Here is a 115,343-nt window from a genome sequence, read left to right as displayed (position 1 = left end):
AGTAACAAAATGATGGAAATGACAGCTAAAAGCCGGGATCTTACACATAGGGTATTCCTCCAACAAATAGATTTAACGAAAGATAATTTTGATATGCCCATAGGTACTTTGGCAATAATCAACTTTATGAAAGCAAAACCCGGGCAGTCTGGAGCCTATGAAAATATGGAATCTGAAGTTTTTAAACCATATCATCAAAGTGATGTAGATTCTGGTGGCCGTGCAAGTTGGGGATTATTGCGGAATATGCTGGGTTATGCAACAGAGGCTTATGCAAGCCATATTACGGTAGATATGTTTACGGGTTATGATCAATTTTTTAATGGAGGTAACAATGGACCTGCAACCGAAGCACAACAAAAAGCATATCAGGAAATGAATGCACTACGAGACCTTAAGTCCGTGGCGATGGCTACTTTAGTTAGAAAAGTTCGTTGAATTTTTAGGTTAGCTTAATTATTATTTGAATTAAATCCTCCCAAATTCCCGGGAGGATTTTTTTGTAACTAGCTCCAGGTATTTCTCAGAAAGCGAATGAAATTTGCATGCATAATATTTTCAATATCTTCATTGTTATAACCTCTTTTATGAAGCAAATCCGGAAGTTTTTGTAAATCGGCAATAGTATCTATATCAGCCGGACTTTGCTCTTTGCCAAATCCGCCATCGAGATCGGTTCCTATTCCAACATGTAAAGTGTTCCCTGCAAGTTGACAAATATGGTCTATATGATCAACCATTATTTCTAAGGTTACCCCCATGGCTTCAGGGGTCGATTTACCACGTACCCAGTTTGGAACCATCATCCAGGCATCCAGGGCAATACCAATAACTGCATCCCTTTTTATAAGTTCGATGATTTGTTCGTCTGAAAATTGCCTGTTATGGTTTACCAGGGCCCTGCAGTTGTTATGGCTTGCCCAAAGTGGCCCCTGGTAGGCCTTCATGGTTTCCCAAAAACTTTCATCGCATAAATGCGTGGTGTCCAAAATAATATTTAATCGCGCTATCTCTTTTAAAAGTTCTTTTCCTTTATAACCGATTCCTCCAATGGAATTTGTGCCATGAGCATAGGTTCCGGGCCCATAATGTGCAGGACCAATAGCTCGAAGGCCCTGGTCATGACTTTTTTCGAGCTGATCAATAGTGACTATGGAGTCTGCTCCTTCCAGACTTAAAATATATCCGATAGGTTTTTTGTTTTTAGTCGAAGAATTCCAGAAATCCAGATGCCTGTTCAATTCCTCTTTGTTCGTGATCTGGGTCATTTCTCCAATTGCCTCCATAGCTCTGTACCAGGCAAGTTGACCCTGAGTTTGTGCCCAGGCCTGGTGAGGGGAATTCCATCCGGGAAGTTGACTATCTCTTTTTACAAAACGTGCAATCTGAGTGGCCATACAAATGCCTATATTGCCCTTTCTCATTTCGTCAAAAGAAACCGTATTTTTACCCCTATCCGGTTTGTCTGTCATCCCTTCCTCCTTCGCCCGGATGTCTTTAACGGCCCAGCTAAGGTCACGGTTCCATTCCATTGCGTTCATTGCTAAATCAAGATGTGCGTCAAAAATAAACATAGGTGCTTTTTAAATTTGCATTTGATGATCTCTTGCGGCAATTTTCCACGCCCCTGTGATTTGACCATCATCAACAGTCAGAACTTTGGAATATTTAGCCACAGTGGGGCAAATATGCATAGGAATGGCATAAAAAATATCGCCAATTTTCAAGGTTTCACTTTTTGGATAATGCAGCACTAAATGCTCTTCGCTTTGCCCGGTTTGTTCTGCATCTTCCAGTCCAAAGATTTTTACCCTTGGAAAATCCATCTCAGGGGCTATGGCTTTATGCCCCAGATCTAAACAGATGACCCCTTCTTTCGGTTTGCTGATAATTCTGGTAAGTAACACGGCTGCCGGCAAAAATGGCATATCCTTAAAAGAAGATCCATATCGCTCATCCCAAAGTAAAGTAGTACCGGGACTGGTTTCCACATCATTTCTTGCCGCATGAATTGGGAAAGAAGGGGAACCTCCCATGACTAAGGTTTTTACTTCCAAGCCCAAAGCTTCAATTTTGTTTTTAAGATTTATGACCAAATTAAAAGCAGCATCACAAACCTGTTTTCGAAGTTTTATATCAGGATCCCTGATATGTCCATCATACGCATGAAGCCCACGGGCATCTAAGTTTGGGTCATCCGCAATTTGCTTAAACAAATCAACGGCACAATCATTTGGTTCTATACCAGTTCTGTTCATGCCCGTGTTGAGGTCCAAGAATAAAGGAACGCTTATCTCTTTGGATGCCGCCATTTCTGAAATAAGACCAATGGTAATTTCATTATCCACAATAGTAGAAAATACTGAATTGGGATATGTGGCAATCAGTTTAAAAAACCTGTTTAAATTGGCCCCGACAGCTTGCATGGCCAATAGAATGTCCTTGGCACCGCATTGTGCTAAAAGCTCCGCTTCTGCAATGGTGGCACATTTAAATTTTTGTATACCATGTTGCATTTGCATCTCTATAATCTCGGCCGTCTTATGGGTTTTTATATGAGGACGTAGTCTGGTTACATCTCCAATAATTGAAATCATCAATGCAATGTTTTTTTCAATTCTATCCGGGTAGACCAACAAAGATGGAGAAACAATTTCCTCGGGATTATCAAGTTCGTACCAATTTTTATCTGCCATTTTTGAATCTGTTTAATGCAGTTGAAACATAGCCTCAATTTCAACCGGGATATTACCCGGCAACATCATACCTACGGCACTCCGAACACCAACACCATTATCGGTGCCAAAAACATCAGCCATTAACTCGCTAAAACCATTGATAACTAAAGGGTGTTGTCCAAAATCAGGGGTAGAATTCACCATCCCTAATACTTTTACGACCCTTTTAATCCGGTCCAAATCTCCAAAATGTGTTTTTATCGTAGACAGCATCGTTAAACCAACCTGTTCGGCGGCAAGTTTGGCCTGCCCCAGGTTAAGATCTTCACCAACCCTGCCAGTCATTAATGTTCCATCTGATTGCATCGGGCCCTGTCCGGATACATAAAGAAAATTGTCAACTACCAGGATAGGTTTATACAGACCTGCAGGAGGGGGAGCAGGAGGTAATTTTAACCCTAAAGTTGCTATTCGTTGTGAAGGTAATTTGTTCATATGCTTGTTTTAAATGAATGTGTTTAAGATCAATACTCCAATAAGTCCCATCACTCCAACAGTAGTTTCCATAACCGTCCATGTTTTAAGGGTATCTCTGACGGACAGGTTAAAATACTCTTTAAACAACCAGAAACCCCCATCGTTGACGTGTGATAACATTAAACTTCCCGATCCAATGGCCAGTACCATTAATTCTGCACTAACACCTGTTTTGGATACCAGCGGTAATATTATTCCCGCAGCAGTTAATCCTGCCACCGTAGCAGATCCTACACAGACCCTGATCACCGTTGCTATGAACCAGGCCAATAGTAGCGGAGAAATAGTAGATCCGCTTAGCATATTGGCTATGTAATCACTTACGCCGCTATCTACCAGGACCTGTTTTAAAGCACCGGCCCCTGCTATAATCAAAAGTACCATTGTAATTCCGGAAATGGAACTACTTACAGACCCCATGATTTCAGGCATTTTTTTACCACGTGCTAATCCCAGGGTGTAAATGGCAACCAGTACAGCTATAAGCATGGCTATTACAGGATTACCAAGAAAATCTATAATGGGTTTAAGAATGAAATCCTCGGGAAGAAACAGATCAGCCAAAGTGGCAATTCCAATAAGCAGGATGGGTAATAAAGCGGTAAAAATGCTTATTCTCATTCCCGGCATTTCATGATCTTCCAGTATTCGGGGATTTACAAATTCCTTGAGAGGGGTTGCTTTTATATTTTTTATGGTCCTGGAAAACAAGGGGCCGGCTACAATTATTGCCGGGATTGCCACTATGATCCCATATAACAAGGTTTTACCCAGATCGGCATCAAACATCACAGCTATGGCTGTCGGAGCAGGATGGGGAGGAAGATATCCATGTGTAACAGATAGTGAAGCCAGCATAGGTAAGCCTACATATAAAAGTGGAAGCCCGGTTGAGGCCGCCACTGTAAATACCAGGGGTATTAAAATAACAAAGCCTACAGAATAGAACATGGGGATACCCACAATGAATCCGGTAAGTACAAGGGCCCATTGTATATTTTTTATACCAAATTTACTTACCAGTTTTGAAGTTATGCGTTGTGCTGCTCCGCTATCGGCAACCAATTTGCCCAACATGGCACCAAAGCCTAAAATCATTACTAAAAATCCCAAAGTATTCCCTATTCCATTCTGGATAGATTGTACCACATCTTCAAGCTGCATTCCCTCTGCAATACCAACAAATAGTGAAACAAGGATAAAAGTTATAAATGCATTGAGTTTAAATTTTGCAATCAGGATAAAGAGAAGTACTATCCCTATAATTACTATAAGAAGCGGCATATGGGTTGTTAGTTATGATCTTTGAAGTACTAAATATACTATTTCAAAAAGGAAATAACAGAGTTTGGTGATAACAAAAATAAAGGGCCAATTTGGCCCCTAATTTATTTTAACTTTTACTTTCCGGAGAAATATATTTATAAACAAGGCCTGCTAATAAGGCACCTACTATAGGCGCCACCCAGAAAAGCCATAACTGGCCAATTGCCCAGTCGCCTGCAAATAAAGCCTGACTTGTACTTCTGGCAGGATTTACCGAGGTATTTGTAACCGGGATACTTATAAGGTGAATTAGAGTAAGTCCAAGACCTATGGCTATACCTGCCATTCCTTTTGGAGCTTTGGAATGTGTAGCTCCAAGAATAATAATCAGGAACATAAAAGTCATTACTACCTCTGTAATAAGGGCGGCTAGCATGCTATAACCACCCGGGGAATGTTCTCCGTAACCATTGCTGGCAAAGCCACCAACTTCGAATCCCGGTTTTCCCGTGGCAATTAGGTATAATATCCCTGCTCCGGCAATACCTCCCAGAACCTGGGCAATAATATATGGAACCAATTCTTTGCTTTCAAATCGCCCTCCAATCCAAAGTCCAATAGAAACTGCCGGATTCAAATGACAGCCCGAAATGTGACCAATGGCATATACCATAGTTAATACTGTTAATCCAAAGGCCAGGGAAACCCCTAAGAAGCCAATTCCAAGTTCCGGATACCCGGCTGCAAGTACAGCGCTTCCACAACCTCCCAGCACCAGCCAAAGGGTGCCGATAAATTCTGCTAATAGTTTTTTCATTTTTTTGTTGGTTAATTAATAATTGCTTTCAAGATAAACATTTTTAGCAAAGATTGAAATTAAACACCTGATTAGAAAATGATACTAATTACCAGAAAATTTCAATTAATAAATATTGAATTGCTTTTATTATCTTGTATGAAATAAAGCAGAGATGGATAAAAGGGCCTTTTTAAAAAGTATGGGGAAGATGGCGGCAATTACGCCTTTTCTACCCTATAATCTGAATGCAGGTGAATTTGAACTTCAGCGGGATTATGGAAATAGCGATGAAGAATTCTGGAAGAGTATCAGAAAAGATTATCTGTTAAAACCTGAGTATATAAATCTGGAAAACGGATATTACAATATAACCCCTCAGCCAGTCATGAGCAGGTTTCTGGAGCATGTTAAAAACATTAACTATGAAGGCTCCTACTATATGAGGACAGTTCAGTGGGAAAATAAAAAAAGGGTCACCTCACGTTTGGCGGCCTTGGTTGGCTGCTCATCTGATCAATTGATCATCACTCGTAACACTACGGAATCTTTAGACATGATAATTGGGGGTTATCCATGGAATGAGAACGATGAGGCAATTTTTGCAGAACAGGATTACGGCTCCATGCAGGATCATTTTGCTTTGATCGCAAAGCGCTACGGCGTTATTAATAAGGTAGTTTCCGTACCTAATCATCCGGTTTCAGATGATGAATTAGTTTCACTGTACGAGGAGCAAATTACGCCTAACACCAAATTAATTATGCTGTGCCATATGATCAACATTACAGGGCAAATATTACCTGTCCGAAAGATTTGTGATATGGCACATAAATATGGTGTTGAGGTCATGGTTGACGGAGCACATTGCATAGGCCATATTCAGGTGAAAATAGATGATCTGAATTGCGATTATTACGCTTCCAGTCTTCATAAATGGTTAAGCGCCCCTTTAGGTGTTGGATTATTATATGTTGCCAGGGATAAGATATCCAAAATTTGGCCACTTTTAGCAGAACATGACCGGGATCCAAATGACATTACAAGGTTGAATCATACTGGCACCCACCCGGTTCATACCGACCTTGCTATTGATGACGCAATAGATTATCTGGAAATGATTGGCCTGGAAAGAAAAGAGAAAAGATTAAGGTTCTTACAGAGGTATTGGAGTGAAAGATTAAGGAATGTAAAAAATATTAATGTAAATACACCGAATGAAGGTTATCGAAGTTGTGGGATTGCCAATGTGGGAATTGAAAAAATAGCTCCTTCAGAGTTGGCTAATATTCTTTTTAATGAATTTTATATATTTACGGTAGCTATAGATTATGTAAACGTTCATGGATGTAGAATTACTCCTAATGTATTCACAACTACAAAAGAACTGGATACTTTTGTAGAAGCTATGAATACATTGGCTTCAAGAGCATGAGGTTTTTTAACAACTATACGGACCATTTATTTTAGATGGCTGCACCAATAGAGAAACCTGTTAAAAGTCATAGGAAATAAGAGGCCATGAATCTAGTTTTGACCAGTTTCATCCTATTTATTAAGCACTAGTTTATCTTACTATTCATAAGATATTGTTATTATTGAATACGATAATTTTTACGAATACTCTGTACTTGAAATAAATGATTAAGCCTGAATATTATTACTTTATCTAACAAGACATTATAATCTAAAAATTGCTTTGAAAATTCTTCTATAAGAACTACGGATTAACAACTTTAACTAAACAATATGACTGAAACTAAAGGAAAATGGCAATTAAAACACAGTATTGTGTTATTGCGTATACTTATTGGCTGGCACTTTTTGTATGAGGGTGTTGTTAAGCTTTACAATCCTGATTGGACTTCCTTTGGTTATCTGGCCACAGCACAAGGTCCTCTGAAACCCATATTTTTGGCAATTGCAAAGGAACCACTAATTGGTTGGGCAGATACCCTTAATTGGATGGCACTTATGTTTGTGGGGATAACTCTTTTGTTAGGGATATTTGAGAAAAAAGGCGCTTTAGTGGGTATAATACTGCTCGCTATGTATTATTGGGCACATCCTCCTTTCCCCTGGCTGATGCAAGTAAACGTTGAGGGAAGTTATTGGTTTGTCAATAAAAATTTAATAGAACTTGCAGCCTGCATGGTTATTTATCAATTTCCAACCGGACAATACTTTGGTATAAAATACTTATTTAATAAAAACAAAGAACAAACTAAAACCGAAACCTTATGAAATGGACCAGAAGAGATGTAATTAAGGGCTTAGGCGGAATCCCAATACTAGGTGCTGTATGGTGGGCTGGTGCCTCAAATACGGTTTCCAAAAACAGGGAACGCTCGGCCATACTCGAACAATTAAATATACAGCCTTCGTTACCTTCTGCAGTAAAAACAATTAGTGGTGACCCCGTTAGAGTGGGAATTATTGGTTTTGGTATTCGGGGTGAGCAATTAATCAGAGCACTGGGATTTGCAACTGAAGAATGGCTCGAAGAGATGAGATTAGCAGCAGAGGAAGATCCGAATCACTCACGATTAAAAGATTTTATGAATCAGGATAAACTGAATGTAAAGCTCACTTCAGTTTGCGATGTATACGATGTTAGAGCGGACCGGGTAATTAATTCTTTTTCCACTGAGGATACCAAGGTGATCAGATTTAAAACCCATCAGGAAATGATCCGTAGCGGTAAAGTAGATGCGGTAATTATAGCCACCCCAGACCACTGGCATGCCCCTATGGCCATAGACGCTCTTGAAAATGGGATACATGCTTATGTGGAAAAACCAATGACACATACCGTAGAAGAGACTTACAGGCTAAAGGAAGCCGCTGAAAAGTCTAAGGCCGTGCTAATGGTTGGTCACCAACACAGACAAACTTTAAGTTTTCAAACGGCTCAGGATATAGTATCCAAAGGAGTGCTTGGTCATGTTTCTCTTGTTCAGACGAATACCAACAGGAACGATGATAACGGCGCCTGGAATTATCACATAGAGGACGAGGCAACTCCTCAAACAATAGATTGGGATCTCTTTTTGGGCTCAGCTCCTAAAATACCCTTTAACAAGAATCACTTTTTCAGGTGGAGAAAATGGTGGGCATATGGATCCGGTCTATCCGGAGATTTGTTGACCCACGATTATGATCGTCTAAATTGCGTACTCCAAATGGGTATCCCTTCATCCGTAATGGCTTCCGGAGGAATTTACACTCATAATGATGGACGTAACGTGCCTGACGTACTACAGGTAAATATGGAGTTTCCAGATTTTAGCACAGGGAGTAGTCAGAAAAAGGGTAAGGAAAAGGGGATGACATTTGTCTACAGTGCAACTCTTGGTAATGGCTTTAGCAGGCCAACTATTCTTATGGGACATGACGGTACTATGGAATTGGGTAATCGACTCACGATATGGCCCGATAGCAGGTCTACAAAGTATGCAGATCAGATTGAATCTGAGAAAATGAAACCATCAGTTCCGGTTTACAGCTACAATCCCGGGGCCAGTGTACCAGACGCAGTTTCTTCAGCAACGTCGCAATATTTTGCGGATAAAGGTCTTATGTGGACGTACATTAACGGAGCAAGAGTTGATTCAACATTTCTTCATCTGAGGGAATGGCTCAGCAGTGCCCGTAACGGAGGTGAAGTGAGCTGTGGAATAAACGAAGGATTTGATGAGGCAATATCAGCTCATATGGCCGGACTTTCAGTTAAGCTTGGAAGACGCATCGAATGGGACGCTGACGCCCAACGGATTGTGACCATTGAAGGGATCGATTTCGACGAGGTGTTATTATCTGGAATGTAATAGCCAAAGGCAACAGCATAAAATTTATATCCAGGTAGAGCTAGTGCAAGTAATCAGGACTGATTTTAGTCCTGATTACTTTTTTATTGCCCATTTTTTAAATATCAGAACTAGATAATTACACCAGTTAAACCTGATAAATATCATATTATCTGCGTTTTACATGACGTAATTTTGAGTATATCATAATTCAAATAGTCATGCAAATCAAAAAAAACCCAAAAGTAGATTTAAATAGAAATAGTGGGCTGTATTTTGTAATAGGACTTGCAGTCGTTCTATTTTTGACCTGGCGTGCTTTAGAATACAAATCGTATCCTTCAGACACCACAACTATGGACATCGCTCAGGCCGTAGATGACCTTAAAGAAGATGTGCCGGTAACAGAGATAATAAAAACAACACCTCCGCCACCACCACCTGCAGCTCCTGAAGTAATTGAAGTAGTAGAAGACACAGAGGAAATAGAAGAAACTATTATTGAGAGTACAGAAACCAGTCAGGAATCAGTGATTGATGAGGTAATGGACGTTGACGATGTGGAAGTTGGAGAAGAAGAAGAAGATATCATAGTCCCCTTTGCGGTCATAGAAAATGTTCCCATTTATCCCGGTTGTGAAAATGCGAATGGTAATGATGAACGAAAAGCCTGTTTTCAAAAAATGATACAAGCTCATATCGTTAAGGAATTTACCTATCCTGAAAGTGCACTGGAACTTGGAATAAAAGGAAAAGTATTTGTTCAGTTCATGATTAATTCTAAAGGAAAAGTAGAGTCAATAAGGACCAGGGGGCCAGACAAACTATTAGAGAAAGAAGCACACCGTATTATTGCTGCACTCCCTGATATGACCCCGGGAATGCAACGCGGTAAATCTGTTAAAGTTCCTTATAGTATACCAATTAACTTTATGATTCAATAGAAATAGAGCACATGACTATTTCCCGAGGATTGATTCAACTAATACCCAGGTATTGGAAAGGATCAATCCTCATTTTGTTTATAGTCCACTAACTTCTGCGGTCCTTCGAGTAATACCCGAACAATTTGAAGCGTACCATCTTCCTTTGTAGCTATCTGCCACTTTATAAGTGAAATTAATCCGCTTTCTATTTCAATCCCGGTAATACTTCTGGGGTGCACACAGCTTCCATCATTAAATAAAGGGATATCACCGGGCTCAGGGAATCTGGGCCTGTGGGTATGACCCATTACGGTTATTTTTAATTTGTTTCGCAAAATCCATTTCTTGATTCTTTTCTCCACCTTTATTAATTCACGGTTGTTCCTGGCCGGACTTGTAGGATCAGCTATTCCCCAAACCTGCAGAGGCTTCCAAAGGATGCGTACCAAAAAGCGATTGAACCGCCAACCGTGATAATTCATAAAATCTGCCTGGTGGCCATGAGTTAAAAACAATTCCTGACCGTTCTTAGTGTGTTTTAAAACTATTGCCTCATGAAACTGCAATTTATCTAATAAAGCAGCTTGCTTTTCATCTTTAGGCTCAAAGTAGGTATAAAGATTTTTTTTTACATATTCCGGCTTTCGATAAACCATATCGTGATTTCCGTATATCATATGCAACCTGTTTTCCTCGTGAAAACGTTTCATTAACAAATAAATATTCTTATGGGCTTCAAAGATGGGTTCAAAAGTCAGATTCTCCCAGAGTTCATCCCCGTCACCCAACTCACAATATTGGAATCCGTTATTAAAATAATGTCTTAAAGCATGATAATAGATATTCCTGTTATTGGCAAACTCATCTGCAAAACTATTGTCACCCCTATGACAATCACTAAAAAGAATAAACTTTGAAGAGTCATCAAAAGCTATGATTTTGGCCTTTTTATAAGCGTTATTAAGTCTGTTATCTGACGACATGAATGAAATTTGTATAAATATCCAAAAAATGCACCAAACACCGTATAAATTCCTTTAACAAAAAGAAATCGAATAGTTTTGTAATTTTACGGTCAATCTGTAGACATATATTATTATGGGATCTATAAATAAAGATATGCCACTGCAAATGTTAATTAGCTTTGAAAAGCTATTACAGCAGTATGATAATATGGCCAAAAGTGATGATGCGTTTTTATCATCCCGGGCTAAGTATGTATTGGAAGCTCAGGCACCATTTCCCGAATTAAGGGATGGTTTTTCGGATATTAAACTTCTTGAAAAACACAAAGATGTTATTCGTATTATTCTGCAGGATTCATTTGCCGAGGTATTGAGCGAGAATGAAATTAAGGCTGCTTCTCTGCCTTATTTTGATATTGTATTTAATAAGTCCAAAAGATTTCAAAAGATTTTGGAGAATGCCGGTAAGGATTTCAAACCTTTTATACGCAATCAGGATGAAGGAATAGACTATATTATGGCCAGTACGGTGATCCTTAAATTCCATTATGGCTTCAACCTTGATTTTAGCAGACCCTACTTCTATGATATACCTGATGCACATGGAATAATGCATCATTATCGAATTTTGTACAATGCGGATTTTATCGATCTATTTCCGACAGATTTGGCTAAAGATTTAACCCAGGCAGATGTTGATAAGCTTTTAGAAAATCCGGAAGACCTTAAACTATGGAAGGAATTGATTCCTCCAAATAGTTTTATTTCAAAAGGCTTTGTAATATCTAATATGTTTGATGTTACTGCAGAGCATACCATATCTGAAATTAAAACAAATCTTATCTCAAGTGATAAAAGAGGTAGTGAAAGTTTTATTTCGGATCTTGAGGAGACCTTCAGATCCTTCTTCAGGGTTAAAGAATTAAAGTTAGGTTTTGTCACTTATAACTCAAAGGATGATCAGTTAGAACGGGTGTATGGTAATGGGATAGAAAGTTTTCTTCTTAAGGAGAAAGATAATGAGCTTTGTAATAATGCCCTGTGTATAGGATCCTATGACAAAATAGTGAATGAGAAGGGATATTTTGCTGTCTCGGACGTTGAAAAGTATTATAACTTATCGGAAGGAGTTGAGCCTTACAAAGCCTTGCATGAACAAGGAATAAAAAGCGCCATTTTTGCTCCAATCGTGAATGAAGGAGAGCTTTTGGGAGTACTGGAGCTCGTATCCACTAAAAAAAATCAGTTAAATGGGGTTAACGCAACCAAGCTGGATGATGTAATGCCCTATATCGTTGCTGCTGTTGTTCGTTCTAAAATTGAAGAAGAAAATTTAATAGATGCCATTATTCAAAATGAATGTACTTCGGTGCATAAATCTGTTCACTGGCGATTTGAAGAGGAAGCCAAACAATTTATTATTGACGGACTGGATGGGCGGCAGCCTTCTTTTAAAGAAATTGTTTTTAAGGATGTATACCCTTTATACGGTCAAATAGATATTAAAGCCTCTTCACAGGCCAGGAATATAGCTATTCAGCGAGATCTGATGATTCAATTATCGAATATCAAAGAAGTATTGAATGCTGCATTAAAAATTGAAAAATTGCCGGTTTATGAGGAGCTTATATACAGAATAAACAATTTTGTAGAAGATATAAAAGAGACCTTATTTTCGAATAGTGAACAGACAATTTTTGATTTTGTCTATGCAGATGTACTGCCAATCTTCAGGCATCTTAAAAAACAAAACAAAGAATTGGCTAAAATGGTTGAAGAATATGAAAAGACCATTAATGCAGAAACACATTCATACTACGACCATAGAAAACAATATGATGATAGTGTCATGCGGATTAACAAAAAACTGGCATCTGTAATTGACAGGCATCAGGAGGCCGCACAGGAGATGTTTCCCCACTATTACGAGCGCTATAAGACTGATGGCATAGAACACAATATGTATATAGGGGGTACTATAGCTGAGAACAAGGAGTTTGATCCTTTGTATCTAAAAAATCTTCGATTATGGCAGTTGCAGGTGATGTGTGAGATGGAAAACAAGTATTACAACCTTAAACCGGAATTGGACGTACAACTCGATGTTGCTTCTCTTATTCTTGTTTATAGTACCTCCTTATCTATTCGTTTTAGAATGGATGAAAAACGATTTGATGTTGATGGCACCTATAACGCACGTTACGAAATAATAAAAAAGCGTATCGATAAATCCTTTATCAAAGGCACCAATGAAAGGCTAACCCAAAAAGGGAAGCTATCTATAGTTTACTCTCAGAAAAAAGATGAAATGGAATACCTTAGGTATATCTCTTTCCTGAAATCTAAAGGATATTTTACTAATAATATTGAAATAGTAGAACTGGAAGGTCTTCAGGGTGTATCAGGACTCAAGGCAATAAGAGCTGAGATTCTTTATAGGAAAAATACAAAAGATGGAAAAACCTTTACCTATGAGGATTTGATGGAGGAATTAAAAGCCTAACAAGGCTACCGTATCAGGCCGTGAAATATTTCCATAATAAAAGAAGGCAAGAGCAAAAGCGACCACTGAAACTATTATGCCAATCATAAAAACGGTATATGTCCAGCGCAAGATCAAATATTTTCTGTTTAATACTAATCCAAGAAAATAGAGATCTTTAGTTAATGACGAATAAATATAATCTTTGTCCTTTACCAATTCTTTTAGGGCCAGCTCGTATTCTTCCAATTTCATTTTGTGAAAATTTCCAAAGAATAGAAGATTTACCTTTTTATTGGCTACGTCAGCCTCACTAAATTTACCGCTGCCTACATTTGGACGCGTCGCTATAACGGCCATCACCATTGAGGTAACTGTGAAAATCACAAAAATTATTGTCGGGTATATTAGGTAGGCATTAGACGGATTATCTAATTTAGGTATTAGGTTAGATAATACCACAGAAAGGATAATTGCGTTAACAGATAGCAAAATATTCGATTTGGTATCGGCAATGTCACTTAAAGTCAGGTGGTTTTTTAAGGTTACCCTGAATAAAGTTTGTATGCCTCTATCCGGGCTTTCACTCTTATACTTTGCCTTTAATTGTTCTTTTTTAACAATTTGTTTTTCTTTTTTTAACTCCTTTACAAGAGTTGTAAGATTCTTATCTTTTTTATCCTGCCAATTTGCTTTTGCGTAATCGGTATAATATTGATGGTTTGTTCTGAACATTTTAATGTTCTGTTCCATCCACTCTTTGACAGAATAATTAGCAATGCCCAACAAGGAAAGTTCTTCCCGGAGCAGTTCACAAGTTTCCAAATAGCTTTTTTGAGCAAAATGAGAGGCATCAGCATCACGGATTATTTGTTCGCTCAAGTTCTTGGGTTCATAGATCATTTGGGTAGCCATAATGCACGCCTGAACCTGTTTTATTCCCTCCGCATCGTAACCTTGTTTCTCAAGAAATTCCTTAGCTATTTTACAACTACTGCGCTCATGAAGCTCATGACCCACAGTATATCCGGTATCATGTAACCAGGCTGTTAATAATAGAACTTCCTTTTCCTTAGCGTCCAGCGAATTGGCTTCTATTAACTCCTTAGTGCTTTTCACTACCCTTTGGGTATGTTTCAGATTATGGTAAAGATATTTTGGATCTAATTCTGTTGATAATAAATCAACAGCAAAAGCTTCAGTTTTTACAAGAATTTCAGACATGTATCAAATTTATAAAACAAAAATCACAAACTATACGGTTTCCTCTAAAGTTATATAACTGCAACCAGGTTTATTTCAATTTGTGTGAAAATCAATTAGGCTAGTATTTCTAAGCCAATTCACTTAATCTTAGCCTAGTGAACCACTTTTTGAATAATTGTTTGCAATTTTATTAGATTTCTTATCTTTAAAGTTGCTGTCTTTTATATAGTGAATTTTTTAAATTCAAAAAGTACAGAATAGTTGAGTTTTTACTTTGTATTTTGGCTAATATTTTGTGTTTAATAATTCATCCAAATTTAAATATCTTACAATAGATATGAATCGAATATATAAGTCATTGACTTTAGTAGCTGGCTTTTTGGTTTTGCATTCCTGTGCAACCCATAAGTTACAGTACGATGAAGAGGCTATAGTACCGCAACTATCTGAAAGTGAAGTGCAACACTCTTTCTATTTAATAGGAGATGCAGGGAATTCACCATTAGGATCAAAATCTGAGGCACTACAGGATTTCGAAAAAGTATTGAAGGGTGCCTCTGAGAACAGCACAGCCTTGTTTTTAGGTGATAATATCTATCCCAAAGGACTGCCCAAAAAAGGTACAGAAGGCAGGGAATTTGCGGAACATCAGCTAAACGTACAAACAGATGTTGTGAAAGACTTTGCCGGGAGGACAATTTTTATTCCGGGAAACCACGATTGGTATAATGAGGGTCCCAAGGGTCTTGAAAGGCAGGAGGAATATATTGAGGACAAGCTTGGGAAAAACACCTTCCTACCGGAGGATGGTTGTCCCATTAGAAAAGTAGAAATTAATGATGAGGTAGAGTTAATTATCGTGGATACAGAATGGTACCTCACCAAATGGGATAAATTCCCAACCTTAAATGATAATTGTGAAATTAGAACCCGCAATCGTTTTTTTCTTGAATATGAAAGTCTGATCAAAAAAGCCAGAGGAAAGACCACTGTTGTTGCCTTACATCACCCATTGTTTTCTAATGGCCCTCATGGCGGACAGTTTTCAGTAGGGCAGCATATGACCCCAATTCCAATTTTGGGGACTTTAAAAAATGTCCTCCGACGTGCCGGAGGTGTCTCTCCAGCAGATATACAGTACAATAGATATGATGAATTTAGGGATCGTATAATTACATTATCCCAGGATAATGATAAAATAATTTTTGTATCAGGACACGAACACAGCCTGCAATATCTGGTTGAATCCAATTTACCGCAAATAATTAGCGGGGCAGGCTCAAAAACAACCCCTACCAGGAATGTAGGCAGTGGCCAATTTTCGTACGGATCGCCGGGTTATACCAGATTGGATGTTTTTAAGGATGGTTCTTCCCATGTGAGCTTCTTCTCAACAAAAGATGATAAAATAGTATTTGAAACAGAGGTACTACCAGAGGATCTTCCAATCACACCCAATTATCAGGATAACTTTCCAAGTGAAAAAACGGCATCAATTTATACCAAGGAAGAAACCGATAAGGGCAAAACTTTTAAATGGCTATGGGGAGAACGTTATCGTAAATTATATAGTACAGAACTTACTGTGCCTGTGGTAAATCTGGATACCCTGTTTGGAGGCTTGAGTCCGGTGAGAAAAGGAGGAGGGCACCAGTCCAGTTCTTTACGTTTCACAAACAAGGAAGGGCAGGAGTATATTATGCGTGCGATGAAGAAAGATGCCTTGCTCTATATACAAGCTGTTGGTTTTAAGGACCAATATGTTAAGAGTGAGTTTGAGGACACAAAAACGGAAGAACTTGTATTGGACGTATTTACAGGGGATCATCCTTATACGCAGTTTATTATTGGAGATTTAGCCGATGCCGTTGGGATATTCCATACCAATCCTAAATTATATTATGTTCCAAAACAGAATGCTATAGGTCGCTTTAACGATGATTTTGGGGATGCGCTGTATGCAATTGAGGAACGAACGGCAGATGGGCATGGAGATAAAGCCAGTTTTGGCTATGCCAATGAGATGATTAGTACTCTTGATATGCTGGAAAAGTTGAAAAAGAATGAAGATCACAAAATAGATGAAACCACTTATGTCCGTGCACGACTATTTGATATGTTAATAGGAGATTGGGATCGTCATCAGGATCAATGGCGCTGGGCAATTTTTAAAGAAGATGGAGTGACTACTTATAAACCCGTTCCAAGAGACAGGGATCAGGCATTTTCAATTATGAATGATGGTTTTTTGCTGGGACTGGCTACTAAGCTGGCAGCTCCTGCGCGAGTCTTAAATTCATACGAAGAAGATATCAAAGATGTACGTTGGAGCAATTTAAATCCATTTGTCCTGGATGTTGCCGTGATACAGGAATCAGACAAAGCAGTTTGGGATGAACAGGCGACTTATGTAGCTTCACATATTACTGATGAGGTCATAGACGCAGCATTTGAAAAGTTGCCTGAAGAAGTGAAGGATGAGAATATGGAGGATATAAAGCGCAAGTTAAAAGGAAGGCGAACTAATTTGGGCAGGATTTCCGATGCGTATTTTAAAGTTGTAAATAAACATGCCGTGGTACGAGGCACGGATAAGGATGATTGGTTTGAGATTGAAAGAATGCCCGGGGGCCAAACCAAAGTTACCGGCTATAGGATAAAGAGCGGTGAAAAAGGCCCGGTGTTTCATGAAAAAATATATGAAGCGGGAAGCACCAGGGAAATTTGGGTATATGGTTTGGACGATGATGATTATTTTCAGGTTGTCGGTGAGGGAGATCATCCCATAAAAGTCCGTATGATAGGCGGTTCTAATAATGATAGTTATGAGGTTTTAAATGGAAAAAAGACCCATATCTATGATTTTAAAAGTAAACCCAATACGCTGATAACCAAAAAGGGGAAACAGCATATCAGAGATGATTATGAGAATAATAATTATGACTATAGGAAACCGAAATATAACGTTAACGCAGTGCTCCCAATAATAGGAGTTAACCCGGACGATGGTTTAAAGATAGGGGTAATTGCAGGGCATACTAGCTATGGCTTTGAGCGAAACCCGTTTACCTCCACCAACAGGATAGCAGCTGCCCTATATACATCTACGGGTGGATTTGATATACAATATCATGGAGAATTCGCTCATGTCGTAGGCAAATGGAATCTGGCAATTAACGGTATCTTAACCAGCCCGAACTATAGCATAAACTTTTTTGGATTTGGAAATTCTACACCGAATCCAAACGCTGAAGACGAAGATAATTTTAATTTAAATTACAATCGGGTCAAAATAGGTGCATTAGGCGGTTTTGCCGGATTAGTATGGCATGGTGAGAATAATGGTAATTTTAGTATCGGGGTGAATTATAAATCTTATGAGTTGGAAGAGACCCAGGGGAGATATATAAATTTATTTTCCGATTTTATACCTCAGGAAGAAAAAAATAATTTTTTGGGTGCCGAAGCTGTTTACAGTTATACTAATAGTGATAACCCTGCATTTCCAACCTTGGGGATGGATGTAGAATTAAAAACCGGAATTACCTCCAATCTTGACAATTCAGATACATTTGGGTATGTTATTCCTACGCTGGGTTTTGCCTATAAAATTTCACCAAATGGGCAATTGGTTTTTGCTACTAAGTCTAAGGCTCATATAATTTTTGGTGATGATTTTGAGTTTTACCAGGCGGCGAGCATAGGTGGTAACGATGGATTGCGTGGCTACAGAAACCAGCGTTTTACTGGAAAATCATCCTTTTATCAGACTTCGGATCTACGCTTTAATTTTAAAAGATACAAAACGGGGCTAATACCGGTTGAAGTAGGCATATTTGGTGGTTTTGATGTAGGCAGAATTTGGGTAGATGACAGTCTGGTGGTGGATCCTGCATTTAATAGAAATATCTGGAACACCTCTTATGGAGGTGGGTTTTTTGTTAATGGAACAGATTTAATCACTGCTAACATAGGCCTATTTGGTTCAGACGATGGCATGCGATTTTATTTTGGATTTGTTTTGGGATTATAGTTCTATTCTGGGTTGAATATATTAGTTGCTCCTTGCAATTAGGTGGTATATTTTTAGTAGCTTGGACCTCTTAAATAATCAATGAATAAATTACTCCAATTATTATGAAAAAAAATCTTACTATACTAGTATTGCTTGCTTTCTCCTTTGTGTTTCAAAACTGCGGCAGCGTAAAAGTTCGGGACTCCTGGACGGGGGAAGAGGAGACTGTTGCTAAATTCAAGGAAAAGAATATTCTGGTATTAGCAAGAACGGCAGACAACACAGCCAGAATAGCTTTTGAAGAAGCCTTGGCAAATGAATTGAGGGCAAATGACTTCAAGGCTACGGAGAGCTTCAAAAAATTTCCGAAAATTTACACTAACAAAGAAATTACGGAAGAAAGAATAGCTTTTATGCAAAGTATTCTGGATAGTGAGGGGTACAATGGAATAGTTATTGTAGCCGTAAAGGATCAGGAGAGTACTACTACAACTTCAAGTAGCGGAGTTTATATGGGTGTATCAGGGGGTTACGGATATCCCGGTTATTACGGGGGTTTTTATAATTACTACAGAACCCCATATGCTTATGGTCCTTACTATAATTCGTTTGGAGGTTATATTCCCACTTCTACATCTACCAGTACTTCAACAACCTATATTTTAGAGACGGTATTTTATAATCTTGATGAGCCAGAGGAAAGCCAATTAGTGGCCGTAGTAACATCTGAATTAGATGATCCCAAGGAAGCATATAAAACGGCCCAAAAATATGTGGAAACTATGGTGAAAGCCTTCGAGGATTAACACTAGTCAGCTATTTTCTTAAACTCCTATTTTTGTGGTAAGAAGAGTTTAGTAAAAAATTTGTAGGCTGGTCGAAGCAGTATCCATTGTACATCAAATATTTTACCTTACTTAGAAGCAGGACTTTCTGTGTATTCAACATGTTTGGGATACCATTAAAAATGTATTAAATGCCCCAAAAATCGACCTGTTTTATTATCTAATTAGCACACTTTCCCGTACCTTTATAAGCTTAAATATCCCCCACAATAATAAAGTAAACTAAAAAATTAACTCTTATGAAAAAACAAGTGTATTTGTTGCTTTTTATGGCGTTTACTGCTATTAGTTTTGCACAGAAAAAACCAAATATTCTGGTAATTTGGGGAGATGATATTGGATATTCCAATATTAGCATCAACAGCCAGGGAATGATGGGCTATAAAACCCCCAATATTGATCGTATTGGCAAGGAAGGGGCTGTTTTTACAGATTGGTATGCACAGCAATCCTGTACGGCCGGAAGGGCGGCTTTTATTTTAGGGCAGCATCCTTTTAGGACTGGTTTGTTAACTATTGGTATGCCAGGCGGAGAGCAAGGTATTAAAGACAATCAGCCAACCATTGCTGAATTGTTAAAACCACTAGGATATACTTCGGGTCAGTTTGGAAAAAACCATTTGGGAGACCGGGATGAAATGTTACCTACCAACCACGGTTTCGATGAGTTCTACGGGAATTTGTATCACTTGAATGCCGAGGAAGAGCCTGAAACCTATTACTATCCGGAAGATCCTGCCTTTCATAAGGAATTTGGACCGCGAGGAGTATTGCACTCTTATGCCGATGGAAAGATTGAAGATACGGGCCCAATGACCCGAAAAAGAATGGAAACTGCCGATGAGGAATTCACAGATGCCGCCATATCCTTTATAGAAAAAGCGCACAAGGCGGGAAAACCGTTCTTTGTTTGGCTGAGTGCTACCCGAATGCACGTATGGACACACCTCAAAGAAGAGAGTGTTGGAGTTACCCGCATTGGTCTGTATCCTGATGGGATGGTGGAGCATGATAAAGCCGTTGGTCGTGTTTTGGCTAAGCTTGAAGAATTAAAAATAATCGACAATACAGTTATCATGTACTCTACCGATAATGGTGCGGAAAAGTTCACCTGGCCTGATGGAGGTACTACTCCATTTGCCGGTGAAAAAGGGACTACCTGGGAAGGTGGTTTTAGAGTTCCTGCCGTTATTCGCTGGCCAGGGGTTATTAAACCAGGGACAATTTCCAATGACATCCATTCTCATGAAGACATGATGCCCACCATATTGGCTGCAGCAGGTGTTCCTGATATAAAAGAGAAATTACTTAAAGGGCATTCCGCAGCTGGAAAAACCTTTAAGGTTCACCTGGACGGATATAATCTGATGCCCTTCTGGAAAGGCGATGTCAAGGAAAATCCAAGAAAGGAAATATTCTATTTTGATGCAGGGGGTAATCTAAATGCTCTTCGTTATAATAATTGGAAAATTCACTTTACAATTATGGAAGGTGCTATAAACGAAGCTTACCGTAAGACACCGTCATGGCCTATTGTTATTAACTTGAGAGCCGATCCTTTTGAAGTTTCATATAAATCGGCAAGTTATTTAAAATGGTATGCCGACAATATGTGGCTCTTTGTGCCTGCACAGTCTTATGTAGGCGATTTCCTGGGATCATTCAAAGAATTTCCTCCGGTAAGAGGTGGTTCATTAGGAATTGATAAAGTGTTGCAAAGTTTACAAAGCAAGCCTCAGAATTAAGGCTAATTAGAGAGCCTGAAAAACATGTTTATTGCCGGTGTTTAATCATAGAATACTCGGAGTGGACAACTTAAATTTAAAACCCTGTATATTGAGTCTTACTTGAGTACAGGGTTTTTAATTCTTAGATTATTACAAAATCATATGTGTGATAGGTTATTATATATAAAAATCAAATTATTATGAAAACACTTCGGACTTTTGTTATCCTTATGCTGATCTCAGGGTTTTTTATAAACTGCAAGCAGGCTGCGCCATCAGAAGCGACCGCTGAAACTGAGGTAAAAGAAGACCCTTTGCCCTCATGGAATGAGGGAGCCACGAAAAATGCGATCATGGCATTTGTAAAAAAGGTAACAGATCCCTCCAGTGCAGATTTTGTAGAGATCGAAGACCGTATCGCCACTTTTGACAATGACGGGAACCTATGGTCTGAACAACCTATCTATTTTCAATTAATCTTTGCTTTCGATCGAGTGAAGGCAACAGCAGATCAACATCCGGAGTGGAGCTCAAAACAACCGTTTAAAGGGGTATTGGAAGATGATATGGATGAAGTTCTTAAAACGGGGATGCATGGGTTAATGGAGTTGCTCATGGCCAGTCATTCAGGAATGACAGCAGAAGAATTTGACGCTATCGTAAACGAATGGCTGTCAACTGCCAAACATCCCAGGTTTAATCTACCCTATAATAAATTGATCTATCAGCCTATGTTGGAACTTTTGGACTATCTAAGGGCTAACGACTTTCAGACATTTATTGTTTCTGGAGGCGGGATAGAGTTTATGCGGACATGGGCCCCGGATGCTTATAAGATTCCTTCCAATCAGATCGTGGGAAGTAGTATAAAAACAAAATTTGAGTACAATGACGGAAAAGCAGTGATCAGGCGGTTACCCGAAATTGATTTTGTGGATGATAACGTGGGGAAACCTGTTGGCATCCACAAGCATATTGGAAAAAAACCCATTTTCGCTTCCGGGAATTCGGATGGGGATCTCCAAATGATGCAGTATGCCGACTCCAATGAATATCCAAGCTTTATGCTCTATTTACATCACACAGATAGTGACAGGGAATGGGCCTACGACCGCGATTCTCATGTAGGAAAATTGGATAAAGGCCTGGATGAAGCAGCAGAAAAAGGCTGGACGGTAATCGACATGAAAAATGACTGGAAGGTTATTTACCCTTTTGATTTACAATAACCAATAAACACATTTACCCTTTACATAATAAGATATAACCTTTAACTTAACTATAGAGATAAAAATAATTTAGATACCACACACTTGCACTAGCGGTCATTTTTAAATGACTCCAATTTCTTTCAGGGGCTTGATTATTCTTCTTTAAGGCCTAATTTGATTATCTTGAATCTCTCCGCATCATTCAGGAAATTAGCGAGCCTGGTTATTATAGTGAACCCCAGGTATAATAAACATATAAGTATAGGCAACGTTTAATACAAAAAATCTATGACAAAAAAAACATTTACCAAGAAGGAGAAAAAGCAAATAGCTAATAAAATCATTGATCAATGCAGGGTAGATCCTAAAGAGGAGTTCAAATTGTCTGACCATAAAACATACTGGGAGGAATTTGAGCAAGAATTTGGGCAAGATGATCGCACCGTTAAAAAGTCGGCTAAAATACTGTTGGAGAAGAATATTTCAGCCATGACTGAAGCACAGGATTTGTTTTATGCCAGCAGTAAATATTCACTATTGCTGGTTTTTCAGGCCATGGATGCAGCCGGGAAAGACGGAACCATCAAGCATGTCGTGTCTGGAATTAACCCTCAGGGATGTCGGGTTGACAGTTTTAAGAAACCATCTTCCAATGAACTCGCCCATAACTGGCTTTGGCGGTATACCAAAGCAATGCCTGCAAAAGGGATGATAGGCATCTTTAACAGGTCATATTATGAGGAAGTTTTGGTTTTAAAGGTACATCCGGAACTCCTTCAAAATGGAGTTCAGTCGGACGGACAAACAGCGGATTCGCTATGGGAGGCTCGTTATGACGATATCAATAACCTCGAAAAACATCTTGTTAATAGTAATACCATCATTTTAAAATTTTTCCTGAATGTATCTAAAAAGGAACAGAAGCGTCGCTTTATAGAGAGATTGGAAAACAGCGATAAAAATTGGAAATTTTCAGAATCAGATCTTTCAGAGCGTGGAAGATGGGATGATTATATGGACGCTTTTGAAGCTGCTATAAACGCTACCTCTACGGAGAATGCTCCCTGGTATGTAATACCTGCGGATAACAAATGGAGAATGCGCTCTATTATTTCACAAATAATCACGGATACCATTAATTCTTTGGATATGGAGTATCCGAAAACTACCCCGGAGCGTAAAATAAAATTAGAACAGGCGCTGGAAAATTTGCTAAATGAAAAAGATTGAGATTTAATATCTTAATTCGTAGATTTCAGCATTCCATTATTGGAATAGGAGTTTCCAAATTGTTTTGATAGTTTTAAATATTAAACCAGCATTATTTTCTTATGTGGTTACAAATAGCCATTTGTTTACAAATTATCCTGGAGATAATTGCGATTTATATTTTAATTAAAGACGGACAATCCCCGGTTCGTATCTGGACATGGATACTTATAATTTTGGTCTTCCCAATTTTGGGAGTAGTGCTATATGTTTTTTTTGGGATGAACCTTAGGAAGCAAAAAATGTTCGATCTGAAAAAGGAAATAGACTATGATCAGTTTGAAAAATTTATAGATCGGTATTCTGAGGAAGCAGAACAAAAAATTTTAATGCGGGATGATGTTACAACCCGTTATTTACATCTCATCAGATTGCTTACAAGAGTTAATAGTTCTTTACTCACGTTTAATAACAAGGTTAAGATACTCAATGACGGACCGGAAACTTTCGAATCAATTTTTGCTGCTTGTGAAAAGGCAGAAAAGTATATTCACCTTCAGTATTATATTTTTATTGACGGGGAATTGGCAGATCGATTTGCCACACTTTTTGCAAATAAAATAAAGCAGGGCGTTGAGGTCAGGTTAATTTATGACGCCCTGGGCAGCTGGGATTTGTCGAACAAGATGATCAGTAGATTTCGCGAAATAGGGGTAAAATTATTTCCTTTTATGCCCGTCCGATTTGGAAGGCTGGCCCGTTTAAACTATCGAAATCACAGGAAGATTTTAATTGTAGATGGGATTATTGGTTTTACAGGTGGCATTAATGTGGATGACAAATATATAAGGGGTGATGAGGTTATGGGTCACTGGACGGACACTCATTTAATGATTCATGGAATGAGCGTGAATTTCCTGCATTTTGTGTTTCTTTCAGATTGGCTTTTTGTCACCAGGGAAAATCTGATTAAACCTGAAATGTTTAATATGATGGATCCAATTGGTGAAACTCCTGTTCAAATAGTATCTAGTGGTCCGGATGCAGATTACCCAAATATCTTGCAGCAATACCTCTATATTTTATATCAGGCAAAGGAATATGTCTATATCGCGAATCCTTATTTGATCCCTGATTCCAGGCTTTCAATGGCCATTAAAACGGTTGCTCTAAGCGGGATAGATGTACGGATAATAGTTCCAAGGAATTCTGAGTCGTCTATGATTCATTGGACCGTACAGTCTTTTTTTAGCAGGTTCCTCAATGCAGGCGTAAAGATCTATTTATTTCAGGAAGGGTTTATTCATTCAAAGGTTATAATTTCAGACGATTCCGTTTGTTCTATTGGAACTGCAAATTTGGATATTCGGAGTTTTGAGCAAAATTTTGAAGTGAACGCCCTGATATATGATAAGGATGTAACCATGACTATGAAAAAACAATTTTCGTTATTTCAAAATAACAGTAAACCACTAACCCTGGAGGAACACGCAACCAGACCTAACATAGATCGGGTAAAGGAAAAATTGGCAAGATTAAGCAGTCCCTTGATGTAGAGGAACTTATTTCCTTTTTAAACCATGTAGGTTTCAGATGTGTAAAAGATGCCATGTAGTTCAACTAATAGACAAATTAATTTAATAAGAAAAGGCCCGGATAACCGGGCCTTTATATTATCGAGGTATTAGGATAATTTATTCTACAGGAGTAAATGAAAACTTTTGGCCGCCTATAGATGCTTCCAGCATTAGTCCTCCTTTTACCCTGGTAAAGACCGCAACTCCGCCTTGGTAAGCCACGTCAACCGAGGCACCCGCAGTAATAGCAGTAGCCGAGGCCTGACCACTAAATTTAAATTTACCACCGGTAAACCTGTCATACGCGTCCTTATTTTCAAAGAATATTACTTCACTATACTGTTGTCCCCCAGCCTGAAGCCCAAATGAGCCCTGGCCCATTTTTGAAGAACCTGTTATAACATGATTTTTGTAAACAATCCCTTCACCACCGGCACCGCCAATGACTAATCCTGCTTTGGTAATTTTAGGATAAACTGCATAACCATAAGCCTGGTCTTTAAAGGTTTGCAATTTGGGTGCGTCCTTGATGATTTGGCTTAAAGCCTCTTTGGAATCTTTTTCCAATTCTGGTTTCCAACCGGCTATTTGGGCATAAGAAGAAAGGGAAAAAGCAAAACATACAAAGAGCAATAAAAAATGCGTTTTTTTAAGATGGATAGTGTTCATTTTAATTTTATTTAGTTATTAAATTATTTATGCAAACTTTCTGATATACAGTGTTTTAGTATTATTAATGGTCAAACATATAACGTAATTAGTTGGGTGCAATTAAAAGGCTGAAAAAGGTACAAAAAACATGGGAAAGTATCCTAAATTTATTGAACTAATTCAGGTTATTCAAATCAATTAGTATGCCAAAATTTTCCTTATAGATAAATTGCAGAAGAAATGATTCATATTCTACTTACTTTTAAAACCCTTTGCGACAGAATTTGCATAAGCAGTTGCTACACTTGGTGAATCATCAGGATTCTCAATTGACGCAGTTACCCATGCCACAAGCTGTTTCCCTTCTTCCAACTCCAGGTCATAGACCACTGTTTCAAGAATATAAAGTTTGGAGGTTATTGTTGACCCAGATGTATCACGCGAAACCTGATCTGCCGAATATGATCCCGGGATATAAAAATAATTATAAAAGCCACCATATGCCGTTGGATAAGTCATTCCACCGTAAAATACTGTAGTCTCATATTTTTCCGCACCCACTTCGCGGCTCTGTTCCTGATAATCCTTTAATGAAGTAACCACTACACCATTATATCCATTTTTTTCTAAAATGGATTGGATTTGTTGTTTCTGCTCTTCTGTAATTTTGGCTACAGGATTAAAATCAGGAAACTGACTATAGCTGGATACAGCATTATACCCTGCCGCTACAAATTTTTTGGTAATTGCGTTTTCATACGCCACTCTTACATCCTTCTTTGCCGACCTGCCAATAACCAGAATTTTTTTGTTCTGCATACTAGCTGCTGTTTCAGATTTATAGGATTTAATGATTTTAAAACTTGAACAACTAGTCAAAAGTAGTGTAGTAAGGACCAAAATTAGAGGTAATGTCTTTTTCATGTTTTTTATTTTAACGGCTAATTTATAGATAATTTTTGGAATCAATCTTACTTAACGAATTGGGCTGTGCCAATTTTCCCGTTTCTAAGAATAGTCATTGTAATGATGTCTCCTTTTTGAGATTCCGAAATTAGCTTTCTGATTTGGAAAATAGAGTTGATATCTTTTATGGTTATGCCTGCCAATTCCAGAATAATATCTCCGCCAACTTTGAGTTCTGTTTCTTCAATTTTGGCTGAAATAGTACCACCCTTAAGGCCCAATGCACTAACCGACCCTTTAGATGATAAACTTGTAATCAACAAACCTGCTTCCTGTGGTACATTAAGGGCTTTTGCAAGGTCTCCGTCGAGTAATATTGATTCCATACCCCCCCAGATACCTGGCTCCTGCAGCAGTAATTTATTTGCCACATTGGAAGACATCGCAAAACCAATTCCCTCAAAACCACCGGAGTTACTGTATATTCTGCTTGCAATCCCTATTACTTCGCCCTTCATGTTAAACATTGGACCTCCTGAATTACCTGGATTTATTGAAGCATCGGTTTGTAGAAATTCGATTTTAACAAAATCATTGCTTAAATGCGCAGGAACAAACCTGCCACTAAGAATTCCACGAGAAAGAGATTGTTTAAAACCGTGAGGAGCGCCAAGAACAAAGACATCTTCGCCAACATTAACTTCATCAGAATCTCCAATGCGGGCAACTTTTTTGTCCTTCAGCCGGAAATCTCCTTTTATTTTTACCAGGGCAACATCAGCTTGGGCTACAGAACTTAGTACTGTTCCCTCATAAATGTCACCATCAAGAAATTCAATTTGAACTTCTTCTGCAGTTTGTACCACATGAGCCGCAGTCCAGATAAGGCCTTCTTCAGAAATCAATACTCCGGAACCCTGAGATTCCTCTGTGACTACCTGAATATATTCCCCGTCACTTTCTCTGGAAACGTTAATGATATTTATTACTACTACCGAGGAATTAATTTCCTTATATAACTCCGCTAGTTTTTGTGAATTTGTTGTTAGGGAAACAAGAAATATAAGTACTAAGACTATTTTTTTCATTTAAACTTTTTTGAAGATCTAATATTTGGATAGTGGTTTTAACAAATTTAAGAGTCTACTAATCACGAACTCTTTTTAAGATAGTTTACAAAAATATAATTTCCTTCGCAATTAGCACTTCATCTAAGGGTTAATACTTTGTTCCAGCAATGCAGTCGAAAGTTCTTTGGAATACCCATGAATAGCTTCGACAATGTCTGATGAATTTTTTAGTTTAAATCTTCCCATCCATTGCAAATTTTCTCCCTCTGTGACCGTTATATCATACAAACAACTTTCGATGGTATATTCCACACCTGTATCAATACGGTCCGGTTCCCAGGATGTAGCCGGATAATAACTGTAATATTGCCCAAATCTACCATATCTTGGAGGGTAATAGCCTACATTACTGCCTCCTGGGATAACCTCTGAATATTGTTCTCTGTTAATTACATTGGTAACAATTACACCTGTGAAGCCTGCATCCAGTAATTTCGAGACCAAATTTTCAACCTCTTCGTCAGACATTTCTTTGTTAAAACTTTCCATGCTAATGGCATCCACCGAGGATTCAGCTTTTACGCCATGGCTGCTTAGTTCATTAACGACATATCCTTCGGCCCTAATACGGGCAATTTTATCTTTGGTACGTGCTACTACTAATATTTTATCATAGGATTTTTTGATATTGCTTACGTTTGTAGATTCTCGTAGATAGGAATTACCACATTCTGCAAGTAGTATAGCGAAAAACGAAAATATGATTAGGTGCTTAACCATGAATACCGGAATTTTTTTAATAAGAATTTGAAAATTAAGCTTAATCACAAACTTTATCAAGGTGTTAGTTTATATTCTATCCCAATTTACTTAACACTTATGCTTCCTGAACCATTACATCATAAAGTTGTGTGGAATTCTTTCTGCCTCGCAATACAAATTCCCCTACGTTTTTAAAAGTGTAACCCTTTATATGTTTGACTCTTTCATATGCCTTTTCGGATATAAGTAATAAGCTGTCGAAATTTTTACATTGCTCCTGAATTCTGGATGCAACATTAATGGTATCTCCGTGATAAGCTATTTCACGCTTTGTATTACCTACTTCTACCACCGTTACGGGACCAATATGTAAACCCGCTTTAAATATGGGCTGTATACCGTATTTAGTTTCGAAATACGTTTTTTTATCTTTTAAAACATCTTCATAAGCATAAAATGCTTTTATAAAACCTTCCAGATGGTCATCTTTATCTAGATTCCACGTTAGGACCACTTCATCTCCAACATATTGGTAAATACTGACATTATAAGAATCCACAACAGATAAAAAATGAAAACAATCCTGAATAAAACTGCTGTACTTTAAATGCCCTAATTGCTCCGCAATTGTTGTCGATCCTTTTAAATCAAGAAACATAAAGGCACGTGCCTCTTCTTTGGGGGTGTGAAATTTACCCGTGATCAATTTCTTCAAATTACCCTTCCCCAGTAAACGGTTAATCTGGATAAGAATGATGATGACACTGTTTATCACAAAAGAATAGACCAGGTTGGCAAGAACTAGCTTGGTGGTTATGAATTCAATGAAATTTGTTTGTATGGATCCTGTAAAAGATAAAATTGAAAAGATTAGAAAATAAATACAAATCATAAGACACAAATGAATCAACAAGGATTGAATCATAAAAGCCCGAAATGATTTACTAGTTAAAGAGAGTTTTTCATATATGTATTGAACAGTACCAAAAGTGAAGCCTGCTAATATGGCAACACCAAATTGTATTAAAATAAAAATGAACGGGGAAACAGTTATGTTCAAGAGTTCTTGATCAGTAGTGAAGTCAAAACCTCTGATGAGCCGCCAAATAAAGAGACCAATAATCCAGCCAATGATAAAAGCCGATATGTTCTTAGTCCATTTGTTGTTCATAAGCACTTAATTGGTTACTAAACAAAATTACAATACTTATCAATAGGTTTGGGTTAAAAAACATGGTCTTATTTATCAGCTGAATAGTATGCGAGACACCATTTATTTTTTTTAAGTTGAGCTTTATGCATGTATTAAATATAACGTTCTCTAAAGCCGTCTCTTTTTTCGTTAACCCTTGTGACTTAAATAAAAAAAGTATATTTACAGAACTGAATATCTTTCCAAATCTTATGGAATATTTCATAAAGGTTTAATTAAAAGATTCCTACTTTAGTGAGGAATTAGCAGAGAAATGAAACGCTTATTTGATTTATATCCGCACAGATTTACTATATTTCTTATTAGTCTTCTTTTTGTGCTATTTGGAACACTTTTAGTTCCCTTTGATTTGTTTAATACCTATGTAACGCCTATATTTTTTGTAGTCAATATCCTGGCCGGAACATTGTTAATTTCAAAAAAAAAGAAATTGCATGGATTTTTTATTGCCTTATTTGTTATAATCATTGTAGTTGTATTGTTTTCTTCTTATGTAGTTACAGAAGAAAAAGTATATCGCTACATTGAATTTGCGATATTGTTTTCTTTTTATTGTTTTGTAACTTTTGAGATTATTGCACAAGTATGGCAAAGTACTAAAGTAAACAGAGGGGTGATCCTTGGGCTAATGTGTGGGTATATTTGTATTGGCCTGGTTGGATTTTTTATTTGTATGGCTGTTGAATTATTAGAGCCTGGTTCTTTTTCCGGCCTGCCTGCGATTGACTTAAATCCGGAATCAAATAGAGATGGCTTAATATATTACAGTTTTATCACTCTCTTAACCATTGGTTACGGAGACATAAATCCCGTCTCTGATTTGGCCAGAAACGCTTCGGTTTTGATAGGACTCCTGGGGCAGTTTTATTTAGTGATTGTTACTGCTGTGGTTATAGAAAAATACATCAGGCACAGTGGCAAGACGGAATGAATAGCGGGAGAACTTGTAACTTTCAGATCAATTTAAAATGCTTCATTAACACCAAAGTAAATCCCATTTTGGCCATCTATACCTTTTCCATAGTCGAGTCTGAGCCATGTACTTTGATCTTTAAGTAATTTGAAGCGAATACCACCTCCAAAGCTGGGTTTTAAATTATTAAAACTGAATAAGTCACCCGCCAGGTCATTCACGCTACCAACCAAACCAAAACCTGCTAAAGTCCAGCGTTCCTTAAAGCGCCATCTGTATTCTGCCTGTATAATATACATATGCTTGTCTATAAACCTGCCATTAAAGTACCCCCTGGCATTTTTACCGCCGCCATAGCTGGCCATACCTTGAAAAGGAACATCCCCAAAGTTGTTTTCATTATATAAACGAAATGCTATAATACTTTTTTTGGATAGTCTCTGGTACGTCCTAAGATCAAAAATAAATTTATTAAACGAATGAGTAGCACCAAATAGCTCACTAGAAAATCGTGCTGTTAAACTAAGATAATTACCAGACTGTGGTGCGCCAATATCATCTCTGGAGTCTAAATTAAATATTGCACCCAAACCACTTATTGTTGCTCCATCACTACCGGGAATAGTTCCGGAATCTAAAATACCCCCCTCCAGAACCTCGGTAATCTTATAATTAGCATAATTTATGGACAGTCCAAAATTGAGATTTGGAGGTAATCTTTTTAAAAGTGATATATCAAATTTATTAGTGGTTTGGTTATAGGATTCCTTATTACTCTCAGGGGTTGTAGGTCCAATTCCCCAAAACGAATTTGGGAAAATCCGAAAGGTATAAAACATATCAATAAAATAATTTCCTCGCCCCAGATAGATTTGAGGTGTAGTTTCGAAAATAAACTGACCCTGGGAAGTGTAGATCGCGCTAAAAAAAATATTGGATAACCGTTGATTGTATTGGTTGGTTTGCTTAAGAAAAAAAAGTTGACCCCCCCCGCCAAATCCAAATTTGGTTTCCGGAGTATAAAAAACAATGGGTAATGCTACAAACTGTATACTTTTCCCTTGTCTCATAGTATCTGACTGTATAAAGCCAGTTTTATTTTTATCCTGAGCAAATACTGCGGAAGACATGAAGAAAGTAAATCCTATTACTATTATATGTAAAATATATTTTTTCATTAAAAGAAGAAATCGTCAAGAATAACACCAAATCCGAAAGTAAATGACATGTTACTAAGTGTAATATTATCTGAACCTTTGAAACCATTTATATCCGACCTATCCACACCAACCCAGGCATATTGAACATTAAACCCTATATTAAGAAATATTAAATCTCGGATAACATAGGAATATCCCAAACTAACAAAGGTGCCAAACCCATTTCCATCAGCCTCTTCCCTAAAATCAGGAACTCCATTTAGGGTGGCAAGACTCCGAAAGAGAACAAAGCTTGGGGAAATATTCAAATATAACGACCCATCTTTGGTTTTAGAAAAATAGCGAGCAATTTGGGGACCTATAAATAAAGATTCTCCAACAACATTTATATCTCCATTTGATTGCGTCCTAACCGCCTGAAAAACAACTCCAAACAGCCATCTTTCTTTAAAGAATTTCCCGGTTGACAGGTTTATTCCAAATTCATTGGATATTGTCTTAATTTGAGTTGATTTCAATTCCGTACTAGTACTGCTTATGCTTCCCGCCAATGAAGTTAACCAGCGTCCTTTGCGAAAGGGTGTTAAAGTGGAGTCTACTGGGTCTGAGGGAACTGTATTTTGAGAATAAACCAGGGTAGCATTAAAAGCCACGAATAGCAACACAAATAGTTTGGTAAATACGATGAATTTCTGCATTGCTTCTAATTATTCCTTGGTTTAAACTAATAGTTAAATTTACTCAAAATAGGTCTAAACCTACTTATAGATTCTAGAATTTATTTTAGCAATGTAAACATTATTAATTACCATATATTTGCCCGCAATATTTAACTCAAAAACTATAAAAAGAAGAAAGTTCAATTAACACAAACCATTATGAGGCAATTAAAAATAATTCCATTAGTTATATTTCTTACCATATCTGCTTTTTTATTTCAGGCACAAGCGCAACGCATAGATCTGTCAGTGGATTATGGGTATCAATTAGGTACTAAATTAAACTACGGGTCCAATTATCTTAAAGCTACCGATGGCGGGTTTTTTAGGGGTATTGCTGGTTTCGAAATGGGAAGTGGCACCATGTTGGAACTTACTTATATGAAGATGAATACGGAATTATTAATAAGGGATGTACTAATTAGTCCAACTGAAGATCGTTTGTCTGATCTGTCAATGGATTGGATTCACCTTGGAAGTACCAGGTATTTTGATGTGTCCAGTGATTTCACGCCTTTTTTTGGACTAAGTGCGGGAGTAACAATTTTTACACCAAAGAATGAGAATACTGCAATTACCAATAGAGATTTGCCCTCTACAACAGAATTTTCTTTCGCCCTAAAAGGAGGTGTTATTTTTAACTTAAGTGATGTAGTTGGCATAAAAATACAAGCAGATCTTATGTTTCCTGTTTCCTGGGGAGGCGTATATGTAAACGGATTTGGCACAACAGTGTATACTTCTGGTACAACAGTGATGGGAGCATTTTCGGGAGGTCTTGTATTTACTATAGATTAACCAACCATTGCGTTATTTGAAAACTATAGACCATGCTAAAAGCACGGTATTAGTAGTAGCACCAACATCCTTCAGTGTTTTGGAATAGACATATGCTAATTTTAGGCCCTGAGTGCCTGCAAAAGTAGCTCCTATGGAAGCCGCACCAACAAAGTTTGATCTTTGGTCATCATTGAATTGTTGATTAGCAATGGATGCTGCTCCTTGATTATATCCGGCACTTAAAGAGCCCCAATAACGCTTCTTAAATTGTCTTATAAGATGCGTTTGTAAGGCAAAAAGAGGCCTTTGTTTTAATTCACCATCATTAAAAAAATCACTATTCCTGGAAAAGAATAATATGGAAGCCGTAAGTTCATATGACCAGGGACCCCAATAATGCAGCATTCCCGCCTGCGGTCTTATAACGAAACGGTTACCGCCCAGATTTATTAAATTAGCATTGGAGTATTGCCCTAAAGGCAAGGTTATGGCTAAAGAAACACCAAAGGTTGTAAAAACTGGGTTGGCAGCTCTGTATTCTTGTAATTCTTTGGGTCCTGAGGGCGGGGGTCCCGTTAAATTTAAGGATAATCTTACTCTTGGATCCGCGAAACCAGTTCTGTTAACACTCGTGGCGACACCATTTAAAAGACCTTCCCAACGTGAAAAAGCAAAAGGCAGTAATACGTCTACCCGTGCCAATTTATTTCCTAATCTAAAGGGACGTACATAAGAGGCAACCAAGCCGTTACCACTATAATTCACATCTTCGGCTCCTAAGACGGGATCAAAAAAGACATCACCCCAAGTATTGGCATATCCAGCGGCTATAACATTAACACCCAAGGGCATGGAAGACCACCGGCGCGGTTCAATATCTTGTCCATAACCTTGATGCAGATAAAATATCGCGAAGCAAATCAGAATACTTTTAGGAACTAATGATCTTTGAATACAACATCGCATAGGGTTGGCTAAAATAGTTTATTTCTTCTTTTTTTTAATTGGGTACTTGTTGAACATTTTTTTTACCGCTTTTGTGATTCTAATATTATTCTTATCAATTGAGGGAGAAATCATTCCTTTGGATACCGCCTGCCAGATCAATTTATTATTTTCACTTTCCACAACATCCAGGATCACGGTTCCTTCATTGTAGTTTTGAACTACAATTTCTTCAGATTCCCAATGGTAATTTCGCTCTCCCATATATCTTGGAGCATCTCTAATATCGGTTTGCCTTGTCTTTTGTTCTGCAGAAACGACAACCCCGATATTAAGGATTAAATCGGGATTTGCATTGACTTTTGTATAACCTCTGGCAACCATTTGGCCGTTAATCTCGGTAATTAAAAAATTTAAGCCCTCTTTTCTGGGTTCAAATTCCGGGATAGTAGTAACATTTAGACCATATACCTGAAAGGTTTTGTATTTTTTAAAGTCTACTTCGGAAGCTTTGTTATAGGAAACAAGCAGTTGAGACATTCCTAAAAAAGGAATGGCAAAGAACAAACTTAATACAATACTTTTTATCAAATTAATCTAGTGTTTAGGAATCAGAAATACCCCATCTTTTATAAGCAGACCTTAGAAATTCTCCATAAATTTCTTTATGAATTTCAAATTGTTCCGGGGTGAGCAATTCTTTTAATTCGGCATCTTGTTTAGTTAATAAGCTGTTTAATTCCTTTTTAAACCGCTCCTCTGAATAGCCTTTATCTTTATCATCTAAGCGTGCAATTTTGGCTACATAATAAACAATAATGCTGCTGTATTGGCTCATTTCCTCCTCATTGAGGTCCATTCTTTTAACTTCATCGTTGAACCAGAGCTGAAGATTATCCTTTTCCTCCGAGGAAAAAATTTCAACTTTTCTTTCTTCTTTGCTGAGTTCCTGTGCCTTTATATTCGAGAAGATAAGAAGACCAGTAATACATAAAACTATTTTAATTCGAGTCATAGAGAATGGGTTTTTGATGATTTTAGATTAGGGGTATAATGATCAGTATAAAATTTGTTAGATGCTCGTATAATTCTTGTTGGCCGTATTTATGGGGATTAATTTAGACTTGCCGATTACAAAAATAAACATATAAAAGAATTGAATAATAGATATTATATTTTAAACTAAAATATATAACGCATAGTAGCTGATCTTGTTTTATTTCTCAAAGTAAAAATCTCCAGTTTCCTGAAAGAAGTAAAGATTTTACTATTGTCTAACTCGGAGATATCCGACCAGTTATAGCCTTTCTCTATACCAAACTCCACAACAACGGAATTGAGTTTATCACCAAAAACTGCAGCAATAAGAACTTGGGAATAGCCGATGTAAACACTAAAGACCAGTATTAAAAGAAAAAATATTCTTTTCATATCTACATTAATTAAAAATTCTTTTACAAAACTTTATTAAAGATGTAAAAGAATTCTTAATTGAATAATTAGTTTAATGCGTTTAGACTAACACTAGAGGTATACTAGTGGGGTTCAAAACTAAATTTCTGACCTCCAACAGATGCCTCATACATTAGCCCACCTTTAACCCTAGTAAAAATCGCTACTCCGTCCTGGTATGGGGCAACGGCCGCTCCACCTTCTGTAATGGCCACAGCTGAAGCCTGTGCGCCAAATTTAAATTTACCACCTGTAAAACGGTCATAGGCAGCTTTATCTTCAAAGAAAATCAATTCGCTAAATTGCTGACCCCCTGCCTGTAGTCCGAAAGAGGCTTGCCCTAATTTAGACTCGCCAGTTGCAGTATTTCCCTGGTAAACTAATCCCTTGCCCCCGGCACCGCCTATTGCAAGGCCTGCTTTGGTTATTTTTGGAAATATTGCATAGCCATAAGCCTTTGAAAAATAAGTTTCAAGTTTAGGTGCATCCTTTTTCATTTCAGAAATTGCTTCTTTACATTCTTTCTCTAATTCAGGATTCCAACCAACTTGAGCATATGTTGTTGAAGAAATAATCAGGGATAGAAAAAAGGTAAAAATTGAAATTTTAAGTGTGTGTGAGGTTTTCATCGAAAATCTATTTTTATAGTGTTTATAGTACTTCAAGGTAGTAATAAAAAAGAAAATATCATAATAATCTACTTATTATAAAAAGCAATGACACTTAAAAGCTAAAGGAGTAAAGATTTCTCCCAGATTTATGCAGTTGCTCATCGGAAAGTAACAGGGTTTTATTATTTAGGAAAGAAATAGATTCCAGTTGTGTTCTAACACCCAGATCAATTGTATTTAGCTCCCCTTCAAAGAAATTTGAAAGATTAAAATTAGTAAAAAGCCATAATTTACCGTAACCCAAAAGGGCAATGGTTTTGCCGTCTGGGGAAATATCTGCCGCTGTTATTTTACAGGTAGAAAAATCTGTACAGGCAATAAATTCTCCGAGATAAGTAGCCTTATAGTTCCCTTTTTTCGCTGGTATTCTATATATTAAGGCATTTCCATTAAATGGATGGGATCTGTTTTTTGTGATAAGATATAGGCTGTCTTTTGCGTAAAAAATGGCCTCTGTATCATAAAGCAGGTTTTTCTGTTTAGGAGGAAATTTTCTTTGTTCCGGAAAGGAGAATTCTATTTGTTCTGCTTTTATTTTATCGCCTTTCTCTTTATCGGGATCTGGAATCTTATAAATAACGAGGTCTTTTCTTTTATTAGCGTTATTTCCAGTATCAGCTATATAAACATTACCGTCTTTATCCTGGGCCATATCTTCCCAATCCTTGTTCTTGGCATTTTTTACTTCAAGTTCCTTTAGTATCTTACCCTTATTATTTATCTGATATATTTTGTCTTCGTTACCCCCGTCATTGACAAACCATACGGTTGAATTTTTTCCGATTGCCATTCCCGAATTCTCTTTAAGCTTTTTAGGAAGTTTTGTTATATAGGTGAGTTGCCCATAGTTGGAACAGCTTATTAAAAAGCTAAATAATAAGATGGCTATATATCTAGTCATCCACATTTTTTATAGGTAAATAAACCTCAGCTTTCCAGGTTAGTGCATCACCACCCATATTGGGGTTATTATAAAAAAGTTCTACGGGCAGGCCTGTAACTTCTATATCATTTTCCCGGGCATAATCCAAAAGCGCATACCAGGCTCTGTCGGAAGTTATGTAATTTCCATTGTAAACTGCCATTAGCGCATTTCTTGAATTGAATTGCTTATACTCCAGGTCCGGATGCTCTGGCAATGAATCAGATTTGATAATCGGGTAGCAGAAATCATAGTGTATACTGTCTGTTTCCTTGTCCCATTCGGTAATTTCTATAAATGGCCTTCCATTTAACTCAATTCCGTTATTAGCAAGAATTGTATTTAGTAAAGGATAATTGTACATCATACCCTTTGCTTTACCAAATTGATTGGCCTTCACAGAAACATATGCACAATATGTAGCAGGTAACTCCTTCTTACCGGTTACTTTAACCCTAAAATTATCTATGTGTTCATTAAGTTTTTCACTAAAATCTTTAACGGTACTTATGGTTCGTTTTTCAAAATCGGTATTAAAAAATGGGATTGCAATTTTGTTTTGAAGACTATGATCAAGATCCTTTACATAAACCTTTACCTTTGAAGTGGAGTCCGTTAGTGGAATAATATCCCATTGATATAAATAAGTAGAATCGCTGAACTTAATATTTTGTTCCAGGTGAGTTAGACCTTCCTGATGCACTAATTGGGCATCTTTCAGAGTAGAATTCCAAGTTTTTATAGATTGATTAATGGTTCCGGGAAACGTCCGGGCTTTAAAAGTTACGAGGTAATCATAGGGTTTTATAAACAAATACCATAAAAGGCCTGCAACTAAGAGTGGCAGTAAAACTAAAATGACTTTTTTCATATACCTAATTGGTCATTGTAAGGTTATCTAAAACGAACTTTCCTAAATCCCTTCCTTGTTTTACACCAACAGCAACGGCTTTTCTGTAATGTATTCCTCCGTACATTCTACTGATCGCTGCTTCGTCTGCTGCTTCATTAAATGAGTTAAAACTTCTGATTGGCAATCCATAGAGTAATTCGGTATCATCATCAAAGGCAAAATTGTCACCAAAAATATCGGTAAGTGCGGTGGCAGCTGCTCCGGAAACTACGCTATGCCCACTAGTATACTCAGGAAATGGAGGAGTTTGCAGGACCGGCTTCCAGTTTTCGTCAATATGTTCGTTGATCAGGGTTTCAGGACGGATGAGGTTACTTCTGTACTTTTCATCCCAACAACTAATAAAGGCATCTGCTATTGCCATGGATGTTTTAGTATAGGCATAAACAGTTTTGTTGAAATCACTATTCGTTTTGTTAGAAGCAATTTTAGCGATACCAATCCAATGTGCTCCGGGGGATATTTTCTTGGTGGCAAACATTAAATGACCTCGAGTAACGGAAACATAAGGATTACAATCCCAGAATTGTGCAATGGCAATTTCTTCAGAAGCATCACCCTTCTCCGTAATCTCCATACTAATGTCGTATACTTCTTTAACTTCTTTATAAAACTCTGAATCTTCTTCCATAGAAAATGGTGGGGGAGGAGAGGGGATAAACTGGTTTGATGAATCTATCACAAAAGGGCGTATTTTATTCCAATGCGGCTCTATCCCATCCATATATGCGGGAGGGGTGGGTTGCCATCTTGAAGGGTCATCTGTATCAACCGTAAACTTAGGCATTGTTCGCGTTTGATTGTAATTGTCGGCATTCATCCATTTTGCAATATGCTCGGCAACCTCCAGCCCATACTCTTTAGAGGCATTAAATTCTCTTGCGTTCCGTGATTCCCAAATGGTATAGAGGCTATCTCTGAAAGTGGCTAATTTATCCTCAGAAAATATTACTCTGCTGCTTACATCCATATGGGCTATTAAAGCCGATAATGAATAATTTACCGGTTTGGATGTGTCTGGTTTTGGGATAGCAGTTAATTCATGCGCCTGGCCTTCTAAAGAAAGGTAGTTTTCATCGTGCAAGGCTATTATTTCATATGCAGCAATATTTGGATAGGCATAGATTCGGCTGGCGACAGGGGGAGAAAAAATATCATGTATCATTATCTCTGTAACCTTGTCAATAGCCATATGCAACTCATTTGTTGTGACTATAATGGGTTCTTCGTTCTTATTGCAGGCCATAAGAGTTCCTAGTGCCAGCAATACTCCTAATGTCTTCTTCATTTTCAGTTATGTTTTATTAATTCATAAACGCGCGCCTTCTCGTTATTGAAGGTCACCAGTAAATAAGGTTGGTTGTTTAAGGTAACTATATCAAGATGTCTCGTCGATCTTTGAGAAAGATCCAACCCCATTTTGTGCCCCAAAATTACGTCATTTTTGTCTCTTATCATAGCCCCCGGGAATGAACCAAAACGGCCGTGATAGGGCTTAACCCCAAAAAAATTCCCTGCAGCTAAAACTTCATCAGCACCATCCTGGTCAAAATCATAGACAAGAAAATCCATTATAGGAGCCCATTGCAATTTAGATTCAAAAGGCACAAAGGTAAATCTACCATTATTATTCTCCAGATATCCCGATCTCAATTCAGATGCGTTTAAAACAATTGAGTTGTCCAATGTTTTTTTATCAAATATTTGCTCAATGGTTTTGCCCGCAAAATCGCGATAATTAGTAAATTTTTTGCGTAACTCAACTATTTGTCCGGCAATCCCATCTAATCCTTCAAGTGGAAAGTATTTCCCGTTTTTGGGAATAGCAACAATAGTTTCCGTACTTCCATTTCCATCAAAATCTGAATAGAACATCTTTAAAGGGTAGTCTTCACTTGCCTTGAATTTATTATTTACTCCCCAATTACCCAATAAATAATCCTTATCCCCATCCTTATCAATATCAAAAGCAATTACACTTTGCCAAAGACCATTTATTTCCTTGTCTAAACTTTTCTTTTCAACAAGAGCACCATTGATATTGGCAAAAAATTTGGGAGACATCCATTCTCCTACTACTATCAGATCCTTAAGGCCGTCTCCATTAAAATCTTCCCATATGGCATCGGTAACCATCCCGGTATTTTGTAGTTCCTCATTATTTTCAATACTGAACTGGCCATTATCATTTTTCAACAAATAGGATTCCGGGATTTTACCAAAATCATTAGATACGGCCTGGTTACCTACAAAAAGGTCAAGGTCCCCATCGTTATCAAAGTCATTAACTTCAATTACGGACGCATTCTCGAAATATTCAGGTAGGGGGGCAGTTTCAAAAATGGAATCATTCTGAACATAGTATGTATCTAACAAAGGAGACATTTTATTGTAAAAATCAGCACCACCAGAACCCAGAATTATATCAGATTTCCCATTGGAAGTAAAATCGGCAATAACGGCTGCTACATCTTCTTTAATGCTATCCTTGTAAATTTCAAGGATTTTTTCTTCTACATATATAGAGTCTTTTTGAAGAAAGATTCTGGAAGGAAAAAATTTGGAACCTCCGAAGAAAATATCGGCTTTACCATCATTATTAATATCCCCAATGGCAGTTGCCGGTCCTCTATCGGATATCTGATAGGGGATAAGTTTTTGCCTGTTGAAATCCACATAATTATCTTCCTTATGAGTAAAGTTGATTCCGAGATTATCTTCTACCTCCCTGAAGATTCTGAGCTTAGAAGGTTGAAGCAATCGATAATTAAATGGCATCGTATTTTCAGGTGAAATACTTAAGGTTTGATTTGTATTTACGTTTTTAATATTTTGAAATTGCCCATCAGGCCAGACTATTTTTAGAGAATCTACCTTTGCGGTTTTACCGTAACCAAAATGAATTATGGGTTCAGAAGATGATTGAAATCCACGGATGGGATATAATTCCTTATACTGTAAAATACCATTGTGATATGAGAACACTTTAGTTCCAATTCCAAATGAATTGAGGGGAGAATATTTTAACTTAATTTTTAAGTAGTTATTATCCCCATCGGTTTTATTGATATATAAACTGGCAGGGCTATTTATATTATTGGTAACAAGATCCAGGTCTCCGTCATTATCAAAATCCGCTACCGCGGTAGCCCCTGAAATAAGCGTATCATTAACAATCCATGATTTTGATTTGTCCTCGAATAAAAGATGGGATGTTCCTTTAAACAAGTAGTTATGCACTTTAGCTGAAGGCATCATATTAAGAGCCCGTTGGTCTACAAGTTTCGTGTTATTAATCTTTTTCTTAATCTGGTCATTGGAGGCAAAATTGATAAAATCGAGATCGTTGGGACGTTTTGGGATACCGTTGGAAATAAATAAGTCCTGTTCCCCGTCCTGGTCATAATCTCCAAAAAGACCACTCCAACTCCAGTCTGTGGCAGCAATACCACTGTATAATGCTATTTCTGCGAAGCTATTACCCGGTTGGTTTAAATGCAGCATATTTCTTGTAAACTGGTAGTGGTAGCCAAACTTCTCAATTCTCAATTTCTGCGTTTGAATATTGTCATCTCCTTCTGAGGATTTAAGAACGGTTTCATCTTCGGGTAGCATATCTAAAGACAGAATATCCGGCCATCCGTCATGATTAATATCTACAACATCTGTGCCCATAGAGAATCTGGTTGTATGCCCAAAATACTTCTTTATGCCTTCGGTGAACGTTCCGTCTCCATTGTTTAAGTAATAGTAATCATCTTCATGAAAATCATTGCCCACATAAATATCTGGGTATCCATCCTGATTAAAATCTGAAACAGCAACACTCAGACCATATCCGTTGACACCTCCATAGATTCCGGCCTCTTCACTTACATCGAGGAATTTTCCATTCTCGTTACGAAGTAATTTGTCTCCGGTCTGGTAACTTCTTTTTAATCGAAGATCTGCCTTACCAAAAGATTCCTGAGTGTGTACGGCATGATTTAGAAGGTAGAGATCCAAATCACCATCCAGGTCATAGTCTAAAAATGTAGCTGAAGAACTATAAGAATCAAAATCAAGACCATATTCAGAAGCACTCTCTACGAAAGTAGAATCACCCTGATTGATAAAAAGTTCATTGTAACCATCAAAACCGTTAATCCCAACCACAGCACATACATAGATATCCAATAGACCGTCACCATTCACATCACCCATTATAGATCCGGTATTCCAACTGCTATTACCAGCCACACCTGCCTGTTCTGTTATATCCTGGAATTTGAGACCGCCCTTGTTGAGATATAGTTTATTCTTAACCATGTTTCCGGAGAAGAAGATATCTGTAAGGCCGTCATTATTTATGTCACCTGTGGCAACACCTCCACCATTATAGAAATATAGGTAATCCAATATGTTGAGATCGTCAGTTTCTGTAAGTGTATTTTCAAACGACAATCCCGTTTCTTTGGGAGTTGGATTATAAAATAACTCACCTTCCTTGGAACCACAGCCTGTCACTATTAAAATTACAAGAATACCTATTAGAGATTTATTCATTGAGTTCAAATATCTTTGGTTTATTCTCATTGATAGCAACTATAATGAAGGTCTTTCCTGTTTTATCCTTAAACTGCTTCAAATGCTTTATCTCGTCTCGTATAAAGAACCCACTTGTATCATAGTCCTGCCATTCAAAGCCCAAAGATCCGTCACCCAGCAGAACATTACCGTAATTCGCATCTAATCGTGAATACTGGGGTCTAAATTCAAAATTATTTCCTCCCACAATGAGGTCTATATTCCCATCATTATTCACATCGGTACAGGTAATGCCACATATACAGGATAATTGACTCCTCGAAGGAAGTTTAATAACTCTAAAGTTCCCGTCACCTTCATTAACAGCTATTACAGATTCAGAAATGATCGATTTTTTCATAATTGAGTTCTCAAAAACTTCTTTTGGGAACAATTCAGATATGGTCTTTGTTGAATATTCAGAGGCCTTAAGGTTTTGCTTTTTTAATGCAACCATTTGTGCGGTTAAATCCTTTTTCTGGTGGATAGGATAATCCTTACCATCAATATTTTGTGTTACTATTTGTTCAATTGTACCATTATCATCAAAATCATTAATCCACATTTTCATTGGCCTGTTCTCCTTAGGTTTATAGTGCAGATTTCTTCCCTGATTGCCCAGAATCAGATCATTATCTCCGTCTTTATCTATATCCACCGCTTCCACAACATTCCACCATCCGTGAAGGCTATCAAGCGCAGAAGAGCGCAGGCTTAATCGGCGGCCAGAATTTTTAAAGATTTTTGGAGTCCCCCAGTCTTCAACTGTAATGAGGTCCTTTTTAGAATCTCCATCCATATCTACCCAAATAGAGTTAGTGACCATCCCAGTATCTTTTAGGTCATAAGCAAATCTTTCTGTCGCATCTTCAAAAGTCCCGTCACCATTGTTTTCTAAAAATAAATGACTTGGATTTATGCCATAGGTACCCACAACACTTCTTGAACCTATAAATAGATCTTCATCGCCATCATTGTCAAAGTCATTGGGCGCAATAGTTGATATGTTTGAGTAAGTAGAAGGTAGTTTTGCATCGGATTTTACAAAATTACCTCGTCCGTTGTTTAGATAAATACGCGCTCTGTAACTTCTTTCTTCTCCAACCTGATTCCCACCTGAACCTACAACAAGATCTAAATCTAAATCCCCATCCGCATCAAAAAAGGCCGCTGCCGTATCTTCATATTCCGCATCTTTTGCCAGGGAATTTTGATTTGTAATACGTAGCACCCCATTTCCATTGTGCTTGTAGATTATTCCAGCCTGACTTTTAGCCCCGCCTATAAAAATATCTTCGTTTCCATCACCATCGATATCACCAACTGCAAGGGCCGGTCCTTCCTGTGAAAGTTGCTTGTATATTAGACCTTCATAATCAAAATCATTATACATGTTCTCTTTATGAGTGATGAGTTGATCATTTTGGATTTCCTTCAGTAAAGAAGGTTTTTTCTCTTTAACAACAGGAGTGAATACCTCCTTAGCATCAGAATGCTTGAATGTAAGGAATTGATTAGCGGAAATATCTACTAACTTTTCGGTTTTATCATCAGGCCAGATAACTCTCAAAGAATCAATGGTTTCAGATGTTCCTAAGCCTATAGTCATTACATGATCCATAGAAGATTGAAATCCCCGTGAAGGCACTAATTCTTGTAGAATTACATTTTCATCACAGTAAAGCATTACCGTTGTTCCTACGGCGAATTTATTTTCTTTTTGACCCTCAAACTGAAGCTTTATATAATTATTTTCGGTGAGTGAAGTAGCATTGTTTTCATAAACAAACGATTCCATATTCACGTTATTGACAACGATATCCAGATCCCCGTCATTATCGAGATCTCCATAGGCAGCACCATTGGATAAGCTGGGAATATCTAACCCCCAGTCTTTATTGGCATTCGAAAATGTAAGATCTCCATTATTTTTATAGGCATAATTGGGTTGTGGTCTAATAGGCATTTTATTGATAATGGAATCAATGGACTCTTTCTTGCCCGTGAGTACCATTTTCTGAATTATTTCATTGGCAAAAAAATCGTTAAAGTCCAGATCCGTAAGATCGTGGTTCATGCCGTTTGTAATGTATATATCTCTTAACCCGTCATTGTCCATATCAAAAAGAAGTCCGGCCCAACTCCAATCTGTGGCATCTACTCCACTGAAATAGGCTATTTCAGAAAAGGATCCATTTCCATTGTTTAGCTGTAAGGTGTTTTGAATGTATTGCTGGTAAAAGTCCTTGCTTTGTTTTAATTTATAAATATTGTAACCCTCAAATTCCATGACCGATTTTACCCTATGATCCGGTTCCGGAAGCATATCTGTTATAAAAATATCTGCATTCCCATCGTTATTAATATCCGATATGTCAATACCCATTGCCGATAAAGAAAGATGAGAAGTCCAATCCTTGATCTCCTCATTAAAAGTTCCATCCTGATTGTTGATGTATAGATAGTCCCGTTCATAAAAATCGTTAGATATGTAGATATCCGGATACAGGTCTTTATTGATGTCTGTAACCATTACCCCGAGGCCAAACCCAATCAGACTTCCATAGATGCCTGCTTCTTCACTTACATCAACAAATTTTCCATTATCATTCCTCAAAAGCATATCCCCAACACCCTTAAAAATATCGGGGACTCCTTCCCAGTCCTGAGCTCTGGTATTTCTTTGTTCTGCATATCCCAAACTACTTACCGGAATGTTGCTATTATTAAGGATATATGCATCCAGATCCCCGTCTTTATCATAATCGAAGAACGAGGCATGCGTAGAAAAACCCGTTTTAGCCAAATTATACTCTGAGGCCATTTCTGTAAAAGTGAGGTCGCCGTTGTTTATATAGAGGTCATTATCATGATTATTTGCCTTCATATTGCCGGCATTGCTCACATAGATATCAAGCAATCCATCCTGGTTTATATCAACCATAACAACTCCTGTAGACCATGGCTTTGATCCTTTAACCCCGGCTTTTTCGGAGATATCTTCAAACTTTAAATCCCCTTTGTTGAGGAACAGGCCGTTAGAAACCATATTGCCAGTCATATAAATATCGGCCAATCCATCATTATTTATATCACCAATAGCTACTCCGCCACCATTATAGAAATTTCTATACTTAAAGATGTTGAAGTTTTTTTGGTTTTCAACTTTGTTTAGAAAGTTTATTCCCGTACGTTCAGAAGGCAAAAGGGTAAAGAGTGTTTGTTGGATATTAGCATCGTCCTTAGAACTTTCCTTTTCTGAATTACACGATATGGTTATTGCAAGTAAAAGTATAAGACCTGCTATTTTTTTTAAGCCCGATATCATCATATAGTTTATTCGTTATTTTTAGCCAAAATAATGGGAGTATCATTATTAATGGTCACAATGTAGTAGTCTCTTCCTGCTATAGTTATATTTTTAAGATCTCTTGCCGCCCCGGGAACATTAAAATTCTGTTCGTTAGCCTTTATAAACCCACCTTTTTTATCATTTTGCAAAATTACGCCATGTAAGGCATCCATCCTACCTAATTGAGTGCTAATTTCATGATTATTACCTACAATTAACATATCCTGAAACCCATCTTTGTTGAAATCATCTACTGCTATTGCCTTTATAGATGAGGACTGCGCAATAAGAGGTAATGGTTTCTTTTTAAATGTACCATTACCATTGTTTTCAAAATAGCAGCTAGCCAATTCATAAGCCATCATTTTGCCGGCCTTACTTAACTTGCTGGCAGAAAAAAGATCTTTCATGCTGGCTTTTGCAAAATTCTTATAAGAGAGAAATTCTTTGTTTAAAAAGGGCATCTGCTTTACCAACTCATCCTTGGATGCAAACGGGGTCTCTTTATCTTTATGAAAGTAGGTAACGATAGGATCTACAGTGCCGTTATCATCAAAATCATAGTTGTAGAGTGAAACAGGGTTTTGTTTAGAGGCCTTTAACTTACTATTCAAACCCCAGTTACCACAGACCAGATCGGTGTCTCCGTCATTATCAAAATCTTCGGCAACGATTGTGTTCCACCATCCATGGCTATATTCCAGGCCATTGTTTTTTCGTAATTCAAATTTCCCCTCATTGTTCATAAAAACAGTTACAGGCATCCAATAACCAACGGTTATAATGTCTTTATATCCATTACCGTCGATATCTACCCAAATCAGGTCCTTAACAAGCCCAATATTTTGAAATTCCGCAGCTATTTCTGCAGTTACTTCCACAAAAGCACCTTTGCCGTCATTTTTAAACAAATATTGTTTTGGGATGCCACCAAATGCCAGAGGAAGCTGATCTGAAGCTATTGTAATATCCAAATCCCCGTCGTTATCAAAATCTGAAGCAGTGACAACTGAAGCATTAATTTCGATATTTAGAAATGCCAAAGTATCTTTTTTAAAAGTTCCCTTAGTATTTAAGTAAAGTCGGGGTTGAAGGGGTTTTCCTTTTTTAAATTCGTTTCCCCCGCTCACTACCAATAGATCATCATAATGATCTCCGTTAGCATCAAAAAAGACATGTGACACATCTTCGCTTAATGCATCCGGAAGAAAAACAGCGTCCTGGGTTCTAATAAATTCACCTAAACTATCCTGTAAAAAGAGTGTGGAAGCTTGCCTCTTAGCACCACCAATAAAGAGGTCATCTCTAGAATCCTTATTAACATCACTTACAGAAATGGAAGGGCCTTCATTTGTATTTGCAAATGGTACCAGTGGATCACGATTGAATTCAAGAGTTGTTGGGTCCTGGTGCTTAAAATTGAAGGTATCAGAAGTGTTAACAAGAAAACTTTTTATTTTTACTTGGGGTTTCGCATAAATATTACCACGGGAGAATTGTTCATCGATTAACAGGTTCTGATTAGGTTTAACAGATCTTATTGTTTGGAACTTCCCGTTAGGCCATATTACCTTTATGGAATCTATTAACGTATCCTGGCCAACGCCAAGATGGATTTTATTTGAAACAGCTGATAAATATCCTTTGGTTGCAAAATTTTCCTGTTTCAAAATTCCATTGGAAGTATAAGCCAGCACTTTAGCGCCAATACCAAACCTATTTTTTTTATCCTCATTTAAAGAGATCTCAATGAAATTATTGTCAGTATATTTATCTGAGTTATTTTCAAGAAGATAGGCTTCTTCATTAAGGTTGTTCACAACAAGGTCCAGATCCCCATCATTGTCCAAATCGGCATAAATGCAGCCATTACTGAATGAAGCTTCTTCATGGTACCATTCTTTAGTAACATTTTTAAAAGAAAGATTTTTACCATTCTTAAACAGATAGTTGGCGACTTTTTTTTCAGGTAATTCCTTTATAAAAGCCATATCCGTTTCTGTCATCCCTTCACTTATCCTTTTTTGAATATTCTCATTGGCTATGAAGCTAATAAAATCCATATCATTGGTTGCGCCTTTAATGCCATTGGATATGAACAAATCTTTAAAACCATCGTTATCATAATCTGCGGCAAGGACACCCCAGGACCATTCTGTGGCAGAAATTCCGGATAAGTTTGCTATTTCACTAAAATTTTCAGCGCCGAGGTTCAGGTGCAGGGTATTTTGCATATACTGCGGAGCATATCCATTATTTAAATAGTATTGGTAGGTTGGATATGAATACTCTAATCCAGATGTTTTATAAGTTTCCAAATCTTCCGGAAGCATATCCAAAGAAAGGATATCGGTTAGTCCGTCGTTGTTTAAATCTGCAAGATCGTTACCCATTGAGTAATGCGTAGTATGCCCCAAGCGCCTATTATCTGAGGAAATAAGTTCTTTAAAGGTTCCATCGCCTTGGTTTATATACAAATAATCATTTTCAAAAAAGTCATTGCCTACATAAATATCAGGATATCCATCATTATTTATGTCGCTAACTCCAAGTCCCAAACCATATCCAATTTTACCCTGGAAAATGCCGGCATCTCTTGAAACATCTTTAAACATTCCATCATCATTCCTATAGAGACGATCACCGGAAAGGGAGTCTATTTCTGAACGTTGAGAGCCTTTTCCATAGGTTCTGTTGGGATGTACGGAATGGTTTAAGAGATACATATCCAGATCTCCATCCAGATCATAATCAAGAAATGCTGCCTGTGTTGAGAGGCCACTAAAATCAAGACCATAGGAAGATGCTTCTTCATTAAATTTTGGAATGCCTTTTTCATTCACACCCTTGTTGATAAAGAGCAGGTTTCTGCCCTTCATGCCTTGGTAATTGCTGACTTTGCAAACATAAATGTCAAGTAAACCATCGTGGTTAATATCAACATGCGTAGCCCCGGTGGTCCAGTTTTCCGGATTATTAATATTGGCCACCTTGGTGACATCTTCAAATATTAATCCTCCTTTATTAATGTACAGTTTATCTTCACCCTGATTGGATGTAAAATAAAGATCTATTAACCCATCATTATTGAAATCGGCTGAAACCACACCCGCTCCATTGTAGTAATACAGATAGTTTAGTATATTAAGTTCAGGGGTATCTGTTAGCTGGTTCTTAAAATAAATTCCAGAATGGGCGGAGTCAACTTTGTTAAACAGTTTCTCCTTCTTTTCAGTGCAGGCACTTATTACTAAAAACACGCTTAAAGAAAGTCCTAAAATCCTTTTCATTTATGCTCCATAAATTGGACAGCAAGATAATGAAACTGGCAGAAATAGGTATGTAATACTAGTTAATGTTTACCCTATTAACAGAGTGAAATAATACGTCTTCGGGAGTTAAAAGTGTACTAAGAGTTAAAAACAAAGAGTCTAATAAGTTCGACTCTTTATATTATATTTTAAAGTTTAAATCAGTTCCAAAATAAGGCATAAATAGTAGCGATAATAATCATTGTCGCAAAGGCACCAATATTGAATTTAGCACTGGTATTGAACAGACCTTTTGTAATTGGAATACCTTTTGGATCATCTTTGCCCTTGTTTTGATTAAGACTAACTAAAACTATAACCAACATGGTAAGTAGCGTTGTGTATCCCATCTGGTCCAAGAAAGGCACGTCCACAAAAATAGGACTATCAGACCAACCGCTAGGGGCTACTTTGAAATAAAAAGCTATAGGGATAGATACCAATGCGCCCACTATAGCGGCCCTATTGGTTGTTTTTTTCCAAAATAATCCCAACATAAATACGGCCAAAATGCCCGGACTTACCAATCCTGTCCATTCCTGTATAAACTGGAATGCCTGATCTATTCCTCCCAATAATGGGGCCATTATACAGGCAATAACAAGTGCAACGGCAGCTGAAAGACGACCCACATTCACTGTTTTCTTGTCAGAGGCATTTGTATCAATATATTGCTTATAAATATCCATGGTAAAAATGGTGGATGTAGAATTTAGCATAGATGCCAGGGAAGATACGATGGCAGCTGCCAAAGCCGCAAAAGCAACTCCTTTGAGTCCGGTTGGTAAAAATTGTAATAGCCATGGATACGCTTTATCTGCTTGTTCAAGGGAAGGGAGATTTTGCTGTCCGACTTCTCCAAGGCGATTTAAAATCTCGGCATCATGGATCATTACAAATGCTGCAATGCCTGGTACAACCACAATAACCGGAATAACTATTTTTAAAAAGGCAGCCAGAATTATTCCCTTTTGTGCTTCTCTTAAAGACTTAGCGGCCAATGTTCTCTGAATAATATATTGGTTAAAACCCCAATAATATAAGTTAGCCACCCACAAACCACCTACCAATACTCCTAATCCCGGCAGATTGGCATATTCCGGATTTGACTTATCCAGTATCATGACAAATTTTTCAGGGACAGTTTCGTAAACTATTTTGAGACCTTCTAAAACTCCTTGCCCGTCGGAGACTGTATTTAATGCTAAATACGACGTTACCAAACCTCCAAAGACCAGAAAAATAACCTGAATCACATCTGTCCAGGCAACGGCAGAAAGCCCTCCGTAAAGGGAATATGCTGAAGCGAATAATGACAGCCCAATTACACCATAAACCATAGGAATCCCCATTATTGTTTCCAATGCAAGTGAACCTAAGTACAAAACAGAAGCCAGGTTTACAAAAACGTAAAGTGCAATCCAAAATACAGCTAAAATAGTTTTTAGAGTAGTGGAATAGCGTTGCTCTACAAACTCAGGGATCGTATAAAGACCTTTTTCAATAAAAATTGGCAGGAAAAATTTACCTACGATAAGTAAAGTGATTGCAGCCATCCATTCATAAGATGCTATGGCTAATCCTACTGCAAATCCTGAACCGGACATCCCGATAAATTGCTCGGCTGAAATATTGGCTGCGATCAGGGAGGCTCCAATGGCCCACCAGGGTAATGATTTACTAGCAAGGAAATAATCTTCGGCATTTTTTTGATGCCCTTTTTTATCTCTGGACACCCACAAGCCTACTCCTAAAATTAAGAAGGCATATGCGACAAAAATAAAATAATCCCAAAACCCGAAAGATGATGCCATAATTAGTTTGGTTGGTTGTTTAATAAATGCTAGTTGCTCAATTTGGATAAAATTCTCCTGTAATTAAAAAATTGACATGAATATTATTGGCTTTTAACTTTATGTCTAGAGGTATTGATTGACTATATTTTCAAACAATTCCTGTTTACCACTCTGTAATTCCAATTCTCCATTTGATTTTGCAATGTCATAAAGATCTTTCAGATCTAATTTCCCGAGTTCATAATCCTTCCCTTTGCCTGAATCATAAGATTGGTAACGCTTTTTTCTCAGGTCATTATAAGGCGAAGAAGTCATAATCTTATCGGCAATAAGCAATGCCCTGGCAAAAGTGTCTGCACCACCAATATGAGCATGGAATACATCATCCAGATCGGTAGAATTTCGTCTTATTTTGGCGTCAAAATTTATTCCACCACCCTGCAAACCTCCTGCTTTCAAGAATGTGAGCATGGCTTCAGTTACTTCAGTAATATTATTAGGAAATTGATCTGTGTCCCAGCCGTTCTGATAATCACCACGATTTGCATCAATACTTCCCAGCATACCATGAGCGACGGCAACTTCCATTTCGTGTTGCATAGTGTGACTTGCCAGGGTGGCATGATTGACTTCAAGATTCAGTTTAAAATCGTCTTGTAATCCGTACTGATGTAGAAATCCAACAACTGTCGCGGCATCAAAGTCATATTGATGCTTCATAGGTTCCATGGGCTTTGGTTCTATAAAGAAGGTTCCCTTGAAACCCTGTTGTCTGGCATAATCTCTTGCTGTTGCTAAAAATCGACCCATATGGTCCAATTCTCGTTTCATGTCTGTATTTAATAAAGACATGTAACCTTCACGACCTCCCCAAAAGACATAATTTTCGCCATCGAGTGCCATGGTGGCATCCAGAGCTAATTTTATCTGGCCTCCGGCCCTTGCTAATACGTTAAAATCCGGATTAGTAGAGGCGCCATTCATATATCTCGGGTTAGAAAAACAATTGGCCGTACCCCATAAAAGTTTTACTCCCGAAGCTGCTTTTTTCTCTTTAATATAGTCGACAATGACTGAAAGTCTCTTTTCAGATTCTGAAAATGAGTCACCTTCTCTTACCAGATCAAAATCATGGAAGCAGAAATAGTCAAATCCCATTTTTGTAATAAACTCAAAGGCTGCATCGGCCTTAGCTTTTGCTGCATCTATAGGATCGCTAAAATTATCCCAGGGAAAATTTTGTGTACCTGGTCCAAAGGGATCGGCCCCTGTGCCACAAAAGGTATGCCAGTAGGCCACTGCAAATCGTAGATGGTCTCGCATGGTTTTACCCGCTACAAGTTGTTCCGGATTATAGAATTTAAATGCCAGCGGGTTATCAGATTCTCTGCCTTCAAAGAGTATGTCGCCAATTCCTTTATAGTATTCCTTGTTTCCAATGAGTGCCATATTAATTGTTTTTTAATGTTATTTCCAGTTCGTTTTTCCAAAGCTCGTAGGCCATTTTATATTCCTTTTTATCAGAAGTGGGTGAATAACTCATAATATAATCATTATCCATAATTTGTTTTCCGAATGCTGCATAATTTCCATCATTTAGCTGACAGGCTCTGGCGGCACCTATAGCACCGGTAGTATTATATATTTCAATATCCTGTTCGATTAAGGTGGCTATGGTATTGGAAAAAATGGGCGACCTGAATAAATTATCATTACCAGCCCTTATTACCTTTGCCTTTATACCATCTGTTTTAAGTATTTCCATTCCATAAACAAAAGAAAAAGCAATCCCTTCAAGAGCAGCTCTGCAAAGATGAGCCTTCGTATGAATATTTAAGTTTACATTCTTTATTTGAGCTCCTAAATTTTTGTTCTCTAACATTCGCTCTGGGCCATTGCCGAAAGGTAAAATAATAACTCCTTGCGCACCAATGGATACCTGAGCTGCCAGCTCATTCATTTCCTGATAGGATGAAACCTTTAAGTTATTTAATAACCATCTGTACATTATTCCGGCGCCATTGATACATAATAATTTTCCTATACGCCTGCTCTTAGACGAATAGTTAACATGGGCAAAATTATTAACACGCGAACTTTCTTTCACAGACAGGTTATCAGTGATAGCATAAACAACGCCTGATGTACCGCCTGTGGCTGCAACTTCACCCGGATTAAATACGTTTAGCGAGAGGGCATTATTAGGTTGATCTCCGGCGCGGTAAAGAATAGGAGTGCCTTCTGCGAGGCCAGTTTCCTTAGCTCCTTTAGACGTGATATGACCCTGGTCTGAAAATGTAGCTATAATTTCAGGGATTAGCTCTATGTCTATTCCATAGTAATCTATAAGCCAATTCGCAATTTTCTCTTCCTCAAAATCCCAGAATATACCTTCTGAAAGTCCCGAAATAGTAGTATTAATTTTACCGCTTAATTTGTAGGCAATATAGTCACCGGGAAGCATGGCTTTATGGGTTTTACTATAAAGATCCGGTTCGTTTTCTTTTACCCACTTTAATTTGGATGCCGTAAAGTTAGCCGGTGAATTCAATAATTTAGCGGCACATCGGTCGTGGCCAAGGTCATCAAATGCGTTATTGCCTATGTCAACCGCCCTGCCATCACACCAGATAATGGAATTTCTAAGAGGAGCACCGTGTTCATCAACAATAACAAGTCCGTGCATTTGATAAGAAATGCCGACACCTGTTATTTCATTAGGCTGAACTTTAGTTTCTTTAAGTAGTTGTTTTGTAGCCTTGCATACATGTGTCCACCAATCATCAGGATCCTGTTCTGCCCAACCTATGTTGGGAGAGTGCATACTCATTTCCTTTTTAGGTTCACTTATTAGGGCCAGGCTTTTACCTGTAGACATTTCTACCAAGGCTGCTTTTATTGAAGAACTTCCAAGGTCATAGCCTATAGTGTACATGCTTTGTAATTGGTTTTTGAATAGGTAAGATATTGTTTTTATGGCTATATGACAAGGCATTAAAAATAAAAAACCCTGATCAAATAGATCAGGGTTTTTTATTTAAATAAATTTAAATAAACTTCTTAATATCCTGGATTCTGAACCAGATTAGGGTTAAGAATAATCTGAGTTGCAGGAATAGGAAATAATTCACGATCTGCATTACCAATAGCGGCTGGGTCTTTAAATTCCCAGTCACGGGTATATTGACCAAATCTGATTAAATCATTACGTCTCCAAAACTCTATATAAAGTTCTCTACCTCTTTCATCTATCAAATTTTGCTCTGATACACTTCCTAATGGCGTGGCACCACGTAAAACACGTAGTACGTTAACCATTGCAGTTGGATCGCCTCCGCTTCTAAGCATGGCCTCTGCTTTCATTAAATGTGCATCTGAATATCTGAAGAAGATTTCATGTGATGTGAAACCGCCATATCTAGGGTTGTACTTAAGTACTCTTATCCCTGTTACTTCATCATTATCAAGAAGGTTCGGTTGGCCGTCAACTGCACTAATAAATTCTCTTGAAAAGTTCAAAGGTGCGCCACCTCTCTCTGTTAGAGCAGAACCAGTTGGGCCATATTGTTGTCCTTTAAGGAAACCAAAACCAATATGCGTACCATCTGAGATTCCGTCACTATCCGAATCAGTCGTTCCATCTTCGCCAGCCGGTGCTCCTTGAAGTGGAACACCACCTCTTCTTTCTTCCTGGCCTCCTCCTACAACATTACTTTCAGGACCTTCAAATAGATCATAGAATTCTGAAAGGGTTGAAAAACCATTCCATCCACCCGATTGTTCTGGTGTAACAAGGTTATAGTGCAAGCCATTCCAGATCCTGTTACCAACACCGGTATTTATCCACCATATGGTTTCATTATCTGCTGTTTCTCTAAATATATCAAAATAACCGGATTGCAGTGCGTAACCATCGGCAGCAATTAGATCCACCAAGGTAATCACTCTGGCCATATCAGAAGCATCTGCGCTTCCAGATCCGTTGAAAATATGTCTGTTCAAATGAACCTTAGCCAATAGATATCTGGCTGCGGCCTTAGAAACATTTACGTTTTCTGCGCCTGAAGGTCCTGTAGCGGGAAGTCCTGAAATAGCGGCTTCCAAATCGGAGACTATAAGAGATATAGCTTCTTCACCAGTTAAAACCGCAGGATCATCTAATGGTGGAGCCTCAGTATCCCTGATAGGCACCTGGCCAAAATTGTCTAAGATGACATATACCGCTAAAGCCCTAAAGAAAGATGCAGCCGCTCTTGAATCTGGCGAAGATGCAGACCTGCTGTCTAATACTTCACTGGCTACCAGTTGAAGCTCATTCCATTGATTCCAAACATTTGTAATATACGAATGATCAGGAGTCCACGAATGCTGATGTAATTGTCTCCATATTCCATTATCACCCCAGTCAGATCCTCTTGTTGGAACTAACATTTCATCTGTTGTAACTTCACTAAGTGCATAAAGGTTAGCCTGGTCACCAATGTATCCGTTTATGGAATTATACATTGCAGAAACCTGACTTGCTGCTTCTTCGGCAGTTGCAATACCCTCAAAATTAGGGGCAAGCAAAGAATCTGTCGCTTCGATTTCCAGATCGGTACATGAGAAGAACAAGGCCAATGCTGGTAACGAAAACATCAAAATTTTTGATCGTGTTTTTAAATAATTAATCATTGCAGTTTTTTTTAAAATTAAAATTTAGCGTTTATTCCTAAAGTCACTGTCAGTGGTCTTGGGAATGCGGTATAATCTATTCCCTGACTTGGAATACCACTTCCAAAACCATCGCCTGTATTGGCCGTAACTTCTGGATCCAGACCACTATAGCCAGTAAACAGTAACAAATTCTGTCCTGTTAATGAGAACCTTAAATTCTTAAACGTTCCATCCTTAAGAGGCACATTATAGCCAACCGTTGCGTTTTGTAAACGTACAAAATCTCCTTTTTCTAAATATAGGGTAGACACTTCCTGAGAAACCAGGTTAAAACCATCAGGATCTGTGTTTCTGGAAGTTAAAAAGGTAGGCCTGTTTAAGAAGGCATTTCTTGTGTTGTTATAAACCGAGAATCCAAATTGACCGGCAAAGAAGATATTGGCGTCCCAATTGCCTGCGTTTAAATTAAGGGTAAGTCCCGAAAGAACATCAGGAACAGCATCCTCACCGACAAAACTTTTTTCGTCTGCACTAAAGTTAGGATTTCCACTGGCATCCTCAGAATATGTTGCCATATAGTAAGAGAAAATCGACATTCCTTCTCCCAGGCGCTGAGCAAAAGCTCCCGTAAGTCCCGGACCATTAATTTCTCCGAAATCTGCCGTTGTACCTTCTAAACCATTAACCTTATTGTCGTTATAGGAGATATTAAATGCTCCTGAAAAAGTCATTTTATCATTTTGGATAAAATCATAGGCAACGGCCAATTCAACCCCCTGGTTAACTAGCTTACCATTTGCAAGGTTCTTAAAGACAAAAGGATCAAAAGCCGGTGCAGCTGCTGCTTGTCTGAACAAGAGATCTTTAGTACTCTTTTTATAGAAGTCGAGTGAGCCGGTAAAGCGATCAAGGCCGAAACCAAAATCAACTCCAACATTAAAATCAGTTGTCTCTTCCCACTTTAAATCAGGATTTTGAACAGCAACAGTTTCAAGCCCCGGTCTGTTTACAGTGCCATCGTCTGCAATGGTTGGGTCAGCAAAACGCTGTCTTTTGACAAACTGACCATATGTTAAACCATCCTGGTTACCCGTGATACCTGCACTTAATCTTAGTTTTAAAGTAGAAAAAGCAGGACCAATGAACTCTTCTTCATTAACTTTCCACGCAAAAGCACCAGACGGGAAATAACCATATTGGTTGTCCGGCGCAAATTTAGATGAACCATCCGCTCTAAAGGTTGCAGTAAATAAGTATTTGTTATGCAGGTTTACATTTGCCCTTGCAAAGTATGATTGTAATTCATCAGTATTGTTGAAGTTGTTTACCCAGACAGAGGTAAATTGTCTGCCCTGAACATTGTTAAGCACTCCGGTATCATTGAATGGGTTAAGAGTGTTTACAAAAGTATTATTGTTAACATCAAAACCAAATTGTTGGTATGGGCCTGCAATGGTGCTAGCTGCATTGTTTATGTCTTGTCTTAAGTTCTTACCCATTTGGTCCAGACCAGTTTCGGGTGTACCCCATCCCTGAGAATTGAATCCTTGTCTTTGAAAATCCTGATAGGTAAAACCTATAATCGCATCTAAAGAAACGTTGGACCAATCTCTTTGCCAATTAAGGGTTGCTTCAAGTAATTTACTTGTCGCTCGCAATTCATTGAACGAGGCCTGTCCCTGACCACTCACCCTGTTCTGATTTGTAACTAAAGGTGAAATAGTTGCGCTTGCTGTAGCATCAGAGTCATCATAACCCAAAGCTATCTTTGCTCTCAATTCATTATCATCATCATCAATAATGTCATAAGAAGTAGCAAAGTTGACCAAAAACCTGTCTGTATTGGTTTTTTGTTGGTAATATTTCAAAAGGTTAGCGGGGTTTAAGAGGTTACCCGGAATAACAAACGATGGATCGTTGGGCCATGTTGGGTTTGCAGAATATGTTGCTCCAATTAGGTTACCACTGGCACCTGATCCACCACTAATTTGCGGAGCCAAATCATTGACACGGGCAATGGAGGCTTGTAAATCAAATTTTAGTCTGTCATCCAAAAAGCGTTGATTGACATTAACTCTACCTGTTATTCTTTCTTGAGAAGAACCTTGGATAACTCCAAACTGTTTTCCATAAGAAAAAGTACCTCTTACATTACCACTACCGTAATTATTGGAATAGGATAAATTGGTAACAGGAGAAGCCACAGTTCTTAAAACTACCTTCTGCCAGTCTGTATTATATCCTTCATCTATATCATCCGCAATTGTTTGACCGCGTTCTGCGGCGGTTTGTGCAAGAAAAGTGGGTGCATCATAAAGGTCAAAATTCTCTCTGGGTGTTGAAATACTCACGGTTTGATTTATTTCCCAGACACCACCTGTAGCAGTTTTACCACTTTTTGTGGTTACAATTACAACCCCGTTTGCTCCCCTTGATCCATAAATGGCTGTTGCAGAGGCATCTTTTAAGATAGAGATACTTTCAATATCTTGAGGGTTTATAAAGTTTAATGGGTTTCTGGAAGCATTCTCACCACCGGTAATATCTCCACCACCAGGAGTAGTAGATTCTGATGATAACGGAACACCATCCACAACGAAAAGCGGACTATTGTTGGAACGGATAGAATTAGCACCCCTGATCCTAATATTTACTCCAGCACCTGGTTCACCACTGGACTGAGTGATCTGAACCCCGGCAGTCTTACCCTGGATCAATTGCTCAGGAGAAGCAATAATACCCGAATTAAAGTCTTCAGAATTAATTGCTGAGACAGCACCTGTTGCATCTTTCACTGTAGTAGTACCATAACCGATAATTACTACTTCATCTAATGCCTGTGCATCTTCTTCCAAAACTACATTAACAGTAGTTCTTCCATTTAATGCGACTTCTTGAGTACTGTAACCAATATAACTAACAACCAGTGTGGCATCGCTTTCCACATTGTTTATTGTATAATTACCATCAAAGTCTGTCTGCGTACCGTTGGTAGTTCCTTTTACAACAACACTGGCCCCTGGTAAAGGACCATTTGCATCGGTAACTGTACCTGATACTTCTTGCGCTTTTGCAAGTCCGAAGCTTAAAATAGCTCCAACCAATAAAAAGCTCTTTAGTAGCGTAATCTTCATAAAAAGTTAATTTTGAGTTTAGTTAATTATTTGTACCAAAGGTTAAACCTATGTAAAAAATATGTAAATATCTTTCTCTCAGCAACACTTATTAACAACGAAAACGGTTTCGTGTTAATAACTTTTGTTATCTGTGAGTCCGATAAAATAGAGTTGGCAAAATTATTTTATTCCTATTTTTTTGGTTCGATCTTTGTTAAAAACGAGACAAATATAATATTTTTTTTATTTTACTTGCCCATAAAGATACTAGTTTATGTGGTTAAGGATATTTTTATGTGTTAAAAAATAGAATATATTTTTAGGATGGTTAATTTTAAGTACTTTAACATTTGGACATTTTAATCTTTAAGATTTGAAAAAAAAGATTACCCTTAAACAAATTGCAAGAGAATTGGAAGTGTCCATTTCAACAGTATCAAAGGCACTAAAAAACAATCGAGAAATAAGCAAAGACACAACGGAAAAGATTCAGGCCTTTGCTAAACTTTACCACTACAAGCCTAACAATATTGCCATTAGCCTTAAAAATAGGCGCACCAAAAATATCGGGGTAATCATACCCGATATAGTTCATCATTTTTTTACCACAGTTTTTAGAGGAATAGAAAAATTTGCGGATACCAGAGGATATAATGTTATTGCATGTGTATCGGATGAATCATTCGAGAAGGAAGTTATAAATATGGAGTTATTGGCAAATGGTAGTATTGACGGTTTCATTATGGCCTTATCTGCAGAAACACAGCAACAAAATGATTTCAATCATTTGAAGGAAATAATTGAACAGGGTATGCCCCTGGTCCTTTTTGACAGGGTTACAGATGAGGTGATTTGTGACAAGGTAGTTATTAACGACTTTGAAGCTTCTTATATGGCGGTAAAAAAACTTATAGATAATGGCAGAAAACGTATAGCATTAGTTACAACCGAAAGTTATTTGAATGTAAGCGAAAAAAGAGCTCAGGGTTATTACAAGGCTCTAAAAGACAACAAGCTGGAGCTGGATGAAAGTTTAATTTTGCGTTTGCCATATCAATTCGAGGATGAAACAAAGAGCGAAGCCTTCTTTGCAGCAAATAAGAATAAGATGGATGCAGTCTTATGTGTTAATGAAATTTTTGCGGTTAGATCTATGAGAATCGCGCAGAAAAATGGAATAAGAATCCCTGGGGATGTAGCCTTTATTGGTTTTACCGATGGTATTCTGTCTAAACTGGCTACGCCTGCACTTACATCGGTTGCCCAACATGGAGAAAGAATGGGTGAAATTGCTGCCAGAATGCTTATTGAGAAGATAGAAAGAGATGATGATAAGGATTTAGAAGAAGAAACTTTTAGAACTGAAGTTATAGAAGCTACGCTGATTGAAAGAGAATCAACAATTAATTAATTACACATGCAATAAAATGAAGAAAACCGGATTTATATTCGATTTAGACGGAGTAATTGTTGATACTGCGAAATACCATTATCTGGCCTGGAAAAATCTGGCCGATGAACTGGGGATTGATTTTACTGAAGATGACAATGAGAAATTCAAAGGAGTTAGCCGTAAAAGATGTCTGGAACTTTTATTGGAAATGGGGAATATTTCTGTTTCCAAAGAACAGTTTGATGCATGGTTGGAAGATAAAAATGAGGACTATCTGAAATATATTTCCAATATGGATGAAAGTGAAATACTTCCCGATGTGACTAAAGTCTTGGGATACCTTAAAGATAAAGGAATTCCAATGGCGCTTGGTTCTGCAAGTAAAAATGCTGTTTCAATTTTGAAAAAGGTTGAGTTGATGCCCTATTTTGATGCTATTGTAGATGGTACTCAGGTAAACAAAGCTAAACCCGATCCGGAGGTTTTTTTGATAGCCGCAAAAAAATTAGGTGTAGAACCAGTAAACTGCGTGGTTTTTGAGGATGCACTAGCCGGAATAGAGGCTGCCAATACAGCCGGCATGGAGAGCATAGGAATTGGAGATGTGAAAATTTTGTCTGATGCCGACCACGGTTTTAATAACTTCACTGAAATAGATCTTGGGTTTTTAAATGACCTAATTTTATTACTAAAGAGTAAAAATTAAGGTATTTACCCTGCAAATTATACTTATTTGCCTATTTTAATCAATTCTTAGAAAACGATTTTAACGCAATACAATATGAATAAAGAATATATTACGGCAGATGAATGGTCTGTAATTGAAGAAGGATTTAATAAGGAGAACGTAAAATCTTCTGAGAGCCTCTTTAGCATAGGAAATGGTGCCATGGGACAGCGAGCAAATTTTGAGGAACAATACTCAGGCCCCACTTTCCAGGGGAGCTATATTGCCGGAGTGTACTACCCGGATAAAACAAGGGTAGGTTGGTGGAAGAATGGTTACCCGGAATATTTTGCCAAAGTCTTAAATGCGCCTAACTGGATTGGGATCAACGTGTTTGTTGATAATGAACCTTTAGATCTTAATACTTGCACTAATGTTAGCGGTTTCAGGCGAGAACTCAATATGAAGGAGGGTTGGTATAAAAGAAACTTCACTGCTACTTTACCCAATGCTATTGAGATAGATGTTGAAGTAGTTCGGTTTTTGAGCCTGGAGTTTGATGAAGTAGGGGCCATAAAGTATAAAATTATACCAGTAAATAGAAATGCGTCTATTCGCTTTGTTCCATATTTAGATAATGGTATTACCAATGAAGACAGCAATTGGGACGACAAATTCTGGAACGTCACTAAAGTGAATTCAGAAGGGAAACAGGCCTTTATTGAAGCGCATACCATGAAAACTCATTTTGAGATTTGTACTTTTATGGAATGCCAGTTAACTGCTAATGGCTCTGAAGTACCTGTTGATGTTTCCGAAGAAATCAAAGAATTATGGGTTGGACATGAATATATTCTTTCGGCAAAACAAGGTGAAGAAATCTCTTTTTATAAATATGGAGGTTATACCGTTTCCAGAGATCACGAGCCAGATGAATTGGTGAATGCTGCAAAAAAGACTCTTAAATCTGCTACTTCCATTGGTTTCGATAAATTATTGGAAAAACAAATAGCCACCTGGGCTAAAATTTGGGAGATGAGCGACATAAGTATTCAGGGTGATGTAAAAGCTCAGCAGGGCATTAGATTTAATATATTTCACTTAAATCAAACTTATTTGGGCACGGATTCCAGACTAAATATTGGCCCAAAAGGATTTACCGGAGAGAAGTATGGAGGCAGTACCTATTGGGATACTGAGGCCTATTGTATTCCTTTTTATATGGCGACCAAAGATCACCTCGTTGCCAGGAATCTGCTACAGTATAGATATAATCACCTGGAAAAGGCCATTGAGAATGCCCAGAAATTAGGTTTTGTTAACGGAGCAGCCTTATACCCTATGGTAACAATGAACGGGGAAGAATGCCATAATGAATGGGAGATTACTTTTGAAGAGATACACCGTAATGGAGCCATTGCATTTGCCATATACAACTATAACCGATTTACAGGAGACTATTCATATATTCCTGAAATGGGTCTCGAAGTACTAATAGGTATTTCTCGTTTCTGGGGTCAAAGGGCTACATTTTCCAATGACAAAAACAATTTTGTGATACTTGGGGTGACCGGGCCCAACGAATACGAAAACAACGTAAATAATAATTGGTACACGAATTACCTTGCAAAATGGTGTATGGAATATACGCTGGAACAGTTGCAAAAGGTAAAAGAAGGGTATAAAGAAGACTACACCAGGATCATTGGACGTACTTCACTATCTGAGGCCGAGACTGATAAGTGGGAAGAAATTTCAAAAAATTTATACTTCCCTTATTCAGAGGATTTACAAATTTACCTGCAGCAAGATGGATTTCTGGACAAAGAACTTATCACAGTCGAAGATCTGGATGTTTCCCACAGACCAATTAATCAAAAATGGAGTTGGGACAGGATTTTGCGTTCACCCTACATAAAACAAGCAGATACCTTACAGGGATTTTATTTGTTTGAAGACAATTTCAGCATGGAAGAACTTGAAAGGCATTTCGATTTTTATGAACCATTTACTGTCCATGAATCGTCCTTATCGCCTTGCGTACATAGCATTCAGGCTGCCAAATTAGGCAGGATGGAGCAGGCATATAAGTTTTATTTACGTACTTCAAGACTGGATCTGGATGATTATAACAAAGAGGTTGAAGAAGGTTTACATATCACTTCGATGGCAGGAACTTGGATGAGTATCGTAGAGGGATTTGGAGGTATGCGAATGAAAGATGATAAACTTTCTTTTGCACCTAAAATTCCAAAACAATGGAATTCGTATTCATTTAAAGTAAATTTCAGAAACCGCATCATTAAGGTTAATGTCACAGAACATCAGACAAGTTTTGAATACGACGGGACGGCTGAGATGACTATACGGGTAAATGACAAAAGGGTTCTGTTAAAACCATCTCAGGAAACTATTGAACTCAATACCTAAAAGATCCGGTTTGATCTTTTTTACCTTATTGAATCATTTTACTCAGATTGTATATGACAAGAAATTAACCCATGATGAAAATTGGATGGTTAGTAAAATCAATTGTTTTAACTGGTATGCTCTTTTTGATGGTATCTTTTTCATCTGCTCAGATAGATAGGGTTGAGCCTCCTAATTGGTGGCTGGGGTTCAAGAATACCAGATTACAGCTAATGTTAAAAGGTAAGGGAATTGGAGCAGCTACCCCGTCAATTCTATACAATGGAGTTAGTCTGGAAGCCTTCCATAGGGCTGAAAGCCCCAATTATTTATTCCTCGATATTACGATTGCTGCAGATACTTCGCCCGGTCTAATGCAAATTTTGCTCACTACTGAAGGTGGAAATGAAATCTACTATTCATATCCTTTGAATAAAAGGGAAAGACTATCTGATGAATTTTTGGGTTTTGATTCTTCAGATGTAATCTATTTAATTACTCCCGATCGTTTTGCCAATGGCGATCCTGAAATAAATATTGTACCGGGACTTCTTGAAAAAAAGATCAACAGGAAAGATGACTATGCTCGTCATGGAGGGGATATTCAAGGAATTATTAATCATTTAGACTACATAGCTTCCATGGGGTTTACTGCCATATGGCCCACCCCTTTATTGATTAACGATATGCCCCAGTCTTCTTACCATGGCTATGCAATGACTGATTTTTACCAAGTGGATCCGCGTTTTGGAAATCTGGCGGACTATATTATGCTCTCAAAGAAAGCAGCGGAAAATGGAATAAAATTAATCATGGACCAGGTTGCTAATCATTGCGGAGCTAATCATTGGTGGATGTCAGATTTACCATTTCGCAATTGGATTAACTTTCAATCGGAACACGAGGAAGGAGCAGAACCGAAGGTTACTAACCACCGACGCACAGTAAATCAGGATCTTTACGCTTCAAAAGCAGATAAAGATCTAATGGATAATGGATGGTTTGTACCCTCAATGCCTGATTTAAATCAAAATAATCCTTTTATGGCCAATTATATTATTCAGAATAGTATTTGGTGGATAGAGACTTTGAAACTTGGAGGGATCAGGCAAGATACCTATCCTTATCCCGATAAGGATTTTATGTCCAAATGGGCTGGTAGTATTATGCATGAATATCCAAAATTTAATATTGTCGGAGAGGAATGGACTTATAACCCACTTTTGGTTCGCTATTGGCAACAGGGGGTAACCAATACAGATGGTTATGAATCTAACCTAAAAACTACAATGGATTTTCCATTGCAGCGTACGTTAATTGAAGCACTTAATGAAGAAGAGCATTGGGATTCCGGATTGATAAAATTGTATGAAGGACTTGCCAATGATTTTGCATATCACAATCCTTTTTCTATTTTGTTTTTTGGAGATAATCATGATATGGATCGTCTTTTTACACAGTTGAATGAAGATTTTGTTAACACCAAAATGGCACTGGCATTTATAATCTTCGCTCCCCGCATACCTCAAATATACTATGGCACTGAAGTTTTATTAAATAATAGTGATAATCCCGGAGACCATGGTCTTATCCGGTCTGACTTTCCGGGGGGATGGGAAAACGACAGTGTTAATGCTTTTACGGGTGCGGGCCTTAAAAGGGAGCAGAAAAAGATGCAGGAGTTTACCAGAAAAATACTGAACTATCGAAAAGGAAGTACAGCAATTCATACAGGCAAAACCACTCATTTTGCTCCAAAGGACGGGGTTTATGTCATTTTTAGGCAGAATAAGCATGAAAAAGTATTGCTGATACTAAATAAAAATGAGAAACCATATACGTTAAACCTGGAGCGTTTTAATGAAATGAATCTTATTGGTAATAAATTTAAAGATATACTTACCTCAGAAGAAATTATTTTGAAAAACGATTTGCAATTAAAAGATAAAGGAGTGCTAATATTGAGCAAAAAATCTAATTAGCATGCAAAGGATCGTACTAATTATACTAAGTTTCTTTGTGATCATATTAGGGTGTGCTGAGGAGAAAGAACAGACAAATATTAAAAAAATGAAGAGCTTAAATCAATCAAATAAAAAAGTAGTTTATCAGGTATTTCCACGGTTATTTGGAAATATTAACACCACAAATAAGCCCTGGGGAACTATCCAGGAAAATGGGGTTGGTAAATTTTCTGATTTTACAGATAAGGCTTTAATGGAGATCAAAGATCTTGGTATTACCCATATATGGTATACAGGGGTGCCCCATCATGCGGTGGTGACAGATTATACAGCATACAATATTTCTAATGATGACCCGGATGTTGTGAAAGGAAGAGCGGGATCTCCCTATGCAGTTAAGGATTATTACAACGTTAATCCTGACCTGGCAGATGACCCCGTTAATAGATTGGAGGAGTTTAAATCTTTGATAGATCGAACACACAAAGCCGGATTAAAACTAATAATAGACATAGTTCCAAATCATGTTGCGCGAAAATATGAAGGCGGGTCAACACCGAAAGGGAAAGAACCATTTGGGGCAAAGGACGATACTACAACGGAATACCTAAAGGATAATAATTATTATTATATAACGGAAGAATCCTTTAAAGTACCGGCATGGCAAAATGGTTACTTACCTCTGGGAGGCGAAAAACACCCTTTGGCGGATGGTAAATTTGATGAAAATCCGGCAAAATGGACGGGGAATGGTTCACGACTTGCTCAACCGGACATTAACGATTGGTATGAAACTGTGAAAATTAATTATGGGGTTCGGCCGGATGGATCGTATGATTTTGAAACCTTACCTGATGAATTTACTCAAAAGGATTATAAAGATCACCATGCTTATTGGTCTGATAAAGACATCCCGGATTCATGGATAAAATTTAAAGATATTGCTTTGTATTGGTTGGATATGGGGGTGGATGGATTCCGTTTTGATATGGCTGAAATGGTACCAGTTGAATTCTGGAGCTATATGAACTCCAATATTAAAATGAAAAATCCGAATGCTTTTCTTTTGGCTGAAGTTTATAATCCAGATTTATACCGTACTTATATTCATAAAGGCAAAATGGATTACTTATATGACAAAGTCGAATTCTACGATAGCCTTAAGCACATCATGCAGGGTCATGGATGGACAGACCATATACCAGTAGTACAAAAAGGAATGCAGGATATTGAACATCAGATGTTGCATTTTCTTGAAAATCACGATGAACAACGAATTGCAAGTCCGGATTTTGCAGGTAGTGCGGAAAAGGGTAAACCAGCTATGGTAGTATCAGCCACTATAAGCACTTCACCAACTATGGTCTATTTTGGTCAGGAAGTTGGGGAACCAGGAAGTGAGCAAGCGGGTTTTGGCAGTCCCACCCGAACATCCATATTCGATTATATTGGTGTTCCTCATCATCAGAGGTGGGTAAACAATAGAAAGTTTGATGGAGGACAATTACTGCCTGAAGAAAAGGAACTACGGGACTTTTACAAAAGGTTACTCAATTTTACAATTGGCAGTGAGGCATTAATGGGTAAGTATGCCGATATACACTATTACAATAGAGATCATACCGAAAATTACAACTACAAAGTGCTTTCATATGTGCGATGGTCCCAAAATGAGAAGCTTGTTGTCATTGCTAATTTTGATGCAGAAGAGTCTTATTCATTTGAATTAAAAATTCCTGCAGAAATAATAAGTGAGTGGGAGTTAAAGGAGGGGTCATTTAATATGTCTGACGTCCTTTATGGTAAAACAAAAAAAGAACTAAAAGTTGGTGATGGAATAGGTAGCTTAATTGTGGAGATTGATCCGTTAGAATCTTTTATTTTTAAAATCACTGATTAAAAAATAAGAATAAAGATGAATCCGCCCATCAGGAAGTTATTCCTTGCGGATTCACCTTTACTGCATTTTAAGCTGCTGCTGTTTTTTGGGCAGTCGCTTTATATACCAAGGCAATTACAGCCCCGATAATCCCATAAAAAACAATTTCTAAAATAGCCTCTACTATACGTCCGGTCATGTCCATAAGTTCGGTTGTAGATTGGTTAAGAAGGCCTAATCCGAGACCGGTAAAAATTCCAATCCAGATTCCAAATTTAAATCCTTGACCTGTACTATGTATCCCTCTCGCCCATTTACCATATATTGAGCTAAGGGCAAATACGGCAATAACATTACTAATAGCAAGAAGAAGCATTTCAGGTGGGTCTTTCATGATGTCATTTAAGGTATGAGGTTCAAAAAAATCCGCTGCTGCAAATCCCCAGATCGCATAACCAAGTACGAACATGACCACAAAGCCGGCCAAAGTTGCCAATAAATTTTGTTTTGTAAACATAGTTTCTAATTTTTTTAGGTTATTGATAATGCAAAAATATTAAATAAAAAATATGAATAACGTAAAAATTTAATATAAAAAATATTGAATACATATTTATATAACAAATTCATTCTATATTTAATAGTCGGTTCTATATTGATTTATCTGAAAATCATGTTGTACTTTTGAGCAACTAAATGCTCAATTTGATGAGAAGATTTATATCAGTTATACTTATACTTTTTTTTATGAATTGTGGAGAGAAAAGTAATACTATATTAACTATAGGCCATAGGGGGGCAATGGGACACGAAACAGAAAATACCATAGCCTCCATTGAGAAAGCACTTGACCTGAATGTGGATATGATAGAAATAGATGTTTTTAGAATAACAAGCGGTGAAATAGTTGTGTTTCATGATGAGAAAATTGACCGATTAACAAATGGCAGCGGTGAAATTGAAAGTTTGGATTTAGAAGCACTTAAAAATTTGACCGTTGTGGGGAATCATAAAATCCCTCTATTAAGCGAAGTCTTAGATGTAATAAATCATAAAGTGCCCTTGAATATTGAACTAAAAGGACCCGGCACATCTGAAGGGGTAATTCACATTATTAATACTTATATGGAGAACGAGGGCTGGGCATTGGATGATTTTCTAATCTCCAGTTTTAATTGGGAGGAGCTAGAACACATGCGCCGTATTAACAAGGATATAGAAATTGCCGTACTAACAGAGGACAACCCCTTGGATGCCATAAGCATTGCCAATGATCTAAATGCGGTAGCTATAAACCCCAATTATCTCAGTTTAACCAAGAAAAATGTTTCGGAAATTAAGAGTCGGGGTTTTAAAATTTTTACATGGACAGTAAATGACACGGAGCAAATTTCAAATATGAGAAAATTGGGTGTTGATGGTATTTTTACTAATTATCCAGAGCGGGTCAACTAATGTTTGATGTTATTGTAATAGGGGGAGGTGCTGCAGGATTTTATTGCGCTATTCATATTGCAGAAGCAAATCCTAAATTAAAAATAGCAATTCTTGAGCGTGGAAAAGAAGTACTGTCCAAAGTTAAGGTATCAGGTGGCGGCCGATGTAATGTTACCCATGCGGAATTTGAACCTTCTTTATTGGTGAAAAACTACCCCAGGGGCGAAAAAGAACTTCTTGGTCCGTTTCACATTTATTCTACAGCCGATACCATACAGTTTTTTGAGAAACGAGGAATACACATAAAAACAGAATCGGATGGGAGAATGTTCCCGGCAAGTAACTCCTCCCAGACCATTATTGATTGTTTTCTTGGTGAAATTCAGAAATATGGCATCACGCTCCTCAAGAGTAGCTCAGTTATAAATATACTGTCACAAAAAGATATAAAATTAGGTAAAGAATCCATATGGCAAGTACAATCAGTTAAAAAGGTTTATCAGGCAAAAAGAATTGTGCTTGCAACCGGGAGCAGTACTAAAATATGGAATTTATTAGAACAACTAGGACATAACATTGTGACACCTGTACCTTCTTTGTTTACATTTAATATTAATGATAGCAGAATTTCGGGAATACCAGGGCTGAGTACACATGCCAGGATTGAAATTTTACCCAGACAGATGATGGGGAGAGAGATTAATACCAAATTTAAAAACAGAAAAAGTGGTGTTTTAAATTTGATTTCAGAAGGCCCTGTTCTTATTACCCATTGGGGTTTGAGTGGCCCGGTTGTCTTAAAACTCTCAGCGTTGGCTGCAAGATTATTAAATGAATATGATTACAGGTTTAGAGTGAGGATAAATTGGATGCCCGATTATCATAAACAGGGGCTTTTATCTCTTTTTAATGAAATAAAACAGATCGATCCTAAGAAGACAATTTACAAAACGAAGGCTATTGATATCCCGGCAAGATTATGGGGCAAATTGGTAATTGCGTCCGATATAGCCAAGGATTTAAAATGGGCTGATGTCTCCAGGAAGCAGCTTGACAGACTCGGGCAATTTATAACTGCTTCAGAATTCAATGTGGAAGGTAAGAGTACCTTTAAGGAAGAATTTGTAACTGCCGGTGGTGTGAATCTGAAAGAGGTAAATTTTAAGACTTTTGAGAGTAAAATACTCCCTGGCTTGTATTTTGCAGGTGAAGTATTAAATATAGATGCGGTTACAGGAGGCTTTAATTTTCAAAATGCGTGGACCGGGGCTTATATCGCTGCTCAGGCGATTGCGAAGTCTTTAGAATAGACATGAATCAAACTATCGGTAATGCCAGGTAAAGAAAAGCCGCAAGAACTCCACCGATTACAGGTCCAATCACCGGAATCCATGAATAGGACCAGTCGTTTGTACCTTTACTTTTTATGGGTAAGAGGGCGTGCATAATTCTTGGCCCCAGATCCCTTGCCGGGTTAATTGCATAACCCGTGGTGCCACCCAGAGATAGTCCAATTCCCCAAACGACAAAGGCAACGGGAATAGCCCCCAGAGAACCCAAACCAATTACAGTGTCTGACTCCAAAATAGTGGCGTCTGTAAAAAAGAGTACTGCAAAGACCAGAACAAATGTTCCCGAAATTTCCACCAGTAGGTTTGCAAAAGTATTTTTGATAGCCGGACTGGTACTAAACACTACAAGTTTTAAACCTTGTTCCTCAGTTTGGTTAAAATGGTCTATGTAAATCAGCCATACTAGTAAAGCACCCAGCATAGCTCCCAGAAATTGAGCCAATAAGTAGGAGGGGACCAGTTCCCAGGGAAACTCTCCGGCAGCTGCCAAACCTATGCTAACAGCCGGGTTTATATGCGCTCCGCTATGCGGAGCAGCAACAACTACACCTATATAAACCGCTAAGGCCCAACCGGTTGTGATTACAATCCATCCACTATTATGTCCTTTAGTATCTTTTAGCACTACATTGGCGGTGACTCCGCACCCAAGGAGGATTAACAGAAATGTGCCTATTATTTCAGCGATAAATGGTGTCATATGCAATTTTAGTTTTTACTTATTTTGTCCAGAATTCTAAAGCTTCAATGGCCTTATACCATCCATCAATCTGTTTATTTATTGAATCTCTGTCTGTTGTTGGGTTAAAATGTACATCGGTTTGCCAAATCTCCTGAATTTGCTCCAGATTATCCCAGTAACCCACTGCCAGTCCAGCGAGGAATGCGGCTCCCATCACCGTAGTTTCTACTATTTTAGGCCTTACAGTTACTGTATTTAATACATCTGCCTGAAATTGCATAAGTAAATTGTTGACTGTCGCACCCCCATCTACGCGCAATTCCTGAATTGATATCCCGGAATCTGCTTCCATAGCCTTTAAAATATCCATGGTCTGGAAGGCAATAGATTCTAAGGCGGCTCTGGCAATATGCGCATCTGTACTTCCGCGAGTCAGACCAAATATGGTGCCCTGTGCATGTTGATTCCAGTGTGGAGCTCCCAAACCTGCAAAAGCAGGGACAAAATATACCCCACCGGAATCCGTGACTGAGCCCGCCAGCTGTTCCACTTCTTTAGATGTTTTAATGATTTTAAGACTATCCCTAAGCCACTGCACTACAGCCCCGGCAATAAATATACTTCCTTCAAAGACGTACTCAGCTTTTCCATTTATTTGCCAGGCTACCGAAGTAAGGAGATTGTTTTTAGATACTATTGGTTTATCACCAATATTCATTAACATAAAACATCCGGTACCATAAGTATTTTTTACCATTCCCTGTTTTGTGCACATCTGCCCAAATAAGGCAGCCTGTTGATCCCCGGCTATTCCGGAAATTGGAATTCTGGTTGCAAACAATCCCGGAGCAGTATGTCCGTAAACCTCACTGGACTGTTTTACTTTGGGCAACATGCTTCTGGGAATAGTAAGTAATTCTAAAAGCTCATCGTCCCATTCCAGAGTGTTGATATTAAAAAAAAGTGTTCTGCAGGCATTGGTTACATCAGTCACATGTAATTCCCCTTTAGTCATGTTCCAAATGAGCCAGGTATCTATTGTTCCCATGATTAAATCGCCAGCCTCCGCTCTTTCCCTTACTCCTTCAACATTATCTAATATCCATTTGACTTTGGTGCCAGAGAAATAAGCATCAATTACAAGCCCCGTTTTTTCGCGTATCCATTGAGATTTCCCTTCACTTTTTAAAAGATCGCAATATCCGGCTGTTCTTTTGTCTTGCCAGACAATGGCATTATAAACGGGTTTTCCTGTTTTTTTATCCCAAACAACAACGGTTTCTCGTTGATTTGTAATCCCTATAGCGGCTATATTCTTTACTTCTAATCCTTTTTTAGTAACAGATTCAGCAGCGATGGCCACCTGTGTAGACCAAATTTCCATTGCATCATGCTCCACCCAACCCGGTTTGGGAAAATATTGTGTAAATTCTCTCTGCGAAGTGGAAATAATACTTCCTTTTTTATCAAAAATTACTGCCCTACAGCTTGTAGTGCCTTGATCAAAAGCAAGGATATAGGTTTGCATACTATTAGAAGTGTGGATTTTATAGAATTAAAAATGAAAGGTAATAAATGTAATTGATTTATTTATTACTTCATAATTGGCAACCTTCAGAAAAGGCTAATTCAAGAATCACAAAACAGTATTAAAACTACTGTCATTATGCAAAAACTAATTCATTTCCCAAATCTTATAATTTAAGATCGTGGCAAAGCAAACCCAGAGAAAATAAGGAATGAGGAGATATGCTGCCGTTCTGCTCACCACGTTGAACCATTTGATGGTTTGTAAAATCAATGCCAGAAGAACCAGAATTACTAATAGCGCCCAAAAGGGATTTTTAAATCCGAAAAAAACGACACTCCAGAGAGCATTAAATAATAACTGAAATCCAAAATTATACAATGCTGTTTTCACCCAAATATGATAAAATCCTTTTGCCCATACAATACCGGCAGCTATGCCCATTAGAATATATAGCAGCACCCACACCGGGCCAAAAATCCAATTTGGAGGATTAAAACTGGGTTTATTCAGTGATAGGTACCAATCATTTACTGAAGACTGAGTTGCAAACCCAGATAAAAAACCTATAACGAGACATATGGTTACTGAAATGGCAATATAGGTTAGTTTCTTTTTCAAAATTAGTTGATCTAAGTTATCTAAAATAGTAATTTATTTTAATAGAAGCCATTGCAAAGGCGCTTAAAAACTATCTTTGCATAAATTGTTATGTGCATGATCGAAAATGACTTTATTCCTTCATCCTACAAGTATGAAAAGGAACAAGGTAGGGTACAGTGGAAAGCCCCAAGTAATATTGCATTAGTTAAGTACTGGGGTAAAAAGCAAAATCAAATACCGGCCAATGCCTCAGTAAGTTTTACGCTGGATGAGTGCAGAACTATAACGTCTGTTGCCTTTACCAAGATTGATAAAACAAATAAAGAATTTTCATTTGATTTACTATTTGAAGGAAGATCCAGGGAGGATTTTAAACCCAAGATTGTAACATTTTTTGAACGGATTGAAAAGTATATTCCTTTTCTTAGAAATTATCATTTCTCCATTAACACTTCCAACACTTTTCCACATAGCAGTGGAATTGCCTCTTCCGCTAGTGGTATGGCCGCTTTGGCTTTATGTCTGATGGATATAGAAAAGCAAATGGTTCCCGAGATGGATCCAGGGTTTTTCTATAAAAAAGCATCTTTTTTAGCACGATTGGGATCAGGTAGTGCTTGTAGAAGTATTAAGGGTAATCTTGTTCAATGGGGGGATCACAACAAAATAATTGGGAGCACAAATCTATATGGAATACCCTATCCTTATCCCGTAGATGAGGTGTTTAAAAGTTATCAGGATACTATTCTGCTGGTACATAAGGGACAGAAAAGTGTTAGTAGTACAGTTGGCCATGACCTTATGCATAACCATCCATTCGCTCAAAATCGATTTGCACAGGCCCATGACAATCTAATACGCTTACGTTCAATATTCGCCGAAGGCAATCTGGATGATTTTATAGAAGTAGTTGAGAGTGAGGCACTTACTTTACATGCCATGATGATGACCAGTGTTCCGTATTTTATCTTGATGAAACCTAATACGCTGAAAATTATTGAGAAAATTTGGGAATTTCGGAGGGCTAAAAAAAATCATCTATGTTTTACCTTAGATGCCGGGGCCAATGTGCATCTACTTTACCCTAATAAACAAAAAAATGAGGTCAATAAATTTATTAAGGAGGAGCTAATTGCGTATTGTGAAAATGGGCAGTATATTTGCGACCGAATTGGATTTGGAGCCAAAAAAATGTAATTTAAGGCCTTATTAATATTAATACACCTTATCTTACAAAACGATACTTAATTGAATTTAGATGAAAGGACCTCTTTTTTATTCAAAAATTTTACTTTTTGGTGAATACGGAATCATTAAGGATTCCAAAGGACTCTCTATTCCTTACAATTTCTTTAAGGGTGCCCTTAAGAAAGACGAGAATCTGTCTGAAACGGCTAAGAATTCTAATGAAAGCCTGAAAAAATATTTCCAATATTTAAGTGATTTACAAGGTCAGGAACCCGGATTAATATCTTTTGATTTGGAAGCCCTAAAGGCTGATGTAGATGCTGGAATGTATTTTGACAGCTCTATTCCGCAAGGTTATGGTATTGGAAGCAGTGGAGCTTTGGTGGCCGCAATTTATGACAAGTATTCTATTGTAAAAATCACTGTACTAGAAAATCTTACCCGGGAAAAATTACTAAAACTCAAAATGATTTTCGGTAAAATGGAATCATTTTTCCATGGTAAATCTTCTGGTCTGGATCCTTTAAATAGTTATCTCAGCTTACCTATTTTAATTAATTCACAAGAGAATATAGAATCTACCAGTATACCATCCCAAAACTTGAATGGGAAAGGTGCGGTCTTTTTATTGGATAGTGGAATCACCGGAGAAACGGCACCGATGGTACAAATATTCATGAATAAGATGAAACAAGAGGGCTTCCGTAAGGTTTTAAAAGATCAGTTTATTAAACATACTGATGCCTGTGTAGAGGATTTTGTAAGTGGCAATGTGAAGTCGCTTTTTGGAAACCTGAAGCAACTTTCTCATGTGGTTTTGGATCATTTTAAACCTATGATCCCCAAAGAATTTCATAAGCTTTGGAAGCACGGTATCGAAACTAATGATTACTACTTGAAATTATGCGGATCCGGAGGGGGTGGTTATATTTTAGGATTCACTCAGGATCTGGAAAAAGCAAGAACTGCCTTAAAAGACCATCATTTAGAAGTAGTATACAACTTCTAAGTCCCTAAGAATGCTTAGTAGAAAAAACAAACTCCTGCTATTAAAAGGCCTGAGTCTTTTTTCTATCATACGAGGGTATAATGTCCTTATGATAACCCTTGCCCAGTATCTGGCTTCCATTTATATACTGGCTCCGGACCTTCCTTTACGCGCAGTGGTATTTGACCCAAATTTATTTGTGCTGGTATTAGCATCAGCTCTGGTAATATCCGGGGGCTATATCATTAATAGTTTTTATGACTCGGAGAAGGACCTTATCAATAGACCTCGAAAAAGTATGCTGGACCGATTAGTAAATCAACGTACGAAACTAAGCGCCTATTTTGTTTTTAACTTCCTTGCCGTTTTATTAGCTAGTTACGTATCCTTCCGGGCAGTACTATTCTTTACTGCCTATATATTTGGAATTTGGTTTTATTCACATAAATTAAAAAAATTGCCTTTTGTGGGAAACATGGTCTCAGCCACATTAATAATTGCACCTTTCTTTGCAATTTTCGTTTATTATAGAAATTTTGATACGGTTATTTTTGTCCACGCTATTTTCTTATTTCTACTGATTTTGGCCCGTGAAATGATTAAGGATATGGAAAATATTACGGGCGACCTGGCTCAAAATTATAAGACTATTCCAGTTCTGTATGGCCCAATATATTCTAAGTTTGGTATTAGTTTTTTAATACTACTCACCTTGATACCTGCTTCTTTATTAATCAATAAATTTAATGTGGGATACATGTATATTTACTTTATTGCCTGTATTCTTTTTTTAGTAATATTCCTGATTTTGCTTTGGAAGTCCAAGACCAAGAAAGATTACATTTGGCTCCACAATATTCTTAAGTTTATAATTGTTGGTGGGGTTTTTAGTATATTACTAATTGATGTAGATCTCGTACTAAACCGAATATTTTAATGCAAAATCAATTAAGATTAGCTCTGGCACAAATTTCCCCCGTATGGTTAGACAAAAGGGGTACCATTGCTAAAATAAAAGATACCATCCAAATAGCAGCTAAGGAGAATTCGGAACTTTTAATTTTCGGAGAAGGATTTCTTCCGGGCTATCCTTTTTGGCTGGCTTATACCGATGGAGCCTCCTGGAATCTAAAAATAAATAAGGAAATACATGCACACTATATGCATAATGCTATTCAGGTAGAAAAAGGAGATCTTGATGGTATTTGCGATTTAGCCCGTGAACACGAACTCGCAATTTATTTGGGTATTATTGAACGAGCCCAGGACAGGGGTGGACATAGTTTGTATTGCTCTTTGGTATTTATTGATAGTAAAGGAGATATAAAATCTGTTCATCGAAAGCTTCAACCTACATATGATGAGCGACTTACATGGGCCCCTGGAGACGGTCATGGCCTAAAGACCCACAAATTAAAACAGTTTACTGTAGGGGGTCTAAATTGCTGGGAAAACTGGATGCCTTTGGTAAGGGCAACGATGTATGGTTTGGGAGAAAATTTGCATATTGCCGTTTGGCCTGGGAGTGAGACCAATACAAGAGATATTACACGATTTATAGCAAGGGAATCCAGAAGTTTTGTGGTCTCTGTTTCGTCCTTGCTGAATAAAAAGGATTTGCCAAATAATTTACCACATGTAGCTGTATTATTAAAAAAGACACCTAAAATCTTAGCCAACGGCGGATCCTGTATAGCTGGTCCTGATGGAGAATGGATTCTTGAACCTGTTGTGGGGAAGGAAGGAATTATTTTTCAAACTTTGGATTTCAACAGAGTCTATGAAGAACGACAAAATTTTGATCCCGCTGGTCACTATTCCAGACCGGATGTTACCAAATTGGTTGTAAACAGGCAAAGGCAGTCTACAATTGACATTGAAGATTAACTTCGGGTGATATTGACTTTTACCCTAAGCTACATCCAAATCCCTTTACTACCTTTGCTCAAAATTTAGACAATGCGCAGACCGCAATCAAATAAGGATAAAAGCAATACTCCGGGAAAAAGTAGAAAGAATACAAAAAAAACATTTTCCAAAGGACGTGCTCCATCAGGTGCCAAAAAGACCAGGCCTGTTGCTTCAGACCCTGATTTAATAAGACTTAATCGCTATGTTGCCAATGCAGGAGTATGCTCCAGGCGAGAAGCCGATACATATATAGAGGCAGGAAATGTAACAGTTAACGGAAAGACTATTACTGAAATGGGACACAAAGTTAAACTTACTGATATTGTTAAGTTTGACGGGCGGTTACTCAACCCACAAAAAAAGGAATATGTACTTTTAAATAAACCCAAGAATTTTATCACCACTACAAGTGATGAGAGGGGGAGAAGAACAGTAATGGAATTAATTTCCAAGGCATCAAAATCGAGATTAGTGCCAGTTGGAAGGTTGGACAGGAATACCACAGGCCTTTTGCTTTTTACCAATGATGGGGATCTGGCAAAAAAACTTACACATCCCAGACATGGTATCCGCAAGATTTATCATGTTGAATTGAACAAAAATCTTACTGCGGAAGATTTAAAAAAAATACAGGAAGGAATTACTTTAGATGACGGTCCGATCAAAGTTGATGAAGTAAGCTATATTAATAATTCCCCCAAACGAGAAGTAGGCATAGAAATACACAGTGGTAGAAACAGGATAGTACGGCGTATTTTTGAACATCTTGGATATGACGTAAAGAAACTTGACCGTGTGATTTTTGCCGGACTAACTAAAAAGGACCTTCCCCGGGGACATTGGAGGCATTTAACCAAGCAAGAAATAATAAATTTAGGGATGAACCAATAAATTAAGTTTGCGACTCCAATGTTTTTCCTAGATTTTCCCGGACCGCAATCCAGAAAGCGTTAAAAGAGGGGTTTGGGTGAGTAGATGAAGCCGCATTTTCTTTATAAGAATCTAGCAATAGCTTGAAATAGTTGATTTGGTCATTATCACCAAAAAAATCAGCATAGGCCATTTCCCAATCCTTAAATTCCCTTGAATCTGTAACTCCATAAGCTAATATAGTAACATCTTCATGGCGCTTGTCTACTTTGATCTTATCAAAAAGGTTGAGAACCTTTACTTGATTACCTTCAAGATACTGAACAAACTCTCCTTCATAATACAATAAACACCCCGTTATATTATCACGTGAATTATTATCTCTTGCCTTATCAAGTAACTCTATTACATCAATTTGCTTAAAAGTTGGTATGGCAATGGATCTATAAACGAGACAAAACATAATAAATAGGATATCTGCAAAAGCTTCTGCCTTAAAGATAAAATATTTATGGTTTAAGTATATTCAGAAATAAATTAATTTAATAAGAAGCATCAAATTTATGTGTTCATTTTGTCCTTTATCTTATCCAGGCACAAATTACCCAAACTCCCTTCGTGAGTATGTTTTATTTGCTTTTTAGGTTTAAAAGACCCTGCTTCAATTTCAGCACCTATTTGTTTGTAGGCATCACGGAAAGGCATTCCACTAAGAACGAGTTGATTTAATGTGTCTACACTAAAAAGATAGTCGTACTTAGGATCATCCAGAATATTGGAATTTACCCTAACATCTTTTAAACTGAAAGTCATCATTTCTAAACAGGATTTTATTTCCTGAATCGCCGGGATTATTAGTGCCTTTACCATTTGCAGGTCCCTGTGATAGCCACTGGGTAAATTAGTTGTGATAAGTGTAATCTGGTTAGGGATGGCTTGCAGGCTGTTGCATTTTGCCCTGATAAGCTCAAAAACATCCGGATTTTTTTTATGAGGCATAATACTGCTGCCTGTTGTTAGCGCATCCGGAAACGATATAAAGTTGAAATTCTGACTCATATAGAGACAAATATCCATTGCCAGTTTAGACAGAGTGCCGGCAATTCCTGAAATGCCAAATGCTGTGGCTTTCTCCACTTTCCCTCGTCCCATTTGGGCAGCCACGACGTTGTATTTTAAATCGGCAAACCCCATTTTCGTAGTTGTATAAGATCGATCAATGGGAAATGAACTTCCGTAACCTGCCGCGCTTCCAAGTGGGTTTTGATCGGCAATTTTGAAAGCTGAATCTATAAAGTAAAGATCATCAATAAGACTTTCGGCATAGGCTGAAAACCACAATCCAAATGAAGAAGGCATAGCAATTTGGAAATGAGTATATCCGGGCAATAATATTTCTTTATATTTTTCAGCCAGTTCAATTAGCAATTGAAATAGTTCTTGAGTCTGGTGTTTTATTTCAGATAATTCTTCCTTTAGATATAATTGCATGGCTACCAAAACCTGATCATTTCTGGAACGGGCCGTATGAATTTTTTTTCCTGTATCGCCAAGTTTTTCGGTTAGTATAAATTCTATTTTAGAATGAACATCCTCAAAAGTATCTTCAATGATAAACTTTCCTTCTTCAATGCTCTGGGCTATATTTTCCAGTTCCCGTACCAGTGCAAGTGTTTCCTCACTTGTCAATAACCCAATTTTCCCCAACATTTGAGCATGGGCCATGGATGCTATTATATCATACTTAGCCAGTACCAAATCTAATTCTCTATCATTACCCACTGTAAAATGATCAATTTTTTTATCTGTACTGTATCCTTTGTCCCAAAGTTTCATTGCTATTATTTTTAGTGGTTTCTCCTGAGTAAGGCTTTTTAAAGTTAATTAGTTTATTAAAAACCCATCGAGAATTTTAATATATAGATTAATCCCTTCTTCAATTTCCGCAAGATAAATAAACTCATCTGCAGAATGTGAACGTACACTATCCCCGGGCCCCAATTTTAATGACGGGCAGCTCAGCGCAGCCTGGTCTGAAAGGGTAGGAGAGCCATAAGTGCTTCTTCCTAATGCAGCCCCAGAACCTACTAAAGGATGATTCTTGTTTATGGAAGATGAGTTCAATCTTAATGATCTGGGCTTTAGCTCACAAGGAGCTTCCCTAGATAACATTTCAGCTATTTCTTTATTGTTGTATTTATCATTAACACGTACATCAATTACAAGATTAACCTTAGCGGGCACTACATTATGCTGCCTGCCAGCACTAATTTGTGTAACTGTTAATTTAACTTCACCCAAAACTTCCGATGTTTTTGGAAATGTATAGTTCTTAAACCACTCCAACACTTCAATAGAATTATAAATGGCATTGTTGTTATTTGGATGTGCGGCATGAGAAGGGGTGCCCTTGACTATGGCGTCAAAAATTACAAGTCCTTTTTCTGCAATGGCCAGGTTCATCAGCGTTGGTTCCCCTACGATTGCAACATCAATTTCTGGAAGTATGGTTAAAAGGCTGTTTAAACCTTTGCCCCCCGAACTTTCTTCCTCAGCTGTAGCCGCGATTATTATATTGTGATTTAAATTCCTGTATTCGTAGAAATAGGTAAAAGTTGCAATTAGTGAAACCAGGCACCCCCCGGCATCGTTGCTTCCAAGACCAAACAATTTACCATCTTCAACGTGAGGGTCGAACGGGTCCTTTGTGTATGCTTCGTTAGGTTTTACAGTATCGTGATGTGAATTTAGCAGTAAGGTAGGTTTATCTTCGTCAAAGCATTTGTTGAAGGCATAGACGTTGTTATTAACTCTTTTATAAGGAATATCAAATTCGTGAAACCAATTTTCAAGAAGTTGCGCTGTCATATCTTCTTCTGAAGAAAAAGATGGGGTGGCAATTAACTTTTGTAACAGTTCAATTGCCTTTTTAATTAGTAAATTTTGCTCTGTTATCATAAGGTGATAGTAGTAAATAATTGGGCTTTAGGCTCAAGCATTGAGAGATCTCCAATACAGACTCGCTGAACATGTTTATTAAGTGCATGAAAACAATTTTCCAATTTTGGAAGCATACCGTCCGCAATGATTTTTTGTTGTTTCAGTTTCTGATAACTTTCCATATTAATTCGTTTTATTACAGAATCCGGTTCCGCTATGGTCCGAAGAACACCTTTTTTCTCGAAGCAATAATATAATGTTGTGTCATAAGTTTGGCTAAGAGCTATAGCTACTTCTGAGGCAATTGTATCTGCATTTGTATTTAGTAACTGCCCATGGCCGTCATGAGTCAACGCACAAAAAACTGGTACAAATTCAGCGTTTAATAGTTTGGATATCGATTCTGCATTAACAACCCTAACGTCTCCAACAAAACCAAAATCTATAGTGCTTACCGGACGCTTTACTGCAATTATTGCATTTGCATCTGCCCCGCTTAGTCCAATCGAATTGCAATTATTTCCTTGTAGCTGAGCTACAATATTTTTGTTAACGAGCCCTGCATAGACCATTACTGCAACCTCAAGGCTTTTCGCATCTGTAATTCTTCTGCCGTCGACCATTTTAGATTCTATGCCAATTCTTTTACCAATTTCCGTAGCTCGTTTACCACCGCCATGAACCAAAACTTTGTTTCCTCCCAATTGCGCAAAAAGTCTCAGGAATTGAGATAAGGATTCCTGCTCTTCAATTATATTTCCTCCAATTTTTATTATGGAAAGTTTTGGTTTCATATCTGTTAAATGGTGCCGAATTTGTGGCTAAAATGTAATTATTTTAATGTTTCTAACATCTTTTTTAATACGATTTGAGCGGCAAAAGTTCTGTTATTTGCTTGTTCTATGACCAGAGATTGGTTCCCGTCCAATACCGAATCTTCTACGACTACATTACGCCGAACAGGCAGACAATGCATAAATTTAGCATTCCCCAGTTTTTTTTCGGTTATCATCCAATTTTTATCCTGGTTAATGACTTTACCATAGTTTTTGTAATTGCTCCAATTTTTAACATAAACAAAATCGGCATCTTTTAGCGCTTTTTCCTGATCATATTCAATTCTGCTGTTTTTGGTTACCCTTGGATCCAGTTCATATCCCTTGGGATGAGTGATTGTAAAATTTGAATTTTGTAATTGCATAATTTCAATAAAGGAATTTGCAACAGCTTGAGGCAGTGCTTTGGGGTGTGGAGCCCAGGATAATACAATTTTGGGATGAATACTCTTTTTATATTCATCAATGGTTATTGCGTCTGTAAGAGCCTGAAGAGGATGGCTCAGGGAACTCTCCATATTCAGAACCGGGATACTTGCATATTTTTTAAATGAATTAATTACCATTTCGGCTTCATCTTCCTCCTTGTTTTTCAAAGATGGAAAAGCACGAATTCCAAGGATATCACAATATTGTGAGACTACCTGAGCAGCTTCCTTTATATGTTCGGCATTTCCTTTATCCATAATGGTTCCATCTTCAAATTCAAGTGCCCATCCGTCTTTACCAAAATTCATTACCATTACTTTCATCCCTAAATTCATAGCGGCCTTTTGCGTACTAAGGCGGGTTCTTAAGCTATTATTAAAGAATAACAACCCAATGGTCTTTTGCTTTCCGAGCTTCTTAAATGCTAATGGTTTTTTCTTAAGAATTAAGGCATCCTCAACCCATTCACTAACCGAATCAATATCGTTTATTGAAAGATAATGTTTCATTGCAATTCTTTTTTTAAGGCCTCAAAAAATTGATCCAGATCCTTTTCTTTAATTGTCAAAGCCGGAAGAACCCTAAGGACGTATTTGTCTTTTGCCCCGCCGGTAAAAAGATGTTGGTTATAAATTAGTCGTTTTCGCAAATCGCCAACCTCAAAATCAAACTTTAATCCCAACATAAGCCCCCTGCCTTTTATTTCCCTAACCTGCGGTATTTCTGAGGCTCTTTGTTTGAAATATTTACCCAGTCTTTCGGCATTTTCAACTAGTCGTTCTTTTTCCAGAACCTCTAAAACGGCCAAAACAGCCGTGCAGGCAAGATGGTTTCCACCAAAAGTGGTCCCCAGCAGGCCATGGGATGCCTGAATGTTTTTATGAATTAAGACACCTCCAACAGGAAATCCGTTTCCCATGCCTTTGGCTATAGTTATAATATCGGGCTTAATTTCATGGTGCTGAAAGGCAAAAAAAGAGCCAGTTCGGCCAAAACCAGACTGAACCTCATCAGCTATTAGCACTACTCCATATTTTTTACAAAGTGCTGCAATTTCCCGATAGAATATGCCAGATGGTTCGTCCAGACCACCAACCCCTTGTATGGCTTCCAGAATAACAGCACAAACATCATTCTTTTTGATTTCAGTTTCAAAGGTTTTAATATCTTCAAATGATAAAAAAGTAACTTTTTGCTGTTTGTTTATAGGGGCATTTATCTTCTCATTATCCGTTGCAGCAACGGCAGCAGATGTTCTACCGTGAAAACTATTCGTAAATGCAATTACCCGGGATTTATTTGTATGGAAAGATGCTAATTTTAAGGCGTTTTCATTAGCCTCTGCCCCGGAATTACACAAAAATAAGTTATAATCTTTGCAATTGGATAGTTGACCCAGCTTGGTAGCCAATTGTTCTTGTAACGGATTTTTAACGGAGTTACTGTAAAATCCTATTTGATCTAATTGCTTCTTTATGCGTTCTATGTAATATGGGTGTGAATGCCCGATGGAGATAACTGCATGGCCACCGTAGAAATCGAGATATTTATCTCCCTTATTATCAGTAATAACAATACCCTTAGCGGTAACCGGGGTTACATCATATAGTGGGTAGACATCAAATAGTTCCATTAGTTGCTTTTTAGTAAAGGCAGATCAGTAATATATCTCAGTGCCTAGTTCTTAGTTTTGAATTCATTTATTTTCTCAAAGGAAGCTACTATTCCCCTGATAAGCGAAGAACTTAATCCCTGATGCTCCATTTCGTTTAGTCCTTGAATAGTACAACCCATAGGAGTAGTCACCTTATCTATTTCTTCTTCAGGATGATTCCCCGATTCTATAAGCAAGCCTGCTGCCCCATTACAAGTGTACATTGCCAGCTCCTGTGCTTCTTTGGCATCGAAACCTAACTGAATAGCACCCTGTGTTGTTGCTCTTATAAGTCGCATCCAAAAGGCTATACCACTTGCACATATTACGGTTGCTGCCTGCATTTGATTTTCAGGTATTTCCAGGGAATAGCCCATTCTGTTAAAAATAGCTTTTGCAAGTTCTATACGCTTTTGACCGGCTGTATTGGAACAGATACAGGTCATAGATTTCCCTACGGAAATAGCCGTATTTGGCATACTTCGTATAATATATTTATCCTTTCCGAGAATAGCTTCCATTTTTTCAATGCTAAAACCAGTAATTGTAGAGATTATTACATGCTTATCCGTAAGAATATCTTTAACTTCTTCTAGGATCATTGCAAAATGGCCAGGTTGAACTGCAAATATTAAAATATCAGATTTTTTAACCGCTTCCCGGTTGTCCGAGCCAACGGTTACATTTCCATATTTTTCATAGTCCTTTATACTATCGACGTGTCTTTTGGTCAGATACATTGTAGTAGCCCCGTTGCTATGTAATACGCCTTTAGCAATAGATAATCCTAAATTCCCTGCTCCTATAATCGCTATTTTCATAATTACTTTTTTGTGATCTAGTTATTTTTATAATTCTCACTCCTTTTAATAAACCGCTGCTTTTAAATTTAATCCCTCACTTTCATCAAAACCAAACATTAAATTCATGTTCTGAATGGCCTGTCCGGAGGCCCCTTTAAGCAGATTGTCAATTACAGATGTTATTAATAGAACATCCTTGTACTTGTGCAGGTGAATATGACAATTATTCGTATTCACCACTTGTTTTATGTGAACCGGCTCTTCTGAAATCATAGTAAATACGGCATTTTTATAGAACTCATGATATAAATCATAAGCTTCCGTCTCATTTCCTTTAAACTTTGTGTAAGCCGTGCTGAGAATACCTCGGGAAAAGTTCCCCCTGTTAGGAATAAAATAGAGTTCACCAACAGCTTCTTGCAGAGATTCGAGACTTTCATTTATTTCACCAAGATGTTGGTGTGTAAAGGCTTTATACCAGGATGCATTGCTATTTCTCCAGCTAAAATGTGTGGTCGCCGATGGCATTACTCCTGCACCCGTGCTTCCTGTTACCGCATTCACATGTACATCAGAATTCAATAGTTGTGCATTGGCCAGTGGGAGTAAAGCTAATTGAATACAGGTAGCAAAACAACCCGGATTGGCAATATATCTGGCACTACTTATTGCGGAGCTGTTTATTTCGGGAAGGCCATACAAAAATTCTTTTCCGCCGAAAGATGCATCTTGCTTTAATCTGAAATCGTTGCTTAAATCAATAATCCTTGTTTTGGGCGAAAAAGAATAGTTGTTTAAAAATTTTTTGGAATTTCCATGGCCCAGGCATAGGAAAAGGATGTCGACTTCGGAATTTACCGAATCTGTAAAAGTCAAATCCAAAATGCCTAATAAATCTGTGTGGGTCCCACTAATTTTTTTACCCGCTTTTGTTGTACTGTATACGAAATCTATGGTGACCTTAGGATGATTTTGCAAAAGCCTGATTAGCTCTCCACCGGTATAACCGGACCCTCCAATAATACCTGCTCTAATCATGATTCTGAATTATATGATTCGCTATTTTTCCCGGATTGGATAGAATTTTAATAAAACCCTTTGCATCATCTGCTGTCCAGGCTTTATTTGTTTCACCGTAATTACCAAAAGATGCATTCATTAAATCATTCTCTGAACTAATGCCGTTCAATTCAAATCGATAGGGGTGTAAGCTTACTGAAACCTCTCCTGATACATTGCTTTGTGTATCGCTCAAAAATGCTTCTATGTTCCTCATTACTTCATCCAGATAATTACCTTCATGTAAGAGCATTCCGTAAAAATTCCCCAGCTGCTCTTTTTGAAATTGCTGCCACTTACTAAGAGTGTGTTTTTCCAATAAATGATGGGCCTTAATAATGATAAGTGATGCTGCAGCTTCAAATCCTACTCTTCCTTTGATACCGATGATGGTATCACCTACATGAATATCTCTTCCTATAGCATATTCCGAGGCCATACCGTTCAGGGCAATTATATTTTGAACGGGGGTACCCTTTTGACCATTAATGGAAACCAATTCGCCCTTAAAAAAGCTCAGTTTAATGTCTTTTGGTTCCGTTGTAATTAATTGTGAGGGGTATGCAGACTCCGGCAAGGACAAATTAGAGGTAAGCGTTTCATCGCCACCTACAGAAGTGCCCCATAAGCCTTTGTTTATCGAATATTTAGCTTTCTCCCAGGAATAGTCAATACCATTTTTCTGCAGGTATTCAATCTCGGCTTCTCTGGACAAACTTTTATCTCTTATTGGGGTAATTATTTTGATTTTTGGTGCGAGAATCTGGAAAATCATATCAAACCTCACCTGATCATTACCAGCGCCGGTACTTCCATGAGCAATATACTCAGCACCTATGTTTTTAGCATGGTTCACAATTTCTATAGCCTGAACTATTCTTTCGGCACTTACAGATAATGGATAGGTATTATTTCTTAACACATTACCGTAGATAAGATACTTTACCACCTTTTCATAAAAATGTTCCAATGCATCAATAGAAGTATAGCTGGAAGCACCTAACTGAACGGCTTTTTCTTTAATAAGTGCAATTTCTTCTGAAGAAAATCCACCGGTATTGACACTTACCGCATGTACCTCAAAGCCTTCTTCCCTGGATAAATATTTAGCGCAGTAAGAAGTATCAAGTCCACCACTATATGCCAAAACTAATTTTTTCATTTGTTCTTTCTTTTAAGAAATAGTTGCTCTTTCATTCTTTTAAGCCTTTTAAAAGCCTTATCATTTAGCTTTTCTTTCTTGGTCACAGCCAGTACGGGATCATAAAGCATACCTGTACATAGGCACATTTTTTGATCTGTTCTGGTGAGTACATCAAAATTTTTGCATGTTTGGCATCCTGTCCAAAAGGCCGGATCATCAGTTAATTCTGAAAAGGTAACGGGTTTATATCCTAATTCGTAATTCATTTTCATTACTGCAAGACCGGTTGTAATACCAAAAATTTTAGCTTCCGGGAACTTTTTCAAAGAAAGTTCAAAAATTGCTTTTTTAATTTTCTTTGCCAAGCCTTGATTTCTATAGTCAGGATGAACGATAAGCCCTGAATTTGCCACAAATTTTTGGTGTCCCCACACTTCTATATAACAGAACCCAGCAAATTTATCACCGTCCAAAGCAATGACAGCATTCTCGTTTTCTAGCCGTTTGATTATATATTCAGGCGTTCTTTGGGCAATACCGGTTCCCCTCACCTTTGCTGATTCGGCAATAGTGTCGCTAATTATTTTGGCGTATTTGAAGTGCGATTCGTTAGCAATTACTATTTCCATTGCTAGCTTTTTTTAAATGGTAAAAATTATTTGATTTGATAGTGCGGAAATGGACTCACCTATTTCCAAGAAAGAAATACACCCCTACGGGCGTGGACGTACAAAGGAGCGTACTGGAACAGAATTCCAAAGAGGTAAAGATATGTTTGTGCATTTTTTCATTGCAGATCAAATGTACAAATTAAATTGAACTATCATAATTTGCACACTAATTTTTACGAATTAGCAATTTTTGACCTTTCAATTTAATTATTTCGTAAACCATAAATCCAAATACTGTGAAATATTCAATAAATAGAAATCCAAGATTCTCTTTAAATTCAGGATTCTCGTAGGCAGAATAACTTAAAATGATCACTAATGACCAGGCCAGAGGGAAACGGTAATCCGTAAAAACGGACAGGCCTACGAGGAAAATTATATACCACGGATGCACTGTAGGGGACAAGAAGTAATAAAGTATGAGCACCCAGAACATAGAACTTATCAGTACTGATAAGTTTTTGTTATCCCTTAAAAAAGTAAGTAATAACACAAAACCTATCATTAAATAGGGCACTATTTTTCCATAGGTTTTAATTAACTCCCATGGCTTGACGTCAAATTTTATAGCTATCTGTTTAATTATATTGTAGATGCTGGCATTGAATTCAAAATTAGAAAACCACAAGCCAATGGTATCGGTGTAATTGCTAATGAATTCTGATGCGTAAAATGGTGAAACACCTATTAAAATAATTAATCCCAGTACTATGTAAAATTTAATACTTTTCTTAAATCCATAATAGGTTATAAACAAAGGGAGGAACATTATTGGCACGAGTTTCACCGAAATGGAACATGCAAATGCAATGGCTGCAAACAACCACTTATTTAGCGAAAGGAAACACAAGCCCCAAATAAAGAAAAATAGCATTACTCCTTCAAAATGCAGATTACCGGTAAGTTCTATGATTACCAGCGGATTTAAAAAATACCAAAAAATAAGATGAGGTGATCTGTTTAAGTGCCGTAGTAATTTCTTTCCAAAATAATAGATTCCTATATCGGCAAGTATAATAATAGATCTCATGACTATTAAAGAACCCATAATGCTCTTCCCACCCAAAAAGGCAGAAAAAGCAAACAGTAGTTGATTTAAAGGTGGATAATTGCTAAAATGTCTGGCGCTTAAAGAGCCCATACCATTGTATAATTCCTGAGAATTTGCCAAAAGTATCTCGCCATTTTCCATAATAGCATCAGGCGTCTGTAAATAAGGATTTATACCGGAGAGGACTAATTCACCATCCCAGATAAATCTATAGAAATCCTGTGACAAGTTTGGTTCGACCAAAAGAAAAATCAAACGAAAAAGAATACCGGAAATCAGAAGGAAGTTGAAATTCCACTTTTCAAATTGAATCAGTTTAAAACAAAGAAAAAAGAGGGCAAAGAAAAGGCTGATAAGCTTTATGAAATCTGTTCGCACGAGATCATATGCGAAGCTGGTATAGAACAATAGACTTGCCAATACCATGAGAATTGAAAATTTGTGAAGATTCCAATAGGAGGAAATCCTTGAAGCCATTGGTCTTTATAGTTTGATCTCTACAAAGTACACAAAAATTGATAATTTTCAAGTAATTATAAGTCCTGCAAATGTGCCAGCAAGTAAATCTAAAAAAATTCCTGTCACGCTAAGAAATAAGCAAATTAATACGCGGTTAGGCTTTAGCTGTTAGCGATTTAAGGGCAACAAAACCGAATCCGAGGAACAACATGAAATGAAATGGGAACAAACCAAAATCATTTAGTGGGATAGCGCTGTACATTCCAAAAAGGAAATAGATCATCAGGCCGAACTCAAGAATCATATTGGGAGATATCTTTTTAGCCAGGTATTTATTGCCTTTCCAACTGTCTGTAAGATTGTTGATATTGAATTTTGGTGTGCGTACAAATTCACTTCTTTTTCCCATATGGCCTTCGAGAACGGCAACTGTATTGTGCAAGGAGAAGCCCAGTGCCACCGAGAAAAATGTAAAGAAAAGTTTTATATAATCCACAAAATTATCAAAACTACTTCCCTGTATACTTTTATAAGTGAACCAATAACATATGAATAATATTACTGTACTTAATATGAAAAAACTGGTTACTTCAAATATCCAACCTAAATGACCATACATGTTCTTTATATATAGCATGGGAATACTCAACAAGGCCACAATAAAAACACAGAGGAACATGGAACTGTTTAACAGGTGCATTACCCCATGAAATTTGGTTTTGAATGAAATATTTTTAGCGGTAACAACACTCCAAACGGTTTTTCTAAAGTTTTCTGCCCCACCTTTATTCCATCTGAATTGCTGCGATCTTGCAGCGCTGATAACAACGGGAAGTTCAGCCGGGGTTTCGACATCTTCAAGGTATTTGAATTTCCAGTTTTTTAACTGCGCTCTGTAACTAAGGTCCAGGTCTTCAGTTAAAGTATCCCCTTCCCAGTTTCCAGCGTCCAGAATACAATCTTTTCTCCAGATACCTGCAGTGCCATTAAAATTAATAAAGTGTCCTTTTGCATTTCTTCCAACCTGTTCAAGAGTAAAATGTGCATCGAGAGCAAAAGCCTGAATTTTTGTGAGTGTAGAATAGTCCCTATTGATATGTCCCCACCGGGTTTGAACAACACCTATTTCTTCATCTTTAAAATAAATAACTGTTTTCTTTAACCAATCGTAATCCGGAAGGAAATCTGCATCAAATATCGCTATGAAATCACCTTTAGCAATTTTCAACCCTTCTTTTAAAGCTCCGGCCTTAAAACCTTCTCTGTTTTCTCTTCGAATGTGTTGTATATCTAATCCCGTATCCTGTAAGACTTTAATTCTTGCTGCAGTTTCTTCAACCGAATTATCTGTGGAATCGTCCAATACCTGAATTTCCAATTTGCTTTTAGGATATTCTATTTTGGAAATGTTTTCCAGTAAACGTTCTACAACGTATTCTTCATTGTATATAGGTAACTGAATAGTTACAAAGGGAATCTCTTTGGCATCCAGTAAATTATATTTAGGGGCAACCTCATTTATCTTCTTATTCCCTAAATAATTAACCAATAGGTTCAATTGTGCCAGACTGTAAAAAAAGATCAGTAACAGGGCTGTGCTGTAAATCCCAATAATAATGTAAGCAATTGTTAGTCCCATATTATTTTAAACTGTATTTAAAAATCCAACCCAATATTTTAACGCCCGCAAATATACTACCTTTTAATGTACCGGACACCTTAGATATGCCAATTCTTTTCTTGTAACGCACTGGTATTTCGACATATGACATTTTATTTTTAAGCGTTTTTAGCTGCATTTCGATGGTCCACCCATAGGTTTTGTCCTCCATTTGCAGCTTTAAAAGCTTTTCGTATTTAATTGCTCTGAAAGGTCCTAAATCTGTAAATGTTGACCCAAAAAATAACTTCATTAAAAATGTGGCCAATTTATTACCAAAAATTTGCTGCGGGGTCATAGAGCCATCCTCTCTTAACGCCTTTGTTCTTGCCCCAATCACCAAATCCACATTTTCCTCCAGAATAGGTTTTACAATTTTAGTTAACTCTTCCGGGTAATCTGAATAGTCTCCATCGATAAATACGATAATATTGGGCTTCCTGGACTTCCTGGCTATATAATCCATTCCGCAGAGGCAGGCATATCCATAGCCTTTTCTAGTTTCATTTAATACCGTAGCTCCTGCTCTCGTTGCGTTTATTGCAGTATCATCTGTTGAGTTATTGTTTACAACAATTATTTCAGAAACTATAGCCGGGATTTCCTGAATGACCTTTGCAATGGAATTTGCTTCATTATAGGCCGGGATTATGACCTGGATATCTGTCATATTATGCAAAATGATTCGTTAATCTCCACGTTTAAGACTTTTTATAAAATTCTTCATTAATTGCCTCCAAACACTTTTTAGTGCGCTGCAAAAATATCACTATTTATGGCACCATAGATACCTGAAATAATTCTTTTTAAATCAATTTTATTAAGGAGAACGCCATAAGCGCAGATAATATGAAAGATGGAAAAAATGAGATTTAGAGCCGTATTAAAGTCAACTGAAATCAAGTAATATTTATTTTTCGTTTACCAGAGTCATTAAATCTACGTCATTGCCTAATAAGACCTCATTACCATCAATACGTCCTTTTAAGGGACCATTCTCAAGTTTCAAAACTCCTCTCGGACAGACAGCAGAACAAATACCACAACCAACGCAGCTAGAGCGCACTATATTTTCACCTTTCTGAGCATAAGCACGAACATCAATTCCCATTTCACAATAAGTAGAACAATTCCCACATGAAATACATTGGCCGCCGTTAGTTGTTATTCTGAATCTTGAAAACAAACGTTGTTGAAAACCTAAAATTGCGGCCATTGGGCAACCAAAACGACACCAGACCCTGTTGCCGAAAATAGGATAGAAACCTGTGCCAATAACCCCCGAAAAAATACTACCAATAAGAAATCCGTAGGATTTCCTTAAAGTTTCAGATTTAAACAGGAATACATTGCCATCTCCACTGAAATAGTGAAAACCAACTAGGGCCATAATTATCGTGAAATAACCAATTGCACCATAAAGGGCATCTTTCTGAAATTGTTCTCTTTTGAATACCATAACAAGAACGAAAACGAAGGTCAGTATCAGGGCTACACCAATTAGAAAAGTATTTTTGGTCAACCAGTACTTGCTGGTATCGTTACCCAGATAGGAATAAATTACAGCTGTAGTCATTAGGGTAACAAAAACCACAACACTATGAACTACCCAGCGCTCTACTTTCCAGGCTGATAATCTTTTATCGCTTAGCTGTCTGAATGAATCCCCTGCTGTTTCGGCCAATCCTCCACAACCACAAACCCAGGAACAGTACCAACGTTTACCGTATATATAAGTCAGAAAAGGGGAGATCACAAAAACGGATAATATGCCGAATATGAGCATAGCCATGCCAATATCTCCCGAATCTATAAATGCATTTATCCGGTATCTTTCAAAATTATAATAGTTTAAGGGCCAGACATTCTTCAGATCATAATAAGGGAGCTTGCCATTTAATCTGGCCATTATTTCGGGAATGATAAATGCAAAAGCAGTTTGAAAGAACATAACGCTTATGGTACGAATCATTTCGTATCTATTATGCCTGTATTTCCAAATAAATTTAATCCCAAAAGCTAGAATAGCCACGGTATATAGTGATCCGTATACAAACCACTGACTGGCCGGATTGCCACTCAATAATCTGCTTAGCGGGTCAAATAATGCAATTATACCTGTATTTGAACCATTCTTTACCAGTCCGAGGTATTCCGGGAAAAAGTAAAGGACTATATAGAATCCTGTAAGTGTTATTCCGGTTATCCAGGCCCACAGTCCTTTAGAAGATATTGATTTAAACCAAACCCCATCATTTTTTATGCCCTTCAGTTTTTGAGCATACGCCTCTTTTGTAAACCAAAATACTCCGATAAAAATTGCCGCCAGGGAAATGATCAACCAAATTCCTTTATTGGGAAAGTCTACATTAAAACCAGCAAGCAGAACTATAAAAAGACCTGATAATCCGAGTATTACAGCTAATTTTTGAAATCTACTCAAAGCGGCAGGCGGTTGTCCTGTTAGTGCCATACTTTTATCCAAAGTGCTCATTCTTTATTTCAGATTTAATAAGGGTTTAAAGATTACATTCCAGAGTAAAAAAACTCATCCGATTGCAAATATTCGTTTCCAGTTTTTCTTTTCGGGCTTTATATCCGAACCATATTCTAAATTAAATTTATCTGCAATTTCATTTTCGTACGCTGCATAGAATTCGGGATCAAAATTGGCATCTTTAAGATATTTAATTACATGCATAACATCACGCCCTTCATTTAGCCATTTATCGAAGATCTCATGGCGCAGCCGAATTCCAAATGTATTTATTCCCAGAAATTTTCTGGTTTCTTTATGAAAAGCAATAGTCAGACATATTTTTTCCGTGGAATTTCTCCAATGAAAATGTTCCTCATATTCCTTTCTGCCATTGGTACTAAAAACCCACCCATAAGTTTGGTATTCTATGTCCAGAAATTTAGCGGAATTAAACCAGTGTCCCGGCTTGTATTTGGTTCTGTTTCCACAAATAGTCTGGGCAACTGTCTCTCCCATCATACGGCCTGTATACCAAACAGCTTCAATAGGCCGGCGATTACCAATGGGTTCATTTTGTTCTGCACAGTCTCCAATAGCATAAATATCTTTGATGTTAGTTTCAAGAAATCGATTTACTTTAATTCCCCTGCCCAACTCAATCCCCGAGTCGTTTAAAAATGACACATTAGGCGAAACACCGGGGGTTAATCCTACCATTTGACATTCAATAGTTTCTCCTTTATCGGTGATAACCGCCTTTACCCTGCCACTTTCATCAGCCAGGATTTCGGTTAAATTGGTCTCCAGACGGAGGTCTATATGATGTTCCAGAATGTGCTCATTCAGCATCTTAGATTCCCCATCAGGGAGCACGATGTCCCAAAAACTGTTTTCGCGGACTAGAAAGGTGACCGGAATATCTCTGCTTCGAAGCATTTCAGCCAATTCAATTCCAATTAATCCACCTCCAACAATAACAGCGCGTTTGCAAACTTCTCTATTGGGGGCATTGATTTCTAATAAATCGAGATCTTGTTTGGAATACAAACCCTGTACTCCGTGCAGATCCTGTCCTGGCCAGCCAAATTTATTGGGTTTTGACCCGGTAGCCAGAATTAACTTATCGTATTTTAATATTCGGGCGTCCTCAATCTGTAGTTCTTTTTTCTGATGATCTACCTTACTGACGTAGCCTCGTAGGAGTTCAATCCTGTTTTTCTCCCAAAACCAGTCTTCATAAGGCTTTATATGGTCAAACTTCATATGACCCATATAAACATACATCAATGCTGTTCTGGAAAAGAAATGATCAGTTTCAGCAGAAATTATTATAATTCTCTTATTCGAGTTTTTACGGATATGTCTTGCTGCTGTTACACCAGCTACTCCATTTCCAATAATTACAATATTTTCCATTTGGTTTAGGGGTTGATAGGCATTATGTCGAATATAAGGATAATTACTTAACGCCCACTTCAATTTTACATCAAGATTTATTACCTTATTTTTGTAAATATCCTTTTAAATCAATTATGAAGAGATTCGGGTTTTTACTGTTGCTCTTTCTTCAATTGTCTTGTACCAGTCAACCGGTGAATAAGATTAATGGAATAAGTTTTGTTGCTTCCAGGGATAAGGCCGTCCAGGAGCATGTAGATGCTTTCCTGAATATTCATGCGGATCATGCAGCTGTTATGCCATTTGGTTTTATAAGAGATATTTCAAGTCCGGAAATAATATTTGATACAGACCGTCAATGGTATGGAGAAACCCAGGGTGGTGCCAAGCAGTACATTGAGCTGTTGCGGGCAAACAAAGTTAAGGTGATGGTAAAGCCCCAAATCTGGATATGGCATGGCGAATTTACCGGAGGCCTAAAGATGGAAACAGAAGAAGACTGGAAGATTCTGGAGGTATCTTATGATAAATTTATGCTTACTTATGCCAAATTAGCCCAGGATACTAAAGCTGAAATTCTTTGTATTGGCACAGAACTGGAGCAATTTGTAAAAAACAGGCCAAAGTATTGGGAAGATCTAATTGTAAAAATCCGAAAGATCTATAAAGGTAAGTTAACCTATGCTTCAAACTGGGATGAATACAAACGAACGCCCTTTTGGGAATCCCTTGACTATATTGGTATAGATGCTTATTTTCCCTTATCTGATGCAAAAACCCCATCGGTAGAGCAGTTAAAGGCAGGTTGGAAACCCTGGAAAGATAATATTGCTGCTCTTTCAAAAAAAACCTCCCGTCCAGTACTTTTTACAGAATTTGGATATAGAAGTATGGATTATACCGCTAAAAAACCATGGCTTGTTGATCGAAATGAGGAAGGTGTTAACCTGGAGGCTCAAGTAAATGCCAAGAAAGCTATTTTTGAAGAGTTTTGGCGGGAAGAATGGTTTGCAGGAGGTTTTGTGTGGAAGTGGTTTCTTAATCACGAAAAAGCCGGTGGTGGAATGGATAACAGATTCACTCCTCAAAATAAACCTGCGGAAGAGATTATTAAATTGTTTTATCAAACTAATTGATCGTCTTTTTTCTGTTCCATTTTTTTGTATTCTGATCTACTTGCAATTTGGCAACATTTTTGATAATCTTTGTAAAAATTGATTATTGTGCCTCATAATTTTATAAAACCACTTTTAATACTCCTATGGTTACCACTATTAACTTTGGTAGCACAGGATTCGCTGAAAACAGTTGTTGCTGAAAAAGGGGATGGGATTTACTCATTGCTTCGCAAGCAAGGAGTTGACCCTTATATCACTTATGATGATTTTATTGTTCTTAACCTTCCAAGACTCAGGGATAGTCTGCATTTATACGAAGGAATGGTCTATGTTATTCCCAAAACAACAGGAGATAGTCTGGAAGTCGTTAAAGAAGAAACTAAAGTTGCTGAAATAAAAAATTCTGAAAAGGGTATAACCTATGATATTTTTGGTGAGAAATATGCCGGGGTTACCAGTAAAAGCGAGCGTTTAAAAGGCACGGTATATTATTTGATTTCAGGACATGGTGGTCCTGATCCCGGAGCTATGACCCAATACGCAGGGAAATCTATTTCGGAAGATGAATATGCTTACGATGTGACCCTGAGGCTGGCAAGAGAACTACTTTCTCATGGGGCACAGGTTTATGTTATTGTACGTGATCCGGATGATGGTATTCGCGATGAGCGAATTCTGGAAATGGATAAGGATGAGTTAGTCTTACCTGACCAGACCATTCCTTTAGATCAAAAAGACAGGCTTGATCAACGCGTCAATGCCGTGAATAAATTATATCTGAAACATAAAGGTAAACATCAACGCCTTGTGGTTACTCATGTCGATAGCCGTAGTAAAGGACAAAACATTGACGTTTTTTTCTATCACCACGAGAAAAGTAGTAATGGTAAAAAACTTGCTGAAAGTATTCACAATACTTTTAAAAAGAAATATAAGAAATACCAACCCAACCGTAGTTATTCGGGAACTTTTGAAGACCGGAGTAATCTCTACCTGGTCAGGAAAACTTTGCCGGCAATGACATTTATAGAAATTGGGAATATTCGCAATAAAAAAGACCAACGCCGGATATTGGATTACGACAATAGACAGGCTTTGGCAAAATGGATTTCAGAAGGGGTAATCCTTGACTACGAGACGAAATAATTGTTTACAAATCCACAGAATAAATTAGGTAGAAATTTTTCTTTTATAATAGTGGTATAGCTGTTCGGGATCTGCCCCGAAATAATTCTTAAGATGTATTATTCCAAAGTGGAATTGCAGTTTTAACTTACCAATTTGTTCATATTTACGAGCAGAGGTTTGCACATTATCTGGCAGGATCTTAAAATTAGTGAGCTCATAGAGCCGGCTTGTGAATTCATTATCCTCATATATTATGTAGCTTTCATCATAGCCCCCCGAATTATGGAACAATGCTTTGGTGATAAAAAGGGATTGATCTCCACCCCTGCATATATTATGATTTATTCTGCTAAACCAGGAAAAGAATCTCAAAAACCGGCTATTGCTATCAAATTTCATCCTAAAACATCCGGCTTCATCACCTTTTTGAATAGCATTTATGATAATCTTGTCAAAATTTTTTGGAGGAAAAGTATCTACGTGAAGAAAGTACAGAATTTCGCCTAAGGCATGTTTGGCTCCATAATTCATTTGTTTTGCACGACCTTTTTCAGACCGTAGCACAACAGCATCAAATTTCATAGCAGCTTTTATGGTACCATCTGTACTTCCGCCATCTACCACAAGAATCTCTTTTATATTGGAAGAACTCACGTTTTTCATAATATAGTCTATAAGCTTAACTATATAGCGCTCTTCATTCAGAACAGGAATAATAATACTTATAGTAGGTTTGTTACTTAATTTCATTTAAACTCCAATTGTATTTAAGATATTCAATTTTCACATCAGGATTAATGGATGATTTTAAATATTGGTTCAAATAAACTACTAGGGAACCGTTATTTTCAAAATCCTTATTATACCATTTAAAGATTCTGGATAACTCCACTTTATTTTCAGATATAATATTTCGGCCGGGGTCATTTACAAAGTCTTTCGTAGCCTTATCCAATTGATTATCCAGCTTTCCTTCCGTATAGGCTTCGTTAAGTAATTTCGGGCATGAATATGAAGCACAGTTAATGGCAAAATGAATTCGAGGTTCATTCATTTTTCTTAGGATCTTATGCTCTATTTCTCCTAATGAAATTAACTCACCGCCATATCTGATCCACGCTTTATCCCAGGGTTTGTTTATGTCCTTTATGCTGGCCAAAGGATAATTATCCAAAATTAGTTTAACTGTGGCTGCATTGTAAAAATTAATATAGTATGCCAGTTTTTTTTCTCTGGACCAGTTTTCATTTGCCGTATTACTTCCCAATTGCTCTAAGTAAAGGTTTAAAGTTTCTGATTCCTTCATAAAACCTTGATAGTCCACATTTCCCTTATCGTCAACAAAATTTTTTAGCATTGTATCCCAGCTTTTGTGGATTACATCCCCGCATATTTGTTCCATGGAAATTGATGATAATACTGTTGCATCCTTGACTGTGGGGATGGGTTGTAAAAAAACGAATAAAAGAAGCAAGTTTATTTGGAGCATTAGGTATTTTAGAATTTTAGTTGAATTAACAGTTTAAACCTTACATTTTATCCTGATTAGTTTATGAATTGAAATTCACGATTCCAATTGACAAAAGAGGCATACTTAATTTTGGTAACTGGACTATTGCCATTTAATGTGATACCAGTATTACTCATAATTCCCTTATCAGTTCCATAAATAATTTTATCATTTTAGGTTCGGTTTCCCCGGCAATTCTGATTATTTCTTTAATATGGACGGGTTTCAGATTGTCTGGATCGCATTCATCAGTAAGTACCGACACGGCGACGACAGGGAGATTTAAATGGTTGGCTACAATTACTTCGGGTACCGTACTCATACCAACGGCATCTGCCCCTATAGTTTTTAACATCCGATATTCTGCCTTTGTTTCCAATTGAGGCCCAACGACAGAAGCATATACACCACTGTGTAATGTAATACTTTCACGGACCGCAATTCCTTTAATTTTTGAACACATCTCTATATCATAAGGCTGGCTCATATCAACAAAACGAACCCCAAAATCAGCCACATTTTTAAATGCCAAGGGGGATCCACCTTGCAGATTGATATGATCTTCTATAAGCATGATATCACCCTTTTTATAGTTGAGGTTAATTGCCCCTGCTGCGTTAGAGATAAACAACTTTTTTATTCCCAGTTCGCTCATTACCCGAATGGGATAGGTAACATCATCAAACTCATAACCCTCGTAAACATGAAAACGACCCTGCATGACCACTACTTTTTTGTTTTCGAGTATTCCATAAATAAGCTTACCACTATGAAATTCAACGGTGGCCAAAGGGAAAAAAGGAATATTATGGTAATGGGCTACAATACTAGATTCTATATGGTCCACCAGTCTGCCAAGCCCTGTGCCAAGTACAATCCCTATTTCAGGACTTTCAAAGCCTTTATCTTTTAGGTAGAGAGATGATTCTTCCAGTTGTTTTTTGGTCATAGACTCAAATTTTTATAAAGGATTGAAAGACATCAATATCTTCTAAATCTTCGTAGACGTCAATATCATTTTTGATTTCTAAGAGTTTTACTTTTTTATGGTTTAAGTTATTGAGCGTATCTTCCAGGACGGTTTCTGTACCCCAGTTCTTGTTTTGGAATATCTCATTGTTCAATGTCTTCATTCCCACTAGATAGTACCCGCCATCTGCAGCAGGACCTATAACAAAATCCGCGTTTTCTATTTCCACAAAAGCTTCTTCGATGGTTTCACTATTTAAATCGTAAATATCACTTCCTATTAGAATTATCTTCTTATAACCCTTTTGAAATCCGGATTTAAAAGCATTATACATTCGTTCTCCCAAATCATTACCTTTTTGCAACTGTTTTGCGTAGTTGTCTTTATCCCATAAGTCATTTTCGGGCACTTCTTCTGAATAATAAACTTCTTTTGAACAACTAAGGTCTTTAGTAATCTCGGCCGTATGCCGTATTAAGATCATATAAATATCCAATGCCGCCTGATCTCCAATTGTAGCCGCCAGTCTTGTCTTACACTTTCCTAATTTCGGGTTTCTGGTAAAAATAAGTAGTAATCGGTCTTTATTTTCTTCCAACGTCATGTATGAATTAATCCTAATATACTTTTTCTGCCTTGGTCAGGTATTTTCCCCATAGCTTACCAAAGGCGTGCACTTTTTTGGTTTTTTCACCCTTAGTATTATAAACAGGATACCCCTGGTTGGTCCATTCAAAAATTCCTCCATATAAATTTTTCGTATTGAAATAGCCAGATTCTAAAAGTTCTTCACCAATATTCTCAGATCTGACCCCAATGGAACAATAGACAACGATATTTGAATTTTTATCAGGATATTTATCTGCCACATCGGCCAATTCGAAATCATCATAACCCACCCAGACAGCGTTTTTTAAATGACTTACCTCATATTCTTCCCATTCTCTGGCGTCTAAAATAATTTGGTTTTGAAAATTTTGCAAATCCGTCACAGAAATGTAAGGAACACTTTCGCTGTTGTACCAATCAAGAGCCTTCTCTATAGAAGATTGTGCGTTCGCAGAGAATAGAAGAAAAAAGAAAAATAAACATTTGAAAAAATTACACATCCTAATGAAATAAATCTATGGGTAAAGATACTCATTTGAGTAAAAAATTATCCCATGAATCGAGTGTTTTCAGGTACGATAAATAAAATCGTATTTTTATAAAAATCAACTATTTGTAATGAGAACCTATATTATTTCTTCCATACTGGGATTACTATTTATTTCAATTTATTCCTGTAAAAACAAAGAAGAAGAAAAGAATACGGAAATTGTTTCTATTCCAGAAACGGTCTTTTTTAAAGAACCATACAGACCACAATTCCATTTCTCACCAACAGAGATGTGGATGAATGATCCAAATGGACTTGTGTATAATGACGGGATATATCATCTTTTCTATCAGTACTACCCCCAAGATATTGTATGGGGTCCCATGCATTGGGGCCATGCAACAAGCAAGGACCTTGTGTATTGGGAACATAAGCCCATTGCTTTATTTCCGGATGAGAATGGATATATTTTTTCAGGCAGTGCTGTCGTGGATAAAAATAATACCTCCGGCCTTGGCACCCCGGAAAATCCTCCCTTGGTGGCCATATTTACATATCACAATGTGAACAAGGAGAAAGATGGTTCAAGTGATTTTCAGACACAGGGGATTGCCTATAGCCTGGATAATGGGGAAGTATGGACTAAGTATCAGAATAACCCCGTTCTGGGAAATGATGGGATTCGCGATTTTAGAGATCCAAAAGTCTTTTGGCATGAACCTTCCCAGAGTTGGATATTGGTATTGGTTGCCGGAGACCATGCCAAAATTTATAGATCTGCCGACTTAATTTCCTGGACCTACTTAAGTGAATTTGGGAAGGAAGCGGGAGCTCATGGAGGGGTATGGGAATGCCCGGATCTTTTCCCATTAAAAGTCTCCGGTTCAGGGGAGGAAAAATGGGTTCTTATTATTAGCATAAATCCTGGGGCACCTAACGGCGGAAGCGGGACTCAATATTTTATAGGTGAATTTGACGGGACCACTTTTACCTCTGATCAACAGGCAGAAAAATGGATAGATTGGGGAACGGATAACTATGCCGGCATAACTTATAACAATGAACCGAATAACCAGCGGGTATTTATTGGATGGATGAGTAATTGGGCCTATGCAAGAGATACACCAACAAAGGAATGGCGAAGTGCAATGACCGTTCCAAGAAATTTATCACTTATTAAATCAGGAAATACATATGAATTGGCCAATTACCCCATGGATGATTTTGGGACAATCTTTAAGTCGGAAATTAAAAGGGACTTCGAATTGATAACTGGTGAGTCAGAAACTATCGCTTTTGATAACTATAATCAATCAGAAATAAGGTTTAAAACCATGAATCGAGATTTTGAATTTTCTTTTAATAATAGTTTAGAGGAGGAGCTGGTATTAACCTTAGACGTGGATCAGGAATTGTTTTTATTAGATCGATCTAAGTCGGGCAAAACTACTTTTAAAGAAGAATTTGCTAAAAATGTACAAAAAATGCCAATTTCTAATATGCCTGATGGGGAAATTGAAGTCCGTATTTTGATAGATTGGTCATCAATAGAAGTCTTTTTAAATAATGGGCAATATGTAATGACCGCACAAATATTTCCTAATGCGCCTTACACGAATCTTGATTTTAAGAATACTACGCCAAACATCTTGAAAATTAAGTCTTTGGAAGTTAATAGAGCCGAATCTATTTGGTAGGTTCCTAGTTGGACTGATTTAAAATGCCAAACATAAGCCCCCGCAACTCGGCGAGGCCTTTAAGACGTCCAATGCCGGAATAGCCCGGATTAGTCTTAATATCCAGGTCGTTTAACAATTGTTGCCCGTGATCCGGACGCATAGGTAATTGCTTGTTTCTTTTGTCCTGTATTACAAGTAGTTCCTTAACCACACTGTACATGGGCACATCCCCTTCCAGGTGGCAGGCTTCGTAAAAATCGCCATCTTCATTTCTGCGGGTACTTCTAAGATGTACAAAGTGGATGTGATCTCCGTAGTCCCTTATAATTTGTACCAGGTTATTATCTGCTCTTACGCCTAAAGAGCCTGTGCAAAATGTAATCCCATTGTTTGGACTGCTGTTTTCGGTCAGAATTCTTTTAATATCGGTAGATGAACTCATAATTCTGGGTAAACCCAGAATAGGATAAGGGGGATCATCCGGATGGATGGCGAGAAATACATTATTTACTTCAGCCACAGGAAGTACTTCATTCAGAAAAAGATGCAGGTTTTTTTCCAAAGTTGTGGTGTCAATATTTTGATAACTATCTAATGCTTCCTGAAACTCTTCAAGTGTATAACCTATCTCTGCCCCGGGCAGATTATCTAAAATGGTTCTTTTGAGTTTTTCAATTTCTAAAGTACCCAAACCATGATAATAGGTTTCTGCTTTTTTGATGATATCCGGAGGATAAGATTCCTTGGCACCCTGTCGCTTAAGTATAAAACAGTCAAAGGCGGCCAGCGCTCTCATTTCAAAATTTAATGTTCTTGCCCCATTTGGAAGCTCATGGTCCAATTCTGTGCGTATCCAGTCTAAAATGGGCATAAAATTGTAGCAGATAATATTTATATTTTCTGATGCGAGGTTTTGGATGGTTATCCTATAGTTTTCTATAAGCTCCTCAAAATTTCCACTTCTGGTTTTAATGTGTTCATGAACAGGAACACTTTCTACTACAGACCATATAAGGCCGGCATCTTCTATAAGCTTTTTACGATTTCTTATTGCATCTGTACTCCATACCTCCCCATTTGGTATTTCGTGCAAAGCCGTGACAATACCAGTTGCCCCTGCCTGCCTTATATCAAGAAGCGTTACAGGATCAGTAGGCCCGTACCAACGCATTGTTTGTTCCATTGTCTTCATACCCCGGAATATGCATTAAATCCACCATCTACCGGAATTATGGTTCCGGTTACAAATTTGGAAGCATCGCTACTTAGCCATTGAAGAACGCCAAAAAGTTCATCTGGATCACCGAATCTGCCCATTGGAGTGTTTGAAATAATTTGTCTCCCCCGTGTTGTTAATTGGCCATCTTCTTTGGTAAGCAAAGTCCTGTTTTGCTCTGTTAAAAAGAATCCTGGGGCAATAGCATTAACTCTTAATTCTGCACTGTGTTTACTACAAAATTCAATAGCCAACCATTTGGTAAGGTTGTCGATAGCTGCCTTGGCCGAACCATAGCCCAATACACGTGTTATGGGCCTTTGAGCGGCCATAGAGGAAATATTAATAATACTTCCTCTCAAATCCTTTAGAAATAATGGCAGGAATGTTTTTATTGGCAGGAAGGAACCCATATAATTCAATTCCATAACTTTATTTAATTCATCAATCCCGGCGTCCAGAATAGTCTGTTCAGGGGTAATCACTGCCCCAGCCATATTCCCGCCGGCCAGATTAACCAGGACATCTATTTTTCCAAACTTGTTTTCAAGTTCCAATTTTGCGCGCTCTAAATCTTCCTCATTGGTGACATCGGCAATCAGAGGAAACACCTTATGCCGTGTACCTTTAATTTCCGCGATTAGTGAATTTACTTTGTTTTGATTCCTGCCCAGCGCAACTACTTTGGCACCTTGTCCGGCCAGATAGGCTGTCATTGCAGAACCTAATACACCGGTTGCACCACTAATTACTATAATTTTGTCGTCTACAGAAAACAATTCAGACATGATAAGCTGTTAAGGATATTTCTTTTAACTATGGGAAAAACAAAGATTCCCGGAATCTGATTAATCTTTCCAAATATAACTTAAGAAAGTTAAATTCTTTAAGTACTGCTGAAACTAAAATGGAAAATAAGCCTTTGCATTATGGTAACAGATATCTGATACAATCTTGCCCAACCATTTTTCATCTTCCGGTAATTCTCCATTTGTTACATCTTTACCAATAAGATTGCAGAGTACTCTCCTAAAATATTCATGCCTTGGAAATGAAAGAAAACTGCGAGAATCTGTTAACATCCCAATAAAACAACTAAGGAGGCCAATATTGGAAAGAGAGTTCAATTGTTTTTCCATACCGTCTTTCTGATCTAAAAACCACCAGGCAGAACCAAATTGAATTTTACCTTTGACACTCCCATCGTTAAAATTGCCAATCATCGCGGCCATAACTTCGTTATCAGCAGGGTTTAAATTATAAATAATTGTTTTCGCAAGTTGGTCTGTACTATCCAGGTAATCCAGGAAGTTACCTAAAGATACTGCCTGCGAAAAATCGCCAATAGAATCAAATCCTGTGTCCGGGCCCAGCTGCCGGAGCATTCTTTGGTTATTGTTTCTGAGCGCACCGAGATGAAACTGTTGTACCCATCCATTTTTATGGTAGCATTTGGCAAGAAACTTTAATACCTCAGATTTAAAATAAGCTACTTCATTAGAATTTAGGGATTCCCCATTTTTTAATCTTTTAAAGATTTTGGAGATGTCAAAACTTTCATTTTTGTAAAAAGGGAGATAATCCAAACCGTGATCTGCCAGTCTGCAGCCATTTTCATGAAAGTAATTTATCCTGGATTCCAGGGCCGACAGAAGGTCGGCATATGAATGAATAGACATATCAGCAACATCTTCCAATTGGCCTAAGTATTCAAGGAAAGCGGTAGTCTTTTCAACTGCATAGACCTTGTCAGGACGGAATGCCGGCAATAATTTCAGGCCTGGGTTCTGAATGCTTTTTTTATGGTATTCAAGTGTATCCAGTGGATCATCTGTTGTACATACTACTTCAACCTTCATCTGCTTCAGAAGGCCTAAAGTACTATGTGAGGGAAGTTGTAATTGTTTAGTGCAAGTATCATAAATATTTTGCGCATTATTTTGATCAAGGAAAACATCTATATTAAAATAACGCTTTAATTCGAGGTGTGTCCAATGGTACAATGGATTTCGAACCGTATATGGAACAGTCTCTCCCCACTTTACAAATTTCTCCTGATCTGTGGCATTTCCGGTAATATATTTTTCTTCAATACCAAGAGTCCGCATAGCTCTCCATTTATAATGGTCACCCTGCAGCCATACCTGAGAGATATTGTCAAATTGGAAATCTTCCGCTATTTTTTTAGGAGACAAATGATTGTGGTAATCAATGATTGGGAGGTTTTCGGCATAATCGTGGTAAAGCCTGCTGGCAAATGGGGTCTGCAATAGAAATTCTTCATTTATAAAATTATTCACCGTCATTTTAGTTTGTATTTACGGATTCAGGCAACATAGTTCCAACCATTCTGGAAGCGAGTGCTTCCAGATCAATACCCAATTGTTCTTTGTTTACACGAAGTACTTCGGTGCGTAATTCTATAGGTAAATTAGAATAACCGTCTTTCGCCCCAAGGATCATTCCGGCCACTGCAGCTACAGTATCATTGTCTCGACCGTAATTTACAATAAACTGAATGCTTTTTTCAAAATCCCCGTCCCCAAAGGCCAATCCGGCAATCATAATTTGCCAAATCTCACCGGCGTGAAATGCAATGGCCTTTTCGTCTTCTTCCAATAATTCATAAACAAATTCCTGTTGTATCCAATCCGTTTTAGTCCCGCTAAAATGATCAGGAATTTTTATCTGCAATGTATCCTGAAATGGAATAGAATCTGAACTTTTAATTTCCCGGGAAAGGTTTACATATTTTCTGGTGGTATTCGCTGTCTTATAGGAAAGACGACCTACAAGCCTGCTATCCTGATAGCGCATAGGATCTATAAAAACGGCGGCATTAAGTATAGAATCTATATTTGTGGTCCGCATAGCCATATGGGTCATGGCCGCAACCAGTCCTGAAATGTCCTTTGCATATCCAAGATCAAAAAGCGAATGTTTGTAGGCCGTGAGATACGCAATCTCTGGATTGGGTTCCAACAGGCCGAACATGGGAGTATATAACATTCCTGCACAGGACATTTCTCCTCCATAAAACCGGTTTTGAGCCTCCAGATAATCTTCCGGGCTTTTCTGGTAAGCCAATGCCACCCTGGCCCATTCTTTTATCCAGTCTACCTTTTCTAATCTGGCATCTAAAGCATCAGGGGAAGACAAGATTTCATTATCCCCTAGTTTTGATGCAATAGATATGTAATAATCTGTAATAAACTTCGCAAAGTCCTTCGCACTTAATTCTGGCGCATAGGTCTCAAAGTAAGAGACCATAAAATACTTCCATCTTGTATCGTCTGTGGTAGCCCCTGCCTCAAGATTATGCTCCCAGGTGCCTTCTGGTGATTGAATGCGTTCTGCAGGTGTAAGCCCTGTGATGTAGCCATATTTAAGCTGAATGTCAGACCGGTGCCACATCTCTGTAGATGTGCCCATGGCATCTCCAATGGCAGAACCAACCAATGCACCCAGAACCTTGTCATATAGTTCATCCTTATTTAAAATAAGAGAATCCTGGGCGTAAGAAGATTTCTTAGGTTCAGGAATATCTATTTCCGATTTTTGATCCTTGCATGATAGGATTAGCGCGGATACAAAAAAAGCCATAATTAAAAAATTGTTTTTCATACTAAAATCATTTTTCTGGCATGTTGTAAAAGATAGTCTTTTTCCTCGATAGATCGTTGCAATGGCAACTGAGCCAGACCAATTAAACGCCTTATAATTTCTATTCCAGCCACTTTAGAAACTAAGATATTATTTGCTTTACCTTCATAGAGTTCCATTACAGTGGCCAAAGAGGAGACATCCATTGTGACCATAATAAGATGTGCCGTCATTACACCCAGGTCGAATTCCCTAAAACCTATAAAACTGAATTCGGGATCTATAATATAAACCTTGTTTTCTTGCTGCATCCAGCTACCCGGATAATAGTCGCCATGAATCAAAACATTACCTTTAGAAAGGTACTTATCACCAAGTTCATTCACAACAGCCTTTATTGCTGTATCCTTTTTATAGGGAAGTGATAATTCCTGTAAACCTGCCTGAATATCATTTAACTGAAATCCATTCTCTTCCATAAATGGCAGTACAAAGATATGCTGATGATTTAATTCTCTCAGGGCCCTGTTTTCAGGAAATCTTTTAACATTACCTACCTTGTGAATAGCATATGATATGCCTATTAGTTTTTTGAGAATATCTAATGAAACCTTTCGGTCTTCGTAACAGAAAGTCATGTCTTCACACAGTCCCAGATCTTCCATTTGGATCACGAAGTTCCTTTGATCAAAAGCCAAAATAGCAGGAATGTGTTTTGATATGGAGGCTCTCTGCACAGCTTGATAAAATTCATATTCTACTTCAATTCTGTTGAGAGGTGCTTCAATTTGCTGGTATTTCTGTACATAGGGGCGCGATTGTTTTAGAATAAAAGAACGCTGATTTGTTTTTACACGGAGTACAACATTCATATTACCTTCCCCCGGTTTTGAAATTGCACTTATCTTTTCATGGGGATTCAACCAGTTTTTGGATTCGAGGAATTCCTCTAGCTCGGGTAGGGGGGTATTGGAATCTATAGAAATCAAGGTGTGAACAATTTTATTGCAAGATAGTCTCAAAACAAAAATATCCTTACGTTACTCTAAGATTTTTTATTCTATTTAAGATTATGAAATTTTTACTCCTTAAATAAATTCAAACAAGAGGCGTTAAGTTTTCCACTTGGGTCATTCATAAACTCAGCCATTACTTTATTTTTGCATTCCCGATTGCCGCTGCCATGCCCACCTTCATCAAGGATTAAAAGTGTTCCATTAATTAGATTTTCCTGAAAAATGACGCCATTTTTTGGGGGAGTAACAGGGTCAAATCTATTTACGAATATCAATGTTGGGACATCAGAATCCTGAAATTTTCGTTCCTCCAGGGGTAAGTTATTGGTATGCCAATTCATCCCAGCTATATAAAAAGCATCAAAAAAGCCTAATTTAACCGGAATCAATGGATATTCCTTGTACTGTTCCTGAATGACTTGTGGCGTATTGGCCGGATTAAAATTTTCATATTTTTCTACAGATAATAACATAGAAAGGTTTAGTCCTCCGGTTAACACATATTCAAACTGTAGTACTGCATTAATCACTTCTCCGCTGCCCTCCTTAAATGCTTTTATAAGTTCGGGTGCTTTTTCCCTTGAGTTACCTTGATACAGTAACCTTCTCAATAGGTAAATCCCGTCCTGGGCATTAATAGTTACATTTATTGAATCATTCATGTTGACTGTTAATGGCTTTTGTTCCAAAATCGAAATCGCTTCAAAATAATCCTCTTTTAGTATTGGGTATTTTTTTTTGCAATCGGGATCATTTTCACAATACTCGAAAATTCTACTCAATGCAAGCGAATAGCTGTCTAAGCGATTAAGAAGAAAATCACCGCTAAGCGGAGCAGGGGAATCCAGAACCGAACTATGAATAAATTCCGGGAACATATCCTGCACTACCCTGGCAATACGAGTACCATATGAACCCCCAAAAAGATTGTATTTCTTATAACCCAAATGTTTAAAAAGCATTCCTACATCCTTCGCATTTTGAATTGAATTATAATATTCGGGGCTAATGTCTTGTGCCTTACATTTCTTTTTATATTTAAAAATCAAGTCTGTCATCAAAACCAATTCCTCTTCTTCATCGGCATCTTTGCACATTATATCAAATGCATCAAAAGACATATCGGGCAAGGCAGATGAATATCCAATACCCCGTTGGTCAAAAAGAATAATATCCCGTTCATTTCTCAATGGATGTTCCAATAAGAAACCAACCATGCCCTGACTTAGCGAATTTCCCCCGGGTCCTCCAGAGAAGAAAATCATTGGAAATGCAGCAGAAATGGTGTCCTTAGCTTTTAGTATTATATAGGTAATCTGTATTTGTTTTCCCTTGGGCTCATCATGATTCTCCGGCACCAAAATTGCGCCAGCCCGCACCTCTTCGCCATCAGGAAGCCAATCCAGCCCCGTGAGATTTACCAATACAGGCTCATTCTGAGCCTTACAAACAAAAGCTACGAGGAGTAATACAAATAAAATTAGTTTTCTCATGATGGTACTAGTTAAATAGTTGTCTCAAGATAGTTTAAGTTTTTCATCCTACAAAAAGATTACAAGTTGGTCTATTGACCAGCTCCAATTAGTTCATTTTTATGGGTTTTAATTCTTCAAGAAGCCTTTTTATTGCTATAATCTGATGCTATAATTTCCCTTATTCCCGTTAAATAAGGGGTGACTTTAAAATCGAAATTATCAGTAAACTTGTCCGAATTAAACACATAATCCCTGTCGTACTGGTACATCATTTCCGGCATTTCTCTCATAAGAGGAATAAAAAGCCCTAATATCTTTACAATGAACTTTGTAGCCGTCTGGGTTTTAGGTTTTACATCCATTTCTTTTGCAATAGCGTTAATCCATTCCTTTCCGGTGAAGGGATTTTCGGCCGTTGGCAAATGCCACACCTGGTTATAGGCTTTTTCATTATTTCCAAGCAGTGCCGTAGCTTTCCCTGCATCCGGAGTGTAGGTGAAGGAGTGTTTGTAATTTAGGGAAGCCATCCAATTGGCCTTTTTGCCAATGCTTAAAGGTTTGAAAACAGTTTCTGTTAACATACTCGTATTTTTGATGCCTGGGCCATAAAAATCAGCAGATCGGGCGATAAGAGCAGTAAGTTTCCCCTCTTTTATTTTAGATAAGATCATATTAGCTATTTCGGCACGAATTTTCCCCTTTTTACTGGGAGGGTTAATAGGTGTTTGCTCATCCATCCCGTTTAAATAATTTGAATCATACATATAAATATTATCGAAAAAAACCAATTTGCAATTATGCATTATACAGGCATCTATTACACTGGAGGTAAATTGAGGCCAGTTCTCTTTCCAGATTTTTAAATTATACGGAAATCCGACGGCTACATAAACTGTGGTTGAACCTTTCACAGCTTCATTTACTTCTGAAGCATTGAGAAGATCTGCAGAAAAAATTTCATCTGTCTTGTTCACTTTTTTGGGATTCCTGCTCACCAACCTAATTTGAGAGGTATATTCTTTTAAGGCTTTAGCTAGTTCAACCCCAATAGCACCGCCTGAACCTAATATTGTTTGCATAACTTCTTTAATTAAAGCCCGATGGCCTGGTTATGATAGTCACGTTATAAGTTACAAATTATCCTTAAGGAAGACCAAAAGTGTTCGAATATTACCTGCTGTTTAATTTGTTGTAACCTGAGTACTTTTTTTTCTGAAAGTTAGGTGTATATTAGTGACATTAGAAGAATGCACCACATTTTTTAGAACAGTCCTTAGATATTCAAATAGGGAAATTAGTAATACCAAATAACTCAACTTTATGACTCGACCTTCCAACCACGAAACACAAGATAAAAATGAAACTAACCATTCCGGCAATTATGTGATTTTTCAACTTGGTTCCTATCCCTGGCAATCTCCTGTGGAAGCCACTTCGGGATCGGGTATCTTACATGAGGCGCAACACGAGGTTTTTAATGCCATGGATGGTGTGGCCAGCTATTCCATATTTCCTTCGGGATTTGCCCGCCAGAAGAATAAAGATTTGAATAGGAATGATGTTATAATATATGAGATGGATTCAGAGGTGCCAGAATATAGTCACCCGCATGGCCATAGATGGTCAGGAGTTAGTGAAGAATACGCAGACAAATTCATCACAGACCATGTAGATCTGGTTTATGACTATATGCTGCAAATAGAAAATACCTATGAAAAAGATTCGGAAATTAAGCTCTTTATTGCACATCACGCTTGTATAAATTGTATAGTCGCAAAAAAGGTGATGGAAAAGAGAGCTGCGAACGGGTATTCTGTTCCGCCAATTGTTGCCTTCTTACATGGTACTTCCATGATAATGATGGTTAACGAATTAAGGGAAACATCTATGATTAATAGTGGAAAATTGCTGCCCCAGGATAGAAAATGGCCTTCATCATTCCATAAAAAGTTGTCTGAAATGAAGATTTTTGACAACTGTAGTAAACCTGGGAATGTTAATTTGGCCTATGCTATTTCTGAGGACAATATAGTGGTGTTCTCAGAATTGTTCCCCCAGTTTAACAAGGAGCGTTATATTTTGGCGAACCCGGGCTTCAATAGTTGTTTTGTGCCTCGTCCAGATAAAAAGTTGGAAGATGTATTGAAAGAAGCCGGACTTAAACACCTTGGGTTGACCGAAGAGAAAACATATAACGTTAGAACTGATTACAAATACATGATTGTTTTTGTTGGGCAATTTGTAGGCTGGAAACGAATAGATGCTGTACTACGTGCCGCCAGGTTATGGGAAGCTGAATTTGGGGATGAGCTTCTCACATTGATTGTTGGGAAACAGAAGAAAGATTACAACATTGTATTGCAGAACTTAAACGAAGAACTTGGAAACAAAAATACTTGCTTCGTTGGCCCTCTTATGCAACCAGACTTAGCCAAGTTATTTGCAGCTGCCAATGTTTGTACATTTCCATCTAAAGCTGAACCTTTTGGGATGGTTTTAATTGAATGCCTTGCCTGCGGAGTTCCAGTGGTAGGGGCTGATTCTGGCGGGCCAAGGGATTTTATGACCAATGATGTTGGCTATTTGGTGCCTGAGAATGACGATATCGAAGTTTTTAGTAAACATGTTGCCGAAGCAGTTATCAGGGCGATTAAAGAAGATTGGAAAACTAAGATGTCTGAAGAGTGCATCAGGGTAGCCGAACCCTTTTCTAATATGCGAAAGACAAAGAAACTTTTAGATGATACCAGACAGCTCATAGGCTAAATAGTATAAAGTTCTGTTACCGTTTTAAAAGCCTAATTGTAGGGTAATCCTGCTACGTATCTTTAGGGCATTTTCATCATGCATTACACCTCCACTTAAAAAATGTGCTGTGTTAATTCGTTTTTGAAAATAGGTATCCCAAACAATTACGATATCACTGGGTAGCAGAACCCGTAGAAATACTGGAACAGAATGTACATTGGTTTGCTGATAATCATCACTGTTAAATGCTGCTATTACTGCATCGGATTCAATATAAAAATATCCAGCCTCTACGGACCAGTCACCAGGTTTTTTTAAAAGTCCATGCCTTATGAGAAAGCCTCCCGCAATATTTTCTTTTTTGTCATAGGCGGAGCCCAGGGTATCATCTTTATTTGCTCCTAAGTTAGCAGCAAATTCACCGACCACTCTCCATCGGTTCCAATGGTAGTCAGCAGAGAGGCCCAGGGAGTGAAAATTACTAAAGAACTTATTTGGATCATTAGGGTCTAAACGATTGGTTTTAAAATCGCCATCCAGATCACCTTCCTGAATAGAATAAGCAATAATATCAGGTTTATTATAATAGTATTGGAAGAGCCCAATCCTAAGGTTGTGATCTGGTAAAAAGGAATAATTCACCCCATTGGAAATAAGAAAACTACCAGAAACTATGTCATCACTCAGACTTCGTATCTCTCCTATCATGTATTGCCCCAGGACTACTTCCAGCCGGTCAGTCTGGTAGACCTGAGCGAGACCAGCTGGTTGTACATCTGTATCCCAGATCATATCTGTGGGGTGGTACATTGAATTCTGATTTGAGCCAAATTGAAATCGAAAACGATCCAGATTCAGGTTAATATAAACTCGGTCGACCGCTATGGGATCACGGCGAAATGCGTCGCTAAAACTACTCCAGCCCGATGCGGGATAGTTAGACTGCCCGGTACTCAAGCGGAATCCAGCCGTAAATTTCTCAGAAGGTTTAAATTCTCCTCCAAAGCGAAGCCGTACCCTTTCTCTAAAGCGATGGTCATCATCTGCCGTTTCATCAGTCTCAGCAAATCTTTCATTATGGATATATTCAAGACGAAAACCTACCTGACCGATCAGGGAGAATTTCTTTCCAATATCAAAAGAAAGTTCCGGATGATCATGTAGTTTGGTTTTTAAGGAATCACCTTTGGTCTGGGCATGAAGTGTCCCTGTTGAAATCAGCAGTACACTGGCCAGGATAGAATTCATGATCAGAGTATGTAAGTATACCTGCAATTTCATGCTATATAGGTTGGTTTAAACTACCTTAAAAATAATAAACCTTTTATAATTATATATCTCATAGTTAAATATATAATCATAAAAATGAATTTCAGAAACACTTGGAATTTAAATAAGGGTTAGGTTTGGTATTATATTTAGTTTCTATGTTGAAATGGGTCACAATAGCACTTGTCAAAGCAGTTGAACTAAAAAGTTTTGACATAGATGCTACTGCAAACAATTTATCCTGTGTCATAGGAACTTGGCGTTCTAAATTTGCAAACCCCATTGCCTTTTTGTGCATCACTTTTCTATCTATGAGGACACAATAATTAAGCCCAATAATATCAAGGTTGGCCATCATTTTATTTACGTAAGTATCTGTTTTTTCAAAAATGCTTACTTCGCATTTGGCTTGTCCTGGGCTACTGTATCAGTAAATGAAAGTAATGAGATAAAAAATAGAAAATGTATTGTCTTCATATTATTGTGTTTTAAATTGCATACAGCGGTCCTGGCTATGATTTGACACCTAAGAAAAGGCAAGTGAACGATGTGCTTGGCCCAGAACGATTATTTAGCGAGCCACCTTTTGTGCTAAATCCATTTTAAGGAAGTTTTATTAAGTTAAATATAAGAAAAGTTTTTGCTATCGTGAACTAGGCAGGGATGAATTATGGCCGTTGTTATGGGCAATATATTATCGAATTTTGTGTTTGTTGATTTCTTCTTCACTAAATCCCAAAAATTTCGCTGCATTATCATAAAAAATATCTTCTTTTTGCTCTAGAGTTAGAAAATCAGCATTGTTGATTGTTTCTATTCCCACGTTTATAACCTGCGGCCATGTCATTTGATCACTTCCAAACATAATTCGATTTCCAAATCCTGCAGAGATAAGAGATTTCAGATAAGCGTTGAACTCCTCCTGGGGTAAAATCCAGTTGACCACGGAAACGTCAATATAAACATTGGGATGTGCATACATTAACGCCTTTAAATCTTCCACATACGGCCAGGCACCATGCATAATATACACCTTAACATCAGGGTATTGCACTAACACATTTTCTAGTTGCAGGGGGTTGGCATTATATGCGCGCATGCCTCCAAGAAAATCTGGCATAAGGTGAATGCCGTAATTTGGGCCTCCTGGGAAAACATGAAATCCTAGAGGAATATTCAATTCCTGAGCCAATTCAAAATACGGTAGTATAGATTCGTCATCGGCTAAAATTCCCCCATAAAAAGGCGCTACTTCGGCAATCACATGAAGATTGCCTTCCTGATGTTGATTTCTCAATTCGTCTACACTCTTGTTAGAATCCCCAATTATAATGGTTTCTGGAGCGTCGTCATACCATAATTGACCACTGGTCACGATAGCTTTTACAATGTTGTTCTTTTGGAGTACCTCTAGGGTTTTTTCCTTTTGTTCCTTGTCTGAAATTACACCTTCATAGGTTTCTCCTCGCAATGTTGGTGGATGGGTCATGCCGAATAATGGATTCCCTTCAACGAAGGCATGAATATGCATGTCAATTATCGGACCAGTATAATTTTGGGATTGCCGTTCAGAACTTAAAGGTTTATTCTTTTCCTGATTCTTACAACCGAACAACAATAACAATCCTGTAAATAGAATAAGAAATGGTGTTTTCATAATCTGGTTATTTTAATAGCCCACAACGGTTAGTATATGAAGCGTAGCCTGCCGTTAGGCGGCTATAATTTCATATATTGTTAGCGGTTCCGTATTATCACTTTTTATTTGCCAAAGAGTTTATATTATCTATTAAAATGGCCCCAGCTTTTTCATCAATCGACATCCCTGTTAAGTATTCTGAATGTTTCACTTTGGGATTTTCTTCGTAAAATTCCGGTGTTAGAATATACCCTAAAGCATCCATCCCCAAACCGATCACAAACTTCGGACCTTGTTTG

94 protein-coding genes (1 of these 94 running past the window's edge) are annotated in these 115,343 nt (G+C 37.7%); 30 read left to right on the top strand and 64 right to left on the bottom strand.

What is annotated here, in order from left to right; all coding sequences use genetic code 11:
- A protein-coding gene (locus ABJH90_RS12605) for a hypothetical protein (protein ID WP_348141563.1) crosses the window boundary here: on the top strand, window positions 1-438 show its 3' portion. 342 nt of this gene lie to the left of the window's left edge; only the last 438 of its 780 coding nucleotides appear in the window; its start codon lies beyond the left edge, outside the window; it ends in the stop codon at window positions 436-438.
- Window positions 439-506: 68 nt separating this feature from the next.
- Here ABJH90_RS12605 and ABJH90_RS12600 read toward each other — a convergent pair whose 3' ends face one another.
- The 5 genes from ABJH90_RS12600 to aqpZ form a co-directional block, all read right to left on the bottom strand.
- On the bottom strand, window positions 507-1,574 hold the full coding sequence (locus ABJH90_RS12600) for a membrane dipeptidase (RefSeq protein ID WP_348141565.1): 1,068 nt from the start codon (window positions 1,572-1,574) through the stop codon (window positions 507-509).
- Window positions 1,575-1,583: 9 nt separating this feature from the next.
- Window positions 1,584-2,696 carry a D-TA family PLP-dependent enzyme gene (locus tag ABJH90_RS12595; RefSeq protein ID WP_348141567.1) on the bottom strand — a complete coding sequence of 371 codons (1,113 nt, stop codon included), beginning with the start codon at window positions 2,694-2,696 and terminating at the stop codon, window positions 1,584-1,586.
- Window positions 2,697-2,708: 12 nt separating this feature from the next.
- Window positions 2,709-3,173 carry a RidA family protein gene (locus ABJH90_RS12590; RefSeq protein ID WP_348141569.1) on the bottom strand — a complete coding sequence of 155 codons (465 nt, stop codon included), beginning with the start codon at window positions 3,171-3,173 and terminating at the stop codon, window positions 2,709-2,711.
- A gap of 9 nt (window positions 3,174-3,182) precedes the next feature.
- On the bottom strand, window positions 3,183-4,499 hold the full coding sequence (locus tag ABJH90_RS12585; RefSeq protein WP_348141571.1) for a gluconate:H+ symporter: 1,317 nt from the start codon (window positions 4,497-4,499) through the stop codon (window positions 3,183-3,185).
- Between the two features lie 109 nt (window positions 4,500-4,608).
- Window positions 4,609-5,298 carry an aquaporin Z gene (aqpZ, locus tag ABJH90_RS12580; protein ID WP_348141573.1) on the bottom strand — a complete coding sequence of 230 codons (690 nt, stop codon included), beginning with the start codon at window positions 5,296-5,298 and terminating at the stop codon, window positions 4,609-4,611.
- A gap of 154 nt (window positions 5,299-5,452) precedes the next feature.
- Here aqpZ and ABJH90_RS12575 point away from each other — a divergent pair, with 154 nt between their 5' ends.
- The 4 genes from ABJH90_RS12575 to ABJH90_RS12560 all read left to right on the top strand — a co-directional run bounded on the left by ABJH90_RS12575 (window position 5,453) and on the right by ABJH90_RS12560 (window position 10,027).
- Entirely contained in the window at window positions 5,453-6,712 is a 1,260-nt protein-coding gene (locus ABJH90_RS12575; protein WP_348141575.1) for an aminotransferase class V-fold PLP-dependent enzyme, read from the top strand.
- A 314-nt stretch (window positions 6,713-7,026) separates the two neighbouring features.
- Window positions 7,027-7,521, top strand: coding sequence for a DoxX subfamily (locus tag ABJH90_RS12570; protein WP_348141577.1), 495 nt, complete (start codon window positions 7,027-7,029; stop codon window positions 7,519-7,521).
- Window positions 7,518-9,104 (top strand): Gfo/Idh/MocA family oxidoreductase, encoded by a 1,587-nt coding sequence (locus tag ABJH90_RS12565; protein ID WP_348141579.1) that lies wholly within the window; start codon window positions 7,518-7,520, stop codon window positions 9,102-9,104. The genes ABJH90_RS12570 and ABJH90_RS12565 overlap by 4 nt, the downstream gene beginning before the upstream one ends.
- Window positions 9,105-9,304: 200 nt before the next feature.
- On the top strand, window positions 9,305-10,027 hold the full coding sequence (locus tag ABJH90_RS12560; RefSeq protein WP_348141581.1) for an energy transducer TonB: 723 nt from the start codon (window positions 9,305-9,307) through the stop codon (window positions 10,025-10,027).
- A gap of 62 nt (window positions 10,028-10,089) precedes the next feature.
- Here ABJH90_RS12560 and ABJH90_RS12555 read toward each other — a convergent pair whose 3' ends face one another.
- Complete coding sequence (locus tag ABJH90_RS12555; RefSeq protein ID WP_348141583.1) at window positions 10,090-10,992, bottom strand: metallophosphoesterase; 903 nt, start codon at window positions 10,990-10,992, stop codon at window positions 10,090-10,092.
- A 115-nt stretch (window positions 10,993-11,107) separates the two neighbouring features.
- Between ABJH90_RS12555 and ABJH90_RS12550 the strand changes: the two genes are divergently transcribed.
- Window positions 11,108-13,477, top strand: coding sequence for a GAF domain-containing protein (locus ABJH90_RS12550; RefSeq protein ID WP_348141585.1), 2,370 nt, complete (start codon window positions 11,108-11,110; stop codon window positions 13,475-13,477).
- Here ABJH90_RS12550 and ABJH90_RS12545 read toward each other — a convergent pair.
- Window positions 13,466-14,680, bottom strand: a complete 1,215-nt coding sequence (locus tag ABJH90_RS12545) for a Pycsar system effector family protein (RefSeq protein ID WP_348141587.1) — start codon at window positions 14,678-14,680, stop codon at window positions 13,466-13,468. The two genes, ABJH90_RS12550 and ABJH90_RS12545, sit on opposite strands and share 12 nt — an antisense overlap.
- A 319-nt stretch (window positions 14,681-14,999) precedes the next feature.
- Between ABJH90_RS12545 and ABJH90_RS12540 the strand changes: the two genes are divergently transcribed.
- The 6 genes from ABJH90_RS12540 to cls all read left to right on the top strand — a co-directional run bounded on the left by ABJH90_RS12540 (window position 15,000) and on the right by cls (window position 25,225).
- Window positions 15,000-18,695 (top strand): metallophosphoesterase, encoded by a 3,696-nt coding sequence (locus ABJH90_RS12540; protein WP_348141589.1) that lies wholly within the window; start codon window positions 15,000-15,002, stop codon window positions 18,693-18,695.
- A gap of 104 nt (window positions 18,696-18,799) precedes the next feature.
- Window positions 18,800-19,483: a hypothetical protein gene (locus ABJH90_RS12535; protein WP_348141591.1), complete on the top strand. Its 684-nt coding sequence runs from the start codon at window positions 18,800-18,802 to the stop codon at window positions 19,481-19,483.
- A 278-nt stretch (window positions 19,484-19,761) separates the two neighbouring features.
- On the top strand, window positions 19,762-21,267 hold the full coding sequence (locus tag ABJH90_RS12530) for an arylsulfatase (RefSeq protein WP_348141593.1): 1,506 nt from the start codon (window positions 19,762-19,764) through the stop codon (window positions 21,265-21,267).
- A 182-nt stretch (window positions 21,268-21,449) separates the two neighbouring features.
- On the top strand, window positions 21,450-22,478 hold the full coding sequence (locus tag ABJH90_RS12525) for an HAD family hydrolase (RefSeq protein WP_348141595.1): 1,029 nt from the start codon (window positions 21,450-21,452) through the stop codon (window positions 22,476-22,478).
- A gap of 270 nt (window positions 22,479-22,748) precedes the next feature.
- The gene (locus ABJH90_RS12520) at window positions 22,749-23,690 is read left to right on the top strand and encodes a polyphosphate kinase 2 family protein (protein ID WP_348141597.1); all 942 of its coding nucleotides are present in this window, start codon (window positions 22,749-22,751) and stop codon (window positions 23,688-23,690) included.
- A 101-nt stretch (window positions 23,691-23,791) separates the two neighbouring features.
- Window positions 23,792-25,225 (top strand): cardiolipin synthase, encoded by a 1,434-nt coding sequence (gene cls / locus ABJH90_RS12515; protein ID WP_348141599.1) that lies wholly within the window; start codon window positions 23,792-23,794, stop codon window positions 25,223-25,225.
- Window positions 25,226-25,363: 138 nt separating this feature from the next.
- On the opposite strand, the gene ABJH90_RS12510 is transcribed toward cls, so the two are convergent.
- The 5 genes from ABJH90_RS12510 to ABJH90_RS12490 form a co-directional block, all read right to left on the bottom strand.
- The gene (locus tag ABJH90_RS12510; RefSeq protein ID WP_348141601.1) at window positions 25,364-25,915 is read right to left on the bottom strand and encodes a lipid-binding SYLF domain-containing protein; all 552 of its coding nucleotides are present in this window, start codon (window positions 25,913-25,915) and stop codon (window positions 25,364-25,366) included.
- 234 nt (window positions 25,916-26,149) lie between these two features.
- On the bottom strand, window positions 26,150-26,821 hold the full coding sequence (locus tag ABJH90_RS12505) for a hypothetical protein (RefSeq protein WP_348141603.1): 672 nt from the start codon (window positions 26,819-26,821) through the stop codon (window positions 26,150-26,152).
- Window positions 26,822-26,868: 47 nt separating this feature from the next.
- On the bottom strand, window positions 26,869-27,891 hold the full coding sequence (locus tag ABJH90_RS12500) for a trypsin-like peptidase domain-containing protein (RefSeq protein ID WP_348141604.1): 1,023 nt from the start codon (window positions 27,889-27,891) through the stop codon (window positions 26,869-26,871).
- Between the two features lie 123 nt (window positions 27,892-28,014).
- Window positions 28,015-28,653, bottom strand: coding sequence for a hypothetical protein (locus ABJH90_RS12495; RefSeq protein WP_348141605.1), 639 nt, complete (start codon window positions 28,651-28,653; stop codon window positions 28,015-28,017).
- A 97-nt stretch (window positions 28,654-28,750) separates the two neighbouring features.
- Entirely contained in the window at window positions 28,751-29,806 is a 1,056-nt protein-coding gene (locus ABJH90_RS12490; RefSeq protein ID WP_348141606.1) for an adenylate/guanylate cyclase domain-containing protein, read from the bottom strand.
- 295 nt (window positions 29,807-30,101) lie between these two features.
- Here ABJH90_RS12490 and ABJH90_RS12485 point away from each other — a divergent pair, with 295 nt between their 5' ends.
- Complete coding sequence (locus ABJH90_RS12485; RefSeq protein WP_348141607.1) at window positions 30,102-30,779, top strand: potassium channel family protein; 678 nt, start codon at window positions 30,102-30,104, stop codon at window positions 30,777-30,779.
- Window positions 30,780-30,811: 32 nt separating this feature from the next.
- On the opposite strand, the gene ABJH90_RS12480 is transcribed toward ABJH90_RS12485, so the two are convergent.
- Together ABJH90_RS12480 and ABJH90_RS12475 are read right to left on the bottom strand one after the other, a co-directional pair.
- Window positions 30,812-31,939: a BamA/TamA family outer membrane protein gene (locus ABJH90_RS12480; protein WP_348141608.1), complete on the bottom strand. Its 1,128-nt coding sequence runs from the start codon at window positions 31,937-31,939 to the stop codon at window positions 30,812-30,814.
- Window positions 31,939-32,619 carry a hypothetical protein gene (locus tag ABJH90_RS12475; RefSeq protein WP_348141609.1) on the bottom strand — a complete coding sequence of 227 codons (681 nt, stop codon included), beginning with the start codon at window positions 32,617-32,619 and terminating at the stop codon, window positions 31,939-31,941. The genes ABJH90_RS12480 and ABJH90_RS12475 overlap by 1 nt, the downstream gene beginning before the upstream one ends.
- Window positions 32,620-32,799: 180 nt before the next feature.
- Here ABJH90_RS12475 and ABJH90_RS12470 point away from each other — a divergent pair, with 180 nt between their 5' ends.
- Window positions 32,800-33,438, top strand: coding sequence for a hypothetical protein (locus ABJH90_RS12470; RefSeq protein ID WP_348141610.1), 639 nt, complete (start codon window positions 32,800-32,802; stop codon window positions 33,436-33,438).
- 12 nt (window positions 33,439-33,450) lie between these two features.
- On the opposite strand, the gene ABJH90_RS12465 is transcribed toward ABJH90_RS12470, so the two are convergent.
- The 16 genes from ABJH90_RS12465 to ABJH90_RS12390 all read right to left on the bottom strand — a co-directional run bounded on the left by ABJH90_RS12465 (window position 33,451) and on the right by ABJH90_RS12390 (window position 59,138).
- Window positions 33,451-34,386 (bottom strand): transporter, encoded by a 936-nt coding sequence (locus ABJH90_RS12465; protein ID WP_348141611.1) that lies wholly within the window; start codon window positions 34,384-34,386, stop codon window positions 33,451-33,453.
- Between the two features lie 18 nt (window positions 34,387-34,404).
- Window positions 34,405-34,956, bottom strand: coding sequence for a DUF4136 domain-containing protein (locus tag ABJH90_RS12460; RefSeq protein ID WP_348141612.1), 552 nt, complete (start codon window positions 34,954-34,956; stop codon window positions 34,405-34,407).
- Window positions 34,957-34,969: 13 nt separating this feature from the next.
- A complete protein-coding gene (locus tag ABJH90_RS12455) occupies window positions 34,970-35,380 on the bottom strand; it encodes a hypothetical protein (RefSeq protein ID WP_348141613.1) in 411 nt (136 codons plus the stop codon).
- A gap of 167 nt (window positions 35,381-35,547) precedes the next feature.
- Entirely contained in the window at window positions 35,548-35,796 is a 249-nt protein-coding gene (locus ABJH90_RS12450; RefSeq protein ID WP_348141614.1) for a hypothetical protein, read from the bottom strand.
- A 104-nt stretch (window positions 35,797-35,900) separates the two neighbouring features.
- Complete coding sequence (locus tag ABJH90_RS12445; RefSeq protein ID WP_348141615.1) at window positions 35,901-36,446, bottom strand: YSC84-related protein; 546 nt, start codon at window positions 36,444-36,446, stop codon at window positions 35,901-35,903.
- 94 nt (window positions 36,447-36,540) lie between these two features.
- Window positions 36,541-37,389 carry a hypothetical protein gene (locus ABJH90_RS12440; RefSeq protein ID WP_348141616.1) on the bottom strand — a complete coding sequence of 283 codons (849 nt, stop codon included), beginning with the start codon at window positions 37,387-37,389 and terminating at the stop codon, window positions 36,541-36,543.
- Window positions 37,382-38,281 (bottom strand): GyrI-like domain-containing protein, encoded by a 900-nt coding sequence (locus ABJH90_RS12435; protein WP_348141617.1) that lies wholly within the window; start codon window positions 38,279-38,281, stop codon window positions 37,382-37,384. The genes ABJH90_RS12440 and ABJH90_RS12435 overlap by 8 nt, the downstream gene beginning before the upstream one ends.
- A 4-nt stretch (window positions 38,282-38,285) precedes the next feature.
- The gene (locus tag ABJH90_RS12430; RefSeq protein WP_348141618.1) at window positions 38,286-39,611 is read right to left on the bottom strand and encodes a vanadium-dependent haloperoxidase; all 1,326 of its coding nucleotides are present in this window, start codon (window positions 39,609-39,611) and stop codon (window positions 38,286-38,288) included.
- A gap of 2 nt (window positions 39,612-39,613) precedes the next feature.
- Entirely contained in the window at window positions 39,614-42,868 is a 3,255-nt protein-coding gene (locus ABJH90_RS12425) for a VCBS repeat-containing protein (protein ID WP_348141619.1), read from the bottom strand.
- A complete protein-coding gene (locus ABJH90_RS12420) occupies window positions 42,861-46,220 on the bottom strand; it encodes an FG-GAP-like repeat-containing protein (protein ID WP_348141620.1) in 3,360 nt (1,119 codons plus the stop codon). The genes ABJH90_RS12425 and ABJH90_RS12420 overlap by 8 nt, the downstream gene beginning before the upstream one ends.
- 5 nt (window positions 46,221-46,225) lie before the next feature.
- Window positions 46,226-49,531, bottom strand: coding sequence for a VCBS repeat-containing protein (locus ABJH90_RS12415; RefSeq protein ID WP_348141621.1), 3,306 nt, complete (start codon window positions 49,529-49,531; stop codon window positions 46,226-46,228).
- A gap of 182 nt (window positions 49,532-49,713) precedes the next feature.
- A complete protein-coding gene (locus tag ABJH90_RS12410; RefSeq protein ID WP_348141622.1) occupies window positions 49,714-51,366 on the bottom strand; it encodes a sodium/sugar symporter in 1,653 nt (550 codons plus the stop codon).
- Between the two features lie 105 nt (window positions 51,367-51,471).
- Complete coding sequence (gene xylA / locus ABJH90_RS12405) at window positions 51,472-52,797, bottom strand: xylose isomerase (protein ID WP_348141623.1); 1,326 nt, start codon at window positions 52,795-52,797, stop codon at window positions 51,472-51,474.
- A 1-nt stretch (window position 52,798) separates the two neighbouring features.
- Window positions 52,799-54,283: an FGGY family carbohydrate kinase gene (locus tag ABJH90_RS12400; protein WP_348141624.1), complete on the bottom strand. Its 1,485-nt coding sequence runs from the start codon at window positions 54,281-54,283 to the stop codon at window positions 52,799-52,801.
- Between the two features lie 125 nt (window positions 54,284-54,408).
- Complete coding sequence (locus ABJH90_RS12395) at window positions 54,409-55,986, bottom strand: RagB/SusD family nutrient uptake outer membrane protein (RefSeq protein ID WP_348141625.1); 1,578 nt, start codon at window positions 55,984-55,986, stop codon at window positions 54,409-54,411.
- Between the two features lie 53 nt (window positions 55,987-56,039).
- Window positions 56,040-59,138 (bottom strand): SusC/RagA family TonB-linked outer membrane protein, encoded by a 3,099-nt coding sequence (locus ABJH90_RS12390; RefSeq protein ID WP_348141626.1) that lies wholly within the window; start codon window positions 59,136-59,138, stop codon window positions 56,040-56,042.
- Window positions 59,139-59,493: 355 nt separating this feature from the next.
- Here ABJH90_RS12390 and ABJH90_RS12385 point away from each other — a divergent pair, with 355 nt between their 5' ends.
- The 5 genes from ABJH90_RS12385 (at window position 59,494) to ABJH90_RS12365 (ending at window position 67,453) form a co-directional block, all read left to right on the top strand.
- Entirely contained in the window at window positions 59,494-60,531 is a 1,038-nt protein-coding gene (locus tag ABJH90_RS12385; protein ID WP_348141627.1) for a LacI family DNA-binding transcriptional regulator, read from the top strand.
- Window positions 60,532-60,547: 16 nt separating this feature from the next.
- On the top strand, window positions 60,548-61,219 hold the full coding sequence (gene pgmB / locus ABJH90_RS12380) for a beta-phosphoglucomutase (protein ID WP_348141628.1): 672 nt from the start codon (window positions 60,548-60,550) through the stop codon (window positions 61,217-61,219).
- A 75-nt stretch (window positions 61,220-61,294) separates the two neighbouring features.
- Window positions 61,295-63,610, top strand: a complete 2,316-nt coding sequence (locus ABJH90_RS12375; RefSeq protein ID WP_348141629.1) for a glycoside hydrolase family 65 protein — start codon at window positions 61,295-61,297, stop codon at window positions 63,608-63,610.
- Between the two features lie 71 nt (window positions 63,611-63,681).
- On the top strand, window positions 63,682-65,571 hold the full coding sequence (locus ABJH90_RS12370) for a glycoside hydrolase family 13 protein (protein WP_348141630.1): 1,890 nt from the start codon (window positions 63,682-63,684) through the stop codon (window positions 65,569-65,571).
- Between the two features lies 1 nt (window position 65,572).
- Window positions 65,573-67,453: an alpha-amylase family glycosyl hydrolase gene (locus tag ABJH90_RS12365; RefSeq protein ID WP_348141631.1), complete on the top strand. Its 1,881-nt coding sequence runs from the start codon at window positions 65,573-65,575 to the stop codon at window positions 67,451-67,453.
- A gap of 67 nt (window positions 67,454-67,520) precedes the next feature.
- Here ABJH90_RS12365 and ABJH90_RS12360 read toward each other — a convergent pair whose 3' ends face one another.
- The gene (locus ABJH90_RS12360) at window positions 67,521-67,949 is read right to left on the bottom strand and encodes a hypothetical protein (protein ID WP_348141632.1); all 429 of its coding nucleotides are present in this window, start codon (window positions 67,947-67,949) and stop codon (window positions 67,521-67,523) included.
- 191 nt (window positions 67,950-68,140) lie between these two features.
- Here ABJH90_RS12360 and ABJH90_RS12355 point away from each other — a divergent pair, with 191 nt between their 5' ends.
- Window positions 68,141-68,887: a glycerophosphodiester phosphodiesterase family protein gene (locus tag ABJH90_RS12355; RefSeq protein WP_348141633.1), complete on the top strand. Its 747-nt coding sequence runs from the start codon at window positions 68,141-68,143 to the stop codon at window positions 68,885-68,887.
- Entirely contained in the window at window positions 68,887-70,179 is a 1,293-nt protein-coding gene (locus ABJH90_RS12350) for an NAD(P)/FAD-dependent oxidoreductase (protein WP_348141634.1), read from the top strand. Before ABJH90_RS12355 ends, ABJH90_RS12350 begins: the two co-directional genes overlap by 1 nt.
- A 7-nt stretch (window positions 70,180-70,186) precedes the next feature.
- Here the strand turns inward: ABJH90_RS12350 and ABJH90_RS12345 are convergent, their stop codons facing one another.
- The 3 genes from ABJH90_RS12345 to ABJH90_RS12335 form a co-directional block, all read right to left on the bottom strand.
- Window positions 70,187-70,921 (bottom strand): MIP/aquaporin family protein, encoded by a 735-nt coding sequence (locus ABJH90_RS12345; RefSeq protein WP_348141635.1) that lies wholly within the window; start codon window positions 70,919-70,921, stop codon window positions 70,187-70,189.
- Between the two features lie 19 nt (window positions 70,922-70,940).
- Window positions 70,941-72,431: a glycerol kinase GlpK gene (gene glpK, locus ABJH90_RS12340; protein ID WP_348141636.1), complete on the bottom strand. Its 1,491-nt coding sequence runs from the start codon at window positions 72,429-72,431 to the stop codon at window positions 70,941-70,943.
- 147 nt (window positions 72,432-72,578) lie between these two features.
- Window positions 72,579-73,052 (bottom strand): TspO/MBR family protein, encoded by a 474-nt coding sequence (locus ABJH90_RS12335; RefSeq protein ID WP_348141637.1) that lies wholly within the window; start codon window positions 73,050-73,052, stop codon window positions 72,579-72,581.
- A 96-nt stretch (window positions 73,053-73,148) separates the two neighbouring features.
- Here ABJH90_RS12335 and ABJH90_RS12330 point away from each other — a divergent pair, with 96 nt between their 5' ends.
- The 5 genes from ABJH90_RS12330 to ABJH90_RS12310 all read left to right on the top strand — a co-directional run bounded on the left by ABJH90_RS12330 (window position 73,149) and on the right by ABJH90_RS12310 (window position 78,012).
- Window positions 73,149-74,231 carry a diphosphomevalonate decarboxylase gene (locus ABJH90_RS12330; protein ID WP_348141638.1) on the top strand — a complete coding sequence of 361 codons (1,083 nt, stop codon included), beginning with the start codon at window positions 73,149-73,151 and terminating at the stop codon, window positions 74,229-74,231.
- Between the two features lie 61 nt (window positions 74,232-74,292).
- Complete coding sequence (locus tag ABJH90_RS12325; protein ID WP_348141639.1) at window positions 74,293-75,231, top strand: mevalonate kinase; 939 nt, start codon at window positions 74,293-74,295, stop codon at window positions 75,229-75,231.
- A 10-nt stretch (window positions 75,232-75,241) separates the two neighbouring features.
- On the top strand, window positions 75,242-76,147 hold the full coding sequence (locus tag ABJH90_RS12320) for a geranylgeranylglycerol-phosphate geranylgeranyltransferase (protein ID WP_348141640.1): 906 nt from the start codon (window positions 75,242-75,244) through the stop codon (window positions 76,145-76,147).
- Window positions 76,147-77,097 (top strand): carbon-nitrogen hydrolase family protein, encoded by a 951-nt coding sequence (locus ABJH90_RS12315; protein WP_348141641.1) that lies wholly within the window; start codon window positions 76,147-76,149, stop codon window positions 77,095-77,097. The genes ABJH90_RS12320 and ABJH90_RS12315 overlap by 1 nt, the downstream gene beginning before the upstream one ends.
- Window positions 77,098-77,169: 72 nt before the next feature.
- Window positions 77,170-78,012, top strand: a complete 843-nt coding sequence (locus ABJH90_RS12310; RefSeq protein ID WP_348141642.1) for a pseudouridine synthase — start codon at window positions 77,170-77,172, stop codon at window positions 78,010-78,012.
- A gap of 1 nt (window position 78,013) precedes the next feature.
- Here the strand turns inward: ABJH90_RS12310 and ABJH90_RS12305 are convergent, their stop codons facing one another.
- The 15 genes from ABJH90_RS12305 to ABJH90_RS12235 all read right to left on the bottom strand — a co-directional run bounded on the left by ABJH90_RS12305 (window position 78,014) and on the right by ABJH90_RS12235 (window position 94,592).
- Entirely contained in the window at window positions 78,014-78,454 is a 441-nt protein-coding gene (locus ABJH90_RS12305) for a BLUF domain-containing protein (RefSeq protein WP_348141643.1), read from the bottom strand.
- 98 nt (window positions 78,455-78,552) lie between these two features.
- On the bottom strand, window positions 78,553-79,827 hold the full coding sequence (gene argH, locus ABJH90_RS12300) for an argininosuccinate lyase (protein WP_348141644.1): 1,275 nt from the start codon (window positions 79,825-79,827) through the stop codon (window positions 78,553-78,555).
- A 48-nt stretch (window positions 79,828-79,875) separates the two neighbouring features.
- On the bottom strand, window positions 79,876-80,949 hold the full coding sequence (locus ABJH90_RS12295) for a M20 family metallo-hydrolase (protein WP_348141645.1): 1,074 nt from the start codon (window positions 80,947-80,949) through the stop codon (window positions 79,876-79,878).
- Window positions 80,946-81,725, bottom strand: coding sequence for an acetylglutamate kinase (argB, locus tag ABJH90_RS12290; RefSeq protein ID WP_348141646.1), 780 nt, complete (start codon window positions 81,723-81,725; stop codon window positions 80,946-80,948). The genes ABJH90_RS12295 and argB overlap by 4 nt, the downstream gene beginning before the upstream one ends.
- Before the next feature lie 38 nt (window positions 81,726-81,763).
- A complete protein-coding gene (locus tag ABJH90_RS12285) occupies window positions 81,764-82,705 on the bottom strand; it encodes an N-acetylornithine carbamoyltransferase (RefSeq protein ID WP_348141647.1) in 942 nt (313 codons plus the stop codon).
- Complete coding sequence (locus tag ABJH90_RS12280; protein ID WP_348141648.1) at window positions 82,702-83,829, bottom strand: aminotransferase class III-fold pyridoxal phosphate-dependent enzyme; 1,128 nt, start codon at window positions 83,827-83,829, stop codon at window positions 82,702-82,704. The genes ABJH90_RS12285 and ABJH90_RS12280 overlap by 4 nt, the downstream gene beginning before the upstream one ends.
- A 44-nt stretch (window positions 83,830-83,873) precedes the next feature.
- Window positions 83,874-84,671, bottom strand: coding sequence for a pyrroline-5-carboxylate reductase (gene proC / locus ABJH90_RS12275; protein ID WP_348141649.1), 798 nt, complete (start codon window positions 84,669-84,671; stop codon window positions 83,874-83,876).
- Window positions 84,672-84,716: 45 nt separating this feature from the next.
- A complete protein-coding gene (argC, locus tag ABJH90_RS12270; RefSeq protein WP_348141650.1) occupies window positions 84,717-85,691 on the bottom strand; it encodes an N-acetyl-gamma-glutamyl-phosphate reductase in 975 nt (324 codons plus the stop codon).
- Window positions 85,684-86,874, bottom strand: coding sequence for an argininosuccinate synthase domain-containing protein (locus ABJH90_RS12265; RefSeq protein ID WP_348141651.1), 1,191 nt, complete (start codon window positions 86,872-86,874; stop codon window positions 85,684-85,686). Before ABJH90_RS12265 ends, argC begins: the two co-directional genes overlap by 8 nt.
- On the bottom strand, window positions 86,871-87,485 hold the full coding sequence (locus tag ABJH90_RS12260) for a GNAT family N-acetyltransferase (protein WP_348141652.1): 615 nt from the start codon (window positions 87,483-87,485) through the stop codon (window positions 86,871-86,873). Before ABJH90_RS12260 ends, ABJH90_RS12265 begins: the two co-directional genes overlap by 4 nt.
- A gap of 208 nt (window positions 87,486-87,693) precedes the next feature.
- Window positions 87,694-89,055: a mannosyltransferase gene (locus tag ABJH90_RS12255; protein ID WP_348141653.1), complete on the bottom strand. Its 1,362-nt coding sequence runs from the start codon at window positions 89,053-89,055 to the stop codon at window positions 87,694-87,696.
- Window positions 89,056-89,191: 136 nt separating this feature from the next.
- Window positions 89,192-90,676: a cellulose synthase family protein gene (locus tag ABJH90_RS12250; RefSeq protein WP_348141654.1), complete on the bottom strand. Its 1,485-nt coding sequence runs from the start codon at window positions 90,674-90,676 to the stop codon at window positions 89,192-89,194.
- Between the two features lies 1 nt (window position 90,677).
- On the bottom strand, window positions 90,678-91,367 hold the full coding sequence (locus ABJH90_RS12245) for a glycosyltransferase family 2 protein (protein ID WP_348141655.1): 690 nt from the start codon (window positions 91,365-91,367) through the stop codon (window positions 90,678-90,680).
- A gap of 240 nt (window positions 91,368-91,607) precedes the next feature.
- Window positions 91,608-93,191: a 4Fe-4S dicluster domain-containing protein gene (locus ABJH90_RS12240; RefSeq protein WP_348141656.1), complete on the bottom strand. Its 1,584-nt coding sequence runs from the start codon at window positions 93,189-93,191 to the stop codon at window positions 91,608-91,610.
- Between the two features lie 54 nt (window positions 93,192-93,245).
- A complete protein-coding gene (locus ABJH90_RS12235; protein ID WP_348141657.1) occupies window positions 93,246-94,592 on the bottom strand; it encodes an FAD-dependent oxidoreductase in 1,347 nt (448 codons plus the stop codon).
- 116 nt (window positions 94,593-94,708) lie between these two features.
- On the opposite strand from ABJH90_RS12235, the gene ABJH90_RS12230 reads away from it, so the two are divergent.
- Together ABJH90_RS12230 and ABJH90_RS12225 are read left to right on the top strand one after the other, a co-directional pair.
- Window positions 94,709-95,710 carry a glycoside hydrolase gene (locus ABJH90_RS12230; protein WP_348141658.1) on the top strand — a complete coding sequence of 334 codons (1,002 nt, stop codon included), beginning with the start codon at window positions 94,709-94,711 and terminating at the stop codon, window positions 95,708-95,710.
- Between the two features lie 87 nt (window positions 95,711-95,797).
- Window positions 95,798-96,838, top strand: a complete 1,041-nt coding sequence (locus tag ABJH90_RS12225) for an N-acetylmuramoyl-L-alanine amidase (protein ID WP_348141659.1) — start codon at window positions 95,798-95,800, stop codon at window positions 96,836-96,838.
- Window positions 96,839-96,862: 24 nt separating this feature from the next.
- On the opposite strand, the gene ABJH90_RS12220 is transcribed toward ABJH90_RS12225, so the two are convergent.
- The 5 genes from ABJH90_RS12220 to ABJH90_RS12200 form a co-directional block, all read right to left on the bottom strand.
- The gene (locus ABJH90_RS12220; protein ID WP_348141660.1) at window positions 96,863-97,570 is read right to left on the bottom strand and encodes a TIGR04283 family arsenosugar biosynthesis glycosyltransferase; all 708 of its coding nucleotides are present in this window, start codon (window positions 97,568-97,570) and stop codon (window positions 96,863-96,865) included.
- Window positions 97,557-98,309, bottom strand: coding sequence for a DUF547 domain-containing protein (locus ABJH90_RS12215; protein WP_348141661.1), 753 nt, complete (start codon window positions 98,307-98,309; stop codon window positions 97,557-97,559). Before ABJH90_RS12215 ends, ABJH90_RS12220 begins: the two co-directional genes overlap by 14 nt.
- A 154-nt stretch (window positions 98,310-98,463) precedes the next feature.
- Window positions 98,464-99,279 (bottom strand): purine-nucleoside phosphorylase, encoded by an 816-nt coding sequence (locus tag ABJH90_RS12210; protein ID WP_348141662.1) that lies wholly within the window; start codon window positions 99,277-99,279, stop codon window positions 98,464-98,466.
- A 4-nt stretch (window positions 99,280-99,283) separates the two neighbouring features.
- Window positions 99,284-99,904, bottom strand: a complete 621-nt coding sequence (locus ABJH90_RS12205; protein WP_348141663.1) for a TIGR04282 family arsenosugar biosynthesis glycosyltransferase — start codon at window positions 99,902-99,904, stop codon at window positions 99,284-99,286.
- Between the two features lie 13 nt (window positions 99,905-99,917).
- Complete coding sequence (locus tag ABJH90_RS12200) at window positions 99,918-100,409, bottom strand: rhodanese-like domain-containing protein (protein ID WP_348141664.1); 492 nt, start codon at window positions 100,407-100,409, stop codon at window positions 99,918-99,920.
- A 118-nt stretch (window positions 100,410-100,527) separates the two neighbouring features.
- Between ABJH90_RS12200 and ABJH90_RS12195 the strand changes: the two genes are divergently transcribed.
- On the top strand, window positions 100,528-102,096 hold the full coding sequence (locus ABJH90_RS12195; RefSeq protein ID WP_348141665.1) for a glycoside hydrolase family 32 protein: 1,569 nt from the start codon (window positions 100,528-100,530) through the stop codon (window positions 102,094-102,096).
- 4 nt (window positions 102,097-102,100) lie between these two features.
- Here the strand turns inward: ABJH90_RS12195 and uxuA are convergent, their stop codons facing one another.
- The 7 genes from uxuA to ABJH90_RS12160 form a co-directional block, all read right to left on the bottom strand.
- The gene (gene uxuA / locus ABJH90_RS12190; protein ID WP_348141678.1) at window positions 102,101-103,261 is read right to left on the bottom strand and encodes a mannonate dehydratase; all 1,161 of its coding nucleotides are present in this window, start codon (window positions 103,259-103,261) and stop codon (window positions 102,101-102,103) included.
- Between the two features lie 5 nt (window positions 103,262-103,266).
- Complete coding sequence (locus tag ABJH90_RS12185; RefSeq protein WP_348141666.1) at window positions 103,267-104,082, bottom strand: SDR family oxidoreductase; 816 nt, start codon at window positions 104,080-104,082, stop codon at window positions 103,267-103,269.
- Between the two features lie 114 nt (window positions 104,083-104,196).
- Entirely contained in the window at window positions 104,197-105,600 is a 1,404-nt protein-coding gene (gene uxaC, locus ABJH90_RS12180) for a glucuronate isomerase (protein WP_348141667.1), read from the bottom strand.
- Between the two features lies 1 nt (window position 105,601).
- Entirely contained in the window at window positions 105,602-106,918 is a 1,317-nt protein-coding gene (locus tag ABJH90_RS12175) for an ADP-ribosylglycohydrolase family protein (protein ID WP_348141668.1), read from the bottom strand.
- Window positions 106,915-107,886, bottom strand: a complete 972-nt coding sequence (locus ABJH90_RS12170) for a phosphotransferase (protein ID WP_348141669.1) — start codon at window positions 107,884-107,886, stop codon at window positions 106,915-106,917. The genes ABJH90_RS12175 and ABJH90_RS12170 overlap by 4 nt, the downstream gene beginning before the upstream one ends.
- Before the next feature lie 92 nt (window positions 107,887-107,978).
- Window positions 107,979-109,406: an alpha/beta fold hydrolase gene (locus tag ABJH90_RS12165; protein WP_348141670.1), complete on the bottom strand. Its 1,428-nt coding sequence runs from the start codon at window positions 109,404-109,406 to the stop codon at window positions 107,979-107,981.
- A gap of 116 nt (window positions 109,407-109,522) precedes the next feature.
- Complete coding sequence (locus ABJH90_RS12160) at window positions 109,523-110,467, bottom strand: NAD-dependent epimerase/dehydratase family protein (RefSeq protein ID WP_348141671.1); 945 nt, start codon at window positions 110,465-110,467, stop codon at window positions 109,523-109,525.
- 241 nt (window positions 110,468-110,708) lie between these two features.
- On the opposite strand from ABJH90_RS12160, the gene ABJH90_RS12155 reads away from it, so the two are divergent.
- Window positions 110,709-112,154 (top strand): glycosyltransferase family 4 protein, encoded by a 1,446-nt coding sequence (locus tag ABJH90_RS12155; RefSeq protein WP_348141672.1) that lies wholly within the window; start codon window positions 110,709-110,711, stop codon window positions 112,152-112,154.
- Window positions 112,155-112,178: 24 nt separating this feature from the next.
- Here the strand turns inward: ABJH90_RS12155 and ABJH90_RS12150 are convergent, their stop codons facing one another.
- From ABJH90_RS12150 to ABJH90_RS12140, 3 genes are all read right to left on the bottom strand, one after another.
- Window positions 112,179-113,417, bottom strand: coding sequence for a putative porin (locus tag ABJH90_RS12150; protein ID WP_348141673.1), 1,239 nt, complete (start codon window positions 113,415-113,417; stop codon window positions 112,179-112,181).
- A gap of 682 nt (window positions 113,418-114,099) precedes the next feature.
- Window positions 114,100-115,062 (bottom strand): amidohydrolase family protein, encoded by a 963-nt coding sequence (locus ABJH90_RS12145; RefSeq protein ID WP_348141674.1) that lies wholly within the window; start codon window positions 115,060-115,062, stop codon window positions 114,100-114,102.
- A 97-nt stretch (window positions 115,063-115,159) separates the two neighbouring features.
- The coding region (locus tag ABJH90_RS12140) for a hypothetical protein (RefSeq protein ID WP_348141675.1) at window positions 115,160-115,343 on the bottom strand (184 nt) is incomplete at its 5' end.

This window comes from Eudoraea sp. (assembly GCF_039969275.1).
Lineage (GTDB): Bacteria > Bacteroidota > Bacteroidia > Flavobacteriales > Flavobacteriaceae > Eudoraea.
Note: the sequence above shows the minus strand (reverse complement) of the source record. Positions and strands in the feature narration are given on the sequence as shown.

Coding starts and splice junctions, on each gene's coding strand:
- ABJH90_RS12570 (WP_348141577.1), top strand. CDS start 7,027: ATGACTGAAACTAAAGGAAAATGGCAATTAAAACACAGTATTGTGTTA.
- ABJH90_RS12415 (WP_348141621.1), bottom strand. CDS start 49,531: ATGAAAAGGATTTTAGGACTTTCTTTAAGCGTGTTTTTAGTAATAAGT.
- ABJH90_RS12155 (WP_348141672.1), top strand. CDS start 110,709: ATGACTCGACCTTCCAACCACGAAACACAAGATAAAAATGAAACTAAC.
- ABJH90_RS12435 (WP_348141617.1), bottom strand. CDS start 38,281: ATGAAAAAAGTCATTTTAGTTTTACTGCCACTCTTAGTTGCAGGCCTT.
- ABJH90_RS12530 (WP_348141593.1), top strand. CDS start 19,762: ATGAAAAAACAAGTGTATTTGTTGCTTTTTATGGCGTTTACTGCTATT.
- ABJH90_RS12345 (WP_348141635.1), bottom strand. CDS start 70,921: ATGACACCATTTATCGCTGAAATAATAGGCACATTTCTGTTAATCCTC.
- ABJH90_RS12325 (WP_348141639.1), top strand. CDS start 74,293: ATGAAAGGACCTCTTTTTTATTCAAAAATTTTACTTTTTGGTGAATAC.
- ABJH90_RS12255 (WP_348141653.1), bottom strand. CDS start 89,055: ATGGCTTCAAGGATTTCCTCCTATTGGAATCTTCACAAATTTTCAATT.
- ABJH90_RS12440 (WP_348141616.1), bottom strand. CDS start 37,389: ATGACTAGATATATAGCCATCTTATTATTTAGCTTTTTAATAAGCTGT.
- ABJH90_RS12500 (WP_348141604.1), bottom strand. CDS start 27,891: ATGAAAAAAATAGTCTTAGTACTTATATTTCTTGTTTCCCTAACAACA.
- ABJH90_RS12595 (WP_348141567.1), bottom strand. CDS start 2,696: ATGGCAGATAAAAATTGGTACGAACTTGATAATCCCGAGGAAATTGTT.
- uxaC (WP_348141667.1), bottom strand. CDS start 105,600: ATGACGGTGAATAATTTTATAAATGAAGAATTTCTATTGCAGACCCCA.
- ABJH90_RS12585 (WP_348141571.1), bottom strand. CDS start 4,499: ATGCCGCTTCTTATAGTAATTATAGGGATAGTACTTCTCTTTATCCTG.
- ABJH90_RS12550 (WP_348141585.1), top strand. CDS start 11,108: ATGGGATCTATAAATAAAGATATGCCACTGCAAATGTTAATTAGCTTT.
- argC (WP_348141650.1), bottom strand. CDS start 85,691: ATGATTAGAGCAGGTATTATTGGAGGGTCCGGTTATACCGGTGGAGAG.
- ABJH90_RS12365 (WP_348141631.1), top strand. CDS start 65,573: ATGCAAAGGATCGTACTAATTATACTAAGTTTCTTTGTGATCATATTA.
- ABJH90_RS12360 (WP_348141632.1), bottom strand. CDS start 67,949: ATGTTTACAAAACAAAATTTATTGGCAACTTTGGCCGGCTTTGTGGTC.
- ABJH90_RS12410 (WP_348141622.1), bottom strand. CDS start 51,366: ATGGCATCATCTTTCGGGTTTTGGGATTATTTTATTTTTGTCGCATAT.
- ABJH90_RS12395 (WP_348141625.1), bottom strand. CDS start 55,986: ATGTTTTCGTTACCAGCATTGGCCTTGTTCTTCTCATGTACCGATCTG.
- ABJH90_RS12260 (WP_348141652.1), bottom strand. CDS start 87,485: ATGGAAATAGTAATTGCTAACGAATCGCACTTCAAATACGCCAAAATA.
- ABJH90_RS12265 (WP_348141651.1), bottom strand. CDS start 86,874: ATGAAAAAATTAGTTTTGGCATATAGTGGTGGACTTGATACTTCTTAC.
- pgmB (WP_348141628.1), top strand. CDS start 60,548: ATGAAGAAAACCGGATTTATATTCGATTTAGACGGAGTAATTGTTGAT.
- ABJH90_RS12330 (WP_348141638.1), top strand. CDS start 73,149: ATGATCGAAAATGACTTTATTCCTTCATCCTACAAGTATGAAAAGGAA.
- ABJH90_RS12485 (WP_348141607.1), top strand. CDS start 30,102: ATGAAACGCTTATTTGATTTATATCCGCACAGATTTACTATATTTCTT.
- ABJH90_RS12215 (WP_348141661.1), bottom strand. CDS start 98,309: ATGCTCCAAATAAACTTGCTTCTTTTATTCGTTTTTTTACAACCCATC.
- ABJH90_RS12540 (WP_348141589.1), top strand. CDS start 15,000: ATGAATCGAATATATAAGTCATTGACTTTAGTAGCTGGCTTTTTGGTT.
- ABJH90_RS12250 (WP_348141654.1), bottom strand. CDS start 90,676: ATGGGACTAACAATTGCTTACATTATTATTGGGATTTACAGCACAGCC.
- ABJH90_RS12285 (WP_348141647.1), bottom strand. CDS start 82,705: ATGAAACATTATCTTTCAATAAACGATATTGATTCGGTTAGTGAATGG.
- ABJH90_RS12465 (WP_348141611.1), bottom strand. CDS start 34,386: ATGCGATGTTGTATTCAAAGATCATTAGTTCCTAAAAGTATTCTGATT.
- xylA (WP_348141623.1), bottom strand. CDS start 52,797: ATGGCACTCATTGGAAACAAGGAATACTATAAAGGAATTGGCGACATA.
- ABJH90_RS12245 (WP_348141655.1), bottom strand. CDS start 91,367: ATGACAGATATCCAGGTCATAATCCCGGCCTATAATGAAGCAAATTCC.
- ABJH90_RS12315 (WP_348141641.1), top strand. CDS start 76,147: ATGCAAAATCAATTAAGATTAGCTCTGGCACAAATTTCCCCCGTATGG.
- ABJH90_RS12200 (WP_348141664.1), bottom strand. CDS start 100,409: ATGTGTAATTTTTTCAAATGTTTATTTTTCTTTTTTCTTCTATTCTCT.
- ABJH90_RS12205 (WP_348141663.1), bottom strand. CDS start 99,904: ATGACGTTGGAAGAAAATAAAGACCGATTACTACTTATTTTTACCAGA.
- ABJH90_RS12280 (WP_348141648.1), bottom strand. CDS start 83,829: ATGGAACTATTTGATGTCTACCCACTATATGATGTAACCCCGGTTACC.
- ABJH90_RS12510 (WP_348141601.1), bottom strand. CDS start 25,915: ATGAACACTATCCATCTTAAAAAAACGCATTTTTTATTGCTCTTTGTA.
- ABJH90_RS12560 (WP_348141581.1), top strand. CDS start 9,305: ATGCAAATCAAAAAAAACCCAAAAGTAGATTTAAATAGAAATAGTGGG.
- argH (WP_348141644.1), bottom strand. CDS start 79,827: ATGAAACTTTGGGACAAAGGATACAGTACAGATAAAAAAATTGATCAT.
- ABJH90_RS12400 (WP_348141624.1), bottom strand. CDS start 54,283: ATGTACACTATAGGCTATGACCTTGGAAGTTCTTCAATAAAAGCAGCC.
- ABJH90_RS12590 (WP_348141569.1), bottom strand. CDS start 3,173: ATGAACAAATTACCTTCACAACGAATAGCAACTTTAGGGTTAAAATTA.
- ABJH90_RS12295 (WP_348141645.1), bottom strand. CDS start 80,949: ATGATAACAGAGCAAAATTTACTAATTAAAAAGGCAATTGAACTGTTA.
- ABJH90_RS12425 (WP_348141619.1), bottom strand. CDS start 42,868: ATGAATAAATCTCTAATAGGTATTCTTGTAATTTTAATAGTGACAGGC.
- ABJH90_RS12305 (WP_348141643.1), bottom strand. CDS start 78,454: ATGTTTTGTCTCGTTTATAGATCCATTGCCATACCAACTTTTAAGCAA.
- ABJH90_RS12195 (WP_348141665.1), top strand. CDS start 100,528: ATGAGAACCTATATTATTTCTTCCATACTGGGATTACTATTTATTTCA.
- ABJH90_RS12495 (WP_348141605.1), bottom strand. CDS start 28,653: ATGGTTAAGCACCTAATCATATTTTCGTTTTTCGCTATACTACTTGCA.
- ABJH90_RS12310 (WP_348141642.1), top strand. CDS start 77,170: ATGCGCAGACCGCAATCAAATAAGGATAAAAGCAATACTCCGGGAAAA.
- ABJH90_RS12220 (WP_348141660.1), bottom strand. CDS start 97,570: ATGAAATTAAGTAACAAACCTACTATAAGTATTATTATTCCTGTTCTG.
- ABJH90_RS12175 (WP_348141668.1), bottom strand. CDS start 106,918: ATGAAAAACAATTTTTTAATTATGGCTTTTTTTGTATCCGCGCTAATC.
- ABJH90_RS12450 (WP_348141614.1), bottom strand. CDS start 35,796: ATGAAAAGAATATTTTTTCTTTTAATACTGGTCTTTAGTGTTTACATC.
- ABJH90_RS12575 (WP_348141575.1), top strand. CDS start 5,453: ATGGATAAAAGGGCCTTTTTAAAAAGTATGGGGAAGATGGCGGCAATT.
- ABJH90_RS12475 (WP_348141609.1), bottom strand. CDS start 32,619: ATGCAGAAATTCATCGTATTTACCAAACTATTTGTGTTGCTATTCGTG.
- ABJH90_RS12520 (WP_348141597.1), top strand. CDS start 22,749: ATGACAAAAAAAACATTTACCAAGAAGGAGAAAAAGCAAATAGCTAAT.
- ABJH90_RS12600 (WP_348141565.1), bottom strand. CDS start 1,574: ATGTTTATTTTTGACGCACATCTTGATTTAGCAATGAACGCAATGGAA.
- ABJH90_RS12230 (WP_348141658.1), top strand. CDS start 94,709: ATGAAGAGATTCGGGTTTTTACTGTTGCTCTTTCTTCAATTGTCTTGT.
- argB (WP_348141646.1), bottom strand. CDS start 81,725: ATGAAACCAAAACTTTCCATAATAAAAATTGGAGGAAATATAATTGAA.
- ABJH90_RS12390 (WP_348141626.1), bottom strand. CDS start 59,138: ATGAAGATTACGCTACTAAAGAGCTTTTTATTGGTTGGAGCTATTTTA.
- ABJH90_RS12490 (WP_348141606.1), bottom strand. CDS start 29,806: ATGAACAACAAATGGACTAAGAACATATCGGCTTTTATCATTGGCTGG.
- ABJH90_RS12235 (WP_348141657.1), bottom strand. CDS start 94,592: ATGGAAAATATTGTAATTATTGGAAATGGAGTAGCTGGTGTAACAGCA.
- ABJH90_RS12210 (WP_348141662.1), bottom strand. CDS start 99,279: ATGACCAAAAAACAACTGGAAGAATCATCTCTCTACCTAAAAGATAAA.
- ABJH90_RS12150 (WP_348141673.1), bottom strand. CDS start 113,417: ATGAAATTGCAGGTATACTTACATACTCTGATCATGAATTCTATCCTG.
- ABJH90_RS12455 (WP_348141613.1), bottom strand. CDS start 35,380: ATGACTCGAATTAAAATAGTTTTATGTATTACTGGTCTTCTTATCTTC.
- ABJH90_RS12480 (WP_348141608.1), bottom strand. CDS start 31,939: ATGAAAAAATATATTTTACATATAATAGTAATAGGATTTACTTTCTTC.
- ABJH90_RS12355 (WP_348141633.1), top strand. CDS start 68,141: ATGAGAAGATTTATATCAGTTATACTTATACTTTTTTTTATGAATTGT.
- ABJH90_RS12160 (WP_348141671.1), bottom strand. CDS start 110,467: ATGCAAACAATATTAGGTTCAGGCGGTGCTATTGGGGTTGAACTAGCT.
- ABJH90_RS12505 (WP_348141603.1), bottom strand. CDS start 26,821: ATGAAAAAGACATTACCTCTAATTTTGGTCCTTACTACACTACTTTTG.
- ABJH90_RS12430 (WP_348141618.1), bottom strand. CDS start 39,611: ATGAAGAAGACATTAGGAGTATTGCTGGCACTAGGAACTCTTATGGCC.
- ABJH90_RS12555 (WP_348141583.1), bottom strand. CDS start 10,992: ATGTCGTCAGATAACAGACTTAATAACGCTTATAAAAAGGCCAAAATC.
- ABJH90_RS12320 (WP_348141640.1), top strand. CDS start 75,242: ATGCTTAGTAGAAAAAACAAACTCCTGCTATTAAAAGGCCTGAGTCTT.
- ABJH90_RS12185 (WP_348141666.1), bottom strand. CDS start 104,082: ATGTCTGAATTGTTTTCTGTAGACGACAAAATTATAGTAATTAGTGGT.
- glpK (WP_348141636.1), bottom strand. CDS start 72,431: ATGCAAACCTATATCCTTGCTTTTGATCAAGGCACTACAAGCTGTAGG.
- ABJH90_RS12420 (WP_348141620.1), bottom strand. CDS start 46,220: ATGATGATATCGGGCTTAAAAAAAATAGCAGGTCTTATACTTTTACTT.
- ABJH90_RS12165 (WP_348141670.1), bottom strand. CDS start 109,406: ATGAGAAAACTAATTTTATTTGTATTACTCCTCGTAGCTTTTGTTTGT.
- ABJH90_RS12545 (WP_348141587.1), bottom strand. CDS start 14,680: ATGTCTGAAATTCTTGTAAAAACTGAAGCTTTTGCTGTTGATTTATTA.
- ABJH90_RS12375 (WP_348141629.1), top strand. CDS start 61,295: ATGAATAAAGAATATATTACGGCAGATGAATGGTCTGTAATTGAAGAA.
- ABJH90_RS12445 (WP_348141615.1), bottom strand. CDS start 36,446: ATGAAAACCTCACACACACTTAAAATTTCAATTTTTACCTTTTTTCTA.
- cls (WP_348141599.1), top strand. CDS start 23,792: ATGTGGTTACAAATAGCCATTTGTTTACAAATTATCCTGGAGATAATT.
- ABJH90_RS12470 (WP_348141610.1), top strand. CDS start 32,800: ATGAGGCAATTAAAAATAATTCCATTAGTTATATTTCTTACCATATCT.
- ABJH90_RS12535 (WP_348141591.1), top strand. CDS start 18,800: ATGAAAAAAAATCTTACTATACTAGTATTGCTTGCTTTCTCCTTTGTG.
- uxuA (WP_348141678.1), bottom strand. CDS start 103,261: ATGGAACAAACAATGCGTTGGTACGGGCCTACTGATCCTGTAACGCTT.
- ABJH90_RS12565 (WP_348141579.1), top strand. CDS start 7,518: ATGAAATGGACCAGAAGAGATGTAATTAAGGGCTTAGGCGGAATCCCA.
- aqpZ (WP_348141573.1), bottom strand. CDS start 5,298: ATGAAAAAACTATTAGCAGAATTTATCGGCACCCTTTGGCTGGTGCTG.
- ABJH90_RS12240 (WP_348141656.1), bottom strand. CDS start 93,191: ATGAGCACTTTGGATAAAAGTATGGCACTAACAGGACAACCGCCTGCC.
- ABJH90_RS12370 (WP_348141630.1), top strand. CDS start 63,682: ATGATGAAAATTGGATGGTTAGTAAAATCAATTGTTTTAACTGGTATG.
- ABJH90_RS12145 (WP_348141674.1), bottom strand. CDS start 115,062: ATGAAAACACCATTTCTTATTCTATTTACAGGATTGTTATTGTTGTTC.
- ABJH90_RS12350 (WP_348141634.1), top strand. CDS start 68,887: ATGTTTGATGTTATTGTAATAGGGGGAGGTGCTGCAGGATTTTATTGC.
- ABJH90_RS12525 (WP_348141595.1), top strand. CDS start 21,450: ATGAAAACACTTCGGACTTTTGTTATCCTTATGCTGATCTCAGGGTTT.
- proC (WP_348141649.1), bottom strand. CDS start 84,671: ATGAAAATAGCGATTATAGGAGCAGGGAATTTAGGATTATCTATTGCT.